117 protein-coding genes, 3 tRNA genes, 2 pseudogenes and 1 riboswitch (1 of these 123 running past the window's edge) are annotated in these 109,652 nt (G+C 69.6%); of the genes and pseudogenes, 22 read left to right on the top strand and 100 right to left on the bottom strand.

Annotated features, from left to right (window positions below; genetic code table 11):
- Positions 1-56 precede the first annotated feature (56 nt).
- Positions 57-2,135 carry an asparagine synthase-related protein gene (locus SPR02S_RS34660; RefSeq protein WP_019061618.1) on the bottom strand — a complete coding sequence of 693 codons (2,079 nt, stop codon included), beginning with the start codon at positions 2,133-2,135 and terminating at the stop codon, positions 57-59.
- Between the two features lie 671 nt (positions 2,136-2,806).
- Between SPR02S_RS34660 and SPR02S_RS34665 the strand changes: the two genes are divergently transcribed.
- From SPR02S_RS34665 to SPR02S_RS34680, 4 genes are all read left to right on the top strand, one after another.
- Positions 2,807-4,231, top strand: a complete 1,425-nt coding sequence (locus SPR02S_RS34665) for an NsdA family TPR-like regulatory protein (RefSeq protein ID WP_026151123.1) — start codon at positions 2,807-2,809, stop codon at positions 4,229-4,231.
- Positions 4,232-4,387: 156 nt separating this feature from the next.
- A complete protein-coding gene (lhgD, locus tag SPR02S_RS34670; protein ID WP_019061620.1) occupies positions 4,388-5,635 on the top strand; it encodes an L-2-hydroxyglutarate dehydrogenase in 1,248 nt (415 codons plus the stop codon).
- Between the two features lie 128 nt (positions 5,636-5,763).
- A complete protein-coding gene (gene trmB / locus SPR02S_RS34675; protein ID WP_078623094.1) occupies positions 5,764-6,585 on the top strand; it encodes a tRNA (guanosine(46)-N7)-methyltransferase TrmB in 822 nt (273 codons plus the stop codon).
- 49 nt (positions 6,586-6,634) lie between these two features.
- A complete protein-coding gene (locus SPR02S_RS34680) occupies positions 6,635-7,942 on the top strand; it encodes a PrsW family intramembrane metalloprotease (RefSeq protein ID WP_026151125.1) in 1,308 nt (435 codons plus the stop codon).
- A 48-nt stretch (positions 7,943-7,990) separates the two neighbouring features.
- Here the strand turns inward: SPR02S_RS34680 and SPR02S_RS34685 are convergent, their stop codons facing one another.
- The 6 genes from SPR02S_RS34685 to SPR02S_RS34710 form a co-directional block, all read right to left on the bottom strand.
- The gene (locus SPR02S_RS34685; protein WP_019061623.1) at positions 7,991-8,935 is read right to left on the bottom strand and encodes an aldo/keto reductase; all 945 of its coding nucleotides are present in this window, start codon (positions 8,933-8,935) and stop codon (positions 7,991-7,993) included.
- Between the two features lie 86 nt (positions 8,936-9,021).
- Positions 9,022-10,029, bottom strand: coding sequence for a M23 family metallopeptidase (locus SPR02S_RS34690; protein WP_019061624.1), 1,008 nt, complete (start codon positions 10,027-10,029; stop codon positions 9,022-9,024).
- An 11-nt stretch (positions 10,030-10,040) separates the two neighbouring features.
- Positions 10,041-10,197, bottom strand: a riboswitch (cyclic di-AMP (ydaO/yuaA leader).
- Between the two features lie 234 nt (positions 10,198-10,431).
- Positions 10,432-11,589 (bottom strand): PP2C family protein-serine/threonine phosphatase, encoded by a 1,158-nt coding sequence (locus SPR02S_RS34695; protein ID WP_158697929.1) that lies wholly within the window; start codon positions 11,587-11,589, stop codon positions 10,432-10,434.
- Positions 11,590-11,717: 128 nt separating this feature from the next.
- Positions 11,718-11,791 (bottom strand) — tRNA-Met (locus SPR02S_RS34700).
- 52 nt (positions 11,792-11,843) lie between these two features.
- Positions 11,844-13,067 carry an alginate lyase family protein gene (locus tag SPR02S_RS34705; RefSeq protein WP_026151126.1) on the bottom strand — a complete coding sequence of 408 codons (1,224 nt, stop codon included), beginning with the start codon at positions 13,065-13,067 and terminating at the stop codon, positions 11,844-11,846.
- A 183-nt stretch (positions 13,068-13,250) separates the two neighbouring features.
- The gene (locus SPR02S_RS34710; protein ID WP_019061627.1) at positions 13,251-14,390 is read right to left on the bottom strand and encodes a dihydrofolate reductase family protein; all 1,140 of its coding nucleotides are present in this window, start codon (positions 14,388-14,390) and stop codon (positions 13,251-13,253) included.
- Positions 14,391-14,481: 91 nt separating this feature from the next.
- On the opposite strand from SPR02S_RS34710, the gene SPR02S_RS34715 reads away from it, so the two are divergent.
- From SPR02S_RS34715 to SPR02S_RS34745, 6 genes and pseudogenes are all read left to right on the top strand, one after another.
- Positions 14,482-14,997, top strand: a complete 516-nt coding sequence (locus SPR02S_RS34715; protein ID WP_019061628.1) for a MarR family winged helix-turn-helix transcriptional regulator — start codon at positions 14,482-14,484, stop codon at positions 14,995-14,997.
- A 150-nt stretch (positions 14,998-15,147) separates the two neighbouring features.
- The gene (locus SPR02S_RS34720) at positions 15,148-15,789 is read left to right on the top strand and encodes a GTP cyclohydrolase II (protein ID WP_019061629.1); all 642 of its coding nucleotides are present in this window, start codon (positions 15,148-15,150) and stop codon (positions 15,787-15,789) included.
- Between the two features lie 213 nt (positions 15,790-16,002).
- Positions 16,003-18,210, top strand: a complete 2,208-nt coding sequence (locus tag SPR02S_RS34725) for an MMPL family transporter (RefSeq protein ID WP_052347100.1) — start codon at positions 16,003-16,005, stop codon at positions 18,208-18,210.
- A gap of 427 nt (positions 18,211-18,637) precedes the next feature.
- Positions 18,638-19,588: an SGNH/GDSL hydrolase family protein gene (locus SPR02S_RS34730; protein ID WP_043258688.1), complete on the top strand. Its 951-nt coding sequence runs from the start codon at positions 18,638-18,640 to the stop codon at positions 19,586-19,588.
- Positions 19,589-19,872: 284 nt separating this feature from the next.
- Positions 19,873-20,814, top strand: a pseudogene (locus SPR02S_RS66255) (carboxylesterase family protein); the annotation flags it as partial.
- A gap of 224 nt (positions 20,815-21,038) precedes the next feature.
- A complete protein-coding gene (locus SPR02S_RS34745) occupies positions 21,039-21,335 on the top strand; it encodes a carboxylesterase family protein (RefSeq protein WP_026151128.1) in 297 nt (98 codons plus the stop codon).
- On the opposite strand, the gene SPR02S_RS56960 is transcribed toward SPR02S_RS34745, so the two are convergent.
- The 6 genes from SPR02S_RS56960 to SPR02S_RS34775 all read right to left on the bottom strand — a co-directional run bounded on the left by SPR02S_RS56960 (position 21,242) and on the right by SPR02S_RS34775 (position 24,799).
- Entirely contained in the window at positions 21,242-21,754 is a 513-nt protein-coding gene (locus tag SPR02S_RS56960; protein ID WP_373283363.1) for an ATP-binding cassette domain-containing protein, read from the bottom strand. The genes SPR02S_RS34745 and SPR02S_RS56960 overlap by 94 nt on opposite strands.
- A gap of 378 nt (positions 21,755-22,132) precedes the next feature.
- On the bottom strand, positions 22,133-22,579 hold the full coding sequence (locus tag SPR02S_RS34755) for an NUDIX domain-containing protein (RefSeq protein ID WP_019061636.1): 447 nt from the start codon (positions 22,577-22,579) through the stop codon (positions 22,133-22,135).
- A complete protein-coding gene (locus SPR02S_RS34760) occupies positions 22,576-22,869 on the bottom strand; it encodes a hypothetical protein (RefSeq protein ID WP_158697930.1) in 294 nt (97 codons plus the stop codon). The genes SPR02S_RS34755 and SPR02S_RS34760 overlap by 4 nt, the downstream gene beginning before the upstream one ends.
- A 258-nt stretch (positions 22,870-23,127) precedes the next feature.
- Positions 23,128-23,595, bottom strand: a complete 468-nt coding sequence (locus SPR02S_RS34765) for an arsenate reductase ArsC (RefSeq protein ID WP_019061638.1) — start codon at positions 23,593-23,595, stop codon at positions 23,128-23,130.
- A gap of 29 nt (positions 23,596-23,624) precedes the next feature.
- Positions 23,625-24,404 carry an aquaporin gene (locus tag SPR02S_RS34770; RefSeq protein ID WP_019061639.1) on the bottom strand — a complete coding sequence of 260 codons (780 nt, stop codon included), beginning with the start codon at positions 24,402-24,404 and terminating at the stop codon, positions 23,625-23,627.
- Positions 24,401-24,799, bottom strand: a complete 399-nt coding sequence (locus SPR02S_RS34775) for an ArsR/SmtB family transcription factor (protein WP_019061640.1) — start codon at positions 24,797-24,799, stop codon at positions 24,401-24,403. Before SPR02S_RS34775 ends, SPR02S_RS34770 begins: the two co-directional genes overlap by 4 nt.
- A gap of 152 nt (positions 24,800-24,951) precedes the next feature.
- Between SPR02S_RS34775 and arsM the strand changes: the two genes are divergently transcribed.
- From arsM to SPR02S_RS34790, 3 genes and pseudogenes are all read left to right on the top strand, one after another.
- Entirely contained in the window at positions 24,952-25,749 is a 798-nt protein-coding gene (gene arsM, locus SPR02S_RS34780) for an arsenite methyltransferase (protein ID WP_019061641.1), read from the top strand.
- A 169-nt stretch (positions 25,750-25,918) separates the two neighbouring features.
- Positions 25,919-26,137 (top strand): annotated as a pseudogene (locus SPR02S_RS34785) (helix-turn-helix domain-containing protein); the annotation flags it as partial.
- On the top strand, positions 26,134-26,679 hold the full coding sequence (locus tag SPR02S_RS34790; protein ID WP_019061643.1) for a flavoprotein: 546 nt from the start codon (positions 26,134-26,136) through the stop codon (positions 26,677-26,679). The pseudogene SPR02S_RS34785 and the gene SPR02S_RS34790, both read left to right, overlap by 4 nt.
- Here the strand turns inward: SPR02S_RS34790 and SPR02S_RS34795 are convergent, their stop codons facing one another.
- The 6 genes from SPR02S_RS34795 to SPR02S_RS34815 form a co-directional block, all read right to left on the bottom strand.
- Entirely contained in the window at positions 26,680-28,389 is a 1,710-nt protein-coding gene (locus SPR02S_RS34795; RefSeq protein WP_019061644.1) for a relaxase/mobilization nuclease domain-containing protein, read from the bottom strand.
- On the bottom strand, positions 28,386-29,030 hold the full coding sequence (locus SPR02S_RS34800; RefSeq protein WP_078623095.1) for a MobC domain-containing protein: 645 nt from the start codon (positions 29,028-29,030) through the stop codon (positions 28,386-28,388). The genes SPR02S_RS34795 and SPR02S_RS34800 overlap by 4 nt, the downstream gene beginning before the upstream one ends.
- A 45-nt stretch (positions 29,031-29,075) precedes the next feature.
- The gene (locus SPR02S_RS66260) at positions 29,076-29,528 is read right to left on the bottom strand and encodes a hypothetical protein (protein WP_019061646.1); all 453 of its coding nucleotides are present in this window, start codon (positions 29,526-29,528) and stop codon (positions 29,076-29,078) included.
- Positions 29,528-29,980: a DUF2637 domain-containing protein gene (locus SPR02S_RS66265; protein WP_373283364.1), complete on the bottom strand. Its 453-nt coding sequence runs from the start codon at positions 29,978-29,980 to the stop codon at positions 29,528-29,530. The genes SPR02S_RS66260 and SPR02S_RS66265 overlap by 1 nt, the downstream gene beginning before the upstream one ends.
- A gap of 375 nt (positions 29,981-30,355) precedes the next feature.
- Positions 30,356-31,510 (bottom strand): DUF3631 domain-containing protein, encoded by a 1,155-nt coding sequence (locus SPR02S_RS34810; protein ID WP_373283371.1) that lies wholly within the window; start codon positions 31,508-31,510, stop codon positions 30,356-30,358.
- Between the two features lie 371 nt (positions 31,511-31,881).
- A complete protein-coding gene (locus SPR02S_RS34815) occupies positions 31,882-32,121 on the bottom strand; it encodes a hypothetical protein (RefSeq protein WP_019061648.1) in 240 nt (79 codons plus the stop codon).
- Between the two features lie 97 nt (positions 32,122-32,218).
- Between SPR02S_RS34815 and SPR02S_RS34820 the strand changes: the two genes are divergently transcribed.
- The gene (locus SPR02S_RS34820) at positions 32,219-32,899 is read left to right on the top strand and encodes a helix-turn-helix domain-containing protein (RefSeq protein ID WP_019061649.1); all 681 of its coding nucleotides are present in this window, start codon (positions 32,219-32,221) and stop codon (positions 32,897-32,899) included.
- A complete protein-coding gene (locus SPR02S_RS34825; RefSeq protein WP_019061650.1) occupies positions 32,896-34,440 on the top strand; it encodes a site-specific integrase in 1,545 nt (514 codons plus the stop codon). The genes SPR02S_RS34820 and SPR02S_RS34825 overlap by 4 nt, the downstream gene beginning before the upstream one ends.
- Positions 34,441-34,828: 388 nt before the next feature.
- Here SPR02S_RS34825 and SPR02S_RS63465 read toward each other — a convergent pair whose 3' ends face one another.
- Positions 34,829-35,686: a hypothetical protein gene (locus tag SPR02S_RS63465; protein WP_158697931.1), complete on the bottom strand. Its 858-nt coding sequence runs from the start codon at positions 35,684-35,686 to the stop codon at positions 34,829-34,831.
- 421 nt (positions 35,687-36,107) lie between these two features.
- Between SPR02S_RS63465 and SPR02S_RS65145 the strand changes: the two genes are divergently transcribed.
- Complete coding sequence (locus SPR02S_RS65145) at positions 36,108-36,608, top strand: hypothetical protein (protein ID WP_245607672.1); 501 nt, start codon at positions 36,108-36,110, stop codon at positions 36,606-36,608.
- Positions 36,609-36,762: 154 nt separating this feature from the next.
- Here the strand turns inward: SPR02S_RS65145 and SPR02S_RS34840 are convergent.
- A tRNA-Lys gene (locus tag SPR02S_RS34840) sits at positions 36,763-36,835 on the bottom strand.
- 219 nt (positions 36,836-37,054) lie between these two features.
- Positions 37,055-38,644: a site-specific integrase gene (locus SPR02S_RS34845; RefSeq protein ID WP_019061653.1), complete on the bottom strand. Its 1,590-nt coding sequence runs from the start codon at positions 38,642-38,644 to the stop codon at positions 37,055-37,057.
- A 155-nt stretch (positions 38,645-38,799) separates the two neighbouring features.
- On the opposite strand from SPR02S_RS34845, the gene SPR02S_RS34850 reads away from it, so the two are divergent.
- Entirely contained in the window at positions 38,800-39,051 is a 252-nt protein-coding gene (locus tag SPR02S_RS34850) for a hypothetical protein (RefSeq protein ID WP_019061654.1), read from the top strand.
- Between the two features lie 116 nt (positions 39,052-39,167).
- Here the strand turns inward: SPR02S_RS34850 and SPR02S_RS34855 are convergent, their stop codons facing one another.
- From SPR02S_RS34855 to SPR02S_RS34905, 11 genes are all read right to left on the bottom strand, one after another.
- On the bottom strand, positions 39,168-39,476 hold the full coding sequence (locus SPR02S_RS34855; RefSeq protein ID WP_019061655.1) for a MazG-like family protein: 309 nt from the start codon (positions 39,474-39,476) through the stop codon (positions 39,168-39,170).
- Between the two features lie 74 nt (positions 39,477-39,550).
- Positions 39,551-40,678 carry an ATP-grasp peptide maturase system methyltransferase gene (gene tgmC / locus SPR02S_RS34860; protein ID WP_019061656.1) on the bottom strand — a complete coding sequence of 376 codons (1,128 nt, stop codon included), beginning with the start codon at positions 40,676-40,678 and terminating at the stop codon, positions 39,551-39,553.
- Complete coding sequence (gene tgmB / locus SPR02S_RS34865) at positions 40,675-41,643, bottom strand: ATP-grasp ribosomal peptide maturase (RefSeq protein WP_019061657.1); 969 nt, start codon at positions 41,641-41,643, stop codon at positions 40,675-40,677. Before tgmB ends, tgmC begins: the two co-directional genes overlap by 4 nt.
- The gene (gene tgmA / locus SPR02S_RS34870; RefSeq protein WP_019061658.1) at positions 41,643-41,906 is read right to left on the bottom strand and encodes a putative ATP-grasp-modified RiPP; all 264 of its coding nucleotides are present in this window, start codon (positions 41,904-41,906) and stop codon (positions 41,643-41,645) included. Before tgmA ends, tgmB begins: the two co-directional genes overlap by 1 nt.
- Before the next feature lie 147 nt (positions 41,907-42,053).
- Positions 42,054-43,181, bottom strand: coding sequence for a phosphoenolpyruvate carboxykinase (ATP) (locus tag SPR02S_RS34875; RefSeq protein ID WP_019061659.1), 1,128 nt, complete (start codon positions 43,179-43,181; stop codon positions 42,054-42,056).
- A complete protein-coding gene (locus SPR02S_RS34880) occupies positions 43,172-44,086 on the bottom strand; it encodes a lactate/malate family dehydrogenase (protein WP_019061660.1) in 915 nt (304 codons plus the stop codon). Before SPR02S_RS34880 ends, SPR02S_RS34875 begins: the two co-directional genes overlap by 10 nt.
- Positions 44,083-45,270 (bottom strand): phosphotransferase, encoded by a 1,188-nt coding sequence (locus SPR02S_RS56980; RefSeq protein ID WP_019061661.1) that lies wholly within the window; start codon positions 45,268-45,270, stop codon positions 44,083-44,085. The genes SPR02S_RS34880 and SPR02S_RS56980 overlap by 4 nt, the downstream gene beginning before the upstream one ends.
- Positions 45,271-45,348: 78 nt before the next feature.
- The gene (locus SPR02S_RS63470) at positions 45,349-45,513 is read right to left on the bottom strand and encodes a hypothetical protein (protein WP_019061662.1); all 165 of its coding nucleotides are present in this window, start codon (positions 45,511-45,513) and stop codon (positions 45,349-45,351) included.
- Between the two features lie 313 nt (positions 45,514-45,826).
- Complete coding sequence (locus tag SPR02S_RS34895; RefSeq protein ID WP_019061663.1) at positions 45,827-46,042, bottom strand: hypothetical protein; 216 nt, start codon at positions 46,040-46,042, stop codon at positions 45,827-45,829.
- Positions 46,039-46,614, bottom strand: a complete 576-nt coding sequence (locus SPR02S_RS56985) for a hypothetical protein (protein WP_019061664.1) — start codon at positions 46,612-46,614, stop codon at positions 46,039-46,041. The genes SPR02S_RS34895 and SPR02S_RS56985 overlap by 4 nt, the downstream gene beginning before the upstream one ends.
- On the bottom strand, positions 46,611-46,820 hold the full coding sequence (locus tag SPR02S_RS34905) for a hypothetical protein (RefSeq protein WP_019061665.1): 210 nt from the start codon (positions 46,818-46,820) through the stop codon (positions 46,611-46,613). Before SPR02S_RS34905 ends, SPR02S_RS56985 begins: the two co-directional genes overlap by 4 nt.
- 163 nt (positions 46,821-46,983) lie before the next feature.
- Between SPR02S_RS34905 and SPR02S_RS34910 the strand changes: the two genes are divergently transcribed.
- From SPR02S_RS34910 to SPR02S_RS34920, 3 genes are all read left to right on the top strand, one after another.
- Positions 46,984-48,327, top strand: a complete 1,344-nt coding sequence (locus tag SPR02S_RS34910) for an NsdA family TPR-like regulatory protein (RefSeq protein ID WP_026151133.1) — start codon at positions 46,984-46,986, stop codon at positions 48,325-48,327.
- A 385-nt stretch (positions 48,328-48,712) separates the two neighbouring features.
- On the top strand, positions 48,713-49,942 hold the full coding sequence (locus tag SPR02S_RS56990; protein ID WP_106437079.1) for an NsdA family TPR-like regulatory protein: 1,230 nt from the start codon (positions 48,713-48,715) through the stop codon (positions 49,940-49,942).
- Positions 49,927-50,466 (top strand): GNAT family N-acetyltransferase, encoded by a 540-nt coding sequence (locus SPR02S_RS34920; RefSeq protein ID WP_019061668.1) that lies wholly within the window; start codon positions 49,927-49,929, stop codon positions 50,464-50,466. The genes SPR02S_RS56990 and SPR02S_RS34920 overlap by 16 nt, the downstream gene beginning before the upstream one ends.
- A gap of 59 nt (positions 50,467-50,525) precedes the next feature.
- On the opposite strand, the gene SPR02S_RS56995 is transcribed toward SPR02S_RS34920, so the two are convergent.
- A complete protein-coding gene (locus SPR02S_RS56995; protein WP_019061669.1) occupies positions 50,526-50,723 on the bottom strand; it encodes a hypothetical protein in 198 nt (65 codons plus the stop codon).
- 107 nt (positions 50,724-50,830) lie between these two features.
- Here SPR02S_RS56995 and SPR02S_RS63475 point away from each other — a divergent pair, with 107 nt between their 5' ends.
- The gene (locus SPR02S_RS63475) at positions 50,831-51,004 is read left to right on the top strand and encodes a hypothetical protein (protein ID WP_019061670.1); all 174 of its coding nucleotides are present in this window, start codon (positions 50,831-50,833) and stop codon (positions 51,002-51,004) included.
- Positions 51,005-51,129: 125 nt separating this feature from the next.
- On the opposite strand, the gene SPR02S_RS34935 is transcribed toward SPR02S_RS63475, so the two are convergent.
- The 38 genes from SPR02S_RS34935 to SPR02S_RS35130 all read right to left on the bottom strand — a co-directional run bounded on the left by SPR02S_RS34935 (position 51,130) and on the right by SPR02S_RS35130 (position 87,975).
- Positions 51,130-51,495: a hypothetical protein gene (locus tag SPR02S_RS34935; RefSeq protein WP_019061671.1), complete on the bottom strand. Its 366-nt coding sequence runs from the start codon at positions 51,493-51,495 to the stop codon at positions 51,130-51,132.
- Between the two features lie 66 nt (positions 51,496-51,561).
- On the bottom strand, positions 51,562-51,858 hold the full coding sequence (locus SPR02S_RS34940; RefSeq protein ID WP_019061672.1) for a hypothetical protein: 297 nt from the start codon (positions 51,856-51,858) through the stop codon (positions 51,562-51,564).
- Complete coding sequence (locus tag SPR02S_RS34945) at positions 51,855-52,148, bottom strand: hypothetical protein (protein ID WP_019061673.1); 294 nt, start codon at positions 52,146-52,148, stop codon at positions 51,855-51,857. The genes SPR02S_RS34940 and SPR02S_RS34945 overlap by 4 nt, the downstream gene beginning before the upstream one ends.
- Before the next feature lies 1 nt (position 52,149).
- Positions 52,150-53,247: a glycoside hydrolase family 25 protein gene (locus SPR02S_RS65150; protein WP_019061674.1), complete on the bottom strand. Its 1,098-nt coding sequence runs from the start codon at positions 53,245-53,247 to the stop codon at positions 52,150-52,152.
- Position 53,248: 1 nt separating this feature from the next.
- Complete coding sequence (locus SPR02S_RS34960) at positions 53,249-53,542, bottom strand: hypothetical protein (protein WP_019061675.1); 294 nt, start codon at positions 53,540-53,542, stop codon at positions 53,249-53,251.
- 13 nt (positions 53,543-53,555) lie between these two features.
- Positions 53,556-54,257 carry a hypothetical protein gene (locus tag SPR02S_RS34965; RefSeq protein ID WP_019061676.1) on the bottom strand — a complete coding sequence of 234 codons (702 nt, stop codon included), beginning with the start codon at positions 54,255-54,257 and terminating at the stop codon, positions 53,556-53,558.
- 97 nt (positions 54,258-54,354) lie between these two features.
- Entirely contained in the window at positions 54,355-54,684 is a 330-nt protein-coding gene (locus SPR02S_RS63480; RefSeq protein WP_019061677.1) for a hypothetical protein, read from the bottom strand.
- 14 nt (positions 54,685-54,698) lie between these two features.
- Positions 54,699-55,436, bottom strand: coding sequence for a hypothetical protein (locus SPR02S_RS34975; protein ID WP_019061678.1), 738 nt, complete (start codon positions 55,434-55,436; stop codon positions 54,699-54,701).
- Positions 55,437-55,624: 188 nt separating this feature from the next.
- Entirely contained in the window at positions 55,625-56,344 is a 720-nt protein-coding gene (locus SPR02S_RS34980; protein WP_019061679.1) for a glycine-rich domain-containing protein, read from the bottom strand.
- Between the two features lie 71 nt (positions 56,345-56,415).
- The gene (locus tag SPR02S_RS63485) at positions 56,416-56,778 is read right to left on the bottom strand and encodes a hypothetical protein (protein ID WP_158697932.1); all 363 of its coding nucleotides are present in this window, start codon (positions 56,776-56,778) and stop codon (positions 56,416-56,418) included.
- A gap of 272 nt (positions 56,779-57,050) precedes the next feature.
- Positions 57,051-58,079 carry a hypothetical protein gene (locus tag SPR02S_RS34990; RefSeq protein WP_019061681.1) on the bottom strand — a complete coding sequence of 343 codons (1,029 nt, stop codon included), beginning with the start codon at positions 58,077-58,079 and terminating at the stop codon, positions 57,051-57,053.
- Positions 58,079-59,419 (bottom strand): hypothetical protein, encoded by a 1,341-nt coding sequence (locus tag SPR02S_RS34995; RefSeq protein WP_019061682.1) that lies wholly within the window; start codon positions 59,417-59,419, stop codon positions 58,079-58,081. The genes SPR02S_RS34990 and SPR02S_RS34995 overlap by 1 nt, the downstream gene beginning before the upstream one ends.
- 13 nt (positions 59,420-59,432) lie before the next feature.
- The gene (locus tag SPR02S_RS35000) at positions 59,433-63,464 is read right to left on the bottom strand and encodes a phage tail protein (RefSeq protein WP_019061683.1); all 4,032 of its coding nucleotides are present in this window, start codon (positions 63,462-63,464) and stop codon (positions 59,433-59,435) included.
- 315 nt (positions 63,465-63,779) lie between these two features.
- Positions 63,780-64,316 (bottom strand): hypothetical protein, encoded by a 537-nt coding sequence (locus tag SPR02S_RS35010; protein WP_019061685.1) that lies wholly within the window; start codon positions 64,314-64,316, stop codon positions 63,780-63,782.
- 71 nt (positions 64,317-64,387) lie between these two features.
- The gene (locus tag SPR02S_RS35015; protein ID WP_019061686.1) at positions 64,388-64,768 is read right to left on the bottom strand and encodes a hypothetical protein; all 381 of its coding nucleotides are present in this window, start codon (positions 64,766-64,768) and stop codon (positions 64,388-64,390) included.
- Positions 64,758-65,351: a hypothetical protein gene (locus tag SPR02S_RS35020; protein WP_019061687.1), complete on the bottom strand. Its 594-nt coding sequence runs from the start codon at positions 65,349-65,351 to the stop codon at positions 64,758-64,760. Before SPR02S_RS35020 ends, SPR02S_RS35015 begins: the two co-directional genes overlap by 11 nt.
- A 12-nt stretch (positions 65,352-65,363) precedes the next feature.
- Complete coding sequence (locus SPR02S_RS35025; RefSeq protein ID WP_019061688.1) at positions 65,364-66,173, bottom strand: hypothetical protein; 810 nt, start codon at positions 66,171-66,173, stop codon at positions 65,364-65,366.
- A 3-nt stretch (positions 66,174-66,176) separates the two neighbouring features.
- Positions 66,177-66,884 (bottom strand): hypothetical protein, encoded by a 708-nt coding sequence (locus SPR02S_RS35030; RefSeq protein ID WP_026151135.1) that lies wholly within the window; start codon positions 66,882-66,884, stop codon positions 66,177-66,179.
- Positions 66,884-67,576, bottom strand: a complete 693-nt coding sequence (locus SPR02S_RS35035; protein ID WP_019061690.1) for a hypothetical protein — start codon at positions 67,574-67,576, stop codon at positions 66,884-66,886. The genes SPR02S_RS35030 and SPR02S_RS35035 overlap by 1 nt, the downstream gene beginning before the upstream one ends.
- A gap of 246 nt (positions 67,577-67,822) precedes the next feature.
- Positions 67,823-68,530, bottom strand: coding sequence for a hypothetical protein (locus SPR02S_RS35040; protein ID WP_158697933.1), 708 nt, complete (start codon positions 68,528-68,530; stop codon positions 67,823-67,825).
- 302 nt (positions 68,531-68,832) lie between these two features.
- Complete coding sequence (locus SPR02S_RS35045; RefSeq protein WP_158697934.1) at positions 68,833-70,209, bottom strand: glycosyltransferase family 4 protein; 1,377 nt, start codon at positions 70,207-70,209, stop codon at positions 68,833-68,835.
- A gap of 19 nt (positions 70,210-70,228) precedes the next feature.
- Positions 70,229-70,696, bottom strand: coding sequence for a hypothetical protein (locus SPR02S_RS57010; protein WP_019061693.1), 468 nt, complete (start codon positions 70,694-70,696; stop codon positions 70,229-70,231).
- A complete protein-coding gene (locus SPR02S_RS35055) occupies positions 70,696-71,634 on the bottom strand; it encodes a hypothetical protein (protein ID WP_019061694.1) in 939 nt (312 codons plus the stop codon). The genes SPR02S_RS57010 and SPR02S_RS35055 overlap by 1 nt, the downstream gene beginning before the upstream one ends.
- A gap of 91 nt (positions 71,635-71,725) precedes the next feature.
- Positions 71,726-72,196, bottom strand: a complete 471-nt coding sequence (locus SPR02S_RS57015) for a hypothetical protein (protein ID WP_019061695.1) — start codon at positions 72,194-72,196, stop codon at positions 71,726-71,728.
- On the bottom strand, positions 72,196-72,885 hold the full coding sequence (locus tag SPR02S_RS35065) for a hypothetical protein (protein ID WP_019061696.1): 690 nt from the start codon (positions 72,883-72,885) through the stop codon (positions 72,196-72,198). Before SPR02S_RS35065 ends, SPR02S_RS57015 begins: the two co-directional genes overlap by 1 nt.
- The gene (locus tag SPR02S_RS35070; RefSeq protein WP_019061697.1) at positions 72,885-73,436 is read right to left on the bottom strand and encodes a hypothetical protein; all 552 of its coding nucleotides are present in this window, start codon (positions 73,434-73,436) and stop codon (positions 72,885-72,887) included. Before SPR02S_RS35070 ends, SPR02S_RS35065 begins: the two co-directional genes overlap by 1 nt.
- A 92-nt stretch (positions 73,437-73,528) precedes the next feature.
- On the bottom strand, positions 73,529-73,741 hold the full coding sequence (locus tag SPR02S_RS35075; protein WP_019061698.1) for a hypothetical protein: 213 nt from the start codon (positions 73,739-73,741) through the stop codon (positions 73,529-73,531).
- Between the two features lie 7 nt (positions 73,742-73,748).
- Positions 73,749-75,701, bottom strand: coding sequence for a hypothetical protein (locus tag SPR02S_RS35080; RefSeq protein ID WP_158697935.1), 1,953 nt, complete (start codon positions 75,699-75,701; stop codon positions 73,749-73,751).
- A 32-nt stretch (positions 75,702-75,733) separates the two neighbouring features.
- Complete coding sequence (locus SPR02S_RS35085) at positions 75,734-78,439, bottom strand: hypothetical protein (RefSeq protein WP_019061699.1); 2,706 nt, start codon at positions 78,437-78,439, stop codon at positions 75,734-75,736.
- Positions 78,439-78,891: a hypothetical protein gene (locus tag SPR02S_RS35090; protein WP_019061700.1), complete on the bottom strand. Its 453-nt coding sequence runs from the start codon at positions 78,889-78,891 to the stop codon at positions 78,439-78,441. Before SPR02S_RS35090 ends, SPR02S_RS35085 begins: the two co-directional genes overlap by 1 nt.
- On the bottom strand, positions 78,879-79,712 hold the full coding sequence (locus SPR02S_RS35095) for a hypothetical protein (protein WP_019061701.1): 834 nt from the start codon (positions 79,710-79,712) through the stop codon (positions 78,879-78,881). Before SPR02S_RS35095 ends, SPR02S_RS35090 begins: the two co-directional genes overlap by 13 nt.
- A gap of 69 nt (positions 79,713-79,781) precedes the next feature.
- On the bottom strand, positions 79,782-81,425 hold the full coding sequence (locus SPR02S_RS35100; protein WP_019061702.1) for a major capsid protein: 1,644 nt from the start codon (positions 81,423-81,425) through the stop codon (positions 79,782-79,784).
- Between the two features lie 114 nt (positions 81,426-81,539).
- On the bottom strand, positions 81,540-81,776 hold the full coding sequence (locus tag SPR02S_RS35105) for a hypothetical protein (RefSeq protein ID WP_019061703.1): 237 nt from the start codon (positions 81,774-81,776) through the stop codon (positions 81,540-81,542).
- Positions 81,776-81,934 carry a hypothetical protein gene (locus tag SPR02S_RS63490; protein WP_019061704.1) on the bottom strand — a complete coding sequence of 53 codons (159 nt, stop codon included), beginning with the start codon at positions 81,932-81,934 and terminating at the stop codon, positions 81,776-81,778. Before SPR02S_RS63490 ends, SPR02S_RS35105 begins: the two co-directional genes overlap by 1 nt.
- A 3-nt stretch (positions 81,935-81,937) precedes the next feature.
- Positions 81,938-85,696: a phage minor head protein gene (locus SPR02S_RS35115; RefSeq protein WP_019061705.1), complete on the bottom strand. Its 3,759-nt coding sequence runs from the start codon at positions 85,694-85,696 to the stop codon at positions 81,938-81,940.
- Positions 85,689-85,895 carry a hypothetical protein gene (locus SPR02S_RS35120; RefSeq protein ID WP_019061706.1) on the bottom strand — a complete coding sequence of 69 codons (207 nt, stop codon included), beginning with the start codon at positions 85,893-85,895 and terminating at the stop codon, positions 85,689-85,691. Before SPR02S_RS35120 ends, SPR02S_RS35115 begins: the two co-directional genes overlap by 8 nt.
- On the bottom strand, positions 85,892-87,640 hold the full coding sequence (locus SPR02S_RS35125) for a hypothetical protein (RefSeq protein WP_019061707.1): 1,749 nt from the start codon (positions 87,638-87,640) through the stop codon (positions 85,892-85,894). The genes SPR02S_RS35120 and SPR02S_RS35125 overlap by 4 nt, the downstream gene beginning before the upstream one ends.
- Positions 87,641-87,642: 2 nt before the next feature.
- Positions 87,643-87,975, bottom strand: coding sequence for a DUF1360 domain-containing protein (locus tag SPR02S_RS35130; RefSeq protein WP_019061708.1), 333 nt, complete (start codon positions 87,973-87,975; stop codon positions 87,643-87,645).
- Between the two features lie 408 nt (positions 87,976-88,383).
- Here SPR02S_RS35130 and SPR02S_RS35135 point away from each other — a divergent pair, with 408 nt between their 5' ends.
- The gene (locus SPR02S_RS35135) at positions 88,384-88,947 is read left to right on the top strand and encodes a hypothetical protein (protein WP_158697936.1); all 564 of its coding nucleotides are present in this window, start codon (positions 88,384-88,386) and stop codon (positions 88,945-88,947) included.
- Between the two features lie 21 nt (positions 88,948-88,968).
- Here the strand turns inward: SPR02S_RS35135 and SPR02S_RS62530 are convergent, their stop codons facing one another.
- The 28 genes from SPR02S_RS62530 to SPR02S_RS35270 form a co-directional block, all read right to left on the bottom strand.
- Positions 88,969-89,220: a hypothetical protein gene (locus tag SPR02S_RS62530; RefSeq protein ID WP_373283366.1), complete on the bottom strand. Its 252-nt coding sequence runs from the start codon at positions 89,218-89,220 to the stop codon at positions 88,969-88,971.
- 62 nt (positions 89,221-89,282) lie between these two features.
- Positions 89,283-90,875 (bottom strand): terminase large subunit domain-containing protein, encoded by a 1,593-nt coding sequence (locus tag SPR02S_RS35145; RefSeq protein ID WP_019061711.1) that lies wholly within the window; start codon positions 90,873-90,875, stop codon positions 89,283-89,285.
- Between the two features lie 3 nt (positions 90,876-90,878).
- Positions 90,879-91,475, bottom strand: coding sequence for a hypothetical protein (locus tag SPR02S_RS35150; protein WP_019061712.1), 597 nt, complete (start codon positions 91,473-91,475; stop codon positions 90,879-90,881).
- The gene (locus tag SPR02S_RS35155) at positions 91,472-91,687 is read right to left on the bottom strand and encodes a DUF8847 domain-containing protein (RefSeq protein WP_019061713.1); all 216 of its coding nucleotides are present in this window, start codon (positions 91,685-91,687) and stop codon (positions 91,472-91,474) included. Before SPR02S_RS35155 ends, SPR02S_RS35150 begins: the two co-directional genes overlap by 4 nt.
- A complete protein-coding gene (locus SPR02S_RS35160) occupies positions 91,684-92,613 on the bottom strand; it encodes a ParB N-terminal domain-containing protein (RefSeq protein WP_019061714.1) in 930 nt (309 codons plus the stop codon). The genes SPR02S_RS35155 and SPR02S_RS35160 overlap by 4 nt, the downstream gene beginning before the upstream one ends.
- Complete coding sequence (locus SPR02S_RS35165) at positions 92,610-93,953, bottom strand: putative antirestriction adenine methyltransferase (RefSeq protein WP_019061715.1); 1,344 nt, start codon at positions 93,951-93,953, stop codon at positions 92,610-92,612. Before SPR02S_RS35165 ends, SPR02S_RS35160 begins: the two co-directional genes overlap by 4 nt.
- A gap of 119 nt (positions 93,954-94,072) precedes the next feature.
- Positions 94,073-94,147: transfer RNA gene (locus SPR02S_RS63495), tRNA-Gly, on the bottom strand.
- A 138-nt stretch (positions 94,148-94,285) separates the two neighbouring features.
- Positions 94,286-95,227 (bottom strand): phosphoadenosine phosphosulfate reductase domain-containing protein, encoded by a 942-nt coding sequence (locus tag SPR02S_RS35170; RefSeq protein ID WP_019061716.1) that lies wholly within the window; start codon positions 95,225-95,227, stop codon positions 94,286-94,288.
- Between the two features lie 179 nt (positions 95,228-95,406).
- The gene (locus tag SPR02S_RS35175; protein ID WP_019061717.1) at positions 95,407-95,742 is read right to left on the bottom strand and encodes a hypothetical protein; all 336 of its coding nucleotides are present in this window, start codon (positions 95,740-95,742) and stop codon (positions 95,407-95,409) included.
- A gap of 79 nt (positions 95,743-95,821) precedes the next feature.
- Positions 95,822-96,424 (bottom strand): hypothetical protein, encoded by a 603-nt coding sequence (locus SPR02S_RS35180; RefSeq protein ID WP_019061718.1) that lies wholly within the window; start codon positions 96,422-96,424, stop codon positions 95,822-95,824.
- 130 nt (positions 96,425-96,554) lie between these two features.
- Complete coding sequence (locus SPR02S_RS35185; protein WP_019061719.1) at positions 96,555-96,830, bottom strand: hypothetical protein; 276 nt, start codon at positions 96,828-96,830, stop codon at positions 96,555-96,557.
- A 118-nt stretch (positions 96,831-96,948) separates the two neighbouring features.
- Positions 96,949-97,845, bottom strand: a complete 897-nt coding sequence (locus tag SPR02S_RS35190) for a magnesium chelatase domain-containing protein (protein WP_019061720.1) — start codon at positions 97,843-97,845, stop codon at positions 96,949-96,951.
- A gap of 75 nt (positions 97,846-97,920) precedes the next feature.
- Complete coding sequence (locus tag SPR02S_RS35195; RefSeq protein ID WP_019061721.1) at positions 97,921-98,277, bottom strand: hypothetical protein; 357 nt, start codon at positions 98,275-98,277, stop codon at positions 97,921-97,923.
- 121 nt (positions 98,278-98,398) lie between these two features.
- Positions 98,399-100,123, bottom strand: a complete 1,725-nt coding sequence (locus tag SPR02S_RS35200) for a DNA cytosine methyltransferase (RefSeq protein ID WP_019061722.1) — start codon at positions 100,121-100,123, stop codon at positions 98,399-98,401.
- Positions 100,124-100,155: 32 nt separating this feature from the next.
- Positions 100,156-100,917 carry a hypothetical protein gene (locus SPR02S_RS57020; protein WP_019061723.1) on the bottom strand — a complete coding sequence of 254 codons (762 nt, stop codon included), beginning with the start codon at positions 100,915-100,917 and terminating at the stop codon, positions 100,156-100,158.
- Positions 100,918-100,997: 80 nt separating this feature from the next.
- On the bottom strand, positions 100,998-101,417 hold the full coding sequence (locus tag SPR02S_RS35210) for a hypothetical protein (RefSeq protein WP_019061724.1): 420 nt from the start codon (positions 101,415-101,417) through the stop codon (positions 100,998-101,000).
- Positions 101,418-101,484: 67 nt separating this feature from the next.
- Complete coding sequence (locus SPR02S_RS35215; RefSeq protein WP_019061725.1) at positions 101,485-101,712, bottom strand: hypothetical protein; 228 nt, start codon at positions 101,710-101,712, stop codon at positions 101,485-101,487.
- Between the two features lie 115 nt (positions 101,713-101,827).
- Positions 101,828-102,655: an SAM-dependent methyltransferase gene (locus SPR02S_RS35220; protein ID WP_019061726.1), complete on the bottom strand. Its 828-nt coding sequence runs from the start codon at positions 102,653-102,655 to the stop codon at positions 101,828-101,830.
- A 50-nt stretch (positions 102,656-102,705) separates the two neighbouring features.
- Positions 102,706-103,005 carry a hypothetical protein gene (locus SPR02S_RS35225; RefSeq protein ID WP_019061727.1) on the bottom strand — a complete coding sequence of 100 codons (300 nt, stop codon included), beginning with the start codon at positions 103,003-103,005 and terminating at the stop codon, positions 102,706-102,708.
- A gap of 68 nt (positions 103,006-103,073) precedes the next feature.
- Entirely contained in the window at positions 103,074-104,246 is a 1,173-nt protein-coding gene (locus SPR02S_RS35230) for a ParB/RepB/Spo0J family partition protein (protein ID WP_019061728.1), read from the bottom strand.
- A 119-nt stretch (positions 104,247-104,365) separates the two neighbouring features.
- A complete protein-coding gene (locus SPR02S_RS35235) occupies positions 104,366-104,863 on the bottom strand; it encodes a hypothetical protein (protein WP_019061729.1) in 498 nt (165 codons plus the stop codon).
- Between the two features lie 186 nt (positions 104,864-105,049).
- On the bottom strand, positions 105,050-106,096 hold the full coding sequence (locus tag SPR02S_RS57025; RefSeq protein ID WP_019061730.1) for an N-6 DNA methylase: 1,047 nt from the start codon (positions 106,094-106,096) through the stop codon (positions 105,050-105,052).
- 118 nt (positions 106,097-106,214) lie between these two features.
- Complete coding sequence (locus tag SPR02S_RS35245) at positions 106,215-106,736, bottom strand: hypothetical protein (protein WP_019061731.1); 522 nt, start codon at positions 106,734-106,736, stop codon at positions 106,215-106,217.
- Positions 106,737-106,864: 128 nt separating this feature from the next.
- A complete protein-coding gene (locus tag SPR02S_RS35250; protein WP_019061732.1) occupies positions 106,865-107,056 on the bottom strand; it encodes a hypothetical protein in 192 nt (63 codons plus the stop codon).
- A 41-nt stretch (positions 107,057-107,097) separates the two neighbouring features.
- Complete coding sequence (locus SPR02S_RS35255; RefSeq protein ID WP_019061733.1) at positions 107,098-108,621, bottom strand: hypothetical protein; 1,524 nt, start codon at positions 108,619-108,621, stop codon at positions 107,098-107,100.
- Between the two features lie 56 nt (positions 108,622-108,677).
- Complete coding sequence (locus tag SPR02S_RS35260) at positions 108,678-108,962, bottom strand: hypothetical protein (RefSeq protein ID WP_019061734.1); 285 nt, start codon at positions 108,960-108,962, stop codon at positions 108,678-108,680.
- Positions 108,963-109,105: 143 nt separating this feature from the next.
- On the bottom strand, positions 109,106-109,297 hold the full coding sequence (locus SPR02S_RS35265) for a hypothetical protein (RefSeq protein WP_019061735.1): 192 nt from the start codon (positions 109,295-109,297) through the stop codon (positions 109,106-109,108).
- Positions 109,294-109,652, bottom strand: the 3' portion of a protein-coding gene (locus SPR02S_RS35270) for a hypothetical protein (RefSeq protein ID WP_019061736.1). Its footprint extends 169 nt past the window's final position; only the last 359 of its 528 coding nucleotides appear in the window; its start codon lies beyond the right edge, outside the window; the stop codon is at positions 109,294-109,296. The genes SPR02S_RS35265 and SPR02S_RS35270 overlap by 4 nt, the downstream gene beginning before the upstream one ends.

Raw genomic sequence — 109,652 nt, forward strand, 5'->3', positions numbered from 1 at the left:
ATACAGCCCCGCGCCCCTTTGGGGCGCTCAGCGCGCCCCACTCACACCACCCCCGCTCACCCGCCGGAGGCCAACGCCCCCCGTTGCGGCCTGATCCCCTCCGGCACCGCACGCGCGCGTGCAGGCGTCCCTGTCCAGCAAGTCCCCCGGCGGGCCAGCAACCGGCCCAGCCACAGTTCCAGGGACACCAGGTCCGCGAGGCCGTCCAACGGCAACGGCTCCCCCTGGGCCGCCGCGCGCAGCGCCTTGCGGACCACGCGCGCCTCCACCAGACCCGCCTGCGCGAGCAGCGGCGTGGCGAACAGGTCCATCAAGGGGTCCGCGGCGACCCGTAGGCCCTTGCGGGCCGCGGCTGCCGCCGAGGCGTGGGAGGGGGCGCCCCAGCCGGGCGGGAGGTCGCCTACGCCTGCGCCCTCCAGGACCGTGCGGAGGATGGCCGCGCGGGCGCCCGGCTGGACCCGTAGCGCCTCGGGGAGGGAGCGGCAGGCGCGGACCACCTGGTTGTCGAGGAAGGGGGTGTGCAGGCGCTGGGAGCGGATCTCGGCGGCTTGCTCCAGGACGCGGAGGTCGTTGGCGTGGCGGGCCAGGGCCGCTCGCGCGCGGAAGTCGCCGGGGCGCTGGCCGGGGCCGCTGCCCTGGCGGCTGGGGGCGCTCTGCAGGCGAACCGATACTTCAGCCAGTGCCTCGCCGGTCAGCCAGCGCGCGGCGGGGCCGGGTCTGGCCCAGGTGAGGGCGGCGAGGGAGGCACCGACGGCGCCTCCGGGCTCGTCGAAGCGCTGGTTCATCAACCGGTCGGCGAGGACTTCGAGCCCCGCGCCGTAGGGCGTACGGGCGAGACGGCGGGCCGCGCCGTAGACGCGCCCCGGGACCATCACCGAACCGTCCGCCTTCGCCAACGCGGCCACCGGGCGCACCAGATGGCGCCGTTTGCGGTCCATCAGGAGGTCGGCGAGGCGGGCCGGGTGGGCGTCCAGGACCTGGCGGGCGCCGTAGCCGGTGAAGTGGTCGGCGCTGCCCGCGGCGAGGCGGGCGCGGTGGCGGGCGGCGGTGATCAGGGAGGGGCCGGGTTCGTCGGTGAGGGGGCCGTCGAGTTCGGCGTACGGCAGGACGTCCTCGTTGCCGGTGACCACTACGTGGTGCAGACGCGGGTTGGCCGCGAGGGTGCCCGCGCGCTCCACCTCGGACTCGCGCCCGGGGACGGCGAGATCGTTGAACGTGACGGCCAGGAGGCGCTCACCCGCGCCGGTGCCGTGCCCGAGGACCGTGCCCGGTGCTCCCGGCAGGCCTGCGGCGAGCAGGGCCAGCGTCCCGGAGGCGGGTCCCCCGGAGAGGTCGGCCCCGATCCCGGGAACGGGCATCCCGCGCGCGGCACGCCGTTCTGCGGGCCCCATGCCGGGGACGGGCCCCGGGTCTATGTCGGGCACGTGGCGGGGAGCGGAGAGACGCGCACGCACGGCGTCGACGAGCGCGTCCCGTACGGCGTCCACCGCGCTGTCGGGGTCGACGGCCGCCGCCGCGACGGCGAGGGAGGCCACCGGCTCGTACCCGGCGATCTCACGCGCCCCGGCGCGCAGCACCAGCGCATGCCCCGGCGGAATGCGCCGTACCCCGTCGTACGGCGTCGAGTCGTGCAGCGCGGCGGGGACGTCCGGGGCGGCGAGGAGCGCGGCGAGGTGCCCGAAGTCGAGGTTGGCCTCGATGAGGTCGGCGAGCGGGAGCGCGGCCGTGGAGTAGGCCGTACCGCCGGCCCAGGGGGTGTAGAACACCGGCTTGGCGCCCGCGAGATCACCGCAGACCATGGTGCGGCGGCCGACCTTGACGACCGCCGTGTAACTGCCGGACCAGGCCGTCAGATGCCTAAGTGCCCCTCCGCGCGCGGAGAACAGGCTCAGGCGCAGCTCCTCGTCGGAGGCGCCGCACGTACCGAGGACCGCGATCCGGGTCTCGGCGTCGACCTTCACGACGCGCACCTCGTCGGGCCGCCAGTCGCCGACCGCCCAGAGCGGATCCGGGTCGCCCCACAGGAGTTGGGACCCCACCGGGTGCACCGTCTCACCGTCGAGTCCCGTCGCCCCCGCGGAACCGATCGCGGCGGCTCCAGCGGCGGTACTGCTCCATCCCACCAACCACCGCATCGACGCCTCCACAGGCTGTGGACAACCAGTGCACCGCACGAACTGGGCACCATGCTGCCATGAAGGACGCCTTCCGGAGGGCCGGAGAAGCCGCTTGAGATCGCGTGAAGACGCCCTGGACGAGGGACAACCGGACAACCATGACCCTACGTCCGCGACGCGAATGCGCCCCCGATACGCTCCCCCAAAACACCTAACGCGCCCTCAACTCCCGTGGTAGGAGCGGTATTCGACGCCGAGAGGCGGGGGCGATTTTCGGCCAAATCGGCTTTACGGGCACAGGCTCGCGCACGCTCCGTACATGCTGTGCGCACCGCTTCGCACCGCGCACAGTCCGGGAGGCGGAGTACGCCTCCCGGACCGGTCCGCCGCCCGCGGGGATGTAGGCGGCGGTGTCCCCCAGCCCACTGGATCCAGTACAGCGGGCCGACCCACGCACTATCTATCGAAGCGCTCCCGCGATGGCCGGAGAAGAGCGCACACACGGGCGCACGGCCACACGACGGGGGCACGTCGCAACCCTGCGTGCAAACCCCGCACTCGCGTACGGACCACAATCCCGCCAACCGGAACAATGCCCCTTAACGCTTGGGATGCGGCGAACTACGCTGGGTTTACGAATGCCGGGTGGTTATGCCAGCACGGCAGCCGTCTGTGTCGAGGGGTGGCGCATGTCCAGGGAGCAACGCGGGCCGAACGAAAAACTCGGCACCGTTCTCGCCCTCGCGGGAATCAGCAACGCAGGACTCGCGCGTCGCGTCAACGATCTTGGCGCTCAACGCGGGTTGACACTTCGCTACGACAAGACGTCGGTGGCGCGCTGGGTGTCGAAGGGAATGGTGCCCCAGGGCGCCGCCCCGCACCTCATCGCGGCCGCCATCGGCCAGAAGCTCGGCCGCCCGGTGCCGCTCCACGAGATCGGCCTGGCGGACGCGGATCCCGCACCGGAGGTGGGCCTCGCCTTCCCCAGGGACGTCGGCCAAGCCGTGCGTTCCGCAACGGAGTTGTACCGGCTCGACCTCGCCGGCCGCCGGGCCGGCTCCGGCGGCATCTGGCAGTCCCTCGCGGGCTCGTTCGCAGTCAGCGCATACGCAACGCCCGCCTCACGCTGGCTGATAACCCCGGCCGACAGTTCGGTGGCCCGGGAGGCGAACTCCGCGGAGAGCTCCGGGACACCGCTCAAAGTCGGCCACAGCGATGTGCAGAAGCTGCGGGAGGCCGCGGAGGACGCGAGGCGCTGGGACTCCAAGTACGGGGGCGGCGACTGGCGTTCGTCGATGGTGCCCGAGTGTCTCCGGGTGGAGGCGGCACCACTGCTGCTCGGCTCGTACTCCGACGAGGTCGGCAGAGCGCTGTTCGGCGCGAGTGCCGAACTCACCCGGCTCGCCGGGTGGATGGCCTTCGACACCGGGCAACAGGAGGCGGCGCAGCGGTACTACATCCAGGCGTTGCGCCTCGCCCGCGCGGCGGCGGATGTGCCGTTGGGGGGCTATGTTCTCGCCTCGATGTCGTTGCAGGCGACCTATCGGGGCTTCGGTGACGAAGGTGTCGACCTCGCGCAGGCGGCCCTGGAGCGCAATCGGGGGCTTGCTACGGCCCGGACGATGAGCTTCTTCCGGCTTGTCGAGGCGCGGTCCCATGCGAAGGCGGGGGACGCGCAGGCGGCCGGGGCGGCGCTGAAGGCTGCCGAGGGGTGGCTTGAGCGGTCCCGGGAGGGCGACAACGATCCGTCGTGGCTCGGGTTCTACGGATACGACCGGTTCGCGGCCGACGCTGCCGAGTGCTACCGGGACTTGAAGGCGCCGCGGCAGGTTCGGCGGTTCACCGAGCAGGCGTTGTCGAAGCCGACGGAGGAGTTTGTGCGGTCGCACGGGCTTCGGCTGGTCGTCTCTGCGGTGGCCGAGCTTGAGTCGGGGAACCTTGATGCGGCGTGCGAGCAAGGGGTTCGGGCGGTGGAGGTCGCCGGGCGTATCTCGTCTGCCCGTACGACGGAGTATGTGAAGGATCTTCTGCATCGGCTGGAGCCGTATGGGGATGAGCCGCGGGTTGTTGAGCTGCGGGAGCGGGCTCGGCCGTTGTTGATGGCGCCCGCCTAAGGGTCTGCCGGGCTTGTGCCGTCTTGCGTGTGCGGGTGCGCTGTGGCTGGTCGCGCCCACGCGGCGGAGCCGCATATCGATACAGCCCCGCGCCCCTTAGGGGGTTCTGCCCTCCCGGCGTTTGAAGTGACTGTCAGTGGTGCAGTGCACTATCGGATGCGGGAGGTGGTGCACGTGCGAGCGGTTGGCTACGACTGTGACGTGCTGGTGGTCGGGGGCGGGATCGTCGGGCTGTCGACCGCGTACGCGATCAGCCGTGCCGCGCCCGGCACTCGTGTCACCGTGCTGGAGAAGGAATCAGGTCCCGCTCGGCATCAGACGGGGCGCAACAGCGGAGTCATCCACAGCGGGATCTACTACCGGCCGGGGTCGTTGAAGGCGCGGTATGCCGTGGGTGGGGCTGCCGAGATGGTCAAGTTCTGTGCGGAGTACGGGGTTTCGCATGCCGTCACCGGGAAGCTGATCGTCGCCACCGAGCGCGCCGAGCTGCCTCGCCTGCACGCGCTCGTGCAGCGCGGGCGGGAGAACGGTATTCCGGTACGGGAGCTGGGCGCCGCGCAGATCGCGGAGTACGAGCCGGAGGTGCGCGGCCTCGCCGCCATACACGTCGGGACTACCGGGATCTGCGACTACGTGGGGGTCGCCCGGCAGCTGGCCGAGGCCTCCGGCGCCGAGATCCGCTACGGCGCGCGCGTCGCCCACATCGACCGGCGCCCGGAACGCGGGGTCGCCGTCCGCACGGTGACCGCGACCGGCGGTGACGTGGTCCGCGCCCGCGTGCTGGTGAACTGCGCCGGCCTGCACTGCGACGAGGTGGCCCGGCTCACCGGCGACGACCCGGAGATGCGGATCGTGCCGTTTCGCGGCGAGTACTACACCCTCACCCGGCCCGAACTGGTCCGGGGCCTGGTGTACCCGGTCCCCGACCCGGCGTTCCCGTTCCTCGGCGTCCACCTCACGCGCGGCATCGACGGCAGCGTGCACCTCGGGCCGAACGCGGTACCGGCCCTGGCCCGCGAGGGCTACGACTGGGGGGTCGTACGCCCCCAGGAGATCGCCGCGACAGCAACCTGGCCCGGCACCTGGCACATGGCCCGACAGCACTGGCGCTACGGGGTGGGGGAACTCCGGCGGTCCATCTCCAAGAGCGCGTTCACAGGAGCCGTACAACGCCTCCTCCCAGCGGTGACCCCGGACGACCTGATCCCCTCACCGGCCGGGGTGCGGGCGCAGGCGGTACTACGGGACGGCACCCTGGTAGACGACTTCCTGATCAAGGAGGGCCCGCGGGCCGTGCATGTGCTGAACGCCCCCAGCCCAGCGGCAACCGCTTCGCTCCCGATCGGCAGAGAGGTAGCAAGACGAGCCTTGGCAGCACTACCCCGGGAACTACAACCCCGCTAAAGGGGCGCGGGGCTGTATCGATATGCGGTTCCGCCGCGTGGGCGCGACCAGCCACAGCAGACCCGCACTCGCAAGACAACACCAGCCAGGCAGACGCTCAGACGCACGCCCAGTAAAATCAACCCATTGTGTCTGACTCCCCCAACACCCCCGCCGAGCCCGCGCAGCGCATCCGCGCCAAGGGCGAACCCCGTTTCCCCGACGGGCCCAAGCCGGACCCCGCCGGTTCCCACTTCGAGCGGCGCATCCGGAGTTTCCAACCCCGCAGGAGCCGAGTAACCGCAGGCCAAGGGGACGCGCTAGCGCGGTTGTGGCCCAAGTGGGGCCTGGACATCGACGGCCAACGGAACCTCGACCTCCCCGAGCTGTTCGGGAACGACAACCCGGTGGTGTTGGAGATCGGCTTCGGAATGGGTGAGGCGACCGTACAGATGGCCGCCGCGGCCCCGGAAACGAACATCCTCGCCGCCGACGTACACACCCCGGGCCAGGGCAACCTCCTGGGCCTCGCCGACCACCACGGCCTCTCCAACATCCGCGTCGCCAACGGGGACGCCATCATCCTGCTCCGCGAGATGCTCGCCCCGGACTCGCTCGACGGACTGCGCGTGTACTTCCCGGACCCCTGGCCCAAGAAGCGGCACCACAAACGCCGCCTGATCCAACCGGAGTTCCTCACCCTCGCCACGACCCGCCTCAAGCCCGGAGCGACCCTGCACTGCGCGACGGACTGGGAGCCGTACGCGGAGCAGATGCTCGAAGTGCTGGACGCGCATCCGGAATTCGAGAACAGCCAACCTGAGGGCGGTTTTGCGCCCCGTCCGGAGTTCCGCCCGCTGACCCGTTTCGAGGGCCAGGGACTGGACAAGGGTCATGTCGTGAACGATCTGCTCTTCCGTCGCGTACCCCACGACGACCAGACGACGACCAGCACTGACGACCAGCGCTGACGCCAGGCTCCCTCGCGGGCCGTGCCCTTACCTCGTTAGGGTCGATGCCGTGGCCACGTTTCCGCTCCACCCCCCGCACCCCGGCCACCCCGCCGGTGGTGTGCCCGGGCACGGGCCGCGGGAGCGGTGGTGGCAGCGGAAGTGGGTCCGCTACGGCGGGCTGATCGCCCTGCTCACGCTCTCCGGGCTCGTCATCCTCGCGCTGGTGCGCCAACAGACCGGTACGGAAGGGTTCTTGGTCGGGCTCGGGCTCGCCGTACTACCGGTGCCGCTGCTCGTCGCCGCGTTTCGCTGGCTGGACCGCGTCGACCCCGGGCCCTGGCGGAACCTGCTCTTCTCCTTCGCCTGGGGCGCCTGCGCCGCTGCCCTCATAGCGATCGTCGCCAACAGCTTCGCGACCAGATGGATAGCGACGACCACCGCTGATCCGACCAGCGCGGACACCCTCGGCGCGACCGTCATAGCGCCGATCGTCGAGGAGTCGGCGAAAGCCGCGGCCGTACTCCTCGTCTTCCTCTTCCGCAGACGGGACTTCACCGGGATCGTCGACGGGGTGGTGATCGCCGGGGTCACCGCCACCGGCTTCGCGTTCACCGAGAACATCCTCTACCTCGGCACCGCCTTCGGCACCGACCAGCTCACCGGCGACCGCGGCTTCACCTCCGTCACCGCGGCGACCTTCTTCGTGCGCATCGTCATGTCCCCGTTCGCGCACCCCCTGTTCACCGTCCTCACCGGCATCGGCTTCGGCATCGCCGCGCTCTCCCCCGACCGCCACCACATCCGCCGCGTCCTGGTCCCGCTGACCGGTCTGCTCCTCGCGATGGGCATGCACGCGATCTGGAACGGCTCCTCGACCTTCGGTCAGTACGGCTTCTTCGAGGTCTACGGCCTCTTCATGGTCCCCATGTTCGGCCTGCTGACCTGGCTCGCGGTCTGGACCCGGCAACGTGAACTGCGCACCGTGCGCGAGGAGTTGCCCGTCTACGTCTACGCGGGCTGGCTGACCCCGGCCGAACCGTTCGTGCTCGGCTCGATGAAGGCACGGCGGCTGGCCCGCGACTACGCCCGCCATCACCTCGGCAGACCGGCGGGCCGCTCGGTCGCCCAGTACGAGGCCTGTGCGACCGCCCTGGCGTTCCTGCGGCACCGGGCCGGGCGGGGCCGCACCGGCGCCGATTTCGTCGTACGGGAAAGGGAGTTGCTGCACGAGCTGTGGCTGCGGCGGGAGGTGGCGCGGCCCGCGCTGGACTTCGCGGCGCGGCGGACGGCGCCGCCGGTACCGGTGGTGGTGCCGCCGTGGCCGCCGGTGTACGGGTCGTACGGGACTCCCCTGTACAACCCGTACCGGTCCTGACGGCCACCTTGGCGACCCGTACGACCCGTAAGCCGACCCCTACGACCCTTAGGCCGACGCCTGCGTGAGGCGGGCGATCTCCGCGTCCGTCAGCTCCAGTTCGGCCACGCCCAGCAGCGCGGGGAGTTGCTCCACCGAGCGGGCCGACGCGATCGGGGCCGCGACCGTGGGCTGGGCGGCGAGCCAGGCGAGGGCCACCGTGGCGACCGGGGCGTCGTGGGCCTGGGCGACCTCGTCCAGGGCGGTCAGCACCTGCTGGCCGCGCTCGGTGGCCAGGTGCTTCTCGGCGCCCTTGGCACGGGGGCTGTCGACGGTCGTACCGGGGCGGTACTTGCCGGTGAGGAAGCCGGCGGCCAGCGCGAAGTACGGGACCGCGGCCAGGCCCTCCTGCGCGGCGAGCTCGCTCAGCTCGCCCTCGTAGGTGTCGCGCGAGACGAGGTTGTAGTGGGGCTGGAGGGCGACATAGCGCGCCAGGCCCTCGCGGTCGGAGAGGTCGAGGGAGGCCCGCAGGCGCTCGGGGGTGATGTTGGAGGCGGCGATGTGCCGCACCTTGCCCGCCCTCACCAGCTCGTCCAGCGCGCCGATGATCTCCTCGACCGGCACCTCGACCTTGTCGAAGTGCGTGTAGTAGAGGTCGATGTGGTCGGTGTCCAGGCGGCGCAGCGAGGCGTCCGCGGCGGCCTTGATGTTGGCGGCGGACAGGCCCGGGAAGTCGGGGTGCTGGCTGACCTTGGTGGCGATGACGACGTCGGAGCGGTTGCCGCGGGCCTTGACCCACTTGCCGATGATGGTCTCGGACTCGCCGCCCTGGTTTCCCGGCGCGAACGCCGAGTACGAGTCGGCGGTGTCGACGAAGTTGCCGCCCGCCGCCGCGTACGCGTCGAGCACGGCGAAGGAGGTCGCCTCGTCGGCGGTCCAGCCGAAGACGTTGCCGCCGAGGGAGAGCGGGAAGACCTCGAGGTCCGAGCGGCCCAGCTTGCGAAGAGAAGTCATGTCCGACGTCAACGCCCGCACCGGAACCGGATATTCCGGCACAGTACGGGCGGACGGGATCGACTCAGGGTCTGCTCAGGGCCTGCTCAGGGGTTGAGGCCCTTGCTGCGCAGCCAGGGCGCCGGGTCGCTCGCGGTGGCGGCGCCGTTGATGTGCACCTCCAGGTGGAGGTGCGGTCCGGTCACGTTGCCGGTCGCGCCCACGCGGCCGATGACCTCGCCGGTGGAGACCTTCTGCCCGACGCTGACGTTGATCGAGGACTGGTGGCAGAACCACAGCTCGGTGCCGTCATCGAGGGTGAGGATCGTGCGGTACCCGTAGGACCCGGCCCAGCCCGCCTCGGTGACCGTGCCACTGTGGATGGCCTTGATCAGCGTGCCGGTGGGCGCGGCGAAGTCGAGGCCGGTGTGGTACCCGGAGGACCACATCGAGCCGGCCTGGCCGAAGGTGCCGGTGATCGTGTACGAGCCGACCGGCAGCGTGTACTGCTTGGCCAGCGCGGCGAGCTTCGCGGCCTCGGCCTTCTTCTTGGCGGCGGCCTCCGCGGCCTTCTTCGCGTCGGCGGCCTTCTTCGCCGCGTCCTTCTCGGCCTTGGCGGCGGCGTCGTCGACCTGCTTGGCGACGGCGGCCTCGACGGCCGCCTTCGACTTGCCGTCGACCTGGAGCTGCTGCAGCTCGGCCTGCTCCATGATCCGGTTGCGCAGCAGCTCGCCCGCGTCCGAGGCGCCCTTGGAGGTCTCGGTCTTGCTGACGCCGACGCTGCTGAGCGCGGTCGCGGAACCCTTGGGGGTGCTGGCGGAGTCGTCCAGCAGATGACCCACGGAGGGCAGGTCGGGCATGGAGATCGAGACCGGCGGCTTGCCGGTGTTGGCGCTCGCCATACCGCCCGCGCTGACGGCGGCTATGACACCGACGCCCAGGACGGTGGAGCTGCGGGCGAATCCTCCGCCACCACGCTGCTTGGCGACACGGTGCTTGCCGCGGTTGGGAGCAACGGACTCCGCGCTGGGATTCCACTCCTCCCAGGGGCCCTCGTCGGGGCGGTAACCGCCGTAGACGACAGGGGCTTCTGGGGCAGCCTGGTTGGACGCCACGTGGGCGTGCTCCTTTCCTTCCTTCTCGCCTACCGGGTTAGCTGACGGGTTCGGAGCAGGAAGGTCTCCTACGCGCGTAAACCGGCCGTGTTTCCACGGCAGTTGACGAGCGATTCACCCCAAGTGGTGGTTCCCCGGTTCCCTTTCAGGATTCGGCGCGTGCGCACGGAGCCATCTCTAGTGACGGCTGGGACGACCGCGCTGCGTTATCGAACGTTAATAGACACGGGTGCCCGTTTCCAAGCTGTTCGGCTTGATCATTAACCTTTCCTTGCTGGACGAACGGCCCACCACCGGCGAAAAACGGGCGAGTTGGCCAAGTCTCAGAATTCCCACAGGTATTGACGGTGTATCAGTTGTTATGCGGAGGGCGCTCGACCGGTCACGGCCCGTGATATTCGACTATGGGTGCCGTACGGCGATCATCGCCATGTCGTCCGACATCCCGCCCCCGGAGTACCGGCGCACCTCCTTGGCGAGGATGCCGAGCAACGCCCCAGGGGTACGGAAGGTCCGGCCTGCCAGCCGCTCCCCCGGGTCGTAGAAGACGCCGTGCGAGTCGCGGGCCTCGGACAGGCCGTCGGTGTACACGAGGAGGGTGGCCCCGCCCGGGAACGCGAACTCCTCGGCGCGGTCGGGCCAGACCCCCAACTCGCCCATCCCCAGGGGCAGTGCGGGCTCCTTGACCTGCAACGTGCGTACGGTGCCGTCCTCGTGCAGGAGCAGCGGCGGCGGGTGTCCCCGGTCGACGATCCGTACGACGCCGTCGCCGTGCGGGAGTTCGGCGAGGACGGCCGTGGTGAAGCCCTCGAACGCGTCGAGCCCGTCGCGCCGGGTGCCCTCGCGGGCCAGCGCCCGCTCCAGCCGCTGCGCGACCGCCTCCAGGGTGGCCTCCTGCTCGGCGGCCTCCCGGAACGCTCCGATGACCACGGCGACGGCGGCGACCGCGCCCATGCCCTTGCCGCGCACGTCGCCGACGACCAGCCGTACGCCGTGCGGGGTGTCCTGCACCGCGTACAGGTCGCCGCCGATGAACGCGCCCTCCTGCGCCGCCTCGTACCGTGCCGCGATCTCGAACCCGCCGATCCGCTCGGCCGGTTCGGGCAGTACGGCCCGCTGGGCGGCCTCGGCGATCTCGCGCACGGAGGCGAGCTGTTCGCTGCTGCGGCGGACCAGGACGTTGATGAGGACGGCCAGGACGGCGACCGTCGCGACAGTGGCCGCCTCGGTGATCGCGTCGGTGTGGAGGACGATGCCGAGCTTGAGGTGGATCACGAGGACGACGGCGACGGAGACCAGGCCGGTGAGCACGGTGCCGCGCCGGGAGTAGAGCGGGGCGGCGACCAGCGGAGCGGCGGTGAAGAACGGGGCCGCGGTGAAGTCCTGCGGGGTGAGGTAGTCGTAGAACGCCCCGACGATCAGCAGCAGTGCGGGGAGTCGGCGGACGACGGCGCGGGCGTACGAGATCCGCCGGCCCTCGCCCTCGGGGTGGGGTGCCGGGTCGGCGCCGAGGCCGGGGTCGGGCGTGGGATCGCCGGGGAGGCGCCCGCCGGCTCGCACGTACGGACCCTCCTCCTCCACGCGTCCAGTTTTTCCCGGTGGGAGGAGTGCGGCGAGCGGGGTGGGCCGACAGGGGGAGAAACACCAAGGGCCGGAACCCATTTCTGGATTCCGGCCCTTGGCCTTAGTAGCGGGGACAGGATTTGAACCTGCGACCTCTGGGTTATGAGCCCAGCGAGCTACCGAGCTGCTCCACCCCGCGCCGTTGTGATTGCAACTATACGCCATCCGCGGGGTCCGAAGTCACACAGGTTTCAGTCGGCGGTGTTCCCGGCGTGCGTGAGGGTCTCCCAGGAGACGAAGAGGTCGTCGCTGCCGGCCGGGCGGGTGGACTCGGCGAGCTTGTGCGCGGCGGGCACCTTCACGCCGAGCCGGCCCTCCAGGTGGTTGACGGCGACCTCCAGGTCGGGACCCATGTTCCGGTCGACCTTGCCGCCGCACAGCCAGGCGGGCGCGGGCTCGCCGAGCTGGTAGCGGGCGTGGAATTCGAGGGCCGCCCTGAGCCGGTCCTTGACGCCGTCGTAGAGGTCGACGCCCTGGTGCCAGGCGGTCTCGGCGATGTGCGCGGTGGCGGCCAGTGAGTACCCGACGTGCTTGAAGTTTCGGCACGTCTCCTGGGCGACGCCGTCCTTGAAGGTCGTCTGCTTGAACCAATACGTCGTCAGCTTCTGCGGCGTGGTGAGCTTCGAACCCACCGGGGTCAGCGGCACCTTGCCGTCCTTGGCGAGGTAGAAGTAGGCGGGCACGCGGTCGCGGAAGCGCTTGACGGCGGCGTCGAAGGCCTTGTGGTCGTCGAGGAACACGGCGATGCCGATCGCCGCGTCCGTCATCGCGAGATCCCAGTTGCCGTTGTAGTCCGGGAGGTCCTTGGTGACTTCCGGCTCGTAGGCGGTACGCAGCATCGTCCCGAACCGCTTGACCCGGTCCGCCGGCCACCCCGCGCCGGGCGCGTACCGCACGATCTCCGCCGCCCGCACCCAGGTCGAACCGGCCCACGCGGTCTGCAGTCCGGCGTCGTCGGAGGTGTGCTCCTTCATCTTCGCCGACCAGTCGTCCATGATCTCCCGCGCCTTGAGCGCGTGATGCTGCTTCCCGGTGATGCTGAACAGCAGCGCCTGCGTGTACGCCGCGATCGCGTCCTCGCGCTCCTCGACACAGCCGTGTGCGGCCTTGCCGTTCCAGGGGCAGTCGACGTCCGCGGACGGCTTCGCCGTGTACTTGTACGACCCGTACTTGCTGTCCCGCATCCCGAAGTACGCCTTCAGCCAGGGCTGTTTGCCGGCGGCGACGTTCTTCCGTACGGCGTCCAGCTGGGCCTTGCTGACGAGTACCCCGGGGTGCGTGAACGCGGCGTCCGCGGGGAGTGCCCGGGCCATGGTGCGCGTGCCGGTGTCCGCCGTTCCGCACGAGGCGAGTAGTCCTACGGCTACGGACGCGCCCAGCAAGGTGATGGCGTGCCGCCGGCCCACTGCCCTCATGTGTCCTACCTCCGCGTTGTCCACACCGGTTCTTTGTGAGCGTGACGTGGGGGGCGGTTTGGCGCAGGATTTGATGGGCCGATTGGTCGTGGTGGGCGGGCGTCTTCCGGGGGCTCCGCCCCCAGACCCCCGATCGGCCCTGAAGGGGCCTCGTCCTCAAACGCCGGACGGGCTGACTCTTGCTCAGCCTGTTAGATGGCGGTTCGGTGCCTTCGCTCGCTCCTCGTACTCCGGGAGTACGACCACGGTCACCCCCCGCGCGGCCAGCGCCCCGCTGCCGTCCGCCCCCTCGACGAACGTGTCCGGCTCGCGCCAAGCGGTCACCACGCGTCGTACGCCCGCGTCGAGGATCAGCTGGGCGCAGGGCTTGGGGCGGGAGGCTCGGTGGGTGCAGGGTTCGAGGCTCGTGTAGACCGTGGCCGCAGGGAGACGCGGGTCCTGCGGGTCGATCTTCGCCAGGGCCGCCTCCTCCGCGTGGACCACCGGGTCGCCGGACTCTCGGGAGTGGCCCCGGGACAGCTCCGTGCCGTCGTCCGCCACCACCACCGCGCCGACGCTGAACGCCGTCTCCGAAGGCGGGCAGTCGGCGGCCAGGTCGCAGGCCAGGGCGAGCCAGTGGTGGTCGGCGGCGGAGGGGAGGTCGCCGGTGCCGGGGGCGGTGGGTTCGTAGCGCATGAGGACGACGTCCTCGATGGGGCGGGTCTCGACGAGGCGGAGGCGGCCCGGCTGGTACGTGCCCGGGCCGAAGAGGCGGGGGGCCTTGTCGTCGCCCACGAAGAGGGGGGACAGGACCAGGTGGAGTTCGTCGGCCAGGCCCTGTTGGAGGAGTTGGGTGTGGATCGTGCCGCCGCCCTCGACCATCAGGCGGTCAACTCCCCTTACCGCGTGCAGGTGTTCAAGAAGAGCGCGCCAGTCGAGGTCTGGGCCGAGCGCCACGACGTCCGCCGCGAGGCCCAGTTCGCGTGCTCGCTCCGCGCCCTTGTCCGTCGTATAGACGAGCTTGTCGCCGCCCGTGTGCCAGAAGTTGGCCGTCGGGTCCAGGTCGCCGGAGGCGGTGACCGTGACCTTGAGGGGGTACTCCGGCTTGCCCGCGGCGACTCGACCGGCCCTGCGCTGGGGGGAGTTGACCAGGAGGCGGGGGTTGTCCGCGCGGATCGTGCCGGCGCCGATGAGGATCGCGTCGACCGATGCCCGGACCTCGTCGACGCGGTCGAAGTCGGCCGGGCTGGAGAGGAGCAGCCGGTCGGGGCCGGTGTCGTCGAGGTAGCCGTCGAGGGAGACGGCGGCGGACAACAGGACGTAGGGGACGTACGGGTGGGGCATCGACGCGCTCCCGGTCGTTGCTCGTGGGGATGGCGGGGCTTGGCGGAACGGCGGGCTTGGTTCAAGTTTGAAACAAACCTACACTGGGGGCATGACGACTCGCTGGCTCACCGCCGAGGAGCAGCGCGCCTGGCGCGCGTACATCGCCGCGACGCACCTCCTGGAGGACGCGATCGACCGGCAGCTCCAGCAGGAGGCCGGCATGCCCCACCTGTACTACTCCATCCTCGCCAACCTCTCCGAGGTGCCGGACCGGCGGCTGCGGATGACCGACCTCGCCGAGAAGTCGAAGATCACCCGGAGCCGGCTGACGTACGCCGTGACCCGGCTGGAGAAGGACGGGCTGGTCCGGCGGGAGGGGTGTCCGTCGGACAAGCGCGGCAGCACCGCGATCCTGACCGACGCGGGGATGGACGTCCTGGAGCGTACGGCGCCGGGTCATGTCGAGACCGTACGGGCCGCGATCTTCGACCACCTCACCCCGGAGCAGGTGGGGCAGTTGGAGGAGATCAGCGCGGGGATCGCGCGGGCGCTGGAAGGTGACGGGGGCGAGGTCACCCGGGAGGACCTTCCCTGGCGCCGGCGCTCGTCCTCGCCGTGCACGTGACCCGTGAACGGTGACCCGTGACCCGTCCCACAAATCTGTTGCTTCAAATTTCAAGCATGAGGTAGTCTCCGTGATCGTGGATGTGTTTCAAAACTGAAGCACATCGCTGACGCACATCCGCGTACCTGCCGCCGGACCACGGAGACCCGCATGCCCGACTTCCCCGCCGCCACCCCGCGTGCCCGCGTCCGGGTACCGCTGCGCTTCCACGACGGCTACAGCGTCGACACCGAACTCGTCACCTTCCACGGCCTGACCGACGGCCAGGAACACGTGGCGGTCGTCCTCGGCGACCCCGCCCCCGGCACCACCCCGCTGGTCCGGCTGCACTCCGAGTGCCTGACCGGCGATGTCTTCGGCTCCGCCCGCTGCGACTGCGGACCCCAGCTGCGCGAGGCCGTCGAGCGCATCGCCGAGCGCGGCGGTGTCCTGCTCTACCTGCGCCAGGAGGGCCGGGGCATCGGCCTCTACAACAAGCTCGACGCGTACGCCCTCCAGGACCAGGGGCTCGACACGTACGCCGCGAACACCGCGCTGGGCCTGCCCGAGGACGCCCGTGACTACACGGCCGCCGCGCAGATGCTCACCACCCTCGGGATCAGCTCGCTCGACCTGCTGTCCAACAACCCTGACAAGGCCGACCAGTTGCGCGGGCTCGGCATCGACGTCCACGACCGCGTGCCGACCGGTGTGTTCACCACCCCGCACAACGTCCGGTATCTACGCGCGAAGGTCCTACAGACCCAACACACGCTGCCGCTGGGCCAGTTGACGGAGCTGCACGCGGGCTGACGTGCCTGAGCAGGAGCTGAGCTGGGGCTGAGCCAGGGCTGATCCGGGGCTGAGCCGCGCGGCGATGGTGTAGCGGGCTACACCATTCATTCGGGAGGGCACTCCCTCGTGCCGTAGGGCCGCCGCCGGAAGGCTTGAGACCACGATCACGCACTCGATCTCGAACGCGATCAGGATCTCGACCGACCGCCGACACGGAGGCCTTCCCCAGCCATGGCTACTCTCCTTTATCGCTTGGGCCGTGTGGCCTTCCGGTGGCGCTGGTTCGTCACCCTGTTGTGGGTGGCGGTCCTCGGCGCCGTCGGGTTCGCCGCCGTCAAGGCCCCCGCCGCCCCGGACGACGGCTTCACGATGCCGGGCATCGAGTCGCAGCGCGCCTTCGACCTGCTGGAGCAGCGCTTCCCCGGCACCGCGGCGGACGGCGCGAGCGCGCGGATCGTCTTCGTCGCCCCGAACGGCGCGAAGGTCACCGCGACCGAGAACCGGGCGGCGATCGAGAAGCTGGTGACAGCCGCGGCCGACGGTGCCCAAGTCGCCTCCGCCGTCGACCCGTTCGCCGCGAAGGCGGTGAGCAAGGACGCGTCGACGGCGTACTCCACCGTCACCTTCAAGGTGACGGCCGACGACCTCAGCGGCGCCGCCAAGACCTACCTGGAACGGGCCATCGACACGGCCCGGGACGCGGGCCTGACCGTCGAGGTCGGCGGCGACGCGCTCGCCACCCAGCCCGCCGCCGGTGGCAGCGCCGAGGCGATCGGCATCGCGATAGCCGCCGTGGTCCTGCTGATCACCTTCGGCTCGCTGGCCGCGGCCGGTCTGCCCCTGCTCACCGCGATCCTCGGCGTCGGCATCAGCATGTCCGCGGTCCTCGCCCTGGGCAGCGCCTTCGGCCTCTCCGAGACCACCGGCACGCTGGCCACGATGCTCGGCCTCGCCTGCGGTATCGACTACGCGCTGTTCGTCGTGTCCCGCTATCGGGAGGAACGGCAGAAGGGCCACGCTCCGCGCGAAGCAGCGGGGTTGGCGGCCGGTACGGCGGGTTCGGCTGTGGTGTTCGCCGGACTGACCGTTGTCATCGCCCTGGCCGGTCTGTCGGTGGTCGGCATCCCGATGCTGACGAAGATGGGGCTGGCGGCGGCGGGCGCGGTCCTCCTGTCGGTCCTGATCTCCCTCACCCTGGTCCCCGCCGTCCTCGGCTTCTGGCCCAACGCCGTCCTCTCCCGCCGCGAACGGAAGAAGGGGATGAGGCGGGGCAACGGCGAGAACGGCGGCAGCCGTTGGGCCCGGATCGTCGTCCGCCGCCCGATCCCCGTCCTGCTGCTCGGCGTCGTGGGCCTCGGCGCGATGGCTCTCCCGGCCCTCGACCTCCAGCTCGGCATGCCCGGCGACGAGGCCAAGTCCACGTCCACCACCGAACGCCGTGCCTACGACGACCTCGCGCAGGGCTTCGGCCCCGGCTTCAACGGTCCCCTGACCATCGTCGTGGACGCGAAGAAGGCGGACGACGCGAAGAGCGCCGTAGCGACCGTCTCGAAGGAGATCGCGGCCACCGGCGGAGTGGTCTCCGTCTCACCGGCCCGCTTCAACTCGGCAGGCGACACAGCGGTGTTCAGCGCGACCCCCGCCACCAGCCCCACCGACGAGAAGAGCAAGCAGCTCATCCAGACGATCCGCGACGAGCGGTCCGGCATCGAGTCGAAGGCCTCCGGCGCGAGCTTCGAGGTCACCGGCACCACCGCGCTGAACATCGACGTGGCACAGAAGGTCCAGGACGCGCTGATCCCGTATCTGGCGCTGGTGGTCGGCCTGGCGATCGTCCTGCTGCTCCTGGTCTTCCGCTCGCTGCTCGTGCCTCTGAAGGCGGCGCTCGGCTTCCTGCTCTCGGTGCTCGCGGCGCTCGGCGCGGTGGTCGCGGTCTTCCAACAGGGCCACGGGGCCTCGCTGTTGGGCGTCGACCAGACCGGCCCGATCATGAGCCTGATGCCGATCTTCCTGGTGGGCATCGTCTTCGGACTGGCCATGGACTACGAGGTGTTCCTGGTCTCCCGGATGCGCGAGGCGTACGTCCACGGGGACGGGCCCGGTGAGGCGATCGTCTCCGGGTTCCGGCACAGCGCCCGGGTGGTCGTGGCCGCCGCGCTGATCATGATGGCGGTGTTCTCGGGCTTCATCGGCGCGGGCGCCTCGATGATCAAGATGATCGGCTTCGGGCTGGCCGTCGCGGTTCTCTTCGACGCGTTCGTGGTCCGGATGGCGATCGTCCCGGCCGTCCTCTCGCTGCTCGGCAACAAGGCCTGGTACCTGCCGAGTTGGCTCGACCGGATCCTGCCTCGCATGGACGTCGAGGGCGAGGCCCTGAGCCGCAAGGTCCCGGCGCCGGTCGCCGACACGCCCACTGCCCGGCTCACTCCGGTCCCCTAGGTCCTGTCTGACAATTCCCGTCGTCGCCCGGAGGGCGGCCTCGCGGCGTCAGGTGCGTGCTCTGGGGGTCCCCCCGGCCGGAGGCTGGGGGAGTGCCGGGCGTAGACCCTCGTACTGGACGTACTTGGGTCTGCGCCCGGTGCGGCGAGTGGGAGCACCTCCCACGCCCTTAAGGCAGTGGGGGAGCGGGCATGGCGTCGCGAGGCAGACGGGAATTGTCAGACAGGCCCTAGCTCCCCCAGACCGGGGCCGCCGAGAGCGGAGGCGGCCCCGCGGTGCCGGATCCCGTGGGGACGGGGACCGGCGCAAGTCCCGGGCCCGGCGACGGGGCACTCCCCCCGCCTGTCGCCGGGCCCGCGGACGTCCACAACTCACCAAGTCACCAGCTCACCGATCCATCAACTCGCCCATCAGAGAGGGCACTTCGATGAAAACCTCCGTGCAGGCCGGGGTGGCCGGGCTCCTCGCCTGCGGCACCCTGCTCACCGTCGTCCTGGTCGCCCGCGACGGCGACGATGACGGCAGCCACACCGGTGTCGCCTACTCGGCCCCGACGAAGGGCCCGTACGTGGCGATCGGCGACTCCTACACCGCGGGGCCGGGGATAACCGACCCCACGGGCAGCCCCGCCGGCTGCGACCGCTCCACCGGCAACTACCCGGCCCTGGTCGCCGCCGAACTGGGCCTGAAGGGCGGGGACTTCCGTGATGTGAGCTGCAGCGGCGCCACCGCCGCCGACCTCACGGCAGCGCAGAAGACGAACGACGGCACCAACTCCCCCCAACTCACGGCACTTTCGTCGACCACTCGCCTGGTCACCATCGGCATCGGCGGCAACGACATCGGCTTCAGCTCGATGATCAAACGGTGCGTGGGGATGGGCGCGCTGTACCAACTCACCGGCAGCGGCAAGTACTTCACCGAGGACGCGCCCTGCGAGCGCGAGTACGTCAACGGCGACTCCGACAAGGTGAAGCAGAAGATCAGCACGGCGGGCGACCGGCTCACCCGGGTCCTGACGGAGGTCAAACGCCGCGCCCCCGAGGCCCGGGTCTACGTCGTCTCGTACCCGGCGATCCTGCCCTCCGACAGCGCCGACTGCGGCCGGGACATGTCCCTCGCGCCGGGCGACGTGAGCTTCCTCCGGGAGAAGGAGCAACAGCTCAACATCATGCTGCGGCAACAGGCTTCGGAGGCGGGGGTCGGCTACGTCGACACGTACACGCCCTCCGCCGACCACAACGCCTGCGCGGCGAAGGACACCCGCTGGATCGAACCGCTCGTACCGGAGAACCCGGCGGCTCCGGTGCATCCGAACGCGCGGGGTGAGCGGGGCATGGCGGACGCGGTGCTGCGCACGGTCAAGTCGGCGTTGTAGGACGGTCGTTCACGATCCGAGGTGTCAACCCGCGAGTCCGCGACCTAAGTTGCACCCGTGGGCACTGTGAGTCACGACAACTCCCCAGGCCGTACCGATGGTCCCGGCACAGCATGAGGCGACTCGTCCTCAAGTGATCGGGAGACACATTGAGTCCTCCCCCAGCTGAAGCAGGGGGATTCCTGGCTCACGCCGCCTGCGGGTCAGCGACCCAACAGGTCTTCCACGATCAACACCAGCCGGGTTGAAACCAGCCCGGTTTGTACCGCAAAGCTTAGAGGTGCATGTGCTGTCTTGGTTCTCGATCAGCACGGCGTACGCGCTTGGCTCTCGCAACGCACGCCAATCAGCTCACCCGATCGCGTGGGCGGTCTTTCGCCCTGGAGGCGAAACCCCGTTCCCTGCCTCCGCGAGGCCGACACCTGGGGCGCCGCCTGCCCCAGCCGGTCACGGGCATCGCCGCCGACAAGGTGCCCCCGCTGAGCGAGGACTGCCTGAACCTCAACATCTGGACGGCGGCGGGCAGTTCGACCTCCTCCCGGGATCTCCGCCCGGTCTTCGTGTGGATCTACGGCGGCCGCAACAGCGCCATGTGGGCCTCGCAGCCGGTGTACGACGAGGCGAACCTGGCGGCCAAGGGCGCGGTCGTGGTGACGTACAACCACCGGGTGGGCGCCTTCGGCAACCTCGCGCATCCGGCGCTGAGTTCGGAGAGCGGGCACGGTGGTTCCGGGAACTGGGGTGTGCAGGACACGGTCGCGGCGCTGCGGTGGATCCGCCGCAACATCGCCGGGTTCGGGGGCGATCCGGAGCGGGTGACGCTGGCGGGCTGGTCGCACGGTTCGTCGTTCGTGAACATCCTGATGATCTCGGAGCTGGCGCGGGGCCTGTTCCACCGGGCCGTGCTGTCGGCGGGCGTGCAGTACACCAAGGACCCGACGCTGGGCCATGTGGCGGGCGGTTACTCGGAGTTGGCGGCGGCGGAGGCCAACGGCACGGCGTTCGCGACGTACATGGGCGCGGCTACGTTGCCGGAGTTGCGCGCGCTGACGGCCGACGAGATCGTGACGAAGGTGTACGCGCAGGGTGCCCCGGCGGCGGGCACGAGCTTCGGCAACGTACTGGACGGCCATGTCCTGCCGAAGTCGTACACGGCCGCGATGACATCCCGTACCGAGTACGACGTGCCGGTCCTCACCGGCAACAACAAGGACGAGAACGGCGCTTCACCGACGCTGACGATGACGGTCGAGGCGTACGCGGCGTACGCGGCGACGACGTTCGGCGACAGGGCGGCCGACTTCCTGGCCCTCTACCCCGCGACGACGGACGCGGAGGCGGCAGCCCAGTACAACGCCTACGCCCGCGACGAGGAGCGGGTCTCCACGTTCCTCTGGGGCACCCAGTTCCGCCTCACGGCCGCCAACCGCAGCCCGGTCTACAACTACTGGTGGACCCACGTCCCCCGGGCCAGGAGACCACCAACCCGATCGAACCGGCGGACGGCGCGGGCGCGTACCACGGTGCCGAGAAGTACTACCTCTTCGGCAACCTGTACGGCACGGATCGCCCCTGGACGGCCGCGGACCACGCGATCGCCGACACGACGTCGTCGTACGTGGCGAACTTCGCGGCGACGGGCAACCCGAACGGTCACGGCCTGCCGGTGTGGCCGGCGTTGCGGACGTCGAAGCCGGTGTCGATGGAGCTGGGCAACCACTTCGCGCCGTCCAGCACATACCGCTGATCGCAGACCTCGGCGACCGCGGCGGAGTGCGTCACGAGCAGCACGGCCGCGCCCCGCTCGGCACACGAACGCAGCGAACTCATCACGGAGTTGGCGTTCTTCGGGGCCAGCCCCGAGGTCGGCTCGTCGGCGAGGACGAGCACCGGTTCCTTCACAGCGGCCCGGGCCACCGCGATGCGCTGCCGCTGCCCGCCGGAGAGTTCGGTGGCCGGAGAGTCCGCCAACTGCTCCATACCGAGGTCACCGAGCAGCGCCCGCGCCGCCGTACGGTGCCGGGACAGCCGCGGCCCGAACGCGGCGGCGACGTTCTCCCAGGCGTTGAGAAACGTGAGAAGCCCAAGGTCCTGCACGCGTATCGGAAGGCCAGGCCTTCGCTCAGGACGACCGGTGGGGAGGCGGTGTTCATACGTCGTCTTCACCCGCTCCCCGCGTTCGTCCCCAACTGGGCGTCGGGCTTTACATGTTGGGGAATGTCAGGAAGTGACCGAAAGGCGCCGACGGCAAGATGGGAAATGTCCCGGATCTACGGAACGGGATGCTCCTGAACGCTGCGAGTCCGGTGTCCACAAGAGACTCGGAGACCAGATGCAGCCGCCGACGAGGCAGCCTGATTCACCCCGGCGGAGTAACCCCGCTGCTCACAAGAGGACGGATCGCGGGCGTTCCAGCGCAGGTCCAGCTTCTCCAGGGAGGGCAGGTCCAGAAGCCAGTCCGGTAGCAGGGTGACCGACTCCGGTACTTTTCCCAGCTGTTGGCGCCATAGGTTCCACACGTGGGGCACAGCCCGCCCCCTTCAACTACGCCCAGCCGTACAGAGACATTTGTGTCCCGGTCCCGTTGAGGTAGTGATCGAGCGCCTGGGCGTTGCCCCGGACGAAGTTCTCCGGAACGGCGTCGACGTCGACCCAGCCGACCTGCGCGTGCTTGAGGGGTTCGCGGTTCTCGGGTTCGCCGGTCCATTCCTCCGTGACGAAGACGACCGTGAGGTAGCCGGTCGGTGCCCCGACGCCCAGGGCCGCGTGGACGACGTGGACGACCTTCAGCGACTCCTCCGGCACGACGAGCCCGGTCTCCTCGTGCAGTTCGCGCACGGCGGTGGCGGTGATGGGCTCGCCGGGTTCGTTCTTGCCGACGGGGAGGTCCCACATCCCTCGGCCGAACTTGGCGTACTCACCGCGCTGGATGAGGACGACCCGGCCCGCGGCCCGGTCGTGCACGATGACGGCGGCTACCAGCAGGGTCACCGGGTGCCCTGCCGGGTGGCACCCGGCTCCCCGCCGATCGTCGTCGCGTCGCCGCCGATCGTCGCCGCGTCGCCGCCGTCGAGGTCCGTCACGACGATCCCGTCCGTGCCGGCGCCTCCGCTGAAGAAGAGGTGCCCGTGACCGGCGTCGACCAGTAGATGCGAGAAGTGTGCGATCGGCAGCGCCACCCCCGACGCCGCGTACGAGTCGGCCGCCCCGGGGACGATCACACCCGTCAGCCCCAACACCGTCGCCGCCGCGGCGAGCAGCGACATACGCCTCGTCTTCACGCAGGTCCCCCCGGACACACGATGAGGTTCCGGCCCCGGCCGCGTGGGAGGGGGCCCGGGCGTAAACCCTCAGGTCAAGTTCTGGGCGGATCGTACTACGGGGGCTACGGGGGCTAGAGGGCTACGGGGGCTACGGTGCCCTTCGGCGCGCGGAACCCCCGGATCAGACGGAGTCTGCGGCATCCCCGCGGTGAAGGTGAAGGTGAAGGTGAAGGAGAAGGAGACACGGCGTGAGCCGACCCCGCTCCCCCTGCGGGATCAGGCCGATGCCGCCGGAGTTCCGAGTCCGGGTCCGAGTTCGAGTCCGAGTCCGAGCTCGCCCAGCAGACCGCGTACCCGCCGCTCGATCTCCTCCCGGATCGGCCGTACGGCGTCCACTCCCTGGCCCGCCGGGTCTTCGAGCCGCCAGTCCAGGTACCGCTTGCCGGGGAAGACGGGGCAGGTGTCCCCGCAGCCCATCGTGATCACGACGTCCGAGGACTGAACGGCTTCGACGGTGAGCACCTTGGGCGTCTCGGCGGAGACGTCGATGCCCACCTCCGCCATGGCCTCGACCACCGCCGGGTTGACCGTGTCGGCGGGAGCGGAACCCGCCGACCGGACCTCGACCCGGTCACCGGCGAGGTGGGTGAGGAAGGCGGCGCCCATCTGGGAGCGGCCGGCGTTGTGGACGCAGACGAACAACACGGAGGGGCGCTGGGCGGCGGAAGTCATGGCGGGTGTCATGGCGGGTGTCCTTGGGGGCGGAAGTCCGGTCAGGGGGAGGCGAGTTCGGGCTCGTCGTGCGGGGCGACGACGACGGTGGCGGCGGTGGCTGCTGCTGTTGCCGCTGCCGCTGTTGTTGCTGTTGCCGCGCGATCGCGACGTCCGTACACGACCGTCACGGCGGTCAACCCGGTCACGACGCCCAGCAGTTGGGCCCCGATGAACGGGGCGACGGAGCCGGGCGCGATCCCGGCGAAGGTGTCGGTGAAGGCACGGCCGATGGTGACGGCGGGATTGGCGAAGGAGGTCGAGAAGGTGAACCAGTAGGCGGCACCGATATAGGAAGCCACGACCGCCGGGGCCAGGGCGGCACGGCCGACCCGCTCCAGCCCGAGGACGAGCAGGACCAGCCCGCCCGTGGCGACGACCTCACCCAGCAACAGGTGCTCTGCGGAACGGTGTTGGGTGGAGAACCTCACCAGCGGCTCACCGAACATGGCATCGGCCAGCACCGCACCGGCGATCGCCCCGGCGACCTGCGCCGGAACGTACGCGGCGACCTCACGCAGGCCGGGCCCCTCACCCGTACGACGGCCGGTCGCCCAGGCGGCCAGGGTCACGGCGGGGTTGAAGTGCGCGCCGGAGACCGGCCCGAGCAGCGTGATCAGCACGCCCAGGCCGAAGACGGTGGCCAGCGAGTTGGCCAACAACTGCACGCCGACGTCGTGCGACAGCTCGGTCGCCTGAATCCCGGAGCCCACGACCACGGTCACCAGCAGCCCGGTCCCGATCGCCTCGGCGGCGACCCGGCGACCAAGTGGCGCCGTCACGGGGTCACTTCGGCGGTGGTCACTCCGACAACAGCTGCTTCGGCGACGGTCACTTCGGTGACGGCCCGCGGTGTCGTCAGGAACGCGGCGAGCTGGTCCAGGACACCGGGCAGCGCCCAGTAGTACACCCACGTCCCTCGGCGTTCGCAGTCGATGAGACCGGCCTGCCGCAGCAGCTTGAGGTGGTGGGAGATCGTCGGCTGGGACAGGTCGAAGGCCGGCGTCATCTCACACACGCAGACCTCACCGCCGTCCCGCGAGGCGATCATCGACAGCAGGCGCAGGCGCACCGGGTCGCCCAGCGCCTTGAACACCTTCGCCAGCTCCGTGGCACGTACGTCGGCCAGGGGCGCGGAGGCCAGACCGGGACAACACGAGGCGTCCTGACCAACCACTTCGCTCCCCCACTCCCCCCGATCACCTCAAGCTCTTGTTTCGACATGCCTCTATATTGACGGCTTTCGATTCAAGGCGCAAGGTTGCATCAACGAACGCCAATACAGCCCGCTACGGGGCTCACCATGCCCCACCCCACTCAGGAGTGACGATGCGCGAACAGTCCACCGACCTGCGCGAAACCGTCCGCCGCCGATACGCCGCCACGGCAGTGAAGGTCGCTGAAGGAGCCGGCACGGCATGCTGCGGACCCGAGCCCCAGTCGCAGCCCCAGTCCCAAACCCAGCCCCAGCCCCAGCCCGTCGAGGTCGACGAGAACTTCGGCTCCGCGCTCTACCCCACCGCCGAACGGGACAGCCTGCCCACCAAGGCGGTCGCCGCCTCCCTCGGCTGCGGCAACCCCACCGCCGTCGCCGAACTCCGCGAGGGCGAACGCGTCCTGGACCTCGGTTCCGGCGGCGGCATCGACGTCCTGCTCTCCGCGCGCCGCGTCGGCCCCACCGGCAAGGCGTACGGGCTGGACATGACCGAGGAGATGCTCGCCCTCGCCCTCGCCAACGCCGAGAAGGCGGGCGCCACCAACATGGAGTTCCTCAAGGGCACCATCGAGGCGATCCCCCTGCCCGCGAACACCGTCGACGTGGTCATCTCCAACTGCGTGATCAACCTGTCCGTCGACAAGCCCGCCGTCTTCACCGAGACCTTCCGCGTCCTCACCCCCGGCGGCCGTATCGGCGTCTCCGACATCGTCGCCGACGACACCCTCACCCCCGAACAGCGCGCCGAGCGCGGCGACTACGTCGGCTGCATCGCCGGCGCACTGTCCTTCACCGAGTACCGCACCGGCCTGGAGGCGGCCGGCTTCACCGGGATCGACATCACCCCGACACACCCGGTCGCGGACGGCATGCACTCGGCGGTCATCCGGGCCACCAAGCCCCGGAGCTGAACAGCACCCGGCCGAAGGAAGTTACTTGGGTGCTGCGTAGCAGGTCAGCCCATGGTGTCGAAGTCTTGGCGGGATCTTGCTGGGTAGGTTCCGGATGCTGCCTCAGTGTCCGGAACTACCAGGCACGTCAGCACAGTTCCTGCCGCACCGTCCGCTCACGCATCGCTGGCGCCGGGGCGCACTCTGGCTGGAGACCGCCCGCGCCTACAGTCACCAGGGCAGGCCCGCCGACGGCTACCAGGCCCTGCGCATCGCCGAGAGCTGTGCGGCTCAGGACATCCGCCGCCCGGCCGTACGCGAACTGGTCGCCGACATGGCAGCCCGCGACCGCCGCCGGGCACTGCCCGAACTGCACCACTTCAGCCGCCAACTGGGAGTCCCCGCGTGAGTGGCCGGCCCGACAAGCCGTTCCTCCAGATCGTCGCCTGCGCGGCCGGGGTGGCCACCGACGTCGGCAAGCTGATCACCGCAGCGCACGAGCGGAACTGGGACGTCGGTGTCGTCGCCACCCCGCAAGGGCTCGGCTTCCTCGACGTCGAGGCGGTCGAGGCGCAGACCGGTCTCCCCATCCGCTCGGCCTGGCGGACACCGGACCAACCGCGCCCGACCCGCCCCGCAGACGCGATCGCGGTAGCCCCGGCCAGCTTCAACACTGTCAACAAATGGGCCGCCGGGATCTCCGACAACCTCGCCCTGGGCATCCTGTGCGAAGCACCCGCCATGGGCGTACCGGTCGCCGTGCTGCCGTACCTCAACTCGGCCCAGGCCGCCCATCCCGCGTACCGCCAGAGCCTGGAGCGATTGCGCGAGATGGGCATCCTAATCGGGTCGTACGAGCCTCATCGGCCGAAGGCCGGCGGTGGGGCGGATCGGTATCGCTGGGAGGAAGTGCTGGAGCTGCTTGCCCCGAAACTGTCCGCGAGGTCGTAATCAGCGCCGCCTTCCTTGCGGCGGTTGCGAGGTCGGGATGGCGGCGGGTGTGTGGCCTGCGGCATCCGGGAGTTGTGGTGCGCTGCCGCTCCGTACTGTGCTGCGAGCCTGTGCCGCACGGGCTCGTGCGCTGGGTGCCGGTCGTGTGCTGAGGCGTTGGATGCGCCAGGTCAGGACTCGTGCCGGGGAGTCGGCGTCGTCCAGGGCGCGTTGATCGGCGGCCTGTTGGAGGAGCTGCTCCGGATCGTGGCCGGCTGCCTCGGCCTCGGCGAGGACGGCGGTGAGCGCGCCGAAGGCGGGGTCTTCGACGACCTGCTCGGCATGGTCGGGGACAGCTTGGCGCAGGTGGTAGATGTGCCGGTCCACGGTCTGCTGCGGTGGTCGGCGTTGGGCGAGGGCAGCCAGCGGTACGGCGGCTGCTTGGTCGTAGGCGGCCTGGAGGTGGACCAGGGTCTGGTGGGCGGCGGCAACCTGCTGGTCGTGATGGCGGAGTTGGTGCCAGCGAGCGGCGGCGATGACGACCAGGATCGCGGCGTCGAGGAACATCGCCAGGGCGGCGCCGTCCTTTGGGGCGGGCTCTCGGAGCATCGCGCGTACGGCGCCGCGCAGGGCGCGGGCGTGGTGGTGATCGGCGCGGATGCGGGAGCGGGTGGCGCGTTCGAACGCGGTGGCCGCTTCTCGGAGTTGGTGGCGCACAGTTTGGGGTGTGACGAGGGGAAGGGCGTCGAGAGCTTCACCGAAGGCGGCGAGGTGACCTTGGGAGGCTTCGTCGTCGGGTTGGTCGAAGTGGTGGGGGATGCGTTGTGCTGCGGCGGTGGCCTGATGCCAGGGGTTGGGCCTGCGCGGGCCCGACTGGCCGGTGGGCTGCGGCCCCATGCTCGCCAGGCGTTCTTGGATCTTGGGGAGGGACAGGTCCGGGGCGAGTTTGGAGCCGGAGTACCAGATGGGAGCCTGGGCGTCGTCCGCGACGGCGACCTTGTATCCCCGTACGTCGCCTGAGGGGAAGTGCACGACCTCGACGAGCACGCCGTCGATGTGGCTAAGCAGGTCGACGAACTCCTCGATGGTGGAGGCGGCGGCCACGACGGTGCGGACGGTGGTGCGCAGGCGTTCGCGGGCGGTCTTGTCGTGGCCGGCGCGGCGGGCCTTCTCCTGTTCGGCGCGGGTGGGGCGTTCGGCGGCGGTGCGATCTCCGCGGACGACCTGGAAGAGGCCGTATTCCTTCTCGATGGCGGCGAGTTCGTGGTCGGCGGTGAGGTAGTCGTTCCAGTGGCGTGCGGTGCGCAAATCGGCGCGGACCTTGGTGGCGGCGATGTGGATGTGGTCCGGCGCGTGGCGAACGGCGACCCAACGGCAGCCGTCCGGATCTCCGTCGGGTGCGATGCCGGTGGCCGCGACGACGCGGCGGGCGATGTCGGCCCACTCGTCGTCGCTGAGGTGGCGGTCGGATTCGGCGGCCCGGATCGAGCAGTGCCACGTGTGCTTCTCGGGGGCGTGGCCCAGTCGCCGGGCCTGTTTGACGTGCAGGTCGAGGTCGGCCACGAGGAGCTTTCGAGTGGCGTCGAAGTCGTCGGCGCGGCCGGGGTCGGGGGCGAAGCCGTCCCAGGAGGCGACCAGGTGAGGGTCGGTGTGGTCCTTGGCCTTCTTCGTGTCGAACAGGTACCGGATCAGACCGGCAGTGTCCGTGCCGCCGCTGATCTTCGCGATCATAGGGCGGACCTCTTGGCGACCGCTTGGTTCGCGGCGGACGCGATGTGGCCGACGGTGGCGCCTACTGCCTCCAAGGCGGGTTCGACCTGGGCCAGCATGGCGTTGTCCCCAGGGTGTGGATGGCCGCCGGAGTGGAGCTTCTTGGTGATCTGGTTGATGTTGTGGCCGATCCAAGCGACCTCGCGGCGCAGGGCGGTCAGTTCGTCGATGTAGTCGTCGAGGGGTGTGCGCTGGCCGGGGAGGGCGAGGTCGCCGTGGAGGTGAGCCATGACGACGGCGCCGACGTAGTGGGCGCCGGCGATGTTCAGGGACCGGGCCTTGGCGAGGATCGCGGTCTTCTCGTCGGTGCTGTAGCGCACATCGACGCGCTCTTTGCGCTGGACGGATTCGCGCTGACGGCGGCGGGCGACGCGGTGCAGCGCGGCGGCATCGGCTGCTCGCGGCAGCGGAACGACTGGGGTCTCGACGAGCTTGTCCTCCTCGGGCACCCCCTGGTGCCCGAGCCTCTCCGCCACCCCCGGGGCGGAGGCACCCCCGTTGGACCGGCCCTTGGACGGTCCAACGGGATACCTTGCTGGCTGGGTTGCCGTGGTGGTCATCTCCCGTTGGGTAGTGGGGAGTTCGTAGTTCGGGTCGTGCATGAGGGGGTTCTCCGTGGTGCGTTCGTGGGGCGGGAAGCGGTCGTCTCAGAAGGCGCGGGCAGATGCCCTGTCGCCTTCGGCCCGCCGCTGCGAGGTGGCCTCGTCGAGTTCGGTCTGCAAGGCGTCTTTGACCTTTTCCGCGTCGGCCCTGCCGATGGACAGGCCCTTGTCTCGTATCGCCGCCTCGATGTGGCGGCGCGAAGCGCGGCCTCCTCGTCCGAGTGGCGCGTTGCGGGCGATGGTGAGGAGCTCCTCGGAGACCGTGCTGGACTCTTTGCCTTCCGGCTCGTCCGAAGGATGCGGGAGCTCCGGCAGATTGGCGGCAGCCCGCGCCACCTCGGTGTGCCGGTCCGCCGTTTCGAGGGCGGCTGACTGCGGCTGACCGGAACCGTCTTCCGTAAGGCGGGCGATCTGGGTGCTGTTGTGGCTGCGGTCGGCAGCGTTGTGGCGTTGAGTGGCGTCGGCGGGCTCGGCAACAAGCTGGTGGATCTGCCGCATCAGGACACCGAAGGCCAGCAGCGCGGCGGTCGGGGGGGGACCGCGGCGACCACGTAGTCGAGCAGGGGCACGGCGCCGGTGCCACCCGTGCCACTGACGCCCGCCACGTTGAGTGCGATGGAGCCGACCGATCCGGTGGCGGTGAGGGCGATGGCCCACCCGTCGGTCGCTTGGCGCAAACCGGCGCGGAGCATGAGCAGTTCGCCCGCGATGATGAACGCGTCGAGGGTCGCGGGCCAGGCCCACTGGCGGACCGGGGAGTTCCTGAGCCCGTGTTGTCCGGCGACCTCGGCGAGATGCGCGTACGAGAGCCAGAACCCACCGGCCGTGAGGGCCACGATGACCACGCCCGCTGCGATGAGCGTGAAGCGCTCGGCGGCCTGCTGGGTCGTGGTCGGCCGTCCCTCGTCGGGGCGTTCGTCTCGGCTGCTGGCGGTGGAGAGTTTCGTCAAGCGGGGTGCTCCTGGGCGTCGGCGTGTGGTCCGTCTTTGCCGTCTTGGCCGTTGCAAGCGCAGGTCAGGGCAGGTACGGCACGAGGTTTGGTCTGCCGTCTCGGCCGATGCCGGAGACTTTCTCCGGCATCGGCCGAGACGGCTTAGTAGTGCTGTGCCGTCCCAGCGGTTGGCGCTCTGACCTGCGGCGATACGGCGGGGACGGGCGGGACGGCACAAGACGGATCGGGACGTGGTCCCGGCCCCGCAACGCGGCCTTCATGATCGCGTTGCCGTCTTGCCCCCGGTTGCCGTCTTGTCTGCATGCCGTTTGACCTGCGGGATCACGGCAGGGACGGCAGGGACGGCAGGGACGGTTATCCGGGGATGCGGGGCTCAGCCCGAGGCGGAGGCGCTAGGCCCGGCGTCCACCGGGTGGACGGTGGGGCAGTAGCGCCGCCAGGCGTCGAGGAACTTGTTGCGGATGTAGCCCTTGCGCTGGGTTCCGTCGGCGAGGCGGACGTTGCCTGGCTTGATGACGTACGGGCTGAGCATCCGTGCCAGTTCGCGGGAGTCCAGCCCGTTGCGCCCCCACTCTGCCCACGGGGCCTCTGCGTCCTGGCGCAGGTGGTAGAGCAGCTCGTCCGTGGAGAGGCTGTCCGCCTCGCGCTGGGCGGCGAAGACCCGGCGGATGTCGGCGAGGATCCGCGCGCCGCCGGGTCGCTCCTCCTCCGCCTCGACCTCTGTGGCCACCATCCGCGCACACGCCGTACGGGCGCGGCGGGGCCAGGACCCGGCGGCCAGGTCGGCGACGATGACCAAGGGCTCCCAGGTGTCGGCCGCCCGGTCTTCCACCGGCATGACCGGCTCCAGCTCTGCCGCCTCGTCCAGCAACGGCCTGGCCCAGGCAGCGATGCGGTCGCGCAGTTCATGCAGGGCCGGGATGTCGCGGCGGGAGCGGAAGGGCTTGACCTTCTCGCCGTCGGCCCGGCGCCGCATGCGGATCACGATGGCCCGGTCCATGATCGTGTCGGGCAGGTCGCCGATCCCCGCGATGGCCGCCATGGCGAAGGTCGCGAAGCGGTGCGGAGTGTGGTCGTTGCCGACGACCCGGGTGACGTACCGGTTGCGCTGGTGGCCGGCGTTGAGCAGGCCGCGCATCTCCTCGTTCTTCTCCGCCACCTTCGGGGTGCCGAAGATTGTGTCCGCCTCGTCCACAAGAAGCGTGGGCGGGTTCTCCTCGGTGATCGACCGGAAGATGGCCGCCGGTGTGGTGTTGATGGTGAGCATCGGCTCGTGGACCGTCTCGGTCAGCACGTCCAGCAGCCGTGACTTGCCGCACCGCTTCGCCGGTCCCACCACCGCCAGACGCGGCGCGTGCTGCCACGCTGGCTGGAGATGCGTCGCCGCCACCCACAGCGTGACCGCGTCCAGCGCCTCGGGCGAGGGCAGGATCACGAACTTCGCTATCTGCGCACGCAGTTCATCCAGCAGCGCCGAGCCGGGCGTCGGCTCCGGATCCGGCACCGCCTCCTCGGCAGGCTGTCCCACCGAAGTGGCGTCAGGCGCAACGTCGTTGGCGGACGTCGGGGCTTCGCCGGCCTGGTGGCCGAGTTGGCCGGGGACGGTGACGGGCGGCCACGAGGGCTTGCCGGAGTCGGAATAGGGCTCGGCTCCCGCATGTTCCACGGGGCAGCTCCTTTTCTGGCGGTGGCGGGCGGGTGCGCCCTGGCCGCCGGGTTGGTTCTTCACGGGCCGGTTGGGGTTGCTCGGGCCTCCGGCGTTGCACCGCCGGGGGCCCATCCCCGTCTCGCGGGCACCAGGCCATCGCGAGGGAACACGGACCGTACGTCCACACCCGGCAACAGTCCAGCGTTTCTGTGTCAGCTCAGCGCAGAACCGTTTGCTACGGTGCCGCGCCATCACGCCGCCAGACCCAGCAGATCGAGCAGATCCGCGGTCACGACCCGGTAGGCGTTGCCCAGCCGCAGCACCTTGCACGGGTACTCGCCCCGCTTCGCCAGCTCGTACCCCTTGCTCCGCCCGAGTCCGAGAGCACGGTTGCCCGTGTCCAGTTCAACGGACACCGGGAGGGCGAGAAGCTCCTCCCGGCTCATCCCCTTCGAGTCCTTCATCCGTCCGGCCGTCGCGTCTTCGCGCATGCAGTGCGCCCCTTTTCGGTACAGCCCTCGGCGAACGTGGCCCTCACGTCCGGCTCCAGGCGTCTACCAACCATCATCGGGAAGCTAATGTGTCTTCATGACACAACGCGGTGTGGATGCTGATGAGGACGAGGTTCCCGAGTGGGAGGACCGGGTCAAGGCCAACGTGGCCGGCGAGGTCCGGCGCAGAAGGAAGGAGATGGGATGGAGCGCACAGGACTTGGCGGACCGGTGCGAGCAGCTCGGGCATCCCATCCCGCGCAACGTGATCGCCAACATGGAGTCCGGCCGCCGGGCCACTCTGCCCCTCGTAGACGTCATCGTCCTGGCCGCCGCCCTGGAGACGTACCCGGTCTACCTGATCTTCCCGGTCGGCTACGTCGACCGAACCCAGGAACTCCCTTTCCAGGACCTCGTCCCCACCTGGGACGCCCTGCGTCGCTTCACCGGCGACGAGGACGTGGCCTTGCACGACGCGGGCCTGGTCCCCGACTTCGAAGTGCACAGCAATCTCGTACGCACCGCCCTGGCCGCCCTCGAAGAAGCAGAACAGGCACGGTTCGCAGCCAAGACCGTAAGCAACCGCGCCCAACAGGAAGAAGCCGAGCGCAGGCGAACCAAGTACTCCGACGAGGCCATCTCCGCCAAGTACAAACTCCGCTACCTCCGCCGCGACCTCCGCGACGAAGGCGCCACCCCGCCCTATCTCCCACCCGCCTTGGCCGACGTCGACCTGCCTGAAACCGACCCCAACACCACCCCGGAGGAACGCGTTTGAAGGGCTCCACCCACCGCCGCTGCTACTGCCGTGACCCGAAGTCCGGTAAGCCGCTCGGCAAGAACTGCCCCAAGCTCTCCAGCCGCAAGCACGGCTCCTACTCCATACGCCAGGAACTCCCGCCGCACGAAGACGGCACCCGCCGCTCCTTCAGCCGCGCCGGCTACGAGTCCCTCAAGGACGCACAGGCGGACCTCGACCACGTCCGCTCCCTGCTCGCCCTGGCGGAGAAGGACGACCCGGACAGCCTCCGGCGTCTCGTCGACATGCTGGAGGAGGTCGCGGTCGAGAAGGTGCCGCTCTCTGCCATCGAGGAGACCCGGCGCCGCCTGAGGGCGGGACTGGCTCTCCGTGGCAGCCTCACCGTCGGCGAGTGGCTCGACCAGTGGTTCGCCGCGAAGAAACGCCGCAAGACCACGCTCAACGGCTACGCCTCCCACATCCGCGTCCACTTGAAGCCGCGCATCGGGCACGTGCGCCTCGACCGGCTCAACGTCGGTCACTTGGTGGAGATGTTCGACGCGATAGCCGACGAGAACGAGGTGATCGCGGCCGAGAACGAAGCCCGCCGCGAGCAGATCGCCCGCTGCAAGCCGAGCAAGCCCGGTCGCCCGGTGGGAGCCGAGCGGAAGCTGCTCGCGGCCGAGCGGGCCAAGCTGGACGAGATGAAGCCGTTCCGGAAGATCACCGGTCCGGCCAGTCGTCAGGCGATCCGTCGCACCCTGCGCGCGGCCCTCAACTCCGCGATCGCCCAGCAGCTCATCACCTTCAACCCGGCGTCCCACGTCGAGTTGGAGTCCGGCAGGCGCCCGAAGCCCCTCCTGTGGACCGATGAGCGCGTCCGGCGATGGCGGGTGACGGGTCAGATCCCCGGCCCGGTCATGGTGTGGACGCCACAGCAGTTCGGCGCCTTCCTCGACACGGCCGAGCGCGACCGGCTGTACGCGATCTTCCATCTCATGGGCACCCGTGGCCTCCGGCGCGGTGAGGCGGTGGGACAGGACTGGCACGAGATCGACCTCGACGCCGGCCTCATCACGCCCGCCAAGGAGATCGTGGTGGACGGCTGGGACCCCTACGAGTCGGAACCCAAGACGGACGGCAGCGCGAACACGATCGCGCTCGACAGCACGACCATCTCCGAACTGCGCGACCACAAAGCCCGCCAGGAGAAGGAGCGCGCACAGTGGGGCGAAGCCTGGCAGGACACCGGCAAGGTCTTCACGAAGGAAGACGGCTCGTGGCTCCACCCCGGGACGGTCTCCGAGACCTTCCGCCGCATCCTCGCCACGACCGACCTGCCGCCCATCACCCTGCGGGACCTACGCCACGTCACCGCGACGCTCACGCACGGCGGTGGCGGTGACATCCACACGGTGAAGGAGACGCTGCGGCACTCCACCATCACGCTGACCTCGGACACGTACACGAGCCTGCTGCCTGAGCTGGACCGTGAGATCGCCGAGAAGGCAGCAAAGTTGATCCCCAGGTCGCGTCCGGCCGCTAATGATTCGGCCGCTCAAGTCGCGCGCAATGCGTAGGTCACAGTCACATCCGCTAAGGCAGGCCGAGGCTGCGGGCACCGACACGAGGAGGCTCATCCTGTACGCGGGTCGAAACAGCACCCGCGTACAGGCCGAAGTCCATCGGGCCCTTATGGAGACGAGGGAATTTAGTCCCGCTCCCGCAGTCTGCCCCTCATAGCGGCGCGCTTCCGCCGATGCTCCCACCAAGCCACCCACCACAGATAGCGATATCGGGATTGCTTTGGCATGAGTAGCCGTACCAAAGCCAGCGGCAGGAAGAAGAGAAAAACGATAAGTAGGAATGCCCACCACGGCATCCCTTCGGTCGCACTCTGAGGGATCTCAATCATGATTCAACGACTCTCCGTATGGGAAGGTTGATCGACTCGGCCATCCGGTCCGATCAGCGTCGAATCTTGAGTACCGATCCCTTCAGGGTTACCTCATATCCGTGCCGCCGGGTAGAGATTTTCGCATCGCGCACCCCGATCACGGGGTCAGTCAGTGCGAGCGCAACATCCTGCGCGTAGGGATATCCCGTCCATTGCGCTGCCCACTCGTCGCCCTCCCCCCAGAGTCGCCGCTGGGGGTCGTCGTACCCCTCAACCTCCGTATGCCCCATACGCTCCAGCGGGTCCCAATACCAGTTACCCGTGGCCCAGCGCCGGCCCGGGTCAGTCATAGACATCCTCACAGCAATGCTGGCTAGCAGGGTTTGAGCATCAGCGGTCATGACTGGTAGTGCCTCGCAGAGACGCTTCTCCTCCGGCAGCAAGGGGGTATCGAGCGACAGCATTCGACGATCGGTGTCGCTCAATCGTCCAACCACTTTACCGTTTGGATCGTCAGTGACTACCAGTTCCCCACCTGTCGGAACATGCTCCAACACGTAGCAAGAACCGAACACTCCACCCCTAAGACGCATACCTGGAACCCGCAGGTAATCTTCACTGTCCGGGACGAGATACTGCGCAACGTTCATCGGGGCGTCCGCGATAAAGATCAAACGGTTCCAACGCGGCGAAACCTTGATCGTATACCACGTCAGGGTGTTGATCGTCCATTTCTTCGGCGATGCACCCTCGTCGCCTCGATTGAACAGGCCAAGGGCTAGCATTGCATTCAACTGACGCTGTTGCGGTGCGAAAGAATCCAAGCCGTGCGAACGATCGTTGGGGATTCCCGCAAGTGCCGCTTTATACAGCTCACCCGAGTACTTCATACGGGAGCGTGCGGCCTGCTTTTTCACTGAATTTGACACGCAAAAACCTCACTCGCCCCCGGTAGCGTTTGAGTGGCACGCCAAAACAGATGCTTCCTGCACCGCTTCCACAGAGTGAGTGCACTAACACCCGTGAGACGGCGATTGCAGTACCGGGCCCGCACGCCGGAGCTCCTGGGCCTCTGCGCCCAGTCGACAAAGGTCGATGGCGGGCAGGGTACCTCAGTCGGAGCCCTCCCGCGCAACTCCCCTTCCGCTACAGCGAGATGAGGTCGACTGCGACGGTCAGTCACCCCTCCTGCGTGGCATCTGCTCAAGCCATCGGCCCGGAGGGGCGAAGTGATCACGAACGCACAGCGAGCTAGAACCGCGCCTCGGCGTCCCGCCTGATCGCTAGCAGATCTCCATGTTCTGGGCCATTTCCACCCCCTCTGGCGAGCACGGGCGTCATGCTCGGTCCATGGGACGAAACAGCAAGCGCCGCCGGAGCGCACGAGCTGCCAAGGCGGGGCGCGATGTCAGGCCGGACCTCTCCGAGATCTCCCGTGTCCGGACCGCGAAGCGCCTGCGCGCAGATATAGCAACGTGGATGGAGAACCCTTCCAAGGGGCCGGGGGCCTCGTTCATCGAGGGTGAGCACCCTTCAGATCCCACCGCGGTGTGGGCGATCCTGATGGGCTGGCTTGTCGCGGCACGGGAGCAGATCACCGAGGACCAGGCGCGCGACGCCGTCACGTGGGTCTCCGACAGCCTGGGAATCAATCACGATGACCTCGTCCAAGCGGCAGGGTTCATCGGCCATCCGGACGCGCCGAATCTGACGCTCAACGAAGGGATCGAGCACTACGGAGGCAACCCGATCACGTTCACCCTGTACATGGTGATGCTCTGCGGTGGCCTGGTTGCGACGGTTGGCGACGCCGATCCGGATTGGCTCAAGCAGTTCGATCTGACGGCATGACCAAGTCTGAGGCTCTCCCAGCGGAGCGTCCCCGGCACATCCGCTCACGCATCGCTCACGCAGACCCCCGAAAACACCACAGCGTCCGAGTCGACCGAAGCCGACCCGGACGCTGCGTAGCAGGTCAGAAGGGGTTTCCCTCCCCCTGCACCGGTAGACCCTGTGGGACTCGAACCCACAACCAATGGATTAAAAGTCCAGCGCTCTGCCAATTGAGCTAAGGGTCTTCGTGCTCACGTATTCTGCCAGTCCTTCCCGGACGACGCCAGAAACCCCCGAACCTCGCAGGTCAGACGGGTGATGCGCGCCCTCTCGCCCGACGCGATTCGACGCTTCTTATCGATCTTTCCCGGGGCTCACCGGAACTTCCGAGCGAGCCACGAGCGAGCCAAAAGGGCCCCGCCACCAGGTGGTCAGGGCCCTTCGTGCTGTCCTCGCGGACCACGTTACTCCTTCACTGAGGCCGCCTTCGGCGTGCGCCGCCGCGCTCGAGGAACGGCCGCGGCGGACGCCTCGACGAGCTTCTCTTCGTACTCGGCGAAGAGCGGCGTGTAGGTGTCCGCCGTCAGCACGATGGTGCTGTGCCGTAGCTTCTTCGACGCGTCGTGGATGTCGCCGCCGCCAGCCTTCACCAGGCCGGCCGCGCAGTGCCGCAGATCCCGGAGATTGATCGGCGGCAGCCCTGCCCGGTGCATGATCCTGTCGAACTCGCGGCTCACCACGTCCGGGTGGAGCCAGGAGCCGTCTTCCGCCGTCCAGATCTTCCCGGTGTCGAGCCAGTCGTACGCCTCCTCGCCGCGCTCCCGCTTCTCGGCGGCCTGCGCGTTCCACGCCTTCCGCTCGGCGCGCTGCTGCCTCCTGCGGTCCTTCAGCACCTGGACGGTCTCGCGGTCGACGACGACGGCCGCCATCGACTGGTCCGTCTTGGGAGCCGTCTCGATCAGCTGCGATCCGTCCATCACGATCTCTTCGAGCACGTCCAGCCGGGGCGGCCGGCCGTCGAGGTGCGCGTTGTCCCAACCGGCGCCGACAGCCTCACCGCGGCGAAGCCCGTGGTGCCCGATCACGTGATAGATCGAATACAGGCGATGCCCTTCGGCGGCGTCCAGGAACTCGCCCAGTTGCTGGGGTGTCCACACCATGACCGGGCTCGGGATGTCGCCCGTCTCCCGCCACCGTGCCACGCGCTCGGGCGTCCACAGCAGACCCGTGGGCCGGGCCGCCGCGTCAAGCTCGACGTGCGCGGCAGCGTTGAAGGTGATCATCTGCTGAGCGATCGCCGCGTTGAGGGCGGTCCGCAGTGTGCGCCGGATCGCCTGTCGTGTGGCTGGGCCGTTGGCTTTCCGGTACGGCTTCATCTCGGCGAGCTTCGCCCGCTCGGCCGCCAGGCGCTCGCGCTCCTTCACGGGTGGCCGGCCGGGCTTCCCCCATCTCGCCCGCCGCTCCTGCTCGCGCCGCGCCTGGTTCTCCGCGCGGATCACATCGGACTCGTCGGCGATCTTGGCGAACATGTCGGCCAGGTGCCCGACGGCGATCCGGTCGAGGCGGAGGTGCCCGATCTTGGGCTTCAGGTGGTAGCGGATTTGCGACTGATACCCGCGGCTCGTCGTCGGCCGCGTCTTCTTGCCAGCCATCCACCGATCGAGCCAGTCGCCGAGGATGGTCTTCCCGTCGAGCGGCACGCCGACGCCGAGCTTCCGGGACACCTCGGCCGGATCCGGTAGAGGCTCGCGGCTGCCGCTGAGTTCGGCCAGGAGGTCACTGACGCGGCGGACTGCGTCCTCGTCGTCTCCGGCGAGGTCGAGGATCGCGCGCACCTTGTCCAGGTCGCTCTGCGCGTCCTTGACCGTCGGGTAGCCGGTGCGGCGGAAGATCCGGCGCGTGCCGTCCTCGCCTGGCGGTATCTCCTGCTGTAGCTGATAGGTGCCGTGGCTCCGTTTCGCGAGCTGCGGGCACGACTTGCCGAGCCGTTTCCGGTTCCCGTCTCGGCAGTTGCAGCGCCGCGTGATGCTGCCCGCTCGCCGCGTTCCTGACATGCGCGTCCTCCGCCATCAGTGCGCACTACGCACGCGTTTCGTTGGTGACTCTTCGCGGAAAGCTACGTCGCTTGTTGATTCTTTTCAACCCATGCCATAACGTGCGCAGTGCTGCGCAGTACGCACGGACGAAACCTTGTACGGGAGTTGGCGACATGGCCCTTGAGGCGAGCACGGAGCCCCTGGGGCTCACTGTCGGCGATCTACTGAACCTTCCGCCGACGACCGACATAGTGACGGCCGGGAAGGCATTCGGGATGGGCAGTACAAAGGCCTACCAGCTCGCCAAGGCCGGCCAGTTCCCATGCAAGGTCGTCAGGCCCGGCGGCTCTTACCGCGTCGTCACCGCCGACATGCTCCGCGTCCTCTGCGTCCCGGAGAGCACCGAGGACGCTGTGGCGGCGTGACCTCCGACCTGTAGACCACTCTCCATCCCCCCCACCAGCGGGCCCGGCCTCCCCTCCCCCCCCAGAGGCCGGGCCCGCTTCCATACCAGCTCAGGAGCGGCGGAACACCTCGGTGCTCACAGATCGCGGGCGGCGATCCGCTTCATGTGGTGATCGAAGACGGCCGCGGCCTCCGGGTTGAGCCGAGCGAGGGTGACCATGCCGGTGACGATGACGTCGCACACCTCAGCCTCGACGTCCTGCCACGAATGCGATACGCCCTTGCGCGGGTTCTGGCCGGTCGCGCCGATGACGGCCTCGGCGACCTCCCCCGCTTCCTCCTGGATCTTGAGGACCTGGAGGAGGCGGCGCTGCTCGACGGGCAAGGTGCTGTGTTCCTCGAAGCGAGCGGCGAGGCGGGCGATGGTGTCCCAGGTGCTTTCCATGCAGGTCCGTTCCTTGTCTCGTACAGGATGAGCGAGGCGCCCGTCCCCACGTGTGGGGACGGGCGCCTGGGAGGTCAGGCCGGAAGTTGCCAAGCGGGTCCGTCTGGCTGTCCGAGCCAGACTCGTTGAGTGCCGTCGGCCTCCACGGTCATGCCGAAGTCGGACTGTGAGGGCGCCCCGGCGTCCTGCCAGACGGTGAGGGCGTCCTCGACCGCGTCCCACAAGCGCAGAGGGCCGTGCTGGTGTACCTGCCAGCCGTTGCCTTCCGGCTCGGTCCATGCCTGCGAACCGGTGGCGACGTCGACGAGGATCACACCGTCGCCGGTGGTCATGAGCTCGGCTGAGGGTGCGGCGAGTTGGGCGAGGAACTGCCCCGTCCAGTCGTCAAGCAGGCCTGGGTCCAGGCGGGCGGGGCGGGCCTGTCCCGACTGCTGGTAGAAGGTGGGCCGTGGCGGTCGTTCGTGGGGGCGGGCGAGCATGTAGCCGATCTGGTCCCCGACGAAGCGGCCGGTGGCGGTGCCGTCGTCCTGGACGGTGAGGCGGATGAGCCCGGAGGCGAGCATCCACCCGCTGATGGTGGTGGTGATGGTTCCGCCGTCGCGGAGTTGGTACATCCAGGCAGGGGGAATGTGCCGGACAGCGCAGGTCGCAACGATCGCGTCGTATTCGGCACCGTCCTTGTGCCCGGCGAGTCCGTCCCCAGTGACGAGCGTTGGCGCGTATCCGGCGGCGTGGATGTGGTCGGCCGCCGTCGCAGCAAGGTGCGGGTCGTACTCAATGGAGTACACGTTCTTGTCGCCGAGGCCGTGGCAGAGGATGGCGGTGGAGTAGCCGGTGCCGGTACCGATCTCCAGGACCTTGTCACCTTCGCGGACGCCTGCGAGGTCGAGCATGCGCACGATCAGCGAGGGCAGGGTGCTGGACGATGTGGGTCGGCCGGTCATCGGCCCGGATGCGTCCGCGGCGGCGATGCCGTCGATCTGGGTGACCCACGTGGCGTCTTGGTAGACCAGGTGAAGCCATTCGTCCTCGCCGGCGGTGTGGCGGTGTACGGGCTCCCACTGGGTGCCGGACGGGCGGAACACCGTGTCATCGAGGAAGAGTTCACGGGGCACGGCTTCAAGCGCCGTACGCCATGCGGGGTCTTCCACACGGATGGCTTCGGCGAGGGAGCGGCGGAGCTGGGCCGGGTCGGCGGTCATGCGTTGTTGCCTCCGTGCTGGAGCTGATCGGCGATGGCAGTCATGATCGGAGCGGTGATGTGGTCGGGGAACCAGGCCCATTGCCCGTTGGGATTGCACTCGTACCAGTGCCAGGCGCCGTCAGGGTCCAGGCCGAAGTCGAAGGCTCCGAAGACCAGGCCGAAGGTCTCGCGGTAGGCCCGTACCCCCTTGGCGATCTCGGGCGGGACCATGACGGGGGTGTAGGTGAGCTGGTCGTAGTGGCGTCGCCAGTCCACACCCGGTGAGCCGTCGATCCGGACGGCGAACAGTTGCTCGCCGACGGCGGTCAGGCGGATGTCGGCGGTCTTGGCCACGCGCTGCTGGAACAGGTGCGCGGTGTGGCGGATTCGGTCGTCAATCTGGGCCGGGGTGACGTCCTCGATCCACACCGTCAGCGCTCGGCCTTGCGGGTCGGCGTAGTCGGTTTCCCGGAGCGGCTTGTACAGCACCGGCCCGTGCTCGGCTGTGAACGCGCGAGCTTGGTCCGGGTCGTTGGTGATCAGGGTGGGCGGCACGGTCAGCCCGCAGCGGGCAGCAGCAGCCAATTGCGCTGGCTTGTACTCGGCATCCCGGTTGCGCCATGGGTGATTCACGTAGTGCGCGCCGGGGAGGGAGGCCAGGATGCCGCCGAGCCCATAGCGGGCCTCCTCCACAGCCCAGCGGGCTGTCTGCTCACTCATGGCGAGGTCGGCGGTGTAGGGGGTGGGTCGCCGCCAGTACACCGAGCGCACGCCGTCCAGGCCGAGTGTGCGGGTCTCGGTGGCCAGGGTGCCGCCGGGCCCGATGCTGTCGAACCCCGCTGCCACGGTGACGGTCGCGGGGAAGTCCCCGGGATCCAGGCGTACCACGGGCACGCTGCGCCGGTGAAGTTCGACGATCACCTCGTCGGCTGTTGCGTCGTCCAGGCGTGTGACGACGAGGACGGGCGACCCACCCGCGGCCATCAGTCGGAGTCTCCCTGCTGGTCGGTGCCCTGGTCCGGCTGGCCGTCGAGGCTGGTCTTCGTCGTTGTCTCCTTCGACGTCTCCGACCGCTTGTGCTTGTCCAGTGTCGGCACCAGGGTGCCGTCAGGGTCCACCCACGCGGCGGTCTGCGACTCGGCGTCAAGGACCGCGCGGACAGCGGGCAGAACTTCGGCAGGAGGGAACGGCTTCATACGACTGACACCCCAGGGGGTGACCTGATGGTCCGGCGCTATGGCCTGCATGGGTCTCCTCGTCTCTCGGTCGCTCCTACGGTGGCACTCGCCGCCGGGTGCTGTCAGGACGGCAAGGGCCCGCCCCTGGCCGCGCGGCCGTCTTGCCCGGGATGGATCCGCGCGTCTGGACGCCAGGGGCGGGAGTCTCTGCGGTGCTCAGCGGTCGGCCGTCAACTCCTCGGCGGTCTTGGCCAGGAGCGCCGCGTTCGCGTCGGTGTCGTGGCTGAGGACGAGGGAGCGGCGCGGCAGCCGGGCCAGATGCTCAGTCAGCGCCTCGGCGCCGACTGCGGTGGCGGGGGTGAGGCCGAAGATGTCCGGGTAGCGGTCCTCGGTCTTCGAGGTGAAGACGTCAGCTTCGGTCAGCGCGCGGTCGTCCTCGACGAGGGCCGGAGTTGCCTCGGGGTTCACCGCCGGGAACAGCAGCCCGGCCGCGGTCGCGCCGGTGCTGAGGGTGAGGCCGAGCCAGCTGGCGAGCTGGTCGGGGAAGAACTGCGGCTTCAGCTCCTTGCCGTCCTCGCGCCAGATCGGTTCGCGGCGCCCGTCGACGAGGGCTTCGGTCACCTTCGGGTGCTGGGTCGGGTGGAGCTGTCCGCCGGCGAGCACGCGTTCGCGGACCTGGTGGTACAGGCCGGTCGCGTCGAGGAGGCCGAGGCCGACCGCGGCGGCCGACGGCCACGGAAGGATGCGCACGCGGCCGTCTGGCTCGGGGCGGGCGAAGACGCGGTCATTGGCCAGCAGGCCCCATCCGGCTCGGGCCAGGAGGAGGGCGGTGGTGGTCTTGCCCGCGCCCTTGTCGCCGAGAGTGAGGACAGTGTCCCCGTTCTGTGTGGCTGCGGAGGCGTGGAGCACGGTCCAGCCGTCTGCGAGGAGTTGGCCGCGGACGAGTTCGCGGGCTAGGCGCGCGGCGGCGACGGCGACCGGTTCGGCGTGGTTGCCAACGATGACGAGGCGGCGGCCGTCGGCCTGGTAGGCGATTCGCTCGTCCGGCTGTACCGCATACGTGATCCCGTCGTGGCGGGCTACGAGGGTGCGGGCGTTGGCGTAGGTGGTTTCGTCGTGGCCGTAGTCGGTGACGAGGGCGGCAATGTCGTCCACGCGGGAGGGCTCGATGTCGGCGAGGACGAGGCCGCCGCCGTCGGCGAGGCCGCCGGGGTTCGGGGTGTCGGTGGTGGCGTTCCACCAGGGGCCGAAGTAGCGGTGCGACCAGTTGGTGACGGCCTCCGTCTGACTGGCGACCGTGACGGTGGCGGTGTCGGCGTGGATGCGGGTTGCGGTCAGGGGCACGCGGGGGCTCCTTGCTGTTCGAGGTGGTTGATCTTGCGGTAAGTGGCTTCGAGTTTCGTGCGGGCGGTGAGCAGATCCGCCGTCTCGTGGGGGTCCAGCTCCAGGGGGTGCACGGTCGGCTGACCGGCGCGGATGTGCAACCGGATTCCGAGCCATACGCCCGCGCGGTTGACGGACAGGACGTCGGTTCCGTCCTCCTGTGCGAGGAGCTTGCGGAGCGCGGAGAGGACGGCGGCGGCCGGGCCGTGGCGGGTGCGGCCGATCCCTGTGTTGATCCGACGGGGACGGGCGGTGAGTTCGGCGCGTACGTCGTCGAGGGGAACCGTGCACGGGAGGCCGTTGATGGTGGTGGTTGAGGCGCAGATGACCGCGCCGTCTCCGTGCTCGCCGATTACGTATCCGTCCACCGCTTCGACCGGCACGCCGTGATGGGCGGCGAGAGCAGCGCGGTAGCGGGCGGTGTCGGTCGCCGACCCGATTCCGTACGTGGACGCGCGGCTGATGGTCGCGAAGAGCCGCGACAAGACGTCGACGGGGTTGGTGACCATCACCACGGGCCCGCCGTAGCCAATGAGCGTGTGGGCGAGGTCGGCGATCAGGGGGGCGTTCGCGGCCAGTCCGGCCATGCGCACGTTCCGGGTGGCGGTGTTGGTGAACGTGGCGCGGGGACAGATCACCAGAGCGTCCGCCTGGTCCAGCTCGGCGACGCTCTCGCAGGCCAGCGCGCAGGTGCCCGTGCGGGCGAGGTGGGCCATGTCGTCCAGATCGGTGACCAGCCCGGCGGCGCTCTCGGCCCTGCGGGAGGCGATCAGCAGCCGCTCACACCACGGTTCGCCAACAAGGAGCGCGGCGACGGTCTGACCGACCGCGCCGGCGCCAATGATGCCCACCGTGCGGGCGGTCACCGTGCCGCCGCCTTCGTCACCGCGCCCAGCGCGAGCCGCCAGGCCGCGTCCGGGTCGGTCCCAGCCGCGAGTTGAGCGCTGATCTGGTCCAGGATCGTGCACACGGCCCGCGTCTGGTCGATGACGGCCTGGGCGTGCTCGGGCAGCGGCAGCGCGGCAGGTGCAGCAAGGTAGGTGGTCAGGATGTTGACCGTGTCCATCAGCCACGTCACGAGCAGTCGCCGCAGCCACAGACCCCGCAGGGGGCCACGCAGCGCGCTGGTCTGCTCGGTGACGAACGCGGCGATCCCGTCCACTACGGCGCAGGCCGGGGCGTCCACCGGCGGGGCGGCGATGAGCGTGAGGAACGTGCGGGAGACGAGCTTTGCGACGTCGTGGTGCGCGGGCCCGCGGGCCAGGCCAGGGTCGATGAACACCGGCCGTTCTTCCGGGCCGTCGGGGAAGTACACATGTTCCGGCTTCAGGTCGCCGTAGACGATCACTCTGGGGCCGATCGGCGGGGCGAGGCGGAGTTTCAGCAGCCGGGCCACGACCACACCGACCACGGCCGCCACGCCCTGGCGGGCGCGCTCGTCGAGCCGATCAACACCGAGGCGCCCGATGTAGAGGCGTCCTGAGACGCCGTTGAACTTCCGGCGGAACGTGCCGTCAATGCTCCGCTCCGGGATCGGTGCTGCGTCGACCTGAGCCATCACGGTCGGGTGCTGAAGCCCCGATAGTCCGGTCACGGCCGCCTTGAGCAAGTCCCCCGTCCGTGCCGGGTCCTTGGTGATCAAATCGGCCAGCGTAGGGCCGGTGACGGGCTCGGTGAACAACACCCCGGCCGCGTAACCGGCGCAGCGGGCGACCCTCACCCCGGCGGCGTCCAAGGTGCGCAACTGTCCGGCTTCCCGGGCGAGCAGGGACGCGGGTGAGGTGGCATAGGCGGTCTGCGCCGCACGGACCTTGTCGCGGTCCCCGGCCACTCCGCGCAGTATGGAGACGAGCGACAGGCCAAGGACGGAGTCCTTCGCGAACACGTCCCGGCCGCCGACGCGGGCGCGGTGCACGTAGCCGGTGACCGAAGGGACGTGATCGCCCAGGGTCAGCGGTTCGTGGGGCCACAGGTCGGCTGCGGCGCGGTGTATCCGGTCAGTGCTGAGCGCGAACAGGTCCGCGGGGTGCGGTAAGGCGATGCCATTCAAGATGCCTCCTCGGTCAGCGGGAGCAGGACCCGGCCGGGGCAGTGGAGCAACGAGGCAGCCCCGGCCGGGTGATCGTGGTCAGCTGGTGCTGTCTTCTCCGTACAGGCTGTCGGGGGTGTGGTGGCGCACATGCCGGTCCGCCAAGGCCCCTTGGGTGCGCTCCGCCTTCGGGTCCGTGACCTTCTTGGTGTCCCGCTTGATCTCGGCCTTCGCCGCCTTGACGGTGTTCTTCTTGTTGCCCACGCGGTGCGTGCTCCTTTTTGTTCTCGGTTCTCATCGAGCCCGTTCCGGCCGGAGCGGGGGCTGTCGGTGGCCGCCCGCCGTCCTGAACCGGCGGGCGGCCTGGTGAGGCCCGGCGGATGACCGGCGCCGGAACCTCAGACCCGCACGTCTTGCCGTTGCGTGCGGGTCCTCCCGCCTCTCTCGGGGGTGAGGCGCGGGAGTCTCGCCACCCCAGCCCCGACGCGAGCGCGGGAGGGGCGCAGGGCCGGGGGCGGAATTGCGTCCGGCGGCGGGGGTTACGGGGTGGCACCCCGCCGCCGGCGTCTACAGGAGTTCAGGCGATGGCCGGCTGACGCTGCATGAAGTGGTCGAGCGCCTGCTGCTTAAGTCGGCGGAGGCAGTCTGCGCACGCCATGAAGGGCGCATGCTGGCCGTCCCACTGCACCGGGCCGAGCCAGATCACCGGCAGGCCCGTGCGTAGGCACCCGAGCCAGCAGTCACCCGTGACCCAATGCCCCTCCACAAGACGCTGCGCGTGCGCGCCGCTCACGGCTCTCCCCCACCGGCCTCCGCCGCAGCGAGCCGGTGACGGCCGTACGCAGCCAGTCGGGACACCTCGGGCGGAGGGCAAAGGTCGCCGGGGCCGTCCATCGGCACGCACCAGTAAGAGAAGTGCTGGAGCGGATCATTGAACTCCGGGCGCGGCACCCCGAGATAGGAGTCACGGCCGAGGCACTCGGCTCCGTCCCGCCTCCGCCCGCGCCACTCGGGCCGATCGGCCGTGCTCGCCGGTACGAGGGCGTAGTACCGCCTGCTGTGCTGGTCGACGAACACAGGCCCACCGTGGAGCACCTCGGCGAGATACGCGTTCACCGTCTCCGCATCCGCGGAACCTGCCGCAGCGTGGACCAGATCGGCGGACATGCGGACTGCGGCGAACAACGCGCCGCAGCGCAAGAGAGCGACGCCGCCGATCTGCCACTCCGTGCGCGCCCTATCCGCGCTCTGCGCAGATAGCAGGAGCCAGCTCCGTACTGCCTGCTCGCGCTCCTGACGGGTATTCACCAGGACGCCGGACGCACGCGCCTCGTCATCTTCGTCGTACAGCTCAAGGTCGGTCACCGCACGACCTCCAGGCCGCGCCCCGCCGCAAAGGACAGGCCTTCTTCCTCAGCGGGCTGGGCAGCCAGACCGGGCGTCAGCTTGCTGCGCTCGGCGCAGATGTAGAGCACCGGGGTGGCCGGGTCGGGGCGGCTTGGGGCGGGGGTTCTCTCCTGCGTAGTACCTGCTTGGGTCATCGTGTGGGCCTTTTCGTCGTCTCGGTGCACGTCGGTCCCCCTCGGGGCTGTGTGGGACCGGCGAGCCGTCAACCAGCCGTCCGCAAGCAGAGCGCGTGCGGCCGGTATTCAGCCAACCCGCTTACGTAGTCGGGCGGAACGGTGGACAGTGGGAGGACGGTTGAACTGGTTGAACGCAACTCGGGGGTCTTCGATGGCGCGACGTGATCGGACGCCGAACGCGGCTCTTGCGGCCCTGATGCAGGCGGGAGGGATACAGAACGCGCAGCTCGCCAGGCGGGTGAACGCCGTGGGGCGTGAGCTGGGCGTGACCTTGCACTACGACAAGACCACGGTGTCTCACTGGCTGGCGGGCAGCGTGCCGAAGCCGGAGGCGCGGCCCGCTATCGCCGAAGCCCTCTCCCGGCTGCTGGGCAGGCCCGTAACGTGCGTGGAGATCGGCTGGGAGACTCCCCCGGCCGACGAGCACGACACCGTAGCGGGAGTGATCGACCTGAGCCGAGCAGACATGGACCCTTCCAGGCGAGGGGTGCTGAAGACCGGCATGTATGTGGCGGCCCTGGCCGTACCGAAGTTCGAGGACGTCGCCGACCGGACCAGCCACATCGAGGCCGCGCAAGCGGGCCCCACGGTCCATGTCGGCGCCTCGGACGTGGAAACCGTGCGCACGATGACGGACAAGATCGCCGACATCCTCGATCAGGTGGGCGCCGGTCACGCCCGCCCGATGGCCGCCGCATTCCTCGTCAACTCCGTGGGAACGTACCTGCGGGCGTCCGGCACCGATCGCGTACAGCGGGATATGAAGGCCGCCGCCGCCGACCTGGTGTACCTCACGGGCTGGATGGCCATGTACGAGAACCAGCAGGGCCTGGGCCAGCAGTACTACTTGCGGGCCCTGGACCTCGCCGGCGAAGCCGGGGACCACGTCACCTACTGCCGTACCCTGCGCGGCATGAGCCTCCAGGCCTCGCACCTGGGGCACGGGAAGAAGGCGCTCGACCTCGCGGACTCCGCCGCCGAGGCAGCCCCGGCGTCCGGGCCGCGCCTGGTGGCGTTCCTGCGCGGGCAGCAGGCCGCCGCCGCGGCAATGACCGGCGACCGCAACACCGCCCTCACCCGGCTCCGCCAGACCGAGACCGCGCTCTCCCAGGCCGACAACCGCAAGGATGCGGTGGGCGGTTACGACCAGGCGGCCTACTTCTTCCATGAAGCGCACGTGCGTTGGCACCTGAAGGACCCCGAGGGCTCCATCAAGGCCCTGCGCCGCTCGAACGCGGTACGCGACCCCTTGGAGCGTCAAGGGCGCCTGCACTGCCTCGGGGTGATCGCAGAGCGGCAGTACCACATGCGGCACTTGGAGGCCGCCTGCCAGACATGGGGCGCCTTCCTGGACGAGCACCTGACCATCAGCAGCGCCCGGGGGGATGAGCACCTGAAGACCTTGCTCAAGGCGCTCCCCGCGTACCGCAACATCGCCGCGGCCCGGGACCTCGAAGAGCGCGCCCGGCACGTCGCCGCCCTCAAAGCAGCCTGACCCACCATCACCGTGGCCCGTCTCCCTCGCTGGGGGCGAGCCGTCGGCGTGCGCGGGGCGGGTCACGACGCGCCCCCGAGTTCGAGGTGCGTGCCTGCTGGGGTGCTGCTCCTGGGCGGTGTGGATCATCGCTGCCCCTCGGTGGTTGTCTGCCAAGGCGGGCCCACCCCCCACGAGGCAGGGGCCGAGCCCGCGACACCGGCCGGGGTGGTGCAGCACGGCGCGATGCATGTTCAGTTCAACGGGCAGGAGCCCGTAAAGGGCAGGAAAAACAGCGGGGTTGGTGGTCGCAGCCAACCGGAAATTTCCGGTCGCCCGCGTTCACCGCTCATAAGCCCAGGACTACGGTGAGTAGGTGACCGGAAATTTCCGTCTCAGGATCGCCATGGCCGAACGCGCCTTTCAGCAAGCCGAGTTAGCCAAGGCAGTCAATGCTGAGCTACTGGCCGCAGGCGAGCGGGACAGCGTAGGGGACCGCACCGTACGGACGTGGCTGACCGGAAAATCCACCTGGCCTCACCGTGCCAAGCGCAACGCCCTGGAGGCAGTATTCAGGTGCACCATCGAGGCCCTCGGGTTCTACCCGCCAGGGTCGCCCGCACCGCCGCAGGAGGACCCCGACGTGATCCGCCGCCGCTTCCTCACCGGCGCCGGAGGCACTGCCGCCGCCGCCGCAATACCCCTCGTTTCCGCGCGACCTTCCAGCGTCGGCACCTCGGACGTGATCCGGCTCCGCAAGGGCATGGACGGCCTGACCGCCCTTGATCAGAAACGGGGCGGACACGCCGATCTGGAACGTGATGCTCTTGCCGGCGCAGCCGAAGCCGTCTCGCTTCAGGGAAAGGCCGCAACGCAGCGGATCAGGCAGCGCCTGTTCAGTGTCGCCGCCGACTACACCGCCATGGCCGCCTGGTCCTGCATCGACGCCCGCCAGCTCGACCGCGCGCAGACCCACCTCAACGAGGCTCTCCGTCTCGCCGGTATGGCACAGGACCCCGTGGCCCAGATGCGGGTGTGGAACTCCACCTCCATCCTCGCTCACCAGCGCGGCGACAACGGCGAGGGCATCGCCGCCGCTCAGGCCGCACAGTCCACCGCGATCACTCGCCACGATCCGCTGTTCGGCTCCCTCGCTCACGCCCGCGCCGCCGTCGGCCACGCCACTCGCCGCGACGGACAAGCAGCCATCCGCTCTCTCGGATACGCCGAGGAGGCCTTGGGCAAGGTGCAGCAGCAGCCGCGGCCGGGCTGGGTGGCGTTCTACGGCCCCGCGGAGCTTCACGCCCTGGCCGCGATCGTCCGCGAGTACCTGGGACAACCAGCCGAGGCCGAGGCCGCTTCGTACAGGGCTCTTGCCGCCCTACCCAAGCAGTACCGGCGCAACCGGGCGATGGCCACGGTCCACCTCGCCGTCGCCCAGCTCCACCAGGGCGACGCCGAACAGGCATGCGCGTCCACCGAGGGCGTCTTCAACCTGATGGCCGGCAGCCCGCTACCCGGCCGCCTCCGGGTCCTGCTCGGCGATTTCTACCGTGACCTTCTCACCCATGCGCCGTCTACCCAGGTGGCGCGGGAGTGGGCCGACCGATACCGATCCGAATGGAGCGCCCGTTGAGCACGGCAGTTCAGCTACGCCACTACGGCCATGCCGACCTTCCCGACATCAAGCAAACGCTGCTCGAAGTTCACGCCGACGCCTACGCCGACAGGCGCCATGAGGAGTTCGTGCAGCGGTTCCCCTGGTTCGTTGACCACTGGGGCAGCCGGGAAGAGTGGGCGTGCGTGGTCGCCTACGAGCACGGCGAACCGGTCGGGTTCACCTACGGGGCGCCGGGCGAGCCTGGCCGCGAATGGTGGCGTGAGTACCTGCACGAGGAGCCGGCCGACACGTCCACGTTCTCCGTCTCGGAACTCATGCTCAGGCCGAAGTGGCGCAAGCAGGGTCTCGGGGAGCAGATGCACGCCGCACTGCTCGCCGACCGGCCAGAAGCGCTTGCCGTGCTCACCGTCGACACCAAACGGCCACGCTTGCAGGCACTGTACGAGAGCTGGGGGTACCGGAAGGTCGGTGAGCGGCAGCCGTTCCCGGACTCTCCGCTGTACGCCGTGATGCTTAAGGAACTCAAGGCTGCGGCCTGACCCGGCACCACTGCGGCACGCCCCCTGTCCCCTCCGGGGCGTGCCGTACTCCGTAGCACTCAGGCGTTGTAGCCCTTCTGCCTCACGCCCGGACTCCATTTCGCCGCGACCTCGACGAAGCAGCTTCGGCACAGCGGGTTCGCGCCGATGCCGTACCGCTTGCACTTGGCGTAGCACTTGCAGCACAGGCCCTCCTCCGAGGAGTCCCACACCGAGCTCGGGTAGTCCTTCAGCGGGGTCAGCGTGGGAGTGGCCATGGTGCGCGTCCGTTCTGCATGGGCGATGTGCGGCGGTATCGCCTCGAACGCAGAATAGAACACCCCGGCCTCGGCCCTCTGTCAGTGCCGCGCCGTACGGTGGACGCATGCCCCACTCCTTCCGGCCTCACGGCCGGGTGACGCCTGCCCTGGACCAGGTCAACGAGAGCATCCGCCTTCTCATGCAGCAGCCCGCGAGCGACGAGCGCACAGCCGCGTACGCGCGGCTCCTCGCCGACTGGGCCGACGTCACGCGAGACGACGTCGACCAGGCCGCGTAACGACAGCGCCCCCGCTCGGAACATCGAGCGGGGGCAGCAAGGTCCAAACCGAAAGCGCAGCCAGCAGCCATACGAATAGGACACGTCCAACGTATCGGCGGGCACTGACACCGGCCTGGGGCAGGTCAGCGGTCGGGGTGCGCGACCTCGTAATGGTCGCTGAGCGCGTTCTCGATGCGCTGCCGCAGCGCCTCGGCCCGTGCATCGGCGTGCGCCGTCAGGGCCGCACTCAGCGCTCCCGGGTCGGCGGGCAAGGTGATCGGCCCGAACGGTTCGAGGCCCGGCCGCTCGTCGTGGTGCCAGCCGCACCCGAGCGGGCACGGATACCGGACCAGCCCGAAGGCAGGGAACTCCGGCATGGGAATGATGCTCGGCTCAGGCAAGGGTGCAGCCTCGGCCGCCCGCCGCGCGGCCTCGATCTCCGCGAACACGTCGACGGGGTCGCGCGACAGCCGCGCCAGCACCTCGTTGAGGTTGGGGTCATCGCTCATGCTCGAAGCATGGCAGAGCACCCGCCCCGGAGCGGTGGGGCGGGTGCTCAGTCTCGGACCCGGGCGTCAGCGGATGAACAGCGCGGCTGCACCCGTTGCGGCGCCCGCAACGCCGGTCAGTGCGCCGACAACACCGAGCGGCCACCGCCGGGCCTTGAGCGCTTCGACCTCGGCCCCGAGCGCGTTGAGGGCCTTCTGCGTGTCGTCGCGGAGCCGTACGAGGTCCTGCTCGTTACGGGTGGACCGCTCGACGAGGACAGCCAGGCTGCCCTTGACCTCAGCGAACCCCGTAGCGACCGTGCCCCGCAACCGCTCCAGCTCGACCGCGACAGTCGACCCCTCAGGCTCCGGCGGCGTACTCATGGGCGGCTCTGCCTCACCAGCTCGGCGACGTCGTCCGTCGCCTTGTACCGCGGCGGCCGGGCGTACCCGAGCAGCGCGCCGACGGCGCCCTTGAGCCAGACCGGGCCGCCGAACTTCTCGGCCGTCCGCTCGACGAGCCGGAACACCAGGTAGTAGGCGCCCGCGACGGCGAGCGTCACGGCCGCCTGCGCCGTGTTGCTGTCGAGCGTGAACCCGAGATGGGTGAGGGCGACGATGATCCAGCCGGCGACGAGCGGCACGACCGTACGGAGGATGGAAGGCAGCAGCACGTCAGGACTCCTTGAAGACGAGCGCCGTCAGGACGGCACTGGTGATGGTGACCGGCACGTTTGACTGGTTCAGCAGCCGCACCCGCATGCCGCGGTCCTTGCCGAGCCGCTTCACGAGCGGCACGATCCGGAACGTCCCGCCCGGCGTGCCGACCACTTCGTCGATCGGATGGTCCTGGGCGAGCTCGTCGCCGAGGTACTCGGACATGCGGGCCTGGATGACGTCCCCGACCGGCAGGCTGTTGATCGTCAGGGACACGCTGCCCGCGAAGCGTGCGGCGCCGCGCACGAAGACGCTGCCGCCGTCGGCGTGACCGGCGGCCGTGTCGTTCCACTCGGTGGTGAACTCGATCGAGTCCCACTTCCCCGGCGCGAGCGTGTACGGCTTCGCGAGCCCCAGGTTCACGTATTCGGGCACGTCGCTTCCTTCCTTGGGTGCCTCGTCGGTGCTGCCACCGGCCGCCCACGCCCGGAAGGCGGCTTCGGACATGTACGCGAGGTTCAGGTCCATGCGCGGGCCGCTACCTGCGGGGTCGCTGGTGAACTGCCAGATCAGCGGCTTGCGACCCGATGGGGACGGCGTCGGGCGGGCTTCTGCCTCGGCGTAGGTGTCGACGCTCGTGCCGGGATAGGCCGGGTACCACAGAGGGACGCCGTCGGGTGCCCTCCCCGCCGCGATGTCGTCGGCGCTCGTGTACACGCCGACCCGCTGACCGGGGAACGCCTTCTGAACGGCGGCGATCCACGCCGTGGCCCACGCCTTGATCTGCGCCGACGACCGGCCCGCATAGTTCCGGCCGTCGCTGTACCGCTCCAGGTCGAGCCAGTGCGTGAAGCCCTTCCCCGCGTACGGCTTGGCCGCGTCGACATAGTTCGCCGCTTCCTTCGCGACGTCCTGGTTCGGCCACGCGAAGTGATAGCCGCCCGGCACGAGACCGGCGGCCTTGATGCCCTTGATGTGCATCCCGAACCGTGCGTCGCGCGAGCGCTGCCCCTCGGACGCCTTGGCGAAGGCGAAGACGACCCCGGCCCGCTTGTGCGCGGCCCAGTCCTGCTCGCCCTGGTAGGTCGAGACGTCGATACCCCGGCAGGTCGCCATGTCAGCTCACCACCGGGTTCGCCGACGGCGTGTAGCCCGACAGGGTCGCGGCTACCGCCGGGTCGAAGTTCGCCGCGATCAGCGCGTCGTACGCGGCCTTCTTCTGCGCCGTCTCCGTCGCCTGGATGTCGGCGTACTCCTGCGCGCGCGTCGCCTCGATCGCCGCCTTCTTCTCGGCGTAGCTATCCGTCGTCAGAAGCGTCGCCCCGTCGGGGTGAGTCGGCACCGCCGCTGTCGTCACGCGCTCCGTGACCGAACCGTCCGGGTACTCGTAGTAAAACGTCTGCTCAGCCATCGCCGGGCTCCCGTCAGTTGAAGCGGTTCGACCAGACGTACGCGCGAAGCGACTTCTGGATCCGGGTGATCGTCGCGCCGCCGCTGCCCCGGCCGGTCTCGATGCTCATCGTGATCGTGCGCGTCTCCCCCGGGTTGAGCGTGAACGCGGTGATCTTGTTGTCCTGGGAGTGGGTGTTGATGATCGTTCCGCTGCCCTGGTTGCCGAAGTAGTTCATGTCGTCGCCGTCGATACCGGCCATGGCGCCCGAGTTCGGCGGCAGCACGAAGTCCAGGTCGACCTCGCGGAAGAGGAGCCCCAGGCCTCGGCGGCACGGGTCCGGGTTCGTGACGTCGATCGAGATCGTGTCGATCGTCTGCTGTGCCGCAGTCGGCACCGGCATCGGCGTAGCCAGGGCCGTGTTCGCCTGGTCTCCCTGGAAGTCGGCCCAGTACGCCGGATCGGCTCGCAGTTCGCCCGTGGTCGGGTCGCAGTAGATGCCGCTGCCGTTGTCCGTGATGTCACACGTGAACGGCCATGCGGCCACCTTGGCGGCGAGCGGCGAGGTGGCCGAACCGGAGCCCGTCAGGCCGCAGCCGGTGACGACGTTCGCTGGCGGCGCCGTCGCGCTGACGACGTAGGGGTTGCTGGTGGAGCCCGCCCCCGTAACCGTGGTGTTGGCACCGGCGGTGACCACGCAGTTGCACTGCCCGCCGCCGCACTTGCACGAAGCCATGCATCCCTCCGATGGAGTGGAATCCGGCTCGGCCCAAAACCAGCAGCGGCCCCCAGTTTAGGGCCCGGCGATCACCGCTCCGGGGCCCTGGCAACGTTCAGTCGAGGTCGATCACGCCGCCCGGATCGGGGACAGGGTCGGTCGGCGGTGCGTACCCGGACAGCCGCCGGGCGACGGCGTCCGGCAGGATCGCGGCGAGCGCGAGATAGACGGCCTGTACCTCGGCCTGCTCTGCCGCTTCCCGCGCGGCCCGCGCCGTCTCCCGCTCGGCCTGGATGACGCCGAGAGCCGCCTGATACTCCTCTGCGCTCAGCCCCACCGCGCCCTCGGGCTCGGGCATGCTCACGCTTCCGGTGATCGTCACCTCGCGGAGCCGCCCGTCGGAGAACTGGTAGTAGCGCGTCGTCTGGTCCGTCGTCTGGTCCACAGCAGCCGCCCCAATCATGTCTGCGGAATGGAGAACAGCCACACCCGGATCGTGGCCTGGATACGGTTGTACGTAGAGCCCCCGGCGCCCCGGCCCAGCGTGACGTTCAGGTTGATCGTCTGCGAGCCACCGGCCGGGATAACGGTGTTGTGGAACACCGTGTTCTGCGACTGCCAGGCCGTGATGCCTGAACTGCCGGTGTTCTTCATGTAGGTGAGGTCGTCGCCGTTGATGCCGGCCATGGCCGCGCCGCCGTTGGCTGGCAGGTCGAACCCCACGTCGAGGCTCCGCAGGACGATCCCGAACGCTTCCCGGCAGGGATCCGGATTGGTGATGGTGACGCTGTACGTCTCCACCGTCGTCTCGGTGGTCGGCACCGCTCGCGGACTGAACGTGTCGTTGGGAGCGACCTCGGCGAACGCGGACCGGAACGGCGGGTCGGTCTTCAACTGCCCGGTCGTCGGGTCGCAGTAGACGCCGCCGCCGTTCGCCGTGATGCTGCACGTGAACGGCCACGTCGCCCGGTTGACCCGCAAGGGCGCGCTCGCCGAGCCGTCACCGAGAAGACCACAGCCCGTCTGGACCGTCGCCGCGCCCGCGGGTACGAACAGCCCGTTCGCGTCAACGACCAGGTTGTTGCCGGGCGTCGAGGAGATGTCAGCGCCGATCACACCGGTCGACGGGTCGAAGTTGATACCAGGCCCGGCAGAGAGGCACCCCCGGACCTCGGCGCAGTTCGTGACCGCGTTCACCGTGTACGGGTTAATCGCACTGCCCGACCCTGTGACTGTCGTGTTCGTGCCCGCCTGCACAACGCAGTTGCAGTCACTGCCGCCGCACTGACACCTGGCCAAGACGACCACCTCTCAGGGGTGCGTTCGTGGCCCGGCCCAGAACCAGCAGCTGCCGCTCAGTCTAGGATGCGCCGGCCGACGTCCGGTCAGCCGTAGAGGTGCACGATCACGCGCCCGTCGCCGCCTTTGCCGCCGTCGACGGCGCCCCCGAACGAGACGGCGCCACCCGCGCCCCCGCCGAAGCCGCGCGGCCCGAGCCCGTTGCCCTGCGTGGTGCGGCCCAGGCCGCCCGTGCCGAGCTGGGCGTCGCCGCCGAAGCCCGCCATGGCGAAGCTGCCGTTCAGGCGGATCGCCGACCCGGAGGCGCCGCCGCCGATCGCGAAGTCACCCGTACCTCCGCTTGGTCCGGCGATACCCTGCGAGGTATTCGCGGTCGTCCCCGACCCCATGTTGTTGGTGCCGCCGCCCCCACCGTTCGCGATGACGAAGCTGCCGAACGACGACGGAGCACCGTCGCCGCCGTCCGTGGTCGACGTGCCCGCAGCGCCGCCCACACCGACCTTGATGGGCACCGACGCGCCAAGGTCGGCCACGTCGATCAGCGACTTCGAGTAGCCGCCCCCAGCGCCTCCAGGACGCGCGATCGCCTCGCCCGTGTCCGCGTTGGCGCCGGCCGACCCGCCGCCGGCCCCCTGCACTTCCACTTCCACGCGAGCCAGCCACGGATAGTTGGCCTTGGTGAACGTGTACGTGCCTGCCCCGAAGTAGAGGGTCTGCCGAAGACCCATCGTCCCTGGGATCAGGCACAGTTCACCGGTCGTCGGGTCGACGGTGAAGTAGTCCCCACACGCACACGCTTTCGCCACTGGAATGACCCCACATGCTCGGTTCCATGCCCGGCCCAAAACCAGCGGCGCAACGAGTCTACGAGCGCCGATCAGGCGAGCGTGCCCACGGCGAAGAGGTGCACCTTGACCCCGGCCGCAGCCGGTACCGCCGTCTGCCCACCCAGAAGCACGCCCGTCGACTGCCACACCCGCGCCACGGCCTGCGTCGTGGTCACAGCCTCTAGCGTCACGAACAGGCCCCGGCTGTCGCTCGGGTCGGGATCGACAGCGAGCGCGCTGATGACCGGAGGTTGCGTGAAGGCCTGCGAGAAGACCCACGTCGCCCGCCCGTCGGCCGCCGTGTTGACCACCTTCGCGGCCGGGGGAGCTCCGGGCGGTCCCGGAGGCCCCTGCGGGCCCGGCACCGTGGAGTCCGCCCCGGGCGGTCCGGGCGGACCAGGCGGGCCCGGCATGGTCGAGGCGGCCCCTGGCGGACCGGGCGGACCAGGCGGACCAGGCACGGTCGAGGCGGCCCCCGGCGGTCCGGGTGGACCGGGCGGGCCCGGCACAGTCGAGGCCTCCCCGGGCGGCCCCGGCGGTCCCGGCTGGCCCTGTTCGCCACGCTGCCCCTGGTCACCCTGTCGGCCGCGCGGCCCCGGCTGCCTCGCCGTGCGCTGCGCCTCCCGCAACATGCCCGCGAGCGGGTTGTCCGGGATGAGTCTCGACGGTGGTCGGTACGCCATGGCTAGTTGTCCTCCGAGCTGCTCACTGGGCCGAACTGCACCTTCACCGACTCGCCGTCGCCGTCCGCCGACACGCTCACGCCCGTGATCTTCATGCGCTGCGAGATGTTCCGGCACGTTGCGGTCGTCGCCACGTCCACGCACCAGCCCGGCACGAGGCGTGCGATGTCCACGCCCGTGTCTGGGGACAATGTGACCTCCGACGAGTCGATGTAGACCGGCACCGGCAGCGACGCGTTCAGCCGCGACTGGGCTGCCGCATCCGCGCTGACCTGGTCCTTGATGCTCGTGTCCTGGATGCTCCGCTCGATGAGCCCGTAGTAGGGGTGCACCCCGCCGGCCACGCCCACGATCCCCGAGCCGGTGTCGCCGTAGACGGCCCACTTCGTCGCCATGGCCGTGCCGTCCTCCTCGACGCTCAGACCGTCCGGAAGGTCGACATCAGTGATCAGGCCGACGCTGGCGCTCCAGTCGTCCGGCATCAGCAGCAGCGTCTCCCCGACCGCGGTGAAGTCGAGGCCGGTCTCCGCCAGGTTGCGCAGGTAGTCACCCGTCTGCCCGATGTTCTCCTGGTAGTCGCGCGAGCCAATGACTCCCGACTGCGCGAGCACAGTCACGCTGTGGCCCGGATCGTCCGGGGCGAAGCCGTCCTCGATCAGCCACTGCGCGATGTCCGTCAGGTCGGTATTCGTGAACGTCGTGGACTCGTGAGGGGTCCGCCGGTTCAGCACCGAGACGATGTCGGCCGCTGAGATCTGGACCGTGCCCGCCCCCCACTTCGGTATGAGGATCTGGCCGCCCCAGACGTACGAGCCGTTGCGGTAGATGTGCACCCAGTGCCTCATGGCTCGCATGTCGCCGAGGACGCCGCAGCAGTCGACGTCCGGCTCGATCGTCAGGCTCGCCGTGGAGGCGTCGTTCAGGACACGGCTCCAGTCGACCTTCGTGATGACCTGGGCCTGGGTGAGGATCGCCCCGCCCCGGTCCGCGATGTAGGCGGCGTACTCGGCCGCGCACCCGAGGCCGGCCATCAGAGAGCCCGCCCCGACACGGCGAAGGACAGCACAGCGTCCGAAGCGGGCGCCACGAAGGCATCCGTCTCCAGCAGCAGGCAGTATTCGGCGCAGTCCAGCACGGGCCACGACGGCGGCGCCCCGTCCCTACCGAACACTGTCGTCGCCGACGAGCAGTCGCCGCCGCAGTAGACCGCAGCCCGCCCTGTCTGCCCGTCCAGGACGAGTTCCGACCCGGCGGCCAGGTAGCTCAACGTCCACTGCGCGTACGGCTCACAGCGCTTCCTCTCGGCGATCTCCTCGCACGTCAAGCCCGCGTCGGCGCTGGTCTTCTGGAACAGGCTGATCGTCAACCTCCGCAGGTCGCTGCTGCCCGCGTACACGCTGATGAGCGGCACATCGTCCATCCACCCCGGCCGGCCGGACAGGTCGATGGCGTACGCGGCCGAGTTCACCGCGAGCGACTCGCAGAAGCACGTCACCGGCGAGGAGGGAACCGGCGGCGCCACGCTGCCGCAGGCCGGATCGCCGCAGCCGTCCTGGCTGTCCTGGCACTGCTTGAGGCGACAGTCGGTGCACTGCGGAATCCAGTCGGGAAGCCGCGGGTCGTGGATGCACCACTCAATGCACTCGTCATCGTCGTCGGTCGGCAGCGCGACACTCAGCAGCTCGACCCCGTCCGTGTACGCGAACGGGCTCGCCGCCGTCATCGTCCACTCCACGGTGATGACGTCCGCGCCGAGAGAGCACGTACCGCCCGAGCATGAGCCGTTGCCGTTGCGCGCGGTGACCTTCGGGCCGGACGTCAACGCCACCCGGCGGAACGTCCTGCGGTGCGCCCGGTTGAACTCGTCCCGGGTCATCGTCTCCCCCGGGCAGCACGCGTACATGTCCACGCAGTCCCCACCGCACTGCGACCCGGTGCAGCCCTGCAACGCCGCCTTGAGGAACTGAAGCCCGTACTCGACGCCGCAGCACGTCGCACCGAGCAGGATCCCGGTGAACGTCATCTCCCGCGGTTGCACCCGGGCCGGACCGAGCGACCCGCCGCCCGTCACCGCGGTGCTCACCGACCGCTCCACAGGGAAGTCGTCCACGCCGTCGACGCTCAGCAGCAGCACGCCGGCGAACTCGAGACTCTCCGGCGCATCCGGGTCGTACCACTCGGCCGGGGTCAACGGGTCGTCGGGCGTGGTGTACGGCTGCCCGTCGTCGTCCAGGACCGCCGAGGTGATTGTCTCGCAGCTACAGATCGCCGACCCGCTCGTGAGCGGCGAGCCGACTGTCTCCAGGTACGCGCGGAGGCGGGCGTGGTTGACCACCTCCACACCGCCCACACTCACGAAATCAGGGAGCACGAGAACACCTCTCTCAAGTCAGGTTCGCCACCGCGATGCGCCGCAGGATCACGCGGGCTGTCTGCTCCGGGTCGTTGGCCGCCTGCACGGTGATGTTGTTCGTGACCGACGCGCCGATCGCGGTACGCGCCGCGCTGAACGCGCTGCCGCTGGGCTGCCCGGAGCCGGGGAGGACGAGGCCGGCGCCGCTGAGGTCGCCGAGGGACGGCTGAACCACCGGCCCGGACACCGTGCTGGCGAGGCTGGAGAGCGGCTGGCTGACCGCGTCCGTGAGACGGCGGGCCGACGACCTTGCCGCCTTCGCCAGGTCGGCCAGGCGGCCAAGGAAACCGTCGTGCAGTCCCAGGCCGGTGAGGTCGCCGATCTTCCGGAACACGGTCGAGGGCGAGTGGATCCCGAGCGCGGCACGGATGCTCTTCTGCATGGCCTTGGCGATCGAGACCATGAGGTCTTCGATGTCCTTCTGCTGGCCCTTGAGGCCGGCGAGGAAGCCTTTGGATGCCTGCTTGCCCGCGTCGAACAGGTCGTCGGCCGCGCTCTTGCCGAGCGAGTTCGTCGCCGACACGAGCTGCTTCTGGAGGTCGTTGATCTCCTTCAAGCTGGCCGTCGACTGGTTCGACAGGAACTCGGCGAGCTGGGCGCCCTGCTGCGGGCCGAGCGCGATGATCTGCGACAGCAAGTCCTTACGCAGGCCGCGCTTGGACAGGTCGTTGATCTGCTTCGTGAAGTCCTTCACCTGGGAGACGGCCTGGTCCAGGCCCTCGGTGATGTTGAACAGGCTCACGCCGCCCTGCGTGAGGTTCTGGAGGCTGAACGACTGGAGCGCCGACGCCGCGGTGTCGGTGGCGAACTTCTGCGCGTCGGCGATCTGCTTCGCGATGGCGTCCCGCTGGTTCGCGAGCGACGTCAGCTTCTTGTTGCCGTCCGAGACCAGCTTCAGCAGCGAGTCGTCCAGCTTGGTGTTCTTACCCTTGAAGGCGGCGATGATGGACTGGCTGAGCTTCTGCGCGGTCGCCTTGATCTGGTCGACCGAGCCAGTCATACCGATGATGAAGCCCTCGCCGACGCCCTTACCGATCGCGATGAAAACCTTCGACGGCGAGTTGATCTTCAGGACGCTTTTCGCGGACTTGATCGCCGATCCGACGACTTCCTTCGCGGCCGAAGCGATGGACCCGGCCATCGCCTTGACGCCGTTGATCATGCCTTGGATGAGGTTGCGGCCCACGGACACGAGTGCCGACGCGGCCCCCGACAGCGCGCCTTTGATCTTCCCCGGCAGGCCGGAGAAGAACGAGGTGAGCTGCGAGCCGGCCGACCTGGCGGCGCCGAGCATGGCCGAGCCCGCCGAGCGCAGCACCGACGCCGCCCGGCCCGGCAGGGACGCGAGGACCGACACCGCGCGGCCCGGCAGCTGCGAGAAGAACGAGACGACGGCCGAGATCCCCGTCGACACCGCCGACTTGCCCGCGTTCCACGCCGACGTGAACAAGCGGACCAGCAGCGACCCGAGCGAGGCGAGCGCGTTCACGATCAGCCCCGGCACGCGGGTGAACAGCAGGATGACCAGGCCGATTTCGACGCCGATGGCCGTGCCCACGGCCTGAAGCGCCAGATGGAAGAGGTTGCTCAGCAGCCCTGGCAGCGCCTGCAACGCTGTCAGGATCATCCCCGGAAGACCCTGGAAGAACGTGACAACTGCGGTGAAAGCGGTCGATATCAGGGAGCCGAGTGCCGACAGGCCCGCCACGATCAGCGACGGCAGATTCGTGATGAACGTGACGACCGACGTCAACGCGGTCAACAGGCCGGTCAGGATGCCGACGACTGCCTGAATGATCGGCACGACGATGTTGATCGCCGTCCACGACACGAACGCCGCAGCGATCTGGAGCACCGGCGCCAGCAGGTTCGTGATCGTCACCAGCAGCGGGGCCAGGGCGGCGACGAGCTGCGCGACCGGCGGCAGGATCGGAACGATCGCCTGCAAGATCGCCGCGAACGCTTCGACGAGGGGCGGCAGGATCGGCAGCAGCGCGTTCGTGAGCGCGGTGATCAGCGGCACCAGGGCGACGACGACCTGAGCGATCACGTCCGCGACCTGCGTCAGGACCGGACCGAGGATCTGGAAGACCTGCGCGATCGCCTGCCCGATGCCAGTCGCGAGCGGCGTCAGGGCCGTGACGAGCTGAACGAAGGCGTCAGCCAGGGGCGGCAGGATCGGCATGAGCGCGCCGACGACAGCCTGAATGATCGGCTGGAAGGCCTGCGCCAGTGTCGACAGAACGGGGGCGAGCGCGGTCGCCAGGATCGACACGAGCTGCCCGGCGAGCGGCAGCAGCGGGGCGAGCGCGGTGATGACCTGCGCTATCGCCTGCCCGAGCGGGCCGAGGCTGGGGCCGATCGACTCGAAGGCGTCGGACAGGGCGGCAGCGACGGTCTGAAGGCTCGGCGCGATCGCCGCCAGGGCGGGGCCGAGCGCGTTGATCAGGCCGGTGATCGCCGGGCCGAGGGTCGCGAAGACCGGGCCGAGGGCGGGCGCGATCTGCCCGATCTGCGTCACCAGCGCCGACAGGATCGGCCCCAGCTGCTGGGCGATCGTCCCGATCGTCGCGAAGATGTTCCCGACCGCCGACTGGCCGGAGGCGGTCTTCAGGAATGCCGCGACCTGCCCGGTGATCGTCTGGATGTTCGCGAGGAACCCGGCGCCGACGTTGCCGGCCGCCGAGAACACGCTGGACAGGATCGAGCCGACGTTCTGCGCGATCCCGCCGAGCTGTTGGAAGACCGTGAGCGCGTTCTGGATCCACGTCAGCCCGCTGCCTGCCTTGGTGGCCCGTTCCAGGAACGCGGCGAGTTTGTTGGCGACGCCGTCGATCGCGCTACCCAGGCCGGTGAACCCAGGAAGGGTCGACCGGGTGAAGTTCGCGACGGCGGTCAGCAGCCGCTCGATGCTGTCGGACCTGATCCCGGCGATCTCGGTCTTCAGCCCGGCGAACACGCCCTGGACGAGCTTCACCGACGCCGACGACTTCGCGAACTCAAGCGCCGACGAGGCCAGTCGGCCGAACTCGGCCGAGACGGCGGTCATCCCCGTCTTCAGGGGCCCGCCGAGGGCGTTCGCCGCCGCCTCGATGTCGCCTTTCAGCGGCTTGAAGAACGCGCCCTGCACGCTCGCCTTCAGGGCGTCGAATGCGGGCTTCAGCGCCCGTACTTCCTTCGCCGCTGCCTGGGCCGCCGGGGACAGCCCCTTGAGGGCGGTCTCGAACTGCTTCGCGTTGCCGGTGAGCGCGGTCGAGAACGCCTTGCCTACACCGTCCAGGGCGAGCTTCAGCGTGCCCATCACGGCCTGGAGGCCGAGGAACGCGGCCGGGGCCGCCGCCACGATGCCCACCGCGGGGGCGAGCGCGCCGACCAGCGTCGCCACGCCCTGCGCGGCGCCCGCCACCGCGATACCGATCGCCCCGAACCGCAGCCCAGCCGCCAGGGTCCGGCCGATACCGCCCGCTATCCGGCTCAGCCCCGCGAGGGACCGCGTGAACCGGTTGGTGTCGACGTCCGCGTTGACGCGGACGTTGGGCGCGTTGTGCGCCCGTATGCGGGAGTCGAAGTCGTCGAGGTCGGGGACGACCCGGATCGACACCTCTTCGTCAGCGAGAGCGGCCCGCAGGCGGGCCATGAACACGCTGACGTCCGGCGCCACCGGGATGTTCAGCGAGTCGATCCCGTTCAGCCCGGCCAGGAGCCGGGCATCGAACCGGGACAGGTCCGGCGAGACCGGAATGTCGATGGAGTCCAGGTGCCGCAGCTGGCGCAGCAGCGAGGCGTCGAACCGGGTCAGGTCCGGCTCTACCCGGATCTGCACCGAGACGGCGCGGAGGCTGTCCTGAAGGTTCCGCCGGATCTGCCGCGCGATGCCGTTCGTGGCCCGGTTCAGGGCCGCCTGGATCCGCTGCCCAAGCTGCTGCGCGTCAGCGACAACCCCGGTGTCATCGAGGTCGATCGTTATGCGAGCTGAGCCGTAGTCCTCGTCCTCGCCGGCCACCGGGCAACCCCGCTTTCGCGTGTGGTTGCCCGGCCCTGAACCAGTCGGCTCCGGCCACCCCTTACGACCTGGGGTAACCGGCTTTCAAGACTATCTGCTAGCGGCCTCTCAGCCGCGCATCCTCACTGGCCATCGCAGCCATGAGGGCCTGGGCGTCGTTGACATTCATCGCGGCCGCTCTCGGCCGCTCAGACGCCCCCGTACGCGCCCGGTAGCCCTTCGGCGGCGCGTACAACTCAGCCCGCTTCCGGGCCCGTTCGCTGTCGTCTTTCGCCCCGGCCTCGATCTGCGCCTCGGCCGCGTTGAGCATCCGCTTCAGCGGCCACTCGTGCGGGTTGATGCCCTGGAGGGCGAGGGCCCCGTCCCAGGCCTCCCACCAGGCCGCGACCTGGGCGCAGAGCCTGAAGACGACCCAGTAGGGCGGTTCCCACCCCCGTACAGCTCCACCGTGAATTCGAGGATCTCGGCGACCGCCCGCGTCGGCAGGCGCACCGCGTCGCGGACGACGGCGCCCGGGTGCTTGGCGGCGAAGGCCTGCGCCTCGTCGCCGTCCTGGAACGACTCCAGGACCTCGCCGCCCTTGACGACGTCCAGGCGCAGGAACAGCTCGGACGTCTCGGGCAGCATCTGCCGGGCCAGGAATACCCGCACTGCCCGCATCGTCTTCCGCAGGGCCGCGGGGTCGGCGTCTTCGAGGTTCTCCAGGTCGACGCCCTTCGCCTTCTGCGCCTCGCTCAGTTCGGCGTACGCGTCGACGAACTGGTCCCCCATGACCTCGGGCTCGAACTCAAGCTCGTAGGGGCCGACCTCGACGACGTGGGGCTCGGTGTACAGCTGGATCGTCTTCCGCACGGGTCATGTCCTTGTCTCCCGCTCCATGCCCGGCCCAAAACCAGCGGCATCCATGAGAGTAGTCGCACAACTCAGCGGCCCAACCGCAGCGCCCGCGCCAGGAAGTTGTTGGGCCGCGTACCGGGGTGCCGTACGAGCCGGGTGAACACCACGTGCCCGTCAACCTCGAACCTGAGCACCCCATTACGCCTTCGCGGCCGGATGAGGTGCGGCCGGGTGCCGTTCAGGACGAACAGTGTGGCCGGGTGGTCGCAGGTGATGACGCCCTCCAGGCCGCGCGGGCCCTCCTGGATGTCCCAGCTGATGTACCGGCCCATCGAGCCAGGCGCCTCCGCCTCGGCGATCCGCGCGACCCGCGCCGTGCGTTCCCGTAGCTTCCGCTCCACCCGGCCACCACGCAGGCGTAGCAGCTGCGCGATCCGGCCGCGCTCGATCCGTACCTCAACACTCACAGTCCGCCTCCGGGCACTTGCAGCCGGGCAGCGCGATCGTGACACGCTGTTCGACGCCGACGCAGCCGCCTTGCGGGCCGAGGGTCTGCTGGCGGCCGAGGATGTACGGCCGTCCACGCCGCCGTCCTCGTCCCCCAGTGGCGGCGAGACAGCAAGTGATCGCGTTGAAGACGCCGACGGCATCGATGTGGGTCACGCGGGCAGCCGCCTCGAGTTCCTCGCACGACGGCGCGCATCCCTCTTCCGTAGGGCCGGGCGCGCACCGCAGCAGCGTGACGACGAGCTCGACCGCCGTCGACAACGGCGGGGTGCAACCTCGTACGTTCTGGGGGGTGTTGTCCTCGGCGGGGAAGTTCGTCGAGCCGTACATGCGGCTCAGGTTCACGGTGAGCTGACCGCCGACGTCGCCAGTGCACGGGTCGGCGCACTCGTCCCACGCGGGCAAACCGGGGACGAGGCAGCGTCGGCACGTCGGGCAGCCCGGGTAGTCCTCGATCTGTGTCGCGAGGTCGTCAAGGGTGGCGCACACGCATGCAAGGAGGTCGGAGGCGGCCTCGTGGATGGCGAGCGGCAGGAGCGGCACGGTGGTCCCTTCCTACGGCCAGATCTGGATGCGTGGGCGCTTGAAGTCGGGGCTGTAGACCCGGCTCGGGGAGGTCTGCCGGTAGGGGTTGACGGCGGTCAGCCACATGTCGACGGCGGGGATGCCGGTCCGCATCTCCGAGTAGATGACCGTCGGGTCGGCGAACTCCAGGTCGACGCCCTGCCGGGACAGACGGCTGAGGTTCTTGTTCGACGCGACCTTGCAGCCGCAGCCGCCCGAGCAGTCCTTGACGAGGTGGCAGACCAGGGCGCTGAACGCGGCGATTGCCGCCTCGTCGAGCGGCAGCCCGACCCGGTAGGTGACGCAGAAGGTGTTCGGGTCGCCGCACGGTGCGGCCATGTCCTGGCAGTCGGGCCAGCAGCCGCCGTCTGTACGGACAAGGAGGCCTGCGGAGTCGACTCGGTAGGCGTCCTGGGGCAGGGTCTCGCCGTCGACCTGGACGGCCAGGACGTCGTGCACCGGGGCCTCAAGGCGCACTTCGCACAGTTCGCCGCACGAGCAGTCGGACTTGCAGCTGCAGACGCTGGCGTTGCGCCAGGCCCCGTCGCGGCCGAGGTAGGGGATCCACGGGCCGGCCGTCTGCCAGCGCACGGTCAGCGGGTAAGCGTCCAGGCAGGCCCGGCGGCACGGCCGCACGGTGTAGGGGCATGACGGGCCCCAGCGTCGGCCGGACAGCGCCCACAGGATGAACGTCGCGACGGAGCGCTGCCTGTCGATGACCTCCTGGTCGACGCCCTCGGGGAGGTTGCAGCACACCGGGTCGAACGGCCACGGCTCGCACGGGCCGATACGCAGTGGCATGGGTCAGCGCCTCCCGTGCTTCTCGTACCGGCACGGGTCGGGGAACCGTTCGCGGATGAACCGGCCGACGGCTCCGTTGGTGAAGGAGTCCGGAGTCGTCGACAGGAACGGCGACGAGGCGTCGAACTGGGGGCCGCGGCGGGCAACCTTGACGTCCCGCATCGCAGTGCCGGTGACGCCGTTCAGGACCCCGTACACGGTGCGCTTGTGCACGTCGTGGCCCGGCGCGGCCTCCAGCGCCCGCAGCATGCCGTCCTTGTGCACGGGGAGCGGCACGTGCAGTTCGAACGACGTCGGATCCTCGTAGCCAAGGTCTGTAAGGAAGGCGTGCGTCTCCCGCATTGCGGCCACATAGGCGGATGAGCGGGTGCCGTACTGGGCGAACACCTCCCGGACGGGGCCGCGGTGGAGCACCGGGAACGGCGACGGCTGCGGGGCCATGACGAAGAAGTCGTCGTTCGCCCACAGGAAGGGGTCCGACACTTCCGGGTGCTCGCACGCGGCGCGTACCGCCGTGGTGGTGTTGGCATACGCGGGGAGCCCCCGCTGATGGGTGGCGATGTGGGCGGCGCCGGCCGCCCACCATGGCCGGTAGCCGACGATCCAGACATGCCGGTGCGGGAGGTTGGCCGCCCACGAGCGCAGCGCGTACCGCAGCTGCTCGTTGTTGGCGCCCTCCCTCACCGGCACGACCAGGTCCAAAGGCTCCATCACGCCGACATGGAGCCGCAGAGGACCGGCTGGTACTCGCACGACGGGTTGGGCGGCGGCGTGGTCGTGAGGAAGATACGGCGGTGGCAGTCAGCGCCCAGCGGGGTGAGCATCGGGCCCGGCGTGCCGGCTGCGTCGACCGGCATGACGTCGTACGGACCGACGCCCCACGAACCGCCTGCACGGGTCGAGCCGGTGATCTGAAGCGTCACCGCCTCCGAGCCGACCTCCAGATCGCCGAGGAGGCCGTTGCTGATCCACGGCAGCAGGAAGTAGAGCCACTGGCCCTGGGCGCCGTCGGCGCACTCCTCGCCGAGGACTTCCGCCCACAGTTCGAGGGCAAAGCCCGTCTTGCAGGCGACGCCGCAGGTGTCGACACCGATCGGGGTCCCGTCGTAGCCGAGGACGACAGGCTGACCGGTGAGCAGCTCCAGGATCTCCGGCGAGACGCTGAAGATGTTGAGCTCCATGTCGAAGCCCCGGAACGTCGGGCACCCCTTGCGGAAGCCGCAGACCTTCCCGTTGGCGGCCTTGTACTCGATGTCGTCGCCGTCGTCGACGTTGTTGTTCATCGCGATGCTGCTGAAGCACTCGGCGACGAACGCGTTGTCGTCACCGCAGACGGGGTTACCGCACTGGTCGACGCGCGTGATCCGAATGACGTCGGCGTTCGCGATCAGGGGACAGGACATGCCGCGACTCCTGGGTGTTGCAGGAGTCCGGCCCTCAACCAGCGACGCAGCACAGTCTAGCTGCGGCGCACGCAACTAGCGGGGCGCCAACAGCGTTCAGGGGAGGTGACGGGCCATCCCGGTGGCGCACCCAGACGGCCTCGCCAGAACCCATCAACGCCCACGGTCACGTCCGTCTTGGCGCAGGGCGACTCTAGGCCCAGGCGGGCGACGGAACAGCGGTCCGAGTTCAATGAGCTGCGTGCCTCACAGGAATCCGTCCCTGTATCCGTCCCTCTCGTCCTCCTGGTCCCGGTGCTGCTGCCGCCTGGAATCCCTACGGTTCCTTATGAAGTCGACCAGCGGCGCCCGGAATGCGAATACGGCCATCAACGCGGCTGCGACGCTACCCAATGTGATCAAGAACGTCTGCATCGAGTCGATCCTGTGCGACCACGAGTCGCTCACCGTGAGGTCAATCGTGATGGGCGGCGTCAGCGTGTCGAGCGCCCTATCGGAGTCCCCTTGGTACGTAGTGAGGACAAGCACAAGCTCATAGTCCCCAGGCTCGCTCGCCGATACGGTCCACTGCCAATTGACGGTGTCACCAGGCTCGGCGATGACCTGTTTCGTCTTGTTATCAGCAAGGAGCTCAACTTGCACGCTGCGATTGGTGGAGGAGAGCGCGGCTCCCTCGACACCGCCCACCTGGAATTGGCGGGTTTCCACACCTGGGGGAACCGGAGCCGTCGTGCGCGAGGCGGCCTCTGCCGTGAGACTGATCCGATAAGTCGCGGAGTCATCGACGACTGCCGTAAGACTGGTCCGGTAGCTGAGTGTTCCGTCGAAGAGCTGCTTCCGGTCATCCACCACCTTGGCCCGAAACACCGCCTGATCAGGACCTGGGTCGACTCCGGCAGCTCCGCAGGCGCCTCCCGGAGAGAGAACGAGGAACAGGAGGCCGAGTGCGAACAAGAGGGCTGCTGTACAGCCGCATCCGCCAACCCATTCCAACAAACGATCGCCGGCGCCGCGCGTAGCTCCGGAGTCCCCCACGGTCGCTCCCCCTCATGCCCGTAGACCGCTCTTCGCAGCGGGCCTCACGATCCGTGAGAGGGATTCTTCCCGCCGTGAGCGCCCTCTACAAGCCTCCACCCCTCACGAAACTGGACCCTGTGCACCGAGTTGGGAGAGACAGAAAACGGATGCTGGACCGTCACGCGGCGGCAACCTCGTTTCAGCAGGTCACGGCTCTTCTCCGATTGCCCTATTGCCTGTTAGGCCAGCGCTTGCACCGCTTCCACCCACTGCTTCAGCTCCGTGCTCATGCTGTCGGTGAGGAACGCGCTGCGGGCGAGCGCGGCGGCGGTCGCCTCGGCGCGGCGGTCGCCGTCGGGGTACAGCTCCTTGACGGCCGCCGCCCAGGAGCGGGCGTCGCTCCGGTCGATGAACGTCGCCCCGTCGTCAAGGGCCTCGCGCAGGCCCGGGGTCGGGTGCGCGATGACGGGGATGCCGGACGCGAGCGCCTCCACGGCCGCCATGCCGTACGACTCGTACACGCTGGGGACCAGCAGCACCCGCGTGTGCGCCCACACGTCGCCGCGCATGTCCGACGTCTGCGGGATCACCTGCGTGTTCGGCAGTACCAGCCCGGTGACCTGCCGACCGTGCGCGCCGGTCACGCCGAGGAACGGCAGCTTCGGCAGCGCGCGGGCGACCGCCCGCCACGTGTACACGCCCTTGTCCGAGCTGAGGTTGACCAGGGTGACCCGGTCCCCCGTGGCCGGCGCCCGGTGCTCGTCGGGGACGACGGGCGGATGCACGATGAGGGACGGCGTCCGGTCGACCTCCAGGTACCGGGTGGCGAGTGAGGCCCTCACCCACTCCGTGTTGTAGACGATCAGGTCAGGCCCGGCCTGCATCGACCGTGCCGAGTAGTCGTGGTCGGAGTGCATCAGCAGCACCGGCCGTGCTCCGATCTCGCGCGCCAGGCCGGTAGCGCGTGCCGCGTAGTCGTGGTGCGTCACCATCACCTGTGGACGCATCGACCGGAACAGCAAGTCGGCCGCGCGCGGCGCAAGGTGTATGTAGGGGACGCCGTCTACCTCCCACGATGGCGGCGCCTCGGGCATCGACGAGCAGACGACGAGGACGCCCATGCCCGCATTCTGGAGGGCGCGCATCATCGTGTGCAGCATCGTTTCTGAGCCTGCGCGCCGGTACGGCACCCCGTAGTGGATCCACGCCACCACCTTGGTCACCTGCCCGGCGAGCGGGTCGTCCGGCACGACGACTCGGGCCTGCGCCTGCCGGTGGGCGGGCAGCAGCCGGATACATGCCTCTTCGAACACGCCGAAATCCGCGTCGTAGTGCGGCAGTACGAGCTGCGGCACGCGTCGCAGGTTGGGCATGAGGCGTGCGGCTTGCCGGTCGTCGGCCACCGTCACAAGGACGTCGGGGCGGGCGGCCTGCTTGGCCCGCCACCAGTAGCCGAGCGGCCACACCTGCACACCGTCCACCTCGCGCGGGTTCTCCCGCTGGCGGACGGTGGTGACGAGATGCACCTCATGTCCGGCCGCCGCCATGGCGCTCAGGTACGCGGGCGGTTCATGCGTCGGCAGGAGTGCCAGGATGCGCATACCAGGCGCGCTCAAAGCTGCGTTCCCTCCATGGTCAGGCCACCCGCTGGTAGCGCAGCGTCGTACGCCCGTTGCCATCCGAGTTCACCGATGCGCTATCGGTGATGCCGCTCTGGGTGACCCGGGCGGCTTCCAGCCGGATCGTGCGGGCGCCCGGGATCGTGTACCGAACCTGAATGGGCGCTGTGCGGTTCCAGGTGAGGAGCGTTCCCGAAGTGCCGGCCCCGACGAGCAGCTGATGCGCGAGAGCCTCACTGTCGGGGATGACAGCCTTGGCGGTCACGTCGTACAGGCGGGCAACGATGTACGCCCCTTCCCCGGTGGTCATGGTGCCGAGGAATGCCCGAACGGTTGCGTCGAGTTGGTACGTGCCAGCGCTCGGCAGCGTGAGCACCAGGCCAGTGGCAACGAACGTTCCCGACGGTGCCGCGTTGAGGTCGACGTTCGCGGGGAGGACGGCGAAACCGTCCTCGACGATGCGGATACTGCTGGAGGTGGCCATCAGTCGGTGTCCGTGTAGATGTGCTCGGTCCAGTGGACGATGAAGTCCGCGCCCGCGGCGGTCCCCGTGAACAACAGGGCACCATCCAGGGCGAGGTCGGTGGTGTCGCCGTCCACGGCCCAGGTGAGGGTGACTCCGGCGGGCACGGTGACGTCGTCGCCGTAGGAGGTCGGGCCGCTGGTGCTCGTCGCTCCGGAGCCAACGGCTCGAACGCGTACAGCGCCGGCGAGGACGGTGAGGGTGACGGACTGGGGGTCGGCGCCGTAGTCGTCGAAGTCCACGGAGCTCTGGGTTCCGGTGTACCGCTGAATGCGCGGCCGTACCCGCTGAGTTGGAGTGGGCCGGGCGCCCGGGGCGGTCTGCACCGAGCATTCGACGATCTGAGCCGGGTCCGGGGCGGCCACGGTGGCGCCCGCGTCATTCACCCACCGCACGGACGAGGCACCCGAGCAGTCGACTTCCGTGATCCGGCGGAAGAACTGGTCGGCCACCACGGTGTCGACGGGCGTGAACGTCAGCGTCTCGCCGCTGTCGATGTCAACGGCCTTCAGGACGCCGTACTTGGTGCCGGTGGGGGGCAGAGCCCGCGAACGCAGGTGGTAGGCGCAGGAGTCCGAGACGGCGATGGTCCACCCGCCGGCGAAAGGATCCCAGGTGTTGAGGGTGGCGGCCAGGTCGGACAGGAACGGGACACCGCAGTTGTCCCAGCCGTCCGTGAACGGGTCGGCGATCACGTTGCGGCCGTTGATGATCCACGACGTGATGCGGACGTTCGGGCGCCCGCAGATCCCGGCGTCCGCGCCGTTGATCTGCGAGACGCCGCACGGGGTGGCCGCCGAGTTGTCGTAGGTGACGTACCGGTAGCCGGGGATCTTCCAGCACTCGTTGGCGAGGGTGGTCGGGCAGTCCAGGGAGACCGCGGCGTTGGTTCCGCTCACGTGTACAGCTCCCTGGTGCTCGTGTCGTCCGCCTGGACGTCGTACAAGATCTCGCTGGTTCCGGACATGAAGCCTCCAAGGGGGTGGGGGGTTACGCGACGCGCGCGTACCGCAGGGTGGTGCGCTGGAGGGTGTCCGAACCGATCCCGGCCACCTCGGTGGTGCCCGCGATGTCGACCCGGGCGGCTTCCAGCCGGACTGTCCTCGGCGATGTGGGCTTGTACTCCACGCTGATCGCGGCGGAGCCGTTCCACTGCAAGGCCGTCGCGGCACCCGGCGCGTACTCGGCGATCTGTACGACGATGGCCTCGCTGTCGGGAAGCAAGGCGCCCGCGGTGACGTCCCACAGTCGGGCGAGGACGACCGCGTTCTCACCGGCGGACATGTTGCCGAGGTTGCCCCGGACGACCGCGTCCAGGTGGTAGGTGCCAGCCGTGGGCAGCGCGAGGGACAGCCCAAGGTCGACCCATGCCCCAGAGGCGGCCGACCCGAGGTCAACGCCTGCCGGTAGTACGGCGAAGCCATGACCGCCGGTGTCGACACTGGCGGCGGTACCGGTCATCAGTCGCTCACCTTTTGCCAGAAGATCCCCTGCTGGGGGATGCCGCCGGTCAGGTAGTGCTGGAGATTGGCGTTGGCCAGCGTTCCCCCGTCGCCGGTGCCCCGCAGCCCTCGGATCTCGTACGTCGTCGGCGCTGTGATGGTGACGAACCCTTCGCACACCGCGTTTCCGCCGATGCTCTTGAGGCCGGTTTCCGGGTTCACCGTGCCGGGTTCGTCGTGGAGGAGCACCCACCGCGGGCTGCCGGGGACAAACGCATTCGTCGCGGTGTTGAACCACAGAGCCGACATGGACGCGATGTGCCGGCCGTTGAAATTCCACGTGGCGAGGCCGAACACGTGGGCGGTGAGCCGGTAGACGCCCGGCTCGGGGAGCAGCACCTGACTGAACGGCATCACCACCTGCTGGCCCTGAGCCGACGTGCGCAGGTCCGCCTGACCGCCGTTACGGGACCCGAACACCGGCGTTAGCCGGGCCCCCACCGTCCAGTTCTCCGGACACGCCCCGGCGGCCGGGGGTGTCACGTCCACGTCTACCGAGCGCTCGGTCGACACAGCGCCACCTGGGGCGATGCCCGTGACCTCTGTACGCGGCACGAGCAGGCCACTCGCGGTTTCCTTCAGGGCGTTGCACGCCGCCGAATCCAGCTTCGGGTCGATGCGGTACGTACGACCGCAGGCTCCGGCCATCAGTCGCTCACCTTTTTGAAGCGGAAGTTCGTGGCCCAGACGACTTTCTGTGAGGTGGTTCCGGCGTCGGTACGCCATGACCCGTCAACGCGGATCGTTGTCGGGCCGGCCACCTGGTACAGCGCCGCCGCCGAGGCGTTGGCCTGGATTCCGGTCGTGCCCGTGGCGGTCTGATCGGTGAACAGGATGATTCGCCGTGCAGTCAGCGGGACCTGGGCGCCGGCGGTGACGTCGAAGACTCGGGCGTCGATGATCGCGTTGCTGACACCGGCCGCCCACCCGATGGACCCCTGAACGTCGGCGACCACCTCGTAGATGCCGGCCTCCGGCAGCACCAGCTGCGCCCCGGTGACGGGAACCCACGTGTTGGCGGCAGCAGCGTCAAGGGACACAACCCCCGAGGTCTGCCCGGATACGGGCGTGAGGCGGGCGCCGACCGTCCACGTCTCCGGGCAGGCCCCCGCCGCGGGGGCCGTCACGTCTACGTCGACTGACCGCGCAGTGCCGACTGCTGTTCCGGGGGCGATGCCGGCCAGTTCGGTGCGCGGCACCAGCAGTCCTGACGCCGTCTGTTCGAGGGCGTTACAGGGCGCCGGATCCAGACGCGGGACGACGCGAGTTGATCCGCAGCAGCTACCGGCCATCAGTCACCGACCGGGGCCGGGGGGAAAGGCGAGGTAGAGGCGTCCGGCAGGCTCGCGAGATAGGCGGCCTCGTCGACCTCCACATAGCCGAGCTCGAAGTACGGCGCCGGGTCCCTCAGGTTGTAGACGACCTGCACGCCCTCGCCGTCCTTCATGAAGTAGCGCGGGCCACCCGCCGGGCGCGGCGTGGTCTCGGGGGTCTCGTCGCTCATCAGCGCCTCACTTCCAGGTCCAGTTGAGGAGGTAGTTCGCGGCGGCTGTAGCGCCCGCGAATTCGGCGGCAGCAAGGGCGGTGTCGCTGTCCTGGGCGACGGACCACGTCATGGTCATCCCGGTCGGGATCGTCACGTTCGTGCCGTCGCTCATCGTGGCCAGGACGCTGCCGCTCAGGACGCTCAGGGTGACGCTCTGCAGGCTCGGGAACGCTGCGGCGATGTCCTGTGCCGTGGTGCCGGTGACGTTGCGGACGCCCGTACTCAGCGGCGCAGGCAGGACGTCGGCGGTGGTGCACTCAACGGGCGCGGTCGGCGTGTACGGCTTGGTGAGGTCACCGTCCAGGTAGGTGCCGAGCAGCTCGGGAGCGGCCCCTCCACACGGGTCGACAGCCCACAGTTCGGTGTACGTGGCGTCACCGAGGCCGTCGCCGTCGGTGTCGTCGCACCCGCAGCGTTCGACGATCTGCCGCGTGCAGGACTGGCAGGCGCCGACAGTCCCGGTCGGCGTGTAGGCGGTGGTCCCGTCGAGAGCGGTGTCCCCGGCGGCCGTGACCGCGCCGGTGGTGTTGTCGACGGTCCAGTGCCGCAGGAACTGAGTCACTGTGCCGTCCGCCGCCGTATCGCACAGCACCTGCTGAAGGTGGTCGATCTCCTCGGCTGAGGCGTCGCACACCCCGACCGTGCCGCTCGGCGTATACGCGGCCCCGGCAAGGGTGTAGTCCGAGAAGCCGACGACGGCGCCGTTCTCGTCGCGCCGGAAGTCGCGGACGAACGGGGTCACGGTGCCGTCCGCCGCGGTGTCGCACAGCTGGACGAGGTCCTGTTCCGGCTGGTCCACTCCATCCGGGCACACGCTGACCGTGCCCTGCGGGGTGTACGTGGTGCCGGTGGTGGCGTCGACGAGGCGCACGGAGGCGATCGCGCCGCTCGCGTCGTAGCTGTACTCGATGAGGACCAGGCCGACGACGTTGCCAGCCGCGTCCACATCACAGAAGGTCCCCGAGACCTGGATGGAGCGGGAGTCGCCGCATGCGAGGGTCCCGGCCGGCGGAGCCCCTGCGGAGAACGCGCCAGTCGTGAGATTGATCCAGCCCTCGGAGGTGACGGCGCCGGTGCAGTCCCGTACCACGGTGACGGCGATCGGCGTCCCGTCCGCGAGGCACAGCCCGACCGTGGCCGTCGGAGTGGTCGGAGAGGCGCAGTCGCTGACGGGCAGGCACGCGCCGACGGTGCCGGTCGGGGTGTAGGCGGTCACGCCATCGAGGAGAGCGTCCGCGGTGGTGGTCGTCGTGCCGTCGCTGGTGAACGTCCGCAGGAACGGCACGCTGCTGCCGTCCGCCTGGACGTCGCACAGGAGTTGCGTCGAGCGGTCCGCCGCGGCGGGGCACGGGACGATAGCGGGCGCGGTGAGCGTCGCGCCGGTCTCCGCGTCAAGGTAGGAGACGGCCGGGTCGCCGCACGCAGCGCACTTCAGGACTGCCGCAGTGCGCGTGGCTCCGCCGCCGGCGTCGTAGCAGACCGTTCCCAGGACGACCGGGGTGTCCGCGGTGGCGTCCGGGCAGTCGGCGGGGGCCGTCGGCGTGTAAGGCTGCGCGAAGTCCCCGTCTCGGTAAGTGCCGAGGAGCTGCGGGGCGCCGCCGTCGCAGGGGTCGAGCGCCCACACCTCGACGTAGGTGACGTCTCCGGTGCCGTCGGCGTTGGTGTCGTCGCAGCGGGTGCGCGTGCTGATCTGCCGGGCGCACTGGTCGCTCTGGGGGCCGCAGACGCCGAGCGTGCCGGTCGGCGTGTACGGGGCGCCAGTCGTCGGGTTGACGATCCGTGTCCCGACCCGGGCGCCGCTGCTCGTGTCGTAGACGGGCTCGACGAGGGCGAGGCCGGCCACGGTGCCGTCCGCGAGGACGTCGCACAGCAGCACCGTTTCCACGTCGACCCGCGCGGCGGCCGGAGTGGCGCTCATGATGATGGGGGTCTGGCCGCAGCCGCAACCGCTCACAGGTCTACTCCCTCAGTCCAGTTGACGACGACAGCACCCGTCGTCGCGGTGATCGTCAGTGGCCCGATGAGCCGCACATCCATGTCTCTGGTGATGGACCACTGGGCGGTCTCGCCGTCGAAGAGCGCGCTCGTGCCGTCAGCGGTGGTGACGGTGCCGGTGCCGCCTCGGGCGGTCGCCTGGATAGCGCGCAGCGTGCCGTACTGGGAGGCGTCCCACACCTTGCCCGGGACGAGCTGTACGCGGTGTGCCTGGACGCCTGCGGGGCGCTCGACGACCGGGTCCGGCGCGTCGCAGTCGACCGGCGCAACCGGCGTGTACGGCGCCGACAGGTCGCAGGTGTACGTGCCGAGCGGGGTGGGCGTGCCCGTGCAGTCGACGCCGAGGAGTTCGACGTACCAGGCGTCGGCGATGCCGTCGCCGTCCGTGTCGTCGCACTTCTCCGCCTGCACGATGTTCCGTGCCGGGCACGGTGGTTCGGGGCAGCACTCCCCGCCGCCGGCCTGGCACTGGCCGGGCTCGCCGGTGACCGTGTACGGCTGCCCGTCGAGGGTGGTGTCCGTGACGGTGAGGACGGCGCCGGTCTCGCAGTCCGTGATGACGTTGCGCACGAACTGCGTAGCGCATCCGGTCTGGTCGTAGACGACGGTTGCGTGGAACTGGGACAGCTGCCACGAGGTGTGGCGCACCCCCGGGCAGATGCCGCCGCTGTCGTCGTAGGCGTCGAACGCGAGCAGGACGGTGATGTTCCCGGCGGCGAGGTCGGCGGCCGGGACGTCGGCCTCGACCGTGAGCGTCCCCGTCCACCCGGCGGGAGTGTTCTTCGGGGCGAGGTCCAGGGCGATGCGGTTCGCGTCGCCGGGCCCGTTGTAGAGGCCGATGAAACCGGTGGAGGCGCACCCGTCATCCGGGCCGAGCTGGGCGGCGTCGACCTGCACCGACACGTGGGCGGTACCGGCGTCGCAGACCGGCCGCGGCGCCTGGATGGTCGCCGCGGCGGTGCGCACAGTGCCGGTCGTGCCCGGCTGCGGCCCCGCAGCCTGCGGGAGGGTGAGCGTGCCGCCGTCCCACAGCACTTGGGCGCCGGCCGTGGCCACACCGGTGCTGTACGGGTAGTACGGGCCTGGGTCGTTGTCTGTGACGGTCGGGGTCGGCGTGCCGTCGGTCGGCAGGTCACACAGGAGGAGCGTGCTGCTGTTGCGGCATGGCTCCGTGGGCGCGCCTTCGCAGACGTCGACGGTGCCCGTCGGCTGGTAGTTCGCCCCGGCGAGCGTGTAGTCCGTGTGCCCGACGATCTGCCCGTTCTCGTCGCGCCGGTAGTCGCGGATGAACCGGGTCACGGTGCCGTCCGCTGCGATGTCGCAGAGGACGACGAGGTCTTGTTCCGGCTGGTCGACGCCAGCCGGGCAGGTCGTGATCGTGCCCTGCGCGGTGTAGGTCTGGCCGGTGGTGGCGTCGACGAGGCGGACGCTCGAGACGCTGCCGTCTGCCGCGTAGGTGTACTCGATCAGGACCAGGCCGACGACGTTCCCGTTCGCGTCGACGTCGCAGAAGGTGCCGGTCGTTGTGATGCTGCGGGACTCGCCGCACGCCATGACCCCGGCTGGGGGCTGTCCGGTCGAGTAGGCGCCGGTCGTGAGGTTGATCCAGCCCTCTTCGCGGGTGACGCCCTGGCAGTCGCGGGTGACGACGACGGCGATCGGGGTCCCGTCGGCGAGACACAAGCCCACGGTGGCGGCCGGTTCGCGCGGCTGGTCGCAGTCCGAGGTCTGGGCGCAGTCGCGGATGGTGCCGGACACGATGTGCGGCGTCTCACCGTCGAGCGCGACGTCTACGAAGGACGCGGTCCCGTCGGACAGGAACGTGAACCGGCGCAGGAAGGGGCCGCCGTCATCGCACAGGAGTTGCGTATGGCATTGCACCGATCCGTACTCGCAGTCGACTGGCGCAACCGGCGTGTACGGCTTCGACGGGTCGTCCTGGTAGGTGAGGACCAGCTCAGTCGTGCCGTCCTGCTTGACGCACCACAGCTCGCTGTACGTGGTGTCGGCGGCGCCGTCCCCGGTGGTGTCGTCGCAGCGGGTCACACAGATCGTGTCGACGCAGTCCTGGGTGCACACGCCGACCGTGCCGGTCACGATGTGCGGGGTCTGCCCGTCCAGGGCGACATCCTCGAACGTCGCCTGTCCGTTCAGGAAGGTGTAGCGGCGCAGGAACGGGCCGCTGGCGTGGCACAGCAGCTGGGTGTGGCACTCGACGCTGCCGTACTCGCAGTCGACCGGGCTGGTCGGCGTGTAGGGCGTTGAAGGGTCATCCTGGTAGGTGAGGACCAGCTCGGTCGTGCCGTCCTGCTTGACGCACCACAGCTCGCTGTACGTGGTGTCGGCAGCACCGTCCCCGGTGGTGTCGTCGCAGCGGGTGACACAGATCGTGTCGACACAGCCGCCGCAGCCGTCACACGGCGCGGCATCGGCCGGGGCGGGGCCCACGGTGAAAGCGCCGGTGGCTGGGTCGACCCAGCCGACGACCTGCGGCTGGGTCGGCGGCGCGTCGCAACCGGTGCACCCGGACTCGACGACGACGATGATCGTGGTGCAGTCCGGGCGGCACAGCAGCGTCGAGGTGATCGACGGGGCGCAGCACGCTTCCCCTGTGCCGCCACCGCCGCCGCCACAGGCGCATGGGATGGGCGTTACTGCCATCACTCCACCTCCGGGTGCGCCTGGCGGCGGTGGGTGTCACGGCCGCGCGCGGTACCGAACGGCCGGGAGCAGACGTCGCAGACGATGGCCGCGCCCTCCCCCTCTGAGGGCGCGGCACCAGCCGGGGCCGGCCGCTGCTCCGGCTCCGGCAGCTGAACAGCGTCGGGCCCGTACGCTGCTTCGGGAACCTCGGGCAGAGGCTCGCCCGGGACGCCGGTGTGCCACTGCGACGCGGCGGCGAGGGCCTCGTCTTCGAGCGGGGACCGGTAGGGATGCCCGTCGACGGTGGCTCCGATGAGGAGCTCCTCGGGCATGTGCGTGAACAGGTGAGGCGGGACCGAGAACGCGCTCGGGGCGCAGGTGCGGACCTTCGGCGTCTGCCGGACGGCCCACTTGGCGAACTCCACGCGCATGGTGCTCGACGGCTGCACGGTGATCATCAGCACGGACACAGCGACACCCTTATGGCTGCTGCCTCGCAGCACGCGACTTCGATGACGAAGCTGCGCTCGGCGAGGACGAAACGGTCGTTGGTCGTGATGCGGAAGCTCTCCGCGTCGGTGCCGGGCACGATCGCGGGCGCCTCGCGGCGGACCCGGAGGGGCCCAGTCACGTACAGCCACGCTTCGCCGTCCGGGGCCTGCGTGCAGTCCGCACCGCCCACGTTCAGGGCGTAACCGGCCCCGAAGATGACGCCGTTGCCCATGAGGGTCTCCGGGCACTGGGTGTCCCGCGTGCGGGTGACCACGTTGCAGCAGCCCATCAGGGCTGCGGCGGCGGCCGGGACGTGGAGGAGGCCCTGCCCGCCGTAGTTTTCGGCGAGCCACCCTTCGAGCGCGGCCACGCCCTGCGCGACGGGGACTGCGGCACCGGGGGTGAGGTCCACGGACATGTCGCAGAGGACGTCCCGCATGAACCACTCTTCCAGCGCCCGCTGTTCTCCCATGCGGAGCGTCTCGCGGGCGTGCTGCACGGCCTCGTCGTACGGCCAGCCGACCGTGCCGCAGGTGACGCCGGCGTAGATCGTGATCGGCGAGGCGGAGCACACGCCGGGCCGCTCGAACGTCTTCATCGTCGGGCCGGGTGTGCTGCTGCCGTCGGGGCACCACTCCCAGTCGTGCGCCGCCGCGCAGGACAGCGGCATCCACTCGGTGCCGAGAAGCTCGTGCACGTCGGCCACGTCTTCGATCTCGACGCAACCGCCGAGGATGCCGTACGGCGACGGGTTACCCGGGATCGGGTCGACGCGCTTACGGAGTCCGGCTGCTGGCATCTGCCTCACCTCCTCTCATCCGGGCAGCCCCGGCAGGGCAGAGGGCCGGGGCTGCGGATGGGGTGGGGGTCAGCTGCTGCCTGCGGCGCAGACCAGTTCGAGCTGGGCGCCGGTTGCGCCGTCCGGGCAGACCGGGACGGTGATGAGGCGGGTGTCCACCGAGCGGTCGACGAGGGCGACGCACTCCTCCGCGAACAGCGCGGTGTAGTCGTTCGTGACGAACTTCGTGCTGTCGTGAACGACGCCCAAGTTGACCTCCTCGCCACGGCCGATCTGGATCGAACCGGACGGGTAGACCAGGAAGTTCACGTTGGCCGGCCACTCGGTGGCCGGGGTGGCGGCGCCGATGTCGGACGGGACAGCCGGGGACAGGCCGCGCGCGAACTGCACCCGCACACCCAGCGTGGAGAACACGTCCTGGATGCAGGTCGGGGACAGGTCGCAGATGTTGACGCCGTTCTGCCGCGCCAGGTCGGACAGGAAGAGGTTCCGCGACCACCACGGGAACACGACTTCGAGGGCGATCGTGTCACAGAGGCTGTGGCGCTCGATCATGTCGGCGGCCTGGAGGGCGACGGCGGCGTAGATCGCCGACAGCGCGCCGAACGTGGGGGCCATGACGACCGGCGTCGCGGTCTGAAGCGCCTGCTGGAACAGGACCTGCTTGATGCGGATCTCGTGCGCCACCATCGCGTTGCGCAGGTACCAGGCGACCAGCTCCGGGAAGTGGCGCTGCGTCAGGATGCCCGCCTCCAGGCACACACCGACGGCGTCACAGCGGACCTCGACCGGGTCCGGGCACGGGATCCGGAAGCACGGCTTGGTGGCGCCGGAGATGTCGTCGGCCTCGGTGTGGACCCACGTCATCGAGGAAACGTCGAGGCTGAGCGGCTTGTAGTAGCGCAGACCACCGCGCGACAGCTGGATCTCCGGGGCGTCCCACAGCATGTCGGGGCAGGCCACGCCAGTGATGTCATACAAGGTCTCGCTGGGCGCGCACCAGCCGCCGGAGGCGACGAGGTCACCCTGCGGGAGCCGCGCCTGGTTCTGGGCAGCGAGCGCCACGGTGGTGCCCTCGGGCGCCGAGCTGGAATCGGTGACGACCAGGTCCTCCGCGAACGGGTGCCGGTAGGAGATGACCTGCCCCACGCCACCGCCGGCCGTCTTCAGGGCGTTGGCGCGGCTGATGATCCCGGTGACGACCTGCCCGAAGTCGAGCGGAGAACCCGGGGTGTACCCGGGAACGTCCACGGCCGCGGTGATGGTCGTGCCCGGAGCGGGCGGCTCCGGCAGCACGCGCGGCTGGGAGGCGCGCACGGCACCCAGGTTCAGGACGGTCCGCTTCACGAGGGACGCGGAGGCGGACACCGCAGGCTCCGCCTCCGGCTCGGGCTCGGCCGGCGTGTCCTCATCGGCCGGGGCGGCGGGTGCCTCCGGCGCTTGCGGAGCCGCCGGGTCGTCGCCGCGAACCTTCGCCGCGAGCTGCTCGATCTCCGCAGCGGTGGCCCGCGCAGCGTCGATGCGGTCCTGCTGCTCCTGCCGCATGGCCTCGATACCCGCGGTGAGGGAGCGCAGCGCCTTGACGTCGTCGGGGGTGACGAGGTTGGACGTGGCCCTGGTGTCGAAGGCCTGAACGGCGCCTTCAAGGGCGGCGGCAAGCTGCTCGTCGTCCAGGGTGCCGAGGTCTTCGGGAAGCTCGAACGGCTCAGGCATGACCGGTGTCTCCTAGGGATCAAGGAGACTCGGCCCTAAACCAGCAGTCAGAAACGAATATTAGCTGCACAGGCGGCCAGCTCAGGCCCAAGAGTGGCCGCCCGTGCCAGGGTGTCAGGTAGCGGTGACGCTGGTGGCGTCGGGTGCCGTGCTTTGGGCTGCGGATGCCTCACCGGGGTCGGGGTCGACGATGCTGCCCGGATAGTTCTTGGCGACCGCCTGTGCCGTGGCCGGGGCGTGGGTTTGGAAGGCGGTCTTGCCCTTGCCGCCATCGAGGACGACGCGGTACAGGGTGCGTACCGGTGCGGCGGACGCGCTCCTGGGCCGGGGCTTGTTGCAGCCGCACGCCATCAGTTACTTCCCTTGCTGACCTCGCGGACCTGGCGGCCGTCGCCACGCGCGGCCATGGCGTCGGCGGTCGTCTTGTACGGGGTGGGCCCGAACACCCGGTTCCCGGCAGCGTCAACCACCTCGTACTGCTTCTTGTTCTTCTGGCAGGCACACGGCATGGGTCAGTTCCCTTCCTGCTGCTGGGCAGCGGTTGCGGCGATCTCGGCGCGGAGGGGTGCGAGTCGCGCGGTGAGTTCTTCGAGTTCGGCGCGCGCGGCGGCTGCGCGCTCGGCTTCGCGGTCCTGGAGGGCTTGCGCGAACTGGTCGAGGAATGCGGGCTGGAGGAGTGCGGCGGTGACCTCGTCGACGGTGCTTGCGGTGAGCGCTTCGTCGCGGGCGCGGCCGTGCTCGGGTTCCGGCTCCCCGGCTGCGGCTCGCGGGGGTTCGCTGGCGGTGACCTCGTCGATGGCTGCCGCAGCCGCGGTGAGGGCGAGGTTCGACCGGTCGATGACCGTGGCAGCGGTCAGCGGCGAGGAGTGTCCCGGTACCGGCACGGACAGGACAGCGCGGAGCTGCCAACGCCCGTCGCTGCCCTGCGTCATGTGGTACGAGGGCTGGCACGCCTGGAACACGGTGCGATCCCACGGGGACAGCCAGGGTGCTGCCGCGCCGGAGAACCACAGGCCGCCCTCGTTCATGCCGACGGTGACGACCGCAGCAACGGTGCGCGTGTCGTCGAACTGGCAGACGGCGCTCTCGCACTCGTAGCCGTCCCGGTGATGGCCGACGTTCATCGTCATCGCACCGGCGCGGACCTCGCTGCCGTCGTCTAGGCGGAACGCGGCGCGAAGGAAATGGGAGAAGTCCAGTCCCCGCGCGGCGAGCTTCTCGATGGTGACCTTCCGGCCATGCGAGGCATGCGGTACACCCCGCTGCGCCACCCAGCCGTAGGCGCGGCCGTCGACGATGTGGACGCCGCCGCTCCCGGGCGGGAGTTCCTCGGGGGTGGGCTCGCGGAACCATTCGGCACGCATGGGCTGTTCGGCATGCATCACCTGCCAGGCGGAGGCGACGATCTGGGCTCCGCGCTCGTCGTACAGGGCGTCGAGTGCGGCAGATGCCGTCGCCTCATCGCTCCACGGCGGTTGGATCGTGTCATCGTCGAAGGCCTTCGCGAGCTTCTGGTACAGCGTCTCGACGCGGGACCTGACGGCCTTGCGGTCGTCGTCCGGGAGGTCGACGCCGCCCATCGAGCCTTCGAGGACATCGGCTGCCGCGTACACGCCGTCGGCGACGATCTCCAGGCGCTGCGTGTCGCCGTCGGTGAACACGTCCGCGAAGGGCAGCTTGTAGGCGCCGGCCGTGGCCGGGTCGGCGGCGTCATCGCGGTACAGGAAGCCCTGGCCCAGCTTGTCCGCGTCGACGTCGCCCTTGTCGTCGGTGGCCCAGGCGAGGATGCGGGACGCCGCCTTGCTGCCGTCCCAGGCTGCTTCCGCATCGTCGTGCACGGGCAGGTCCGAGTCACCGAACGCGGCGGCCGTGACCTCGCCCTCGGGCAGCGTGGAGGCACCCACGTACAGGCCCCGGGCGAGCCGTACGACGGTGCCAGCCTCGATGGCGCGGGCGAGATGGCTGTGGACCGTCTCCAGGGCCATGCCGAGCTTGTCGGCGAGGTGGCGGGGGCCGACCGGTGTCGGGGAGGAACGCACGTAGGTGACGAGCCGCTCGTGACTGTCACCCGAGGCGGCCACCAGTACGGGCGCGGACGCGGTCTGCTCGCCGGGCGGGTCGAGGACGATGCGGGCCTTGTCGTAGGCGGGCATCGACACGAGGGTGGCCCCACGCAGGCGGGCGCGGGTGATCCTGACGAGGAAGTCCCCGGACTTCTCCTCGTGGAAGACGACGCCCTCGCCCGGGTCGGATTCGCCGGCGGCCGCGGTGAGCTGGTTGCCGAACACGCGGCGCGCGGTCGCGGCCGAGATGGTTCCGCCGGGGCTGGTGAACAGCATCGTCGTGCGGGCGCTGTGCGCCATTTCGACGCCCGACGCGGTCCACTCTGCGCGTTCCCGGCCGCTGATCATCCACGTGCCGTCGTCGAGGCGCATGACGCTGGCCGACGCGAACGACGCTGCCAGGACCGGGATGTCGGCCTCGTCTTCGCCGGGGGTGGCGGTCGTGTCGACGAGTTGCACGTCCACGTCGTCCAGGTCCACGGACACACCGAGCGGGGCTCCCTGCTCCAGCAGGAGGACGGCGTCGAACCCGGCGGGCTGCGTCAGGTACAGGCCGCCGCTGCCGGTGATGTCGTCGCCTCTGCGGCCGAGCTTCTGGATCGACCCGGCCAGCTCGGCGCCGTCGTGGCCCTGCCCCATGGCTTCCGCGTACTGGAGCGGCCACGGCCCTGCACCGTCCCAGTACAGGGCGCCGCGGGTGAAGATCCTGCCGTCGCCGGTCTGCTGGTTTTCGAACGCGAGGGCGGCACCGTCGGGGGTGGACCAGGTACGGACCGGCGGCGGGGCTGTTTCTGCCTCTGCCTGGACGGGGGTGGCCATGGGGGGTTCCTCCTCTGCAGGGCCGAGCGGGATGTCGAAGTGCTCGCCGGCGAATGCGACGCGGACCCGGTCGAAGGTGACGGGGCCAACGCGCCCGACCAGGTCGTAGAAGCGCTCCGCGGCGGCGCTGTAGATCGCGGTCACGTGGGCATGCCACGGCGTGTGCTGCTCGGGGATATCGGGCAGCTCCGCGTAGGCGTCGGTCACGGCGTAGAGGGCGGCGACGTGCATGTCGTGCAGCGTCGGCGCGGACGGGTCGCGGTCCTCCCGGTCGTCGCCCATGTTCCACACCCACACGGGTTCGTCGCCGTGCGGGTTCCAGTGGGCGGCGCCGAACGCCCGCGCCGCCACAGGCGCGGTGCCCGCGTACTCGCGCATCGCCGCGACGAGGGCGGCGCGCTGCTCCTGGTTCCAGTCGGCGCCCTTGCCGAGGAACACGAGCGTGCAGTGCAGGTCCTCGGCCGACTCGCCACCATCCACGGCCAGGCGCTGCGCGTCCTCCTCCGTAGGGAGCAGCGCGATCATCGCCCCCGTGTGCTGGGAGGCAGCGGCGGCCACTTCCCTTGGATTTGAAAATCCGGCCGTGGAGGCTTCCTGAGTTCCTGCGGCTGCGGTGCGCCGTTCTGGCGCCAATCGCAGGGTGCATCGGCAGTTGACGGTGAGCTGCGGCGGCGCAGTGGGGTCGCCGGGATAGTCCATCGCGACGCCGCCGACAGCGAAGGCCTCATCCAGCAGCCGCAGTTGACCGTTGACGTCCTTGTGGGTGTCGCGAACCTTCGTGTCACGCCGGGTCAGCCACTGCTTGACGAGGGGCCGGTCCGGGCTGGTGAGGTCCTGCGCTGCGGCCAGCGTGGACGCGTTCCACGCACGAGTGGATTCGGTACGGGCGATGCGTTCCTCACGGGTCTCGCCGAGCTCGGCACCCGCACGGGAGAACAGGCCACGCAGCCGGGTGCGGAGCTGGTCGATGTCCTCGCCCGCGTCGCGGCCGGCAGCAAGCTCGGCGACGGCCGCCGCGGTGAGCCGGTCACCGACGGCGCGCAGCAGGTGCTCGGTGTCGGTGACGTACGAGCCGAGCGAGGCGGGCAGGTCGTCCCCACGGTCGTGCTGGCCTGGGAGGTCTTCCCACCCGTCGGGCAGCTCGGAGTTGACGTCGTCGGCGGCCTGGTGGGCTGCGGTCTCGGCGATCCCGAGGAGCCGCCGCATGATGCGCGGCACCCTGGCGGTCCACATGCGGCCGATCCGGGAGAGGGAGAACCGAGCGGCAACGATCTCGCTGGCGTCGCCAAGTCCCCTGCTGATCTCGGCCGCTACCTCGTCGAGGACAGCCCGCACTTCCTCGGCGACCGCCTGCTCGGCGGCCTGGAGCTGCTGTTCGACGTCAGCCACGGTTCACCTCCGGGTCGTCGGGGTCGTCGCATATCTCGCACAGGGCGTACGCGTGGCTCTTCGTCACCCCGGCCGGTGTCAGAAGGTGCAGGTTCGTGCAGGTGAGGGTGTACGCCTTGCACCTCGGGCACCATTCGGTGCGCGGGGGACCCATCACCGCGGTGATGGTGAGCGGCGTGCTGCGGGGGCGGGGGCTCATGCCGCCTCCGTGAAGCAGGTCGACAGGCGCAGCAGCTTCTCGGTCTCGTTGTAGGTGTGCGCCATGCGGGCGGCGATCAGGGCGCGCGCGTAGTCGTCGAGGGCGTCGGTCAGGCAGTCGGCATTCATGCCGTAGCGGGCGGCGACTTCGGGGACACGCACCCAAGCGCCGTCGAGGAGACGCCACGTGTCGATCATGTCGGCGTCGACCGGGTACACGGTGTGGACCTCGCCGGGGCGGATGTCCCGGGCTCGGGCACGTTCGGAGCGGGGGCAGGCGGGCTTGTTGCGGATGCGTTCCCCGGCGGCGGCGAGGGCGGCCCACATGAGGACGTCGACGGCCGCTACGAGGCCGTCGGCGATGCGGGGGCCGGCCGAGGCGGGCAGGGTGTCGGGGATGCTGGTCGTCTCACCTACTGGCAGCGTCGTCACGTTGCTCGGCGTCTCCTCGTCAGGGTTGTCGGCGGGCGCCTGGTCGGCGCTCTTGTTGCGGGCGGCCTCTTCGGCGGTGGGGGCGTCGGCCTCGTCGAAGCCGGTCTCTCGGCGGGCGGCGGCAGCGGAGATCAGGCCGGCTTGGAAGGCCTCAAGGGCGGTCTGGGCGCGGTTGGCCTGGACGCGGAGCTGGCTGGTGTCGTACCAGACGAGCCACTCGTCGGGGTCCTCCACGCCGTCGTCTTCGAGGAGGGGGCGCAGCCACTGGGTGGTCAGGGCGTGGCAGACGATCGCCAGGCGCGGTTCCACGCCGAGGCGGACGGCTTCCGCGCTGATGGCCCACGCTGACCAGTGGTTCGCGTCGGACAGGCCCAGCAGGATTTCGGCGGGGACTTCCAGGCCGTTCGCGAAGCGGCGGATCGCCTCATCGCGGAGCTTCAGCGCGAGCTCGTCGAAGTTCGACTCGAACGACAGCCACTTGATGTCGGCGATGACCTCGGAGGGCACTTCGAGGATGATCGGCACCGTCGCGGCGGCGCTGTCGGGTTCGCGGATCGCGGTCGACGCGACGTCGAGGAACACTTCCAGCAGGTCGTCCTCTGCGTCGCCGCCCTGCCCCGGCGAGGTCGGGAAGCGCGTGCCCTTGGGGACGAGGAGCACACCGCGTCCGGTGATGCGGGAGCGGGCGATGGCGGCAACGGCCGCGTTGAGCAGCTGGAGTTCCTCCAGGAGGCCGAGGCTGGCGCGGACGGGGCTGTCGGCCTCGATGTGCCGGTCGGGGGACGGCTTCCACACGCGTATCGCGATCGGTGCCGTCGGGTCCGCGTCGGCGTTCGGATCGTACGGGGGGATCGCTATCTCTTCGCCTTCGATCTCGGCGACGAGTTTCCCTCCGCCCTGCGGCTTCACCTCGCGGGTGGACAGCACCCGCCAGTCGTAGCCATTGACCAGGTTGGTCTTGTCGACGGTGGGCTGGATGACGATCCAGCCTTCCCCGGCCACGACGAGGTGCGGGCCGAAGTCGCCGAGGATCGTGGACTGCCCGTCGGGGCCGCCCGCGATCTCTTGGACGATCTCCGACGCCGGGTGGTTGTCGGGGGCGCGTTCGATCGTTCCGTCATCGGCGCGGCGCCCGGCGAACAGGGTCGCGCCGGACATGGCGTTGCCGACCCATGTGCCGGAGAAGCGGACTTCGGGGACTTCCTTGAAGAACCGCCACGCCTGTTCCTGCCATGAGGCGTTGGTCGTGCCCCTGCGAAGGTTGGCCGTCTTGACGCTGTAGCGGGCGGCTGCCGCGGTGAGCTGGCGGGGCATGCTCAGCCGTCCAGCGTGTCATCGCGCCGGTTCAGCAGGGCCTGTACGCCGGCCACCGCGAACCACTCGACGCCGTGCACGATCCACGAGGTGTTCCCCCAGCTGCCGGTGGCGCAGAGGTACGCGAGGAGCGTCACGCCGGACAGCCAGAACCCGAAGCAGTAGACGCAGCTGATGAGCTGGAGGAGGAAGCCGCGGGGCTGGGAGTCGATTTTGCGGGCGTGCCAGGCGGCGAGCCGTGTCCTGGCCGGGTCGAGGATTGAGTCATGGACGCCGAGCTGTGTCGCCCTGTAGGCGGCAAATCCGAGCACAGCGAGCACGGGCAGAGAGATCACAGGCCGCCTCCATCAAGATCCCAGGTCAGGAACGGCGGCAAGGATACTGCGCGCGCACTGACCTTCAGTGCGCGCGCAGTGCGCAGTAGGCGGGCGGGATCAGAACAGGGCGATCGTTTCGATGTCGCCCGCGTCGAGGTCTTCCGCCGTCAGCTCTAGCGCGGCGGCGACGCCCCTCCACCGCAGCGACCTTCAGGCTGTGGGCGTGCGGGGCGGGACAGATCCAACTGGCAGCACGTCCGCGACGGTGCTTGCATGGAGATTGAGCTATGCCCTCGTGTGAGCACCGAGGAAGGTCCATCTACGCGCTCACCTGCCCCGGCTTTCGGCGCCCGTTTGCAGCGCACAGCAGCATGCCGGACAGGAGCAGGTCTGCACGACGCAATTCATCAACCAGAGGTGGCAACCATGCCCGCGACCGCCACAAAGATCGACTCCACGTGTCATTCACCACTGTTGTTCATCGGGGGCGTGCTCTTGCGCCCGTCGGCCCCGGGAGCCCTCGAGCAGTTTCCAGACGCGAAATACGTACTCGGCGTGGACATTATCGGCCCGCCCGAGTACAGGGTTGTACTGGATAACCTCATGCTGTTCCTCACCATCACGGATCCCCCCTTGAACGCGGACGGGACCGGGGTGTTCTTCGTCCAGCATGCGGATACCGGCTGGCTTTGGGGCCTCCCCGTAAGTGACGCCACACCCCCAGGTATGGACGGCTGGAAGGAAGACCCGCACCAGCCGCATCAGCCCACGAGGCGACTGCGAGGCCGGAAGCTCCATGACGCGATCTGGTCGGGCCCCGCTAACGGCTCGACCTACTGGATCGGCGTGAACGGCTTGAAAGACACGCAAACTTTGTCCTTCACCGCCTACCCGATGGCAGAGAAGGCTGTCGCTACCACGAGCGGATGCACTATCCAGATGACGGGCCTCAGCATCAACGAAAATCTCAACGGGACTTGGGGCGGTTAGCCCCCAACAACCCCAGCCCGGTCAAAACAAAGACATCGCTTCAACGTCTCCGACATCTCCGTCTTCGGTCTCCACGAGCTGCAGCTGCTCGCCGGGCACCAGCAGGGGCACGATCGAGAGCGAGCCGGGGCAGGACACCAGGGAATCGTCGTGCAGGCGGCGCCGACCGGGCGGGTCGTGACGCCACACACGGCCTTTGCCGGGGCGTCCGGCAACCATCCCGGCGGCGACCCCCCGGCCACAGCTTTCGCACTCGACACGCGGCATCTTCACGCCCACCAGTGTGCCCGGGACGGTGTATGCCGCCGCGCCCCGGACGGCCACGGCCGATGCCGCTACCGGCCGATACGGCGCCCGTACGGGGACGCCGGCCGGTTCGGCTGCACACTGCCCGGTATGCCGCTGCGGGCGCCGCCCTGGGGGGCCTGCGCGAGCGGGGCGTGGACGATGGCGCCCGCGTTGGCCTCCGGGATCAGCCCGTACACGAGGACACAGGAGGCGTCGATCCGGCCCGGCGAATCGGGGTCCGTGGGCTGCCAGGTCGACCACTCGCGTTCCATGTCGGGGAACAGGCCACGGAAGCGGACCTTGTCCTGCACCATCTGCTGGGCGATCGGCTCCGCCCGCAGCAACTTCCCCTGCTTGGCCCGCACCGGCAGGATCGCCGGCATGAGGACGTTCTTGGGTATCTCCTCGTCCCGCTGGAGCTTCTCCCACGACGTCTGGATCGCCAACACACACATGTCCCGGCCGAAGTTCCACTCGACGTAGATGATCGACGCGTTCGTGCGGTACGCGAGCCGACAGGCGGCCATGGACCACTCGGCCGACGACATCGGCGCCGACACGTCGTCGGTGATCCACACGCGGCCGTCGTCGCCGAGGAAACCACCGATGACACCGGCAACGTCCCGGCCGCCACCCGACGGGTCGATCGACACGGCGATCTTCTGCGGCTCCACGGGCGTGGTGGTGTCACGCAGCAGGCGCAGCAGTTCCTCGGACACAAGCGCTCCTTCACCAGGCTGGGGGTCGCCCTGGTAGAGGGCGTGCCAGTCCCGGACGATCGACGTTGCCTTCTTCTGCGCCCACCACGCCTTCAACCTGGCGACGGCCCGGCTGGGGATCTTCGGGTGGGGCAGCGGCTCCCCGGGCTCGCGGCCGAGCGGGTCCTCGCCGAACTTGGGGTCGGCGACCGCGGGGAGGTGGATCACCTTCCACCGGCCGCCGTCCTCGATGCGGCCCTCTTCCTGGATACGGCGCCCGGCGAAATCGTCGGGGTGCCAGCGGGTCTGGATCGCCACCACGGCGCTGCGGTCGGGCTGGAGGCGGGACAGGGCCGCCGAGCTGTACCAGTCGTGCAGGGCACGCCGTGCGGCCTCCGATTCGGCGTCGGCGCGGTCCTTGTGCGGGTCGTCGATGATCAGAAGGTTCACGTCGAAGCCGGTGAGGCCCTTGCCGACGGACACTGAGCGGCAGCCGCCGCCCGCGGTGACCTCCCAGTCCTGCATCGCCCCGGAGCCGGGCTTCATCCGCAGCTCCCACTCGTCGCCGTACTCCTCGACGTAGCCGCGGATCCTCTTGCCGCGCCGGAGCGCCAGGTCGTCGCCGTACGAGGTGACCGCGACCTTGTCCACGGGGAACGTGCACAGCCACCAGAACGGGAACCACTCCGCGACCGTCGTGCTCTTCCCGACCTGGGGCGGGGTCAGGATCAGCAGCCGGTCGTACTCGCCCCGCCCCACCTCGGCCAGCGCATCGCCGATGAGCTTCAGGTGCGGGCGCATCCGGAAGTTCCGGTCGAGGCCGCGGGCGAGCGTCACCGGATCCCGCAGCAGGTCAGCGCTCATCGCCCGGCGTGCCGCCTCCAGCTGCCGGTAGACCTCCTCGTCATCCTGGTGTGCCAGCTCGTCCACGGCCGTCGTCACGGGCTACGCCTCCTCGTCCTCGTCGTCGCTGCCGTCCACGGCCTTGATCCGCTGGTTCACCGACGCCGCCAGCTCACTCAGGCGGGCACGCCGCTGCTCCGGCGGCATCTGCGCGAACTCGGCGAACTGGTGCGCCAGCGCGTTGGTGCCCTCGCTGGTGACGGCGATCGTCTCCGTGGGGTCACCGAACAGGACACGCCGGTGCCGCATCGCGACGTCCATCAGCCGGATGAAGTCACCGGCCGACAACTCGGCCGCGTTCAACGTCGTCAGCCGCTGCGCCAGCTTGCCGATCGCTGCGCCGAGGATCTTCGCGTCGGTCTCTGCGGCCCTGCGGCGCTCCTCCAGCCACATCGCCTCGTACTGCCGGTCCAGGTGCCGGTCGTAGGCCTCGACGCGCTCACGCCACCGGTACTGGGCGGCGAGGTTCCTCACGTGCCCGTACGCGAGTGTCAGCCTCCGTGCGGCTTCGGTCAGGGTGCGGGTCCTGCCGAGGTCCCTGTAGGTGGCGAACTGTCCGTGTTTGTGGGGGGTCTCGTTGGGCTGACGTTCCCACGGGTCGAGTTCGGGGCTCAGGGTGATGGGTGGACGGGTGCTCATGTGGCCCGTTCCTCCCGTCGTGCGGTGCCTTCGTAGCGGTAGAGCCATAGGGGGCCGTCGTCTGCCGGGTTCACGTGACGCCGGTAGACGAGTCGGTAGCCGTCGGCGTTGCGGAGCTCGCAGGTGTGGGGCGGGTTCCAGGGGTCTGCGGGGATGGCGAGGAGTTGCCCGTCGACGGGTCCGCCCGCGAACTGGATGCCGACGCTGCTCATGACGGGTCGCTGGGGACGTGGTTGGGTCCGGAGAGGTATTCGCCGGCGAGGCGTTCGAGGAGCCGCCAGCCCTGCCCCTGCTCGATCTCGCCTCGGCCTTCTGCGGCTGCGATGGCCTTGTTGATCGTGACGGCCGCGGGTGCGGGCAGGGTGCGGGCGCCGAGGACGGTCTCGAGTCCGACGTGCCCGGAGTGGAGGTGGGTGCCGTCGGGTGCGGTGTAGCCCTCGGCGAGTTCGTCGAGGTGGCGCTCGACGATGGCGAGGATGGCGTGGAGGGCGGTGGCCACGTTGCCGACCTTGTGCGCGGCATGTGTCGAGGCGAGCGTGTCCAGGGTCTGCTCGTAGTCGGCGCGTGCGGCGAGCCAGGACTCGTTCTGCCCGAGGCGCGCCTGGTTGAAGGCTTCGCGGGCGGCTTCGAGCTCCATGGGCAGGAAGATCAGGCTCACGGTGGCGAAGTCGAGGTTCGCTTCGGAGAGGCCTTCGGGGCTGACCTCGGCGAGGAGCTGGAGCTGTGCGTCGTCGAGGCCGGAGTAGGCCCGCCAGTCGACGTCTTCGATCTGGTCGTACAGCTGCTGGAGGGTCGCCGGGTCGTCCTTGCCGGTGATGGCGTTGTGCGACAGCTGCCGGGCGATCAGCTGGTCCTTCTCCTGCGGGTCGTCGATGAGCAGGCAGGTGATCTCGTCGAGTCCGGCTTCCACGGCCGCGTCGCACCTGTGGTTGCCGGACACGATGAGCTCGGCGCCCTCCGGGTATTCGCCGGCCCCGTAGATGAGCGGGACGGAGGTGAGGCAGCCGTCGGCCTTGATGTTGGCAACGAGCCGGTCGTACTCCTCCTTGGTCTGGTAGTGCGCGTTGACGGCGAGGCGGGTGAGGGCGCGCGGGTCGCGCTGGACGAGGCGGGGCCGGATTCGACTGCTGGTGGTCATCGCATGTCCTTGCCGTGCTTGGTCTTCCAGAGGGTGAGCGCTTCGATCAGGTCGTAGGCGCCGAGGGGACCGCCGTACTGGAGCTGGTAGCGGTGGATGCCGTCCGCGCCCGGCTCGGTCCGCTTCTGCAGCTTCACGCCGGGGATGCCCCGCCCGTACTTCGCGCTGTTGGGCCGGTCGGTGAACGCGGTGGTGGCCCAGCCGTCAATCCGCTTCGACAGCGAGCGTTGGACGAGGAGCTGCGCCTCCTTCGTGGAGGCGGCCATCACGATGAGCTTCGACAGGCGCCGGTAGCGGGTCCACGACACCGGGAAGTCCGACATCAGGTAGGCGGTGTTCGGGTCGAACTTGGGCGGCAGGTAGGCGAACGCGCCGATCAGCTTCCCGTCGACCGCCACCCCGCACGCGATCAACGGGCTGCCGGGCTTGATCGTCTTCGACATGAACTGGGAGCGGATCGCCGCGAACTGCCCGGCGTTGAGGACGTGCAGGCTCATGCGGTCGCCGAGGTCCTCGTTCTGCCCGATCTTCGGCATGGGGATCGGCTCGACGGGCTGCCGGGGGCCGACGATGCGGCGCGGCCCGGCCGCCGCGTACACGTAGATCGGCAGGCCGCGGTTCGCGGTCTGGACGACGCCGGCGAGCTTGTCCCGCAGCTCGGGGCGTTCGATGTGCAGGCCGAGGACCCAGTTGGGCCGGTCCTGGACCTGCTCGATGATGCGTTCCTTGCCGTCCTCGGTGAGCTCGTCGAAGGCTGGCTCGGGCCAGTTGAACGCGGCGTCGATGGACGCGAACTGCGCCTGGTAGTCCTTCGCGTAGAACGGCGGGAACATCACCACGGGGGCGTCGGCGGGCACCTCCTGGTCGAGGTAGTCGCGGACGTCGCCGGCGAAGAACGAGCCCAGCTTCGTTTGCAGGCCGCGGAGCTTGCTGGCGGTCTTGTCGTGCATCCGCTCCCACTGGTCGCGGGTGGCGTCCATCATCCGCCGGTAGTAGGCGCCGTCCTTGCCGACGTACTGGAGGAAGCGGGTGCCGAGCATGAGGGTGGCGAGGAGGTCGGTGCGGTCCTCCAGGTAGGGCTTGAGCCAGCCGAGGGACTCCTCGTACTCCTCGCGCAGGGTGTAGTTGAGGTCGTCCCCGGCGAGGTACCAGCCGAGGGCGCACGAGTACGCCTGGATGTCGTTGCCGTGGACGCGGCGGGAGTCGCCGAACCGGGCGTGCAGCACGCGTTCGATCGTGAAGTTTCCCGAGCAGCCGACGTAGATGTCTTCGCCGGGCCACGTCCCGGCGTGCTCGTAGATGATCGAACGGAGGGGCGCGGGTATCGAGCCGTGGAACATGGGCCGCTCCTGAAGTCCGTCTGCGCAGGTTGCGCACCTGCGCGTTTGTCGGCCCATTGTCGGCGGTCGCGTGGAATGCGGAAGGCCCTCCCCGGGGACTGCGGGGAGGGCCAATCGTGTGGAGCGCCGGCCAGGGCTTGCACCTGGATCGCCCGACTGGAAGTCGGGCCGTGTTGCCTTACACGCACCAGCGCGGGTGGCGGTCGCGCCGCTGCTCGAACGACCGGCCGATCGGGATCTTACCTCAGCTCCACCGGGTGCGCAGTTCGCAGCAGTGCGCAGCGGGTTTCCCTGTGCCGAGTGGAGAGCACTTCGTGGAGCGCGGCCAAGGCTCAGCCCTGCCAGCAGGCGACGGCTTCGACCCGCGAGGACCGCTCGGCCTCCGCGATGATCTCGGCCATGGACAGGTCGTTGCGGAAGCGGTGCCCGATCTTCTCCTCGATGCGGGCCAGGCGGGCGGCGGGCTCCGGGTTGAGCTGAGCCGACAGCACGAGCGCCGACTTGGACGCGAGGACGCAGAACATGCAGGACAACCTTGGCATTCCGGCGAGGTATGCCGGGTGTTTGCGCAGGCCGGACGCTTCGACGGCCGCCCACACGTCGACGGTCGACCAGGTGTGCACCGGATACCAGACGTCGACGTGGCGGAGGGTGTTCGAGGCGCCCCAGCCGGGGCCGACGCCCTTCGGCACGGGCTGCTTGCGCGCCTTGTACTTCTCGGCCTTGGCCCGACGCGGTACGCACGCATCGCAGGGACATGTCCAGGCGCCTTCGTGGGTGAAGGCGAGCAGTTTGCGGCGGGCCGGGGACTCCTCGGCGCGTATGCCCATGACGTTGAGGATGCGGACGCGGCCGGTGTGCCCCGCCTCTCGTGACTCTTGGACGAGGCGGGTCATCAGGGTCCGCACCGGGCCGCGCTTGAAGTCCGATGTGCACCAGCGGTTGTCGGCGTCGGGGAACATGCCCCGCTCTTCGATCCGGTCGATGAGGTCGCCGCCCGTGCGGGCGACGACTTCGAACCGCAGCCCGTAGTAGGCGGCGTGCTCGGCGGCCAGCTCCTTCGTGCCTTCCCACTCGGCGGAACCGAGGTCGGCGTGCACGCACACGATGCGGTCGAGGACGTCGGCGTCGCGCGCGGCCCAGAACAGCTCGTAGAGCATCGCGATCGAGTCCTTGCCGCCCGAGATGTTCGCGATGATCCAGTCGTACGAGGCGAGGTCGGGGAGGTCCGACCCGAAGCCGGGCAGGTCGAATGCCAACTGCGCCGTAGACATCGGGAACGCTCCTGGGGGCTGGTGGGCGGGGCGGGAGTGCGCGCCATGGGGCCGTGTGGATCTCGTGGAGGGCCTGGGGGCTGCCGCTTGGGGTGGTGGAGTGCTCGGGGTGTTGAGGTGCTTAGATCCGCAGTGAGGCCGGGGAACGCTGCCTGTTCCCCGGCCTCACCCCGCGGTGGCTACTCGGGTTCCTCGTAGCTGGGGGTGGTGCAAGGCCAGCACGCGGCAAGAGCGTGGGAGGCGTAGACGAGGGCCTGCGGGCGGGTGTCGAACCGGGCGGCGTCCTCGGGGTTGTGAGCGCAGCGCTCGTGCAGCACACCGACGTTCCTGGTGAGCAGGGTGGTCTCGCTGCCGCTGCGGATGACGTAGGGGCCGCCGCCGTCGATGTCCTGCACCTCGTAGTGCTCCGGGCCGTCGTCGGACGTCACGATGCGGGACAGGATGGCGATCGCGTCCGGGGTGAGGACGAGGCTCACGCTCCGGGTGACTTCGACCGCGTACGGGCTGGTGCTCATGGCGTTCCCTTTCAGAGCTGGTTGGATGGCGCGAGGCCGGGGAGCGCTGCCTGCTCCCCGGCCCTCGTCTGCTGCTGGGCTATGCCGTGGCCGTCTGCGGCGCGGCCAGGACGTGGACGGCGGACCGCGCGCCGGCCGGACGGGGGCCGTAGCACAGGTACTCGCCCCACTCGTCGTTCACGCGCTTGCCGGATGCGTCCCAGATCAGCGGTCGCCCGCACTGGGCGCAGTTCCCGGCGTCCTCCCCCGGTGTCCCGTGCGGCCGGTCGTCGGCGGCCGGGGCAGCCTCCTGCTCCTGGTTCTGGTCGGGGTCCTCGGGCAGGTCGACTCGGAAGGCGCCGGGCTGGTCCGGGATCTGCTTCCAGTCGGCCGCCCGGAGCGGGGCAGTGGTCCGGTGGAAGGTGAGCATGTCGAGGAGCGTGTCCCGGACCTCGGCGCGGATCCGCTCGCTCAGCTTGCCGTTGGTGGTCTCGTCGTTGAACCGCCAGGTCGTGGCCTTGGCGTCGTGCACGGCGGTCAGCACGCTCGCGTTGACGCTGATGGCGGTGGCGGTGGGCAGCTCCTCGCGGATCAGGTGGGCGATGAGGAGCAGGGCGCGGTCGATGACCTCGCGCCGCTTCTGGGCGGCTTCGCGGTAGGCGTCCTCGAAGTACTCGGTCCAGAAGGCCTTGGTAGCGGGCATGCGGGGTGATCCCTTCACGTGTTGGGGTGGGTGGTCGGCACTGGGGTGGCGACCTGGGCGGGCAGCACGCACCAGGCCGTGGCCCGTCGCGCTGCCCGCTCAAGGGACGGCCAGCTGGCCGTCCGGCCGGTCAGGACTTGCGCCGGTTGATGTCGCGGAGGGTGACGCCCTCGGCGGCCAGTGCCCGGCAGATGTTGCCGCGCACCCAGCCGCCCCAGCCGTCCGACTTGTACTCGGCGAGGAACTGGCGGACCTTCGGGTGATCCCGGTTGGGGCTGAACGTGCTGGCGAGTTCGTAGGCCAGGGTCGGTGTGCTCCACGGGCCTTCGAACAGCTCCTGGAAGGTCTCGTCGTCCTCGCGGTCCCAGTACTGGTGGAGGAGGGGCTGCGTGGTGGACTCCGTCATTTCTCGCTCCTTGGGCTGTTGGTGGCTGGTTGAACTACTTCCATTCTTTCCGAAACAGCTTGCCCTAGCCAGTTAGGGCAAGCTGTTTCAGTAAAAGGACTTCTAAGAAAACCGCAGGTCAGGCGGTCATTTCCGTGAGGAAGGCCAGGGCTGCGTTCAGGTCGCGCGCGCCCTCCACCGCGATGTCGGGGAACTTGGCGGCCTGGGCGAGCTGCGCTTCGGCGACGATGAACTTGAGGTCGCCGGCGTCGATGGCGGCCTGCATGAGGCCGTCGAAGTCGTTGACCGGCAAGACTCGTCCGTCGAGGCCGAGTTGGCCGATCATGACCACGCCTCTGACGGAGCCCGCGGGGACGTGACCAGATGCGGCGAGCGCTGTACAGGCGAGGGCGAGGTCGGCGGCGGAGCCGCCGCGAGCCGCGGTCCAGCAGGCGGTGACGGTCATGTCGCCGAGCGGCCACTGGATGCCGCTGTTGACGATGGCCGCGCGAATCCTGTCGCGGGTCTCAAGGGCGTACTTCGGGTTCGGGCCGGTGATCCTCATGGCGTGCACTCCCGGCGTGAACTCGGCCTGCACCTTGGCCGGGCCTTCCTGGGTGGGGAAGTAGCTGCTCGCGGTCTTCGGCGGGGTTTTCGGCAGGCGGATCGTGCGGAGGGGCCGGCCCTGCGGGGCTGCCTTCCAGCCTGCCGCTCCGGCCAGGTTGCCGAAGGGGATCACGTCGCCGAGGGTGCCCTTGACCTCGTCCGTGATGCTGTCGGGCAGGCCATGACCCGCGGCGGTCGGGGCGTGCCACAGCACCTTGCCCTTGGCGTCCGCCACCTCGTGCAGCTCCACCTCGCCAGTGTCGAAGGTGAGCGTTGCGGCTTCGGGCAGGTGCGTGCGGACCAGGTGGGCGACGTACGCGACCGCGCGTGAGTAGAGGGTGCGTCGGGCGACGCTGGCGGCCTGGTAGGCGTCCTCGAAGGCCTTGGAGTGAACGGCGGTTTCGAGGTCGGTGTGCAGGGTGTCGGCCATGGGTCTGTCCTCTCGGTAGGGGTGGGTGTGAGAGGGCCGGGGGACGCTGCCTGTCCCCCGGGCCCGGGGCGTTGGTCAGGTGCGGTCGTCCGTCTTGGTGCGCACGGGGAAGCCGGCGAAGGGGAAGGGGTGGGTCAGCTTCCAGCCGTTGCGGGTGAGGGCCTCGGAGGTCTTGCCGAGGCTGAGGACCTGGTCGAGTACGGCGTGGACCGTGTCGAAGACGTCGTCGGGCAGGTCGAAATCGTTGAAGCTGACGGGCTGGCCGTCGCTGTCGTAGTAGGAGTCCACGACGCCCTGATCGGTGTCGACGAGGAGCGTGGCGACTGTGGGGAGGTGATCGCGAAGGAGATCGCCAATGCGGGCGGAGGCGGCCTCGGTCGCGGCGGTGACGGCCCGGGTCGCGGTCTGGAACTCGGTCTCGAAGCGGTTCATCTTGTTCCCTCTTTCAATGCTTGTGGTGGTTTGTTGATCTACATTCATTCTTCCAAAATGAGCTTGCCCTAACCAGTTTTGTGAACCCTATTCGGCAAAAGAACTTCTAAGAAGCCGCAGGTCAGGCGGCCAGCTCGTATCGGCTGATCGGCTCGCCCGTGATGGCTTCGACCAGCGCGCAGTACAGGACCTCAGCCACGGCCGGGGTCACCGCGTTGCCGAGCTGGCGGACCTGGTGCCGCTTCGAGCCCATGAGCTTGTACTTCGCCCTGAAGGCCATCGCCCTCGCGATCTCGTGGGGCTGGAGCATCCTGAACAGCACGTCGTCGATCTTGAAGTCGCGGCGGACCAGTGCGTACCGGTCGCGGGTGGGGAGCGCGCCGATCGGGTCGGTGACCGGCCGGGCCTGGCCGTTGCCGTAGTACGGGACGAGCAGGTGGTCAGGCTGGGTCACGAGCCCGTGATGGTTGCCGCCGGCCGTGACCGAGTGAAGCGGCATGCCGAGGTGCCGCGCCTTCTCCTTGTCGCCGCCGCCCCGCATGGGGATCACGAACGGCAGGTAGGCGAGGGCGGTCTCCAGGCGGGCCGTCTGGGTGCGCAGCGGGTCCTCCAGCCGCATGGGCTTCTTGCCGTCGCGGCCCTCGCACGGAATCAACAGCGGCGGGAACACGATGCCGTCGGTCTCCACGGTCGTCCGGGTGGGCATCGGCAGGTCCAGGCCGATGGCCTTCTCCCGCCAGGTCCCGCCGGCCGGGACGAGGAGCGGGCCGCCCGGCATCCCCTGGGGTGCCTCGTCGACGTCGCCAAAGAGCGAGCCCTGCCCGTCGTCGAAGAAGTCCTCACCCCAGCCCCAATACTTGGCGCCTCCGGCCCGCACGCGGGCGATCGTGGCGGGGGCGAGGCCCTCGGGGCAGTCGTCGGTCTTGGACCGGTCGCCGATCGGCGTTCCCGCGATCGAGAAGTCGATGGCGGCCGCGGCGGGGAGCACGTAGGGCTCGACGATCGCGCGGCAGCCCGAGCGCGGGCAACGGAAGTCGTAGCTCTGCCGGTAGCGACCCATGTCCCGCTTCGGGTCGCGGAAGACCTGGACGGCGCGCACCTGTTCGTCGCAGTCGGCGCACCAGGCGTCGGGGCGCAGGACCCACTTGTCGAAGTCGGGGTCGCGGCCGAGGCTCTCGTGCCAGTACACGAAGTACAGGCGGTCACGGCTTTGCGGTACACGGTCCAGGGTGCGCGGGACGACGTGCATCGAGTTGATCGCGAGGAGCTTCGTCCGGTACCCAAGCTTGTGGAACTCGCCGACCCACCGATCCCATTGGTCCCAGCCCCGGCAGTCTGTGACGTTCTCGACGACTCCGGCCAGGACCAAGCCGCCGCGGTTGATCACGCCCCGCAAATACATGGGGACTTCTTCCATGAGGGCGCGGCTGCGCTCCTCGGCGGCCCGGCGTTCCTTGTCGCTCTTGAACTCCGGCTCTTCGAAGTCGAAATCGCCCTGCATCGTGCGGTCGAAGTCGACCTTCACGCCCCGGGCCGCCGACCACTTCGGGCACTCCGGCGACGCCCAGAAGAGCTGGCAGACCGGCCACTTCTCGACCGGGGCCCGGCGGATGTCGCCCTTCCACAGGTCGCAGTTCGGGTTGTTCCACGCGTGCGTGGCGAGTGCGACGTCCCAGTGGTTCGCGCCTCTGGTGGTCAGCACGCCGGGGACCGCGTCCGCTCCCTGCGTGTCGCCGCCAGCACCGCAGAACCAGCTCATGGCGGTCAGCACGCTGCCGTCGTGCTTGTAGGCGCGGGCCGGACTGGCGGATGCCCAGGCGCGCGTGGTGGCGTCGATGTAGGGCATGGGTGTGCTCCTTGCTGTGTGCTGGGGGGAGGTCAGAGGGAGGGCTGCGCGTCCGACTCGGACCAGCGGAGGAAGCGGCCGGTGCGGATGAAGTGGGCGCGGCTCTCAACGGATTCGAGGTCGTACTCGCCCCACACGCCCTGCTTGGGATCGCAGCCGCAGTCGCACGGCTTCTTCTCCAGCTGGTTGTCGCGGTTCAGCAGGCAGCCGGTGCACTCGAACTCGTGCCAGTCCATGACGGAGCCGCAGGCGCACCGCCAGGAGGCGAAGTGCCACGTCCATTCCCAGCCGCCGATGCCGTACAGGCCTTCGGCGTTGGGCTCGATGACGTCGGCCGCGTCCTCGTCCTCGGTGGTCTCCTCCACGTACATCCAGCGGATGTGCAGGACGACGGCCCGGGGCTCGCCCTCGCCGTCGGGTGCGATGGACTCCGGCTGCTCGCCGATGACCAGGTCGCTGCTGACTGCGGCCTTGGCGCCTTCGTTCAGCTGCTGCCAGCGGATGCGGACGACGACTGCTCGCGGCTCGTGCTCGCTGTCGGTGCCGCCCTCTATGACGTGGACGCTGGCGGCGCTGTCGGCGCGGCCGTCGATGACGTGGATGGTGTCAACGCTGTCGTGCCCGTACTCGTCGGCCATCTCGATCGTGCGGGCGGCGAGCTGGCGGGAGGTGTCGAGGGTGAAGTACGGGCTCAGCCAGCCGTTCCACCGGTTGCTGGGGTCGAGCTTGCAGTCATACGGGCCGAGGGTGTCGTCGATGCAGACGCGGGTCTCGATCATCTGACGGTCGCTCATGGTTCGGTCACTCCATCCGGGCATGGGTGACGGGCGGGACGCGGTGCGTCCCGCCCGTCGAAAAGGGCTGGTCAGGTGAGTTAGAAGAGGGAGGGCGGCGCGGCCTTCGGCTGGGCGCCGAGCTCGGGGATCTCCTCGCCGGTCTGCTCCAGCCACCACTTCGCGAAGTGCAGCCGGTGGCACCAGGCATCTGCCGGGCGCAGCTTGTCGAGGCGGTCGAAGCAGAGCAGCACCAGGCGGGCGCCGCCGTTCCGCGCGACCAGGCCGGCCAGCTCGGCGTAGATGCGGTCGATGCCGTGGGCGTTCAGGAGGCGCCGGTAGCTGAACTCGTACGCGTCTTCGGGCAGGTTCTGGGCGAGCAGCTCGCGGGTCGGCGTGATGAGCGTGGCCTGGCCGACCAGCTGGTAGCCGAGCGGGAAGCGCGGGTGGCCCGCAGTGGTGCGGATCGGAGCGCCCATGTCGGGCGTGAACTCCTGGTAGGTGCAGGTGGCTAGTTCCATTCCCGTCCTTTCCGGGTGTGGGTTGGTGGTGGAGTAGGGGGCCGCCTGGGCGGCCCCCTACGGGGTGTCAGCCGTTGCAGATGCAGGTCTCGCGATTGAAGGGCTCGGTGCCGTAGAGCCGGTTCGAGAGCCGCATGATCTTGCTGAAGAGCTGGCAGAGGTCCGCGTTTTCGTCCTGCCTCTCTTGGGTGGCGAGGGTGTTGCGGAGCCAGGGGAGGATCAGGGCCATTTCCTCTCGGGTGAGGACGAAGAGATCCCCGTTGTTGATCTTCTGAGTGATGTCCGCGTTTTCCATGGCCCTGCCCTTTCCTGGGGGTGGTTTGTGGCGCTCCTCTCATTCTTTCCGAATCAGCTCAACCTAGCCAGTTTTGATAACCTGATTAGGCAAAGAAGGGCAAAAGAAGCACTGGTCAGGTGAGGGCGAACAGGTCGAGCTGCCGGGGCTGCCGCTGCCACCAGCCGTGGGTGGGGAGCGGCCCGCCGGACTCGGCGTCGACGACCAGGAGGACCGTGCGCACGCTCGTTCCGGACGGCGCGAACGACTCGTCGGGCAGCGGGGCGAACGTGCCCTCGGCGAGGGCGATCAGCTCGCGGAACTCGACCGTGGCGCGGTCGCTGTGCCACATCACCGACTCGGGCAGGACCGCGACGAGCGTGCCGCCGTCGTCGAGGAAGCCCATCGCGTGCTTCACGTGCTGCACGGCCGCCGCGAACGGCGGGTTCATCAGCACCCGGCGGTAGCCATGGGGGCAGTCGAGCGGGTCCAGGTCGAGAAAGTCCGCCTCGACCACGCGACGGGCGGCGCCCTGCTCACGGAGGACGCGGACCCGCCGCTCGTCGATCTCGACGCAGTCGACGACCCCGCCGCACTCGACGGCCGGCCCCACGATCGAGCCGGTACCAGCCGACGGCTCCAGGACGCTCATGCCCTCGCGGACGCCCGCGTGCGCCAGCATGTCGTCGACCACGCGCGGCGGTGTCGGGTACCAGCCCTGTTCGAGCCGGCTGGGGAACTCGCGGGTGGCGAGGCACGCCCGCATGTACTCCTCCACCGGGAACGGGAAGACGTGGGCGCGCACCGCTTTGCGGCCGTCCCACCGTCCGCCGATCTCCTTCAGGATCTTGTTCACCTGCTCGTACGTGGGGCGGTCCAGGTCGAACGGGATCTGCACCCGGTCGTCGGCGATGACCGTACGGGCGTCGGTGAGGACGTCGTAGACGCCGCTTGGGATCTCCATCGGTCTCCTCCTGGAGGGATAGGGGTCTGGCTGCGTGAACGGGGCTTAGATCAGTAGAGGTGGCCGACGATCTCGGCGACCGCGCGCGCGACGGTGTCGAGGTCGTCGGTCGGCTTGACCGGCAGCGGCAGGGCGTCGCCGAGCTGGTCGTTGCGGACGAACAGCTCGCCGGTCGGGTTGGCGCCGATCGTGAAGGGGGTGCCGTCCCAGGCCCGGAGGTGGCCGGTGGTGGCCCACGGGCCGGGCTCGGCGCCCCACTGGTCGCCGCAGTGCTCCAGGGCGGCCTTCGCGACGTCGTACGGGGTGAAGGTCGGCACGGGGTGGTTGTGGAAGCTGACGGGTCGCTTCATGGCTTGGTCTCCTTGGAGGGTTGAAGGGGGCGCACCGCAGGGCGCGGTGCGCCGTAGAGGGGGCGAGGTCAGGCGGCGGCCTCGGCGTCCGGGTTGACGGTCAGGCCGCTGGCGCGGACCTCGGCGACCATCTCGGCCTTGCGGAGGTTCGCCATCGCCTTGGTCGCGATGTCCTGGAGGTGCTTGATGCGCAGGCGGTGACCGCCGATGCCGCCGGGGGTCCCGGCGAGCAGCAGGGCCAGCTCTTCCTCGTCGGTGGCCGCGAGCAGCGACAGGATCTCTCCGGCCTGGCCCAGCTTGTCGATCTTCCCGACGAGCTTGCTGCGGTCGGCGACGATCCGCTCCCGCTCCTCCTCGGGGAGGTCGAGGGTGCCCGGCAGGGCGTCCTGCCCGTTGTCCTTGCGGGCTGCGGTCGCCTCCTCGGAGAGGACGAAGAACGATCCCTGGTCCTCCTGGCGCCTCTCCTCGTCGTGGAGGGCCTGCGCGAAGGCCTCCGCGTCGCGGGCGCTCTTGAAGTCGCCGCGCACCCAGCGGCCGAGGAACCGCACCTGGTTCTGGTTGGACAGCTTCCCGACGTACCAGGCGAGGCCGACCGGCAGCTGGTTCTTGACGAGGGCTTCCTGGGCCTCCGGGCACAGGCGCAGCAGGTCGATCCGCCACTGGACGTACGCGGCGCTCTTGCCGACCAGCTCGGAGACCTCGTCGACCGTGTAGTCGGCGTCGACCAGCTTCTTGAAGGCCTTCGCCTCTTCGACGGCCGTCATGTCCGCGCGGCCGACGTTCTCGGCGACGGCCATGGCAAACGTCTCGCGGCCCTCGCCGACGCCGTGCATGACGACGGCCTTCATCGTGGGGAGCTCGGCGATCTGAGCGGAACGCCACCGGCGCTCACCCATGATCAACGTGTACCGCTTCGTCTCCGGTATGTACCGGACGGTGATCGGCTGGAGCTGGCCGAGCTTCTCCATGGACTTGGCCAGCTCGCGAAGCGCGGCCTCGTCGAAGTGCTCGCGGGGCTGACCCGGGTCGCGGTCGATCTTGTTGGTAGGGATCGTGCGGAGCTGCGTCCGCTGGCCGTCGCCGGCCTGCTGGGCGGTCTCCTTCTTCGCCGGGGCCGCCTTGGTCGCCTCGGTCGCCTTTCTCGCGGGCTTCTTCGCGGCCGGGGCCTTCCGCGCGGGCGCCTTCTTCGCGGGGGCCTCGGTGGCGGTCGCGGTGGTGGCCTCAGTGGCGGTGGCGGTCATAGCGCGTCCAATCGCTAGATGTGGGGTGGTTTGAACTACTTTCATTCTTTCCGAATCAACTTGCCCTAGCCAGTTTTAACAAGCTGATTCAGCAAAAGAACTTCTAAGAAAACCGCAGGTCAGCAGCCACATTCGCCGCTCGCGGCGGGCACCTGGAAGCACTTCGTGCAGGTGTTAGCGCGGACTGCAGCGGCCTTCACCTCGTTGCGGGCCCGGCCGCGCTCGCGGTTCACGAACTCGACCTTCCCGTTGTAGTCGCTCACGCGCTCCTCGAACCGCTGCTGTGCGACCCACTCCTGGGCGCTGCGCTCGCGGCGCTCCGCAGGCGCCATCGCGGCGTCGGCCGCCAGGGCGGCGCGCAGGCCGGCCTCCACGTCGGCGAGCTGGTCGGCGAACAGCCCCCAGTCGACCGTCGGCCGGGCGGCTGCGGCGATCCGGCCCGCGACCGCACGGAGCACGTTCCGGTCGAGTACGTCGCGCGTCACGGCCCGGCGGACGTCGATCGCCCAGGCGGTGTCGCCCTGGCCGACCAGGCGCCGAGAGAGGTCGAGCACGTCGCCGGCCTCGCCGATCTCGGCAATCAGCTCGATCTCCTCGATGATGCTCGCGACGTTCACTGCGCTCTCCTCTGGCCGTAGCTTGTGGGATGGTTTGAACTACTTTCATTCTGTCCGAAATGGCTTGCCCTAGCCAGTTTTGACAAGCCAATTCGGCAAAGGAACTTCTAAGAAACCCCAGGTCAGAGGCGATGCATGTCCTCTACTACCCCGGCTTTTCGGCGAGCATCGCCGCCATCTCCTAGATCAGGCGGCCTTGGAGGCGGTGCTCACGAGTTGCTCGACGCGGCCGATGGCGTACGCGATCGCCGCGTTGGCCTGGACGTCGTCTCGCCGCTCGACCATGGCCCTGCGGTGCTCGATGGCCCGGGGCCACAGGTCGCCCTCATGGAGGGTGTCGCCGCAGGCGACCATGGCCTTCGCACCGAGGCCCCAGACGATCATGTTGACGGCGCACCCGGCCGCAGCGATGGGGTCGATCTCCTGCGCGAACCACGTGTAGTTCGCGGGGTCCAAGCCCATGGAGCGCAGGTGCTGGGCACCGGACCGGAACATGCCGCCGGTGCCCGCGCACGGGTCGAGGAACGAGTAGCCGTCGTGGATCTCGCCCGGGTCCCGGCCGATGATCTGAGCGGCCATCATGTCGCAGACCTCCGGCGGGGTGTGGTACTCGCCGAGGCCCTCGCGGGCCGACTTGTGCCGCAGGTTGGTGACCGTCCAGGACATGAGGTCAACCCAGGTGTTCATCTCGGGGTCTGCGTGGCCGGTGTGGTCGAGGGCGTTGGCATCCAGGGCCGCGTGGAACGTGTCGCGTACGGCGTTCAGCTCCTGCCTGGTGATGTCCCCTTCCGCCCAGGAGAACAGTGCCGAGGCGGTGTCGATGAGGTCGGGGCGGCGCAACCACCAGTAGGCGGCGACCTCGCGGACACACTGGAGCAGTTGGGGGGCGTCAAGGCCGCGGAAGAACTCGGCCAGGGTGCGCGCGTAGCCCTTCTGCGGCCACAGGGCGAGGGTGGCGACGACGCCCATAGGGATCTCCATCCGTGTGCCGCCGTAAGCGCGGTACCAGGCGGACGAGACGGCCTCACCGAAGGTGGCGCCATCGGCGGGGTTCAGCGTGTACTCAAGACGGCGTCGGCGCTCGGGACGCTCCGGGGTGCTGGCCGGCTGCGGGGGCTTGGGCGGGGCAGGCGCCCACTGGCCCGCCGTCGGCTTGGGGAGAGTGATCGAGGCCTGGGGCTTGGGGGGTTCCGGCTCGTTGCCGAGCTCGGCGAACAGGTCGAGTTGCTCCACGGGTACCTCCGTCGGGGATGGGACCGGCCCGGTACCAGGCGCGCTCGGGGGGCGCTCGGTACCGGGCCGGGGTGGGTTGGGTTGGGTGGCCCGGCGGTTACCGCCGGGCCGGGATGGGTCAGGGGCGGGGCATGCGGGCGCGTACCTCTTCGGCCGTCATGCGGGCGGTGATCTGGTCCACGACCGACTGGATGTCGTCGAGGTCGACGACGGGGTGCCAGGCGCCGAGGAGGTACACCCAGTCACCGAGGCTCAGGCCGTGCTCGTACGTCTTGGCGGGCGCCTCCTCGAAGGCCTCGGTGGCGTCCAGAAAGGCGCGGCAGCCCGCGTATTCGAGACGCTCGGCCTCGTTGGTGAAGGGGCAGGAGCTGGAGCCGGGGCCGGTCTTGCGGACCTTGGCTTCGAGCCGCTTGCGGAGAGTGGTGAAGGCCTTCCCGAAGTCGCCGCCTTCGGCGTCCTCCAGGAGCATCCGGTACGGGAGGGCGTTCGCGGCCTCGTCCACGACCTTGCGCATTGCGCTGGGCTGGACGCCCTGGGCCATGTCGCGGAGGGACTCGGCAAGGGTGTCGCGTGCGGCCTTCTCTCGGGCGATCGCCTTGTTCGCGAGGGTCGTGAGGGTCTGGATGGTCTCGGCGTTCATTTCGCTGCCTTTCGCGGCTTGTTGGTGCGTTTTGAACTACTTTCATTCTTTCCTAAATGATTTTCCCTAGCCAGTTTTAACAATCTAATTCAGCAAAAGAACTTCTAAGAAACCAGCAGGTCAGAGGCCTATATGCGGTACCCCTTCCTCCGCAGGTCGGCGAGCTTGTTGTCGAGGCCCTGCCCTGCCGGGTCCGAGGTGGGGAGCCAGGCCAGAGGCTTGCCCGGCTCGGTGACGCGCCACCGGCTTCCCCTCTTGATCACCTCCGCGCCCTGCCCTCGCAGCTTGGCCACCAGGGCGTCCACCTTCTTCGACGTCATGTGCTGATTCCTTCCTTCATGGGTTGCGGGCGGTTCGGGGGTCAGACGGCGAGCTGCTGGGGGGCGCGGCGCGCGCGCTCAGCGGCGACGATCACCGCTGCGCGGGGCTCGTAGCAGGAGACGCAGAGGGACTCGTACCGCGGCTTCCTGCGCGTGCCTGTGTTCAGGCAGCGGGTCCGCTCGTGCCGCGGGGCGTTGCACTCGGTGTCGGTGCAGGCCGCCTTGCGGGGCTCCTGGTAGCCGATCGCCCGGTGGTGGTGCGCCTGCCAGGCCTCGAAGTCCATCGGCGAGAACCAGCCGTCGGTGTCGGCCAGGCCGTCGGACACGTACCTGCCGTACGCGGCGCGCTCCTCGGCTTCGTCGCAGACATGGCCGGCCGCAGGCCAAGTGCCCGCCACGGCGGGGCTCGCCCCGAACAGGTCGAGCTGCTCGGGGGCCTCCGTGTTCGCGTCCAGCGGCGGCAGCTCCTCCGGCGGGTTGCAGCGCACCGACGGCAGCTCGGGCCTTGGCTGCGGATTCGCGGCGTCGGCGCGGAGCTCGGCGACCACGTCCGGGGCGAGGTGGTGTTCCGCGATCTCCTCCTCGGTGGGCACCCATCCGGCGGGCCGACGCCGGCCGAGGCGGTAGGTCATGCCCTGCACCCCCGCCCACACATCCGACAGCCGCTCGTCCCGCTCCTCCCACGCATGCAGCTCGTCCAGGACGGCGTAGAACCTGTCCCGGTCCGCGCGCCGCCGTGCTTCCTCCTCGCGGAGGGCTTTGGCACGCCGTACGGCTTCCTCGCCACCGATGAGCGGCTGGAGCCGGTCGAACAGCTCCTCCTTGCGGTTCTTGGGGACCGGCTTCGGCTGTACCCGCTTCCAGACCGTGACCGCGCGACGGCCGTCCGCAGTGACGTTCACGGGTCGCCGTCCGAGAACGTCGAGGGCGCCCACGACGACGAACCCGGCCTGCACGAGCGGCTTGAGGCGGTAGTCGGCGAGGCGCTGGCCAGCGCGCCCAGGCACGGGGACGTGCCGCAGCGAGCCGTCCGGGTCGATGCGGAGCTGGCCGGCCGCCGCACTGACCGCAAGCTCGGCCTGGCCCGGCGACCAGCCGAGGGCGAACGCCTGCGCTTCCTGGAGGCGCCGCTCCTTAGGGTCGAGGTCCTGCGGCGCGGCCGGGGTCGGCGGCGCGGCGACCGGCGGGGCGGCATCTTCGACCGGTTCCGGCTGCGCCGCTTCCTCGAGGACCGCCGGTGCGGCGGGCGGCGTCTCGCGGATGCGCTCGCCGGGCCCGTTGGAGACGTCGACCCAGGGCCGCGGTTTGTCGTCGCAGTACCGGATGGACACGCGGACCGCCCAGCCGCCGTCTTCGCTGACCCAGCGCTCGACGTCGTCGGCGTGCTCGGCGATCGTCTCGTCGGCGTGCTGGGTGAGGGTTACGACGTACGTGCAGATGCGCTCACCGTTGCGGTACTCGCCGGTGACGCGGAAGTCGCCGCCCCTCCCTTGGTCCAGGCCGAGGCGGCGAAGGGCTCGCGCGATAGCGACGCTCGGGCTTGTGGCGGTGGACTGTGTGGCCATCGGTCTTCTCCTCTCGGGAAGGTGACCGGCGGGGCCGGAGCCCCGCCGGGTGGTGGTCAGATGCGGGCGGCGGCCAGAGCGGCGTCGACGATGCCGATCGTCTGACCCCAGGTGGCTTCGACGTCGGTGAGCTCGGTGCCGCCGTAGCCCTCGCTGCCGGTGATCCGCGCCCTGGTCGGCGTGGCCTGGCCGGCCTCGTCGGTGCCCATGCCGGGCAGGAGGACCGTCCAGGTCTGACCCTCGTGATTGACCTCGGTGACCTTGCCGAGGTTCGTCTGAATCCACGTGGTGGAGGTGGCTGCGGCGGCGAACACGGCGGTGGTGGTGGTGGTGGCGTCCATGGCGGGCTCCCGTTCTCTGCTGGTTGGTGTGTTTTGAACTATTTTCATTCTTTCCGAAACGACTTGCCCTAGCCAGTTTTAACAAGCCGTTTCGGCAAAAGAACTTCTAAGAAACCGCAGGTCAGGAGCCCATCAGGCGGTCGTCAGGCAGTGCGCCTCATGTCGATTTCCGGCCGCCGCAGCTCTTCGGTGACCTCCTCGACGGTCGGTCCGCCCTGCCAGGTGAGGGACGGCCTCACGTCCTGCGGCTCGCGCAGCACCCACCCGGCGTCCGGCCAGATCAGCCGCACCCGGTACAGGATCCGGTCGAGGGGCACCGGGCCCTTCGCGGTCACTGGCCGAGCTCCGCATGACCGTTGAGGCCCGCCAGCCTGCGGACCATCGGCCAGGCGTCGGCCTCGTACTTGCTCACGACCCCGTCCACGTGGCCGTGCCGGTCCGGCAGGGCGTCGCCGTCCGCGTCGACGTGGCCGGTCACGGCCTCCTCGTACTCGTGGACCAGTTCGGCGGCCTGGTCCGCGAGGTCGTCGAGGTCGCGCTGCCGCTGATACTCGGTCCGCAGGTCGCTCCAGTGGATTCCCCGCTCGCCGTCCGGCAGGCCCTCGTGGGACTCGTCGGCGATGACGTAGCAGTCGATCGTCTCGTCGGCCACCATGTGCCAGGCGAGGGCCTTCACCCAGGCCTTCTCGG

It is taken from the genome of Streptomyces prunicolor NBRC 13075 (assembly GCF_000367365.1).
In the GTDB taxonomy this organism is placed as follows: domain Bacteria; phylum Actinomycetota; class Actinomycetes; order Streptomycetales; family Streptomycetaceae; genus Streptomyces; species Streptomyces prunicolor.

What these genes read in the sequence shown, in the direction of transcription:
- SPR02S_RS34660 (WP_019061618.1), bottom strand. Translation starts at nt 2,135, where the DNA reads ATGCGGTGGTTGGTGGGATGGAGCAGTACCGCCGCTGGAGCCGCCGCG.
- SPR02S_RS34665 (WP_026151123.1), top strand. Translation starts at nt 2,807, where the DNA reads ATGTCCAGGGAGCAACGCGGGCCGAACGAAAAACTCGGCACCGTTCTC.
- lhgD (WP_019061620.1), top strand. Translation starts at nt 4,388, where the DNA reads ATGCGGGAGGTGGTGCACGTGCGAGCGGTTGGCTACGACTGTGACGTG.
- SPR02S_RS34685 (WP_019061623.1), bottom strand. Translation starts at nt 8,935, where the DNA reads ATGACTTCTCTTCGCAAGCTGGGCCGCTCGGACCTCGAGGTCTTCCCG.
- SPR02S_RS34705 (WP_026151126.1), bottom strand. Translation starts at nt 13,067, where the DNA reads ATGAGGGCAGTGGGCCGGCGGCACGCCATCACCTTGCTGGGCGCGTCC.
- SPR02S_RS34710 (WP_019061627.1), bottom strand. Translation starts at nt 14,390, where the DNA reads ATGCCCCACCCGTACGTCCCCTACGTCCTGTTGTCCGCCGCCGTCTCC.
- SPR02S_RS34715 (WP_019061628.1), top strand. Translation starts at nt 14,482, where the DNA reads ATGACGACTCGCTGGCTCACCGCCGAGGAGCAGCGCGCCTGGCGCGCG.
- SPR02S_RS34720 (WP_019061629.1), top strand. Translation starts at nt 15,148, where the DNA reads ATGCCCGACTTCCCCGCCGCCACCCCGCGTGCCCGCGTCCGGGTACCG.
- SPR02S_RS34725 (WP_052347100.1), top strand. Translation starts at nt 16,003, where the DNA reads ATGGCTACTCTCCTTTATCGCTTGGGCCGTGTGGCCTTCCGGTGGCGC.
- SPR02S_RS34730 (WP_043258688.1), top strand. Translation starts at nt 18,638, where the DNA reads ATGAAAACCTCCGTGCAGGCCGGGGTGGCCGGGCTCCTCGCCTGCGGC.
- SPR02S_RS34765 (WP_019061638.1), bottom strand. Translation starts at nt 23,595, where the DNA reads ATGACACCCGCCATGACTTCCGCCGCCCAGCGCCCCTCCGTGTTGTTC.
- arsM (WP_019061641.1), top strand. Translation starts at nt 24,952, where the DNA reads ATGCGCGAACAGTCCACCGACCTGCGCGAAACCGTCCGCCGCCGATAC.
- SPR02S_RS34795 (WP_019061644.1), bottom strand. Translation starts at nt 28,389, where the DNA reads ATGATCGCGAAGATCAGCGGCGGCACGGACACTGCCGGTCTGATCCGG.
- SPR02S_RS34800 (WP_078623095.1), bottom strand. Translation starts at nt 29,030, where the DNA reads ATGCACGACCCGAACTACGAACTCCCCACTACCCAACGGGAGATGACC.
- SPR02S_RS66260 (WP_019061646.1), bottom strand. Translation starts at nt 29,528, where the DNA reads ATGCGGCAGATCCACCAGCTTGTTGCCGAGCCCGCCGACGCCACTCAA.
- SPR02S_RS34815 (WP_019061648.1), bottom strand. Translation starts at nt 32,121, where the DNA reads ATGCGCGAAGACGCGACGGCCGGACGGATGAAGGACTCGAAGGGGATG.
- SPR02S_RS34820 (WP_019061649.1), top strand. Translation starts at nt 32,219, where the DNA reads ATGACACAACGCGGTGTGGATGCTGATGAGGACGAGGTTCCCGAGTGG.
- SPR02S_RS65145 (WP_245607672.1), top strand. Translation starts at nt 36,108, where the DNA reads ATGGGACGAAACAGCAAGCGCCGCCGGAGCGCACGAGCTGCCAAGGCG.
- SPR02S_RS34845 (WP_019061653.1), bottom strand. Translation starts at nt 38,644, where the DNA reads ATGTCAGGAACGCGGCGAGCGGGCAGCATCACGCGGCGCTGCAACTGC.
- SPR02S_RS34850 (WP_019061654.1), top strand. Translation starts at nt 38,800, where the DNA reads ATGGCCCTTGAGGCGAGCACGGAGCCCCTGGGGCTCACTGTCGGCGAT.
- SPR02S_RS34855 (WP_019061655.1), bottom strand. Translation starts at nt 39,476, where the DNA reads ATGGAAAGCACCTGGGACACCATCGCCCGCCTCGCCGCTCGCTTCGAG.
- tgmC (WP_019061656.1), bottom strand. Translation starts at nt 40,678, where the DNA reads ATGACCGCCGACCCGGCCCAGCTCCGCCGCTCCCTCGCCGAAGCCATC.
- tgmB (WP_019061657.1), bottom strand. Translation starts at nt 41,643, where the DNA reads ATGGCCGCGGGTGGGTCGCCCGTCCTCGTCGTCACACGCCTGGACGAC.
- tgmA (WP_019061658.1), bottom strand. Translation starts at nt 41,906, where the DNA reads ATGCAGGCCATAGCGCCGGACCATCAGGTCACCCCCTGGGGTGTCAGT.
- SPR02S_RS34910 (WP_026151133.1), top strand. Translation starts at nt 46,984, where the DNA reads ATGGCGCGACGTGATCGGACGCCGAACGCGGCTCTTGCGGCCCTGATG.
- SPR02S_RS56990 (WP_106437079.1), top strand. Translation starts at nt 48,713, where the DNA reads ATGGCCGAACGCGCCTTTCAGCAAGCCGAGTTAGCCAAGGCAGTCAAT.
- SPR02S_RS34920 (WP_019061668.1), top strand. Translation starts at nt 49,927, where the DNA reads ATGGAGCGCCCGTTGAGCACGGCAGTTCAGCTACGCCACTACGGCCAT.
- SPR02S_RS56995 (WP_019061669.1), bottom strand. Translation starts at nt 50,723, where the DNA reads ATGGCCACTCCCACGCTGACCCCGCTGAAGGACTACCCGAGCTCGGTG.
- SPR02S_RS63475 (WP_019061670.1), top strand. Translation starts at nt 50,831, where the DNA reads ATGCCCCACTCCTTCCGGCCTCACGGCCGGGTGACGCCTGCCCTGGAC.
- SPR02S_RS34935 (WP_019061671.1), bottom strand. Translation starts at nt 51,495, where the DNA reads ATGAGCGATGACCCCAACCTCAACGAGGTGCTGGCGCGGCTGTCGCGC.
- SPR02S_RS34940 (WP_019061672.1), bottom strand. Translation starts at nt 51,858, where the DNA reads ATGAGTACGCCGCCGGAGCCTGAGGGGTCGACTGTCGCGGTCGAGCTG.
- SPR02S_RS65150 (WP_019061674.1), bottom strand. Translation starts at nt 53,247, where the DNA reads ATGGCGACCTGCCGGGGTATCGACGTCTCGACCTACCAGGGCGAGCAG.
- SPR02S_RS34960 (WP_019061675.1), bottom strand. Translation starts at nt 53,542, where the DNA reads ATGGCTGAGCAGACGTTTTACTACGAGTACCCGGACGGTTCGGTCACG.
- SPR02S_RS34965 (WP_019061676.1), bottom strand. Translation starts at nt 54,257, where the DNA reads ATGGCTTCGTGCAAGTGCGGCGGCGGGCAGTGCAACTGCGTGGTCACC.
- SPR02S_RS63485 (WP_158697932.1), bottom strand. Translation starts at nt 56,778, where the DNA reads ATGCCGGGCCCGCCTGGTCCGCCCGGACCGCCCGGGGCGGACTCCACG.
- SPR02S_RS34990 (WP_019061681.1), bottom strand. Translation starts at nt 58,079, where the DNA reads ATGGCCGGCCTCGGGTGCGCGGCCGAGTACGCCGCCTACATCGCGGAC.
- SPR02S_RS35025 (WP_019061688.1), bottom strand. Translation starts at nt 66,173, where the DNA reads ATGCCACTGCGTATCGGCCCGTGCGAGCCGTGGCCGTTCGACCCGGTG.
- SPR02S_RS35030 (WP_026151135.1), bottom strand. Translation starts at nt 66,884, where the DNA reads ATGGAGCCTTTGGACCTGGTCGTGCCGGTGAGGGAGGGCGCCAACAAC.
- SPR02S_RS35035 (WP_019061690.1), bottom strand. Translation starts at nt 67,576, where the DNA reads ATGTCCTGTCCCCTGATCGCGAACGCCGACGTCATTCGGATCACGCGC.
- SPR02S_RS57010 (WP_019061693.1), bottom strand. Translation starts at nt 70,696, where the DNA reads ATGGCCACCTCCAGCAGTATCCGCATCGTCGAGGACGGTTTCGCCGTC.
- SPR02S_RS57015 (WP_019061695.1), bottom strand. Translation starts at nt 72,196, where the DNA reads ATGACCGGTACCGCCGCCAGTGTCGACACCGGCGGTCATGGCTTCGCC.
- SPR02S_RS35065 (WP_019061696.1), bottom strand. Translation starts at nt 72,885, where the DNA reads ATGGCCGGAGCCTGCGGTCGTACGTACCGCATCGACCCGAAGCTGGAT.
- SPR02S_RS35075 (WP_019061698.1), bottom strand. Translation starts at nt 73,741, where the DNA reads ATGAGCGACGAGACCCCCGAGACCACGCCGCGCCCGGCGGGTGGCCCG.
- SPR02S_RS35080 (WP_158697935.1), bottom strand. Translation starts at nt 75,701, where the DNA reads ATGAGCGCCACTCCGGCCGCCGCGCGGGTCGACGTGGAAACGGTGCTG.
- SPR02S_RS35085 (WP_019061699.1), bottom strand. Translation starts at nt 78,439, where the DNA reads ATGGCAGTAACGCCCATCCCATGCGCCTGTGGCGGCGGCGGTGGCGGC.
- SPR02S_RS35095 (WP_019061701.1), bottom strand. Translation starts at nt 79,712, where the DNA reads ATGCCAGCAGCCGGACTCCGTAAGCGCGTCGACCCGATCCCGGGTAAC.
- SPR02S_RS35100 (WP_019061702.1), bottom strand. Translation starts at nt 81,425, where the DNA reads ATGCCTGAGCCGTTCGAGCTTCCCGAAGACCTCGGCACCCTGGACGAC.
- SPR02S_RS35105 (WP_019061703.1), bottom strand. Translation starts at nt 81,776, where the DNA reads ATGGCGTGCGGCTGCAACAAGCCCCGGCCCAGGAGCGCGTCCGCCGCA.
- SPR02S_RS63490 (WP_019061704.1), bottom strand. Translation starts at nt 81,934, where the DNA reads ATGCCGTGTGCCTGCCAGAAGAACAAGAAGCAGTACGAGGTGGTTGAC.
- SPR02S_RS35120 (WP_019061706.1), bottom strand. Translation starts at nt 85,895, where the DNA reads ATGAGCCCCCGCCCCCGCAGCACGCCGCTCACCATCACCGCGGTGATG.
- SPR02S_RS35125 (WP_019061707.1), bottom strand. Translation starts at nt 87,640, where the DNA reads ATGCCCCGCCAGCTCACCGCGGCAGCCGCCCGCTACAGCGTCAAGACG.
- SPR02S_RS35135 (WP_158697936.1), top strand. Translation starts at nt 88,384, where the DNA reads ATGCCCGCGACCGCCACAAAGATCGACTCCACGTGTCATTCACCACTG.
- SPR02S_RS35150 (WP_019061712.1), bottom strand. Translation starts at nt 91,475, where the DNA reads ATGAGCACCCGTCCACCCATCACCCTGAGCCCCGAACTCGACCCGTGG.
- SPR02S_RS35155 (WP_019061713.1), bottom strand. Translation starts at nt 91,687, where the DNA reads ATGAGCAGCGTCGGCATCCAGTTCGCGGGCGGACCCGTCGACGGGCAA.
- SPR02S_RS35160 (WP_019061714.1), bottom strand. Translation starts at nt 92,613, where the DNA reads ATGACCACCAGCAGTCGAATCCGGCCCCGCCTCGTCCAGCGCGACCCG.
- SPR02S_RS35165 (WP_019061715.1), bottom strand. Translation starts at nt 93,953, where the DNA reads ATGTTCCACGGCTCGATACCCGCGCCCCTCCGTTCGATCATCTACGAG.
- SPR02S_RS35170 (WP_019061716.1), bottom strand. Translation starts at nt 95,227, where the DNA reads ATGTCTACGGCGCAGTTGGCATTCGACCTGCCCGGCTTCGGGTCGGAC.
- SPR02S_RS35175 (WP_019061717.1), bottom strand. Translation starts at nt 95,742, where the DNA reads ATGAGCACCAGCCCGTACGCGGTCGAAGTCACCCGGAGCGTGAGCCTC.
- SPR02S_RS35180 (WP_019061718.1), bottom strand. Translation starts at nt 96,424, where the DNA reads ATGCCCGCTACCAAGGCCTTCTGGACCGAGTACTTCGAGGACGCCTAC.
- SPR02S_RS35185 (WP_019061719.1), bottom strand. Translation starts at nt 96,830, where the DNA reads ATGACGGAGTCCACCACGCAGCCCCTCCTCCACCAGTACTGGGACCGC.
- SPR02S_RS35190 (WP_019061720.1), bottom strand. Translation starts at nt 97,845, where the DNA reads ATGGCCGACACCCTGCACACCGACCTCGAAACCGCCGTTCACTCCAAG.
- SPR02S_RS35195 (WP_019061721.1), bottom strand. Translation starts at nt 98,277, where the DNA reads ATGAACCGCTTCGAGACCGAGTTCCAGACCGCGACCCGGGCCGTCACC.
- SPR02S_RS35200 (WP_019061722.1), bottom strand. Translation starts at nt 100,123, where the DNA reads ATGCCCTACATCGACGCCACCACGCGCGCCTGGGCATCCGCCAGTCCG.
- SPR02S_RS57020 (WP_019061723.1), bottom strand. Translation starts at nt 100,917, where the DNA reads ATGAGCGACCGTCAGATGATCGAGACCCGCGTCTGCATCGACGACACC.
- SPR02S_RS35210 (WP_019061724.1), bottom strand. Translation starts at nt 101,417, where the DNA reads ATGGAACTAGCCACCTGCACCTACCAGGAGTTCACGCCCGACATGGGC.
- SPR02S_RS35215 (WP_019061725.1), bottom strand. Translation starts at nt 101,712, where the DNA reads ATGGAAAACGCGGACATCACTCAGAAGATCAACAACGGGGATCTCTTC.
- SPR02S_RS35220 (WP_019061726.1), bottom strand. Translation starts at nt 102,655, where the DNA reads ATGGAGATCCCAAGCGGCGTCTACGACGTCCTCACCGACGCCCGTACG.
- SPR02S_RS35225 (WP_019061727.1), bottom strand. Translation starts at nt 103,005, where the DNA reads ATGAAGCGACCCGTCAGCTTCCACAACCACCCCGTGCCGACCTTCACC.
- SPR02S_RS35230 (WP_019061728.1), bottom strand. Translation starts at nt 104,246, where the DNA reads ATGACCGCCACCGCCACTGAGGCCACCACCGCGACCGCCACCGAGGCC.
- SPR02S_RS35245 (WP_019061731.1), bottom strand. Translation starts at nt 106,736, where the DNA reads ATGAACGCCGAGACCATCCAGACCCTCACGACCCTCGCGAACAAGGCG.
- SPR02S_RS35250 (WP_019061732.1), bottom strand. Translation starts at nt 107,056, where the DNA reads ATGACGTCGAAGAAGGTGGACGCCCTGGTGGCCAAGCTGCGAGGGCAG.
- SPR02S_RS35255 (WP_019061733.1), bottom strand. Translation starts at nt 108,621, where the DNA reads ATGGCCACACAGTCCACCGCCACAAGCCCGAGCGTCGCTATCGCGCGA.
- SPR02S_RS35260 (WP_019061734.1), bottom strand. Translation starts at nt 108,962, where the DNA reads ATGGACGCCACCACCACCACCACCGCCGTGTTCGCCGCCGCAGCCACC.